Source organism: Brevibacterium picturae (assembly GCF_900105045.1).
Taxonomy (GTDB): domain Bacteria; phylum Actinomycetota; class Actinomycetes; order Actinomycetales; family Brevibacteriaceae; genus Brevibacterium; species Brevibacterium picturae.
Window position 1 is genome coordinate 743078 of record NZ_LT629739.1, and the last position, 115343, is coordinate 858420.

The window sequence follows — 115343 nt, forward strand, 5'->3', positions numbered from 1 at the left end:
GCGCTTGGCCGTCTTCGATGTGCGCGCCTCACCGTCGAGTGCCACACCTGCCAGGGTCCCATCGTCGATGAAGAAGGCGAAGCGGGTGATGATGTCGTCGCACTGACCGGGCACGGTGCGTGAGACCGCGACGTCGAAGGTGCCGTCGGCCCGCTGACCGGGCACGCGTCGACCGATCTCCTGTTCATAGGCGACGACCGCGCCCTGGACCCACCAGCCGTGCTTCTCCACGACCCCATCGAACTGCGGGTAGAGGGCGTCGGCGAGTTCCTTGTGACTCGCCGAGGCTCCTCCGGCCGCTTCGAGGCGGGCCCGGGTGTCCGCCCACGGTTCGCCAAGGGCCTTCTCGATGGCGTCGGTGTTCATCGCTTTGGTCACCATGGGAGAAGTCTAAGCATTCCCGAGCCGAAGCAACAGGGGGTCGGCGCTGGATTGCAGGCTGTGTGCCTGTGGTGCACATCAGTCGATCTGCAGTTCGCCCATCTCGTCCCAGCCTTCACCGTCGATCTTGCGGGAGATGATCTTCGGCGTCGACGCCAGGTGAGGGCGCATGGCCTCGAGTCCGTTCTTGAAGTGCTCACCCTTGACATGGGGTTCAGCGCCTTCGTCGGTGAATGCTTCGACGAGCACGAACTCGTTGTCCTTCTCCAGGCTCTTGGACCATTCGAACCACAGGTTTCCAGGTTCCGAGCGCGTCGCCTCGGTGAATTCCTTGACGGCGTCGGGGAAGCCGCCGACGCTCTCTGGCTTCACGTCGAACTTCACAACGATGAAAATCATGAGGACCACTCCTGTGCTGATACGGGTACTGTCGACCCATTTCGAGCCGACGCCACAAGCCAATCATGTTTCCCGCACAGCTCCAAGAGTCACCTCATTGCGCGGACCAGCAGACATCACACGTGTTCGGCGATGAGGACCAGGAATTCGCTGTCGGGCTCATAACGGTGGAGTTCCCAGGTCGAGAGTTTGAGGTTGACGAGCATGCCTGTCGACTTCACATCGTCGATGAAGTCGTCGAAGTCATAGCCGCGGCCGGCTCCGAAGCCGGCGACGAAGCGTCCACCGGGCTTCAGCGTCGATTTGATGTTCGACAGGGTCTGCCTGCGTGAGGCTGGGTCGAGGAAGGACAGGACGTTGCCGGCGCAGAACGCCACGTCGATGTCGTCGATGCCAGCTTCCGAGAAGTCGAATTCAGCCAAGTCGCCGGTGTGCCATTCACCGCTGGGGAAGTCCTCCTCTGCCACGGAGATGAGGAACTCGTCGAGATCGACACCGTAGACCGCGTGCCCATCGCCGATGAGCAGTCCGCCGGCGCGACCGGTACCGCAGCCCGCGTCGAGGATGCGCGCACCACGCGGGGCCATCGCGTTGACGAACCTCGCCTCTCCCCCGATGTCCTGCCCGGAGGCCACGATCTTGCGCCACCTTTCGGCGTAATTGGCGGAGTGGTCAGGGTTGGTCTCACGGATGCGGTTCCACTGGTGATCGAAGCTCATGGCCCCATCCTAGGACGAAAGACCTCGGCCACCACCTCGGCGACGGCGGCGACCGGATCTGCCGGGTCTGGGGAGGTCAGGACGATGATCTCCCGGCCGCCCGCCTCGGCGATGGGATGCAGGCCGACGTCGGGTCCGCCCAAGGACATCATGATCGGAGTCGCCAGCGTCAGGCCGAGCCCCGTGCCGGCCAGGGCGAGCGCGACGGCGGTGTCGGTGACGATGTGGGTCTCCTTCGCGGCGATTCCCAGCGCCGAGGTGGCCAGGCGCATCGCTCGGCCGAAGAGTTCTTCGGCCGGTGGCAGGATCCAATCCGCTTCGGCCAGGTCCTGCGGTGACGGTCTCGGTGCACCCGCAGGTACGACGATGCCGAAATCCTCACCGGCCACGGTGCTCCAGCTCAGACCCCGCATCGGCGGCAGTGGCACGGCCGGGTAGTTGATGCCGATGCCCAGATCGATGGCTCCGTCGATGACGGCCGCCGACATCGTCTCGACGTTGATCTCACGGGCCCGGACCTCGATGTGCGGGTGCCGCTGGCCTAGGAGACGCACAATGGACGGCAGCGCTCTGGTAGAGGCTGAGCCGAAGACGCCGAGCGTGACGATGGCCTCGCTGCGGAAGTCCCTGCCCAGCATCGCCATCTCGGCCTGCTTCTGGGCGGCGAGGATGCTGCGGGCGCGCGGGAGCAGCGTTCGGCCGGCCTCGGCGAGGACCATTCCCCTGCCTCGGCGCAGGAAGAGTTCGGAGCCGACGGCCCGACGCAGGGCGCTCATGTGCTGGGAGACCGCGCCGATGCTGTAGCCCAGCTGCTCCGCGGCCCGGGTCATGGACCCCAGTTCGGCCACGGTGACGAAGGTGCGCAGCTGTCCCAAGGTCCATCCCATGGCCACAGCCTAGCTGTTTTCACCTTTCCTAAAAACAGTTTTCATGAACTCACTCTTGTTCTTAAACGTGACTGGAACCACAATGGGCAGTGAGCCGCAATCCGCCGACATCGAAATCGGCATTCCCCGCTGCCGCGAAGGCCAAGGACGGTCATCGCAGCAGAAGACGAAAGAGGTGGCAGTTGGAGAGCACATCACCGACAGACACGGCCCCGGCGAGCGCCGAGGTGGTCATCATCGGCGCCGGCGTCATGGGAGCGTCCATCGCGTATCACCTGGCCAGACACGGCGTCGAGGACATCGTTCTCGTCGAACGCGACGTGCCCGGCTCGGGCTCGACGTCGAAGGCCGCCGGCGGGGTGCGCTGCCAGTTCTCCGATGAAGTCAACATCGCCCTGGCCACGCGCAGCCTCGAGGTACTACGCAACTTCGAGGCCGAGTTCGGCGTCGATATCGACCTGGTGAGCAACGGGTACCTATTCCTCCTCGATTCCGCCGAGGTTGCCGAGACCTTCGCAGCCAATGTCGAGCTCCAGCAGAGCATGGGCCTGGATTCCCGGATGCTCACCGTCGCCGAGGTGGCCGAACTGGCCCCGTACATCAACATGGAGGGCCTGGTGGCCGGGGCTTTCAACCCCGGTGACGGGCATTGCACGCCCGAGGCCGTGGTCTCCGGTTATGTCAGCGCCGCACGGAGCCTCGGGGTGCAGGTGCTCAAGAACTGTGAGGTGACAGGATTCGAATCGACCGACGGTGCGGACCTCGGCGGCAGCGGTTCGAACGGCAGTCGCAGGGTCACTGCGGTGACCACGAGCAAGGGCCGAATCGAGTGTGCGCAGGTAGTCTGTGCCGCCGGTGCCTGGTCTGGGATCATCGGTGAGGCTGCCGGGGTCGATCTGCCGGTTAGGCCTCTGCGCCGCGAGATCATGGTCAGCGAACCCGTGGATGAGGCCGCGCTGGGCATCGATCTGACGCAGATGCCCTTCACCATCGACTTCAGCACGAGCTTCTACGTGCATCCAGAAGGGCCCGGCCTGCTCTTCGGCTGTCCGGACGAGTCCGACGTGTGGGACTTCGACGATAAGCGCAACCCGGACTGGCTGCCGACTCTGGCCGAGCTCATCGAAACCCGGGCCCCCGCTCTGGGCGACGTTGAGGCCAAGCACGGCTGGGCCGGACTCTATGAGATGACTCCCGACCACAATGCGCTCATCGGCCAGGCCGAGGAGCTCTCGGGCTTCTTCTACGCCTGCGGATTCTCCGGCCACGGCTTCCTCATGGGACCGGCAGTCGGGGAGGTCGTGGCCGACCTCATGACCGGAGGCCAACCGTTCGTCGACGTCTCTGGCCTCGACAAACGCCGCTTCGCCACCTCGGGACTGCGTCAGGAGCTCAACATCGTCTGACGCACCCCGCGCTCGCTCCGGCCACGAGTCCCACTCATTCAGAGACGCCACCCATCAGAGAGATCCACGAAAGGACAGCAATGACCGCACTGCCCACCGACCAGGCCATCACCGACCTCCTCACCTCAGGGCTCAAAGCCTGCGGAGTCGAGGCTTCCGTACTCAACGCCGGCCCCGGAGCGCCGGCGAGCCTGCCCGCCCGCTCCCCCATCACCGGCCAGAGCCTGGGGTCGCTGGCCGCGGACACCAGGGAGTCCGCTGCGGAGAAGATCACCACTGCCGCCGAGGCGTTCGCTTCGTGGCGTGACGTTCCCGCACCCGTGCGCGGTCAGCTGGTGCAGCGCTGGGGACAGCTGCTGGGCGAGCACAAGGAGGACCTGGCGAAGATCATCACGGTCGAGGCGGGCAAGACTCCGTCCGAGGCCGCCGGCGAGGTGCAGGAGATGATCGACATCTGCGAGTTCGCCCTCGGGCAGTCCCGTCAGCTGTGGGGCAAGACCATGCCCAGCGAACGCCCGGGCCACCGGCTGATGGAGACCTGGCATCCCCTCGGTGTCGTCGGTGTCATCTCCGCCTTCAACTTCCCCGTAGCCGTGTACTCCTGGAATACGGCGCTGGCACTGGTCGCCGGTGACGCCGTGGTGTGGAAGCCTTCGGAGAACGCGGTACTCGCGGCTCTTGGCGCTCAGTCGCTGCTGGCCCGTGCCGCCGCCGAGGTGGGGGCTCCGGACGGACTCGCCCCTGTCCTCGTCGGTGGTCGGGACATCGGCGATGCCATGGTCCGCGATGAGCGCGTGGCACTGGTCTCTGCCACCGGTTCGGTGCGTATGGGCCGTGAGGTCGGGCCGGTCGTGGCTGAGCGCTTCGGTCGAATTCTGTTGGAGCTCGGCGGCAACAATGGTGCGATCGTGGCCCCGAGTGCCGACATCGACCTGGCGCTGCGCGGAGTCGTCTTCGCCGCCGCAGGAACAGCCGGACAGCGGTGTACCACTCTGCGTCGTCTCATCGTCCACGAATCCATCGCCGATGACTTCGTGGACAAGATCGTCGCCGCCTACAAGACCTTGAGCATCGGCTCCCCCACCGAGGACGGTGTGCTCGTCGGGCCCCTCATCAACGAAGGCGCCCATGAGGCGATGCAGGCAGCGCTCAAACAGGCCGAGTCGGAAGGCGGCACCGTCCTGACCGGCGGTGGGCGCGTGCTGACCGAGGAGCGCCCCGAGGCACACTACGTGGAGCCCGCAGTCGTGCGGATGCCCGCCCAGACCTCGGTGATGGAGTCCGAGACCTTCGCTCCGATCCTCTACGTCGTCACGTATTCCGATCTCGATGAAGCACTCGAGATACACAATGGGGTGCCGCAGGGACTGTCATCGGCGATCTTCACCTCGGAGCTGGCCGACTCGGAGAAGTTCCTGTCGCGTTCGGACTGCGGCATCGCCAACGTCAACATCGGCACCTCGGGGGCGGAGATCGGCGGAGCCTTCGGCGGTGAGAAGGAGACCGGCGGCGGTCGCGAATCCGGCACCGATTCGTGGAAGGCCTACATGCGGCAGGCCACGAACACGGTCAACTATTCGGGCGAGCTGCCGCTGGCTCAGGGGGTGGAGTTCCTCTGAAAGGCGCGAGTCAGCGAGGCTGGTTTGTTGCCTGATCTGCTTCCTGAGAATTCGGGTGTCGGCTTTCGGCCGGCGCCCGTTTTCTGTGCTTGAGGAGCAGGGACACGATTCCCGCCAGCGCGAAGAGCGGGAAGATGATGAGTTCCAAGATCCACAGGGCACCGCCGTCCTCGAACGACTCGACGCCTGCAGGAATTAAAACCCCGATAGCAATGCCCATGGCGACTGCCATGATGATGTCTCTCATGGTGGCGAACCTACCCGCCAACAAGATTCCTTTCAATGAAATTCGCTCGGAGATGTCTGCTTGATCACGGAAACACAGCGCGACCGCGACGCGAGGGACGCGAACGACTAAAATTGCGATTGAGCCCGTGACGACTGAAGGAGAACACCTGTGATTGAGCTGAAGACACCCGCCGAGATCAACAAGATGGCGGTCACCGGCCGATTCGTCGCGAAGACATTGGCCGAGTTGTCTTCGATCGCGGAACCGGGCATGAACATCATGCACTTGGAGAAGCGAGCCAGGAAGCTCATCGAAGAGGCCGGCGCGAAGTCCTGCTATTGGGACTACGCCCCGTCATTCGGTGAAGGGCCCTTCAGAAACGTCATCTGCCTCTCGGTCAACGACGGCGTACTGCACGGCAAGCCCCACGACTACGTGATGAAGTACGGCGACCTGCTCACCCTGGACTTTGCCGTGTCCATCGACGGCTGGGTCGCTGATGCCGCACGCTCGGTCGTCGTCGGCAATGGCAGCGAAGAGGACCAGCGTCTCATCGATTCCACCTGGGCAGGGCTGGAAGCCGGCATTTCGGCAGCACAGCCGGGCAGCCGCCTCGGCGATATCTCGAAGGCCATCGGCGATGTTGCCGATGAACAGCGCATCCCGGTCAACCTCGACTTCGGCGGGCACGGACTCGGCCATACGATGCACGAAGATCCGCACGTGGCCAATCGCGGCAAGGGCGGACGCGGACTCGTACTCAAGCCCGGCCTGACACTGGCGATCGAACCCTGGTGGTCGTTCACCTCCAAGAAGCTCTCCGTCGACAACGACGGCTGGACCCTGCGTCTGGCCGATGGGTCGAACGGTGCGCATTCGGAGAACACGATCGCCATCACCGAGGATGGGCCCAGGGTGCTGACCACCCTGGACTGAGATTCGACCACGAATCGTAGGGCTGTGTCAGAGGGGCGTGCCAGAATTGCCGTATGTCTTTCACCTGCACCGAATGTGGCTACTCGACCGTCAAATGGCTGGGCCGCTGCCCTGAATGCCAAGCCTGGGGCACGCTCGAAGAGAAGGGCGCGGGCAAGACCTCGGTGAAGACGAAGGTCAAGAAGTCCAGCGGCGCAAAATCGATCAACCAGATCGACTCCACCTTGGCCCAGGCGAAGACCACCTATGTCAGCGAATTCGATCGCGTCCTCGGCGGTGGCATCGTCCCCGGCGCTGTCGTTCTCCTCTCTGGTGAGCCGGGCGTCGGGAAGTCCACGCTTCTGCTCGACGTCGCATCGCGCATCGCCAAGTTCGGGTCCAAGGTCCTCTACGTCACGGGAGAGGAGTCGGCAGGGCAGGTGCGCCTGCGGGCCGAACGGATCAACGCGCTCGAGGATTCTCTGCTGCTGGCGGCCGAGACCGACCTGGGAGCGGTCCTGGGGATGATCGAGGCGGAAGAGCCCGACATGCTCATCGTCGACTCCATCCAGACCCTTGCCTCATCGGAGATCGACGGTGTGCCCGGCGGCGTCACCCAGGTCAGAGAGGTGGCCGCGGCTCTCATCAGGGAAGCCAAGGCCAGGTCATTACCGACTGTCCTCGTCGGACATATCACGAAGGACGGCACCATCGCCGGCCCCCGGCTCCTCGAACACCTCGTCGACGTCGTGTGCAACTTCGAAGGTGAACGTCACTCGCGTCTGCGCCTGCTGCGTGCGGTGAAGAACCGGTTCGGGCCCACCGACGACGTCGGCTGCTTCGACATGGAGGAGAACGGCATCAAAAGCCTCGAGGACCCCTCGGGTCTCTTCCTCTCCCGCAGCGGCAGCAATCCCCCAGGGACCTGTCTGACGGTGACCCAGGAGGGCAAACGTCCGCTGCTCGTCGAAGTCCAGTCACTCATCACCGAATCCGCCGGCGGACAGTCCCGCAGGTCCGTCTCCGGTGTCGATTCCTCCCGCGTGGCGATGATGCTCGCCGTGCTCAGCCAGAAGATCGGGCCCATCAACTTGGCCAAATCCGATGTCTTCACCGCCACTGTCGGAGGTGCCAAGCTCGCGGAACCGGCCAGCGACCTCGCGATCTGCCTCTCCCTGGCCTCGGCCGCGATCGGGAAGCCGATGGCCGCCAAATTCGTGGCGATCGGTGAGATCAGCCTCTCGGGCGAGATCCGCAACGTTCCCAACCTGGGCCAGCGGCTCAATGAGGCCTCCCGCCTTGGCATCACCCACGCGATCGTCGCACACGGTGCACTGCGCAATGTTTCGACTCCTCAGGGGATGCGGGTCAAGGAATGCGAACACGTCTCTGAAGCCGTCGAGCTGCTCTTGGGAGGTAAATGATAGAAATTCCGAGACATCTGCGCGAAAATGGCGCATCCTGGAAGTATGACCACGACAGTATTCCCGGCAATGAGAACCACAGACGCGGCCGCCACGACCGCTCTGCTGGTCGCGCTCGGTTTCACCGAGCGGCTCATCGTCACAGACGAGGCTGACCCTGAGGTCATCGTCCATGCCGAATACGCGTTGGGTGAGACAGGTGGGATCATGTTCGGTTCTGTCCGCAATGACGGGTCGGCCCTCGACAGTGTCGGCGGGAACTCCGTCTACGTCGTCGTCGACACTGAGCGAGAAGTCGATCGCCTCTACGAGGAGATCATCGACATGGGCCATGCGATCGTCCGCCCGGTGGAAACGCAGCCTCATGGCGGTCGAGAATTCGACTTCCGCGACCATGACGGCAATTCCTGGGGCGTGGGCTCCTACCGCGGAGCCTGAACCCGCAGCGGCCCGGCCGACGTGAACAGCTCAGTTGTCCGAGTAGCTCAGTCGTCCGGTGTACTCGATTCCTCGGGCTTTTCATCGGAGTTCGGCTCGTCTGACTTCTTCTCCTCGGCTTCCTTCTTCTCTTTTTCCTTGGCGGTAGCATCCTTCTCGAGTGTGAACTTCGCGGGCTTGCTCTTCTTGTCGCCGAGTTTGACCACGAGTTCGTACTCTCCCGGGCCGAAATCCTCATTCGTTCGGTTGCAGTTCTTGTCGACCCAGACCCGGTTCCATTCGAACTGTGAAGTCTTCTCCGACTTCGGCGCGAACTCAGTCGAGACCTCAGCGTTCTCATCCTCTTCGGCAGCGCAAAACTTCGACGACCAGACCACATCGCCGTTCTTCTCGACCAAGAACTCCTGCTTCTCCGTGCCGACCTCGATCAGGCAGGTGGCGGTGTGGTTGTTCTCGATCACCATCTCGAACTTGGGCTTGGCATCCTCGTCGAAGCTCTTCTCATCGACTTTGGCTTTGAGTCCGACCTTATTTTCGGGGCATTTCCCACTCGCGGCCTTCTCATCCGGCACCGGCGCTTGAGTCGTCGACGGACTCGCCGAGGACGTGTCTTCCGCGACAGGCTCTTCCTCGCCACCTCCGTTCAGTCCGCTGACGATTCCGACGACGCCGAGCACCAGCAGAGCAATCACCACGAGGCTGGCCACCAACAGCATGTAGCGCCGCCGACGGTAAACGTGCGCCGGCAGCTTCCCGCTAGACTGGCGGGGCTGCCTGGCGCCGTTCTTCGGCTGCGAACCACGATTGGAAGGAGTCATCGCTTTGAGCCTAGGCCGAAGCGTTTGAGCATCCAAATGACACACCGAGCTTCTGCCGAATCGAAATCTTCTCGTCCCGGTTCCCCTCTTCCCGCGGTTGCGGACACAGATATCGACCGAGTTCGCGAGACGATTATCACCTGGTTCGAGACCGCGGCGCGTCCCCTGCCGTGGCGAGATGCCGACACCACTGCGTGGGCCGTCCTCGTCAGCGAGATCATGTCGCAGCAGACCCCTGTGTCCCGGGTCGAACCCCGCTGGCGGGAATGGATGCAGAAATGGCCCACACCCGCAGACCTGGCACAGGCACCCACCGCAGAGGTTCTCCACCGTTGGGACCGTCTCGGCTATCCGCGGAGGGCACTGCGGCTTCAGGAGGCCGCGCGGGTGATCGCCGAGGAGCTCGACGGCCGGGTGCCGCGGACCGCTGCCGAGCTCGAGCAACTCCCCGGCATCGGGTCGTACACGGCGGCCGCGGTTGCCTCATTCGCCCACGGAGAGCGGACGACCGTGCTCGACACGAACGTACGTCGCGTTCTCATCCGGCTCTTCGCCGGACGCGACCGGCCCACGCCTTCACCGAGTCGTGCAGAGACGAAGTGGGCCGCCCAGTTCGTCCCGGAGACAGAGCACGAGAAGTGGAACGCCGGGGTCATGGAATTCGGGGCGCTCGTATGCATGGCCAGGAACCCCAGTTGCGAGTCCTGCCCGCTTAACGACATCTGCGCCTGGCAGAAGGCGGGACGTCCTACCTCGGCGGTGAAGGCGAAGACCCAGAAATGGGCCGGCACGGACCGCCAGCTGCGCGGGGCGATCATGGATGTGCTCAAGTCCGCGCACGAGCATTCTGACGGCGAAGACAATGTCGGCGACGTCCCTGTCGACCTCTTCACCGCGTCCACCGCCGAGGTGGATCCCAAGCTGTTCGACTCGCTGCCTTCGAACACGTCGACGAGAGTAGAGCGTGTACGAGACCTCAGTGCCGATGCGGATCGGGTCTCTCGTCTCATCGATGATCTGGTCTCTGACGGTCTGGCCGCTCGCGAGGACAGTGCCCTGCGCCTTCCCGGGTGACCGGTCCGCGAGCGGTGATTCTCAGAGGAACTTGATCATGCGTGCGTTGCCCAAGGTATTGGGTTTGACGCGAGCCAGGTCCAGGAACTCGGCCACGCCTTCATCGGCAGAGTGCAGGAGCTCGACGTAAACCTCCGGGGAAACCGGGATTCCCTTGATCGGTTCGAATCCCAGCGCACCGAAGAACCCGGTCTCGAAGGTCAGGCAGAAGACTCTGTCGACACCGATCGCGACAGCGTCTGCCAGAACCTGCCGGATGAGCGCCTTGCCCACTCCTCGACCTCGATAGGCCGGCGAGGTGGCAACTGTGCGCGCCTCGGCGAGGTCGGCCCAGATGATGTGCAATGCCGCGCATCCGGCCAGGATCTCAGTACCGTCCGGCTGTGGGTCCACGACCAGCCAGAACTCCTGCAGGGTTTCGAAGTAGGTGACGGTGTCCTTGGCCAGCAGAATGCGCTCTTCGGCCAGGGGCGCGACCAACGCTTCGATCCCCTTGACGTCGCTCGTCCGAGCCCGGCGCATGTAAAGGCCGCCGGGAAGCGAATGGTTGAGGTGATGGTCCGATGAGACCTGTTCATGGTCGAAGGCGACTGGGGCTGAGCTCATATCTTCATTCAACACCATCGGCGGCGAGCAGCACCATCGACAGCGGGCATGATGAAGCCCGGGAACGCAGCTGGTGCTGTGTCCCCGGGCTTCTTCAGCGCTGCTGGAGGCAGATCAGGAAACGGAGCTTCCAGATCCACTGCCGCCGGACGAACCGGCGCCAGCGAGTTCGCCACCGGAATCATCCGGTTCGCTGGCGGCGAGGCTCTCGGTCTCCACGCCGTTGAACGTGAATTCCGCTGCCTTGCCTTCTCCCTTGACGTCGACCTTGATGGTCTGACCGCTGCCGATCTCCTTGAACAGGATCTTCTCGGACAGGTGGTCCTCGATCTCGAGCTGGATCGTGCGACGCAGAGGCCGAGCACCCAGTACCGGATCGTAGCCACGATCGGCCAGGAGGCTCTTCGCCGCGTCGCTGACATCGACCTTCATGCCCTGATCGGCCAGACGGGTGTCCAGACGCGCAAGGAACTGATCGACGATCTGCAAGATCTCGTCCTTGCCCAGCTGCGGGAACACAATCGTGTCATCGACACGGTTGAGGAACTCGGGCCGGAAGTGCTGCTTGAGCTCTTCGTTGACCTTCTGCTTCATGCGCTCATAGTCGTTGTTCGCGCTGCCCTCAACCTGGAACCCGAGCTGCAGACCACTCGAGATGTCTCGCGTACCCAGGTTCGTGGTCATGATGATGATGGTGTTCTTGAAGTCCACCTCACGACCCTGCGAGTCAGTCAGGCGACCGTCTTCGAGAATCTGCAGCAGCGAGTTGAAGATGTCCGAGTGAGCCTTCTCCACCTCATCGAAGAGGACCACTGAGAACGGTTTGCGACGAACCTTCTCCGTCAGCTGACCGCCCTCTTCGTAGCCCACGTAGCCGGGAGGAGAACCGAACAGTCGGGACACGGTGTGCTTCTCCGAGTACTCCGACATGTCCAGGCTGATGAGCGATTCCTCGTCACCGAACAGGAACTCCGACAGTGCCTTGGCCAGCTCCGTCTTGCCGACGCCTGTGGGGCCGGCGAAGATGAACGAGCCGGAGGGGCGCTTTGGATCCTTCAGACCCGCACGGGTCCGCCGGATCGCACGGGAGATCGACTTGACCGCGTCGTCCTGGCCGATGATGCGCTTGTGCAGCTCGTCTTCCATCCGCAGCAGTCGCGAGGACTCTTCCTCGGTGAGCTTGAAGATCGGAATGCCGGTCGCCGCGGCCAGCACCTCGGCGATCAGATCCGCGTCCACGGTCGCGGAGGTGTCCTTACCGCTCTTGCGCCAGGCGTCGGTCTGTTCGTCCTTGTCCTGCTGCAGCTTCATCTCGGAGTCGCGTTCGGAGGCCGCCAGCTCGAAGTCCTGAGCGTCGATGGCGGCTTCCTTGCGATGGCGAGCCTCGAGGATCTGCTCCTCCAGGTCACGGATCTCCTGCGGCACGGACAGCCGCGAGATGCGCAGTTTCGCGCCTGCTTCGTCGATGAGGTCGATCGCCTTGTCCGGCAGGTACCGGTCGTTGACATAGCGATCCGACATATTCACGGCAGCCGCGAGAGCGCCTTCCGTGATCGTGACCTTGTGGTGTGACTCGTACTTGTCGCGCAGTCCCTTGAGGATCTCGATCGAATGCGCCAGGGACGGTTCCGGAACCTGGATCGGCTGGAACCGCCGTTCGAGGGCGGCATCCTTCTCGATGTGCTTGCGGTACTCGTCGAGAGTCGTCGCACCGATGGTCTGCAGCTCGCCTCGGGCCAGCATGGGCTTGAGAATCGAAGCCGCGTCGATCGCACCCTCGGCAGCACCCGCACCCACCAGGGTGTGGATCTCGTCGATGAAGAGGATGATGTCTCCACGCGTGCGGATCTCCTTGAGGACCTTCTTCAGACGTTCCTCGAAATCACCGCGGTACCGGGAGCCGGCCACCAGCGAGCCGAGGTCCAAGGTGTAGAGCTGCTTGTCCTCGAGGATCTCGGGGACGTCGCCGTTGACGATCGCCAACGCCAGCCCTTCGACCACTGCGGTCTTGCCGACACCGGGTTCACCGATGAGGACAGGGTTGTTCTTGGTTCGCCGCGACAGAATCTGCATCACGCGCTGCATCTGCTCGTGCCGGCCGATGACCGGATCGAGATTGCCTTCACGGGCGGCTGCGGTCAGGTTCGTTCCGAACTGGTCGAGGACCAGCGAACCGGAGGGGGCTCCCTCCTCGCGTCCGCCTGCGGAGACCGGCTCCTTGCCCTGGTAGCCCGACAGAAGTTTGATGACTTCCTGACGGACCCGTCCCAGGTCGGCGCCCAGCTTCACGAGCACCTGAGCGGCGACGCCTTCACCCTCACGGATCAGACCGAGCAGGATGTGCTCGGTTCCGATGTAGCTGTGTCCCAGCTGCAGGGCCTCACGGAGGCTGAGCTCGAGGACCTTTTTGGCACGGGGAGTGAACGGGATGTGCCCACTCGGTGCCTGCTGTCCCTGTCCGATGATCTCTTGGACTTGATCGCGAACCTGCTCGAGGGAGATGTCCATTCCCTCGAGTGCTTTGGCTGCCAGGCCTTCACCCTCGTGGATCAGGCCAAGCAGGATGTGCTCGGTTCCGATGTAGTTATGTTTGAGTAGTTTGGCTTCTTCCTGGGCCAGCACTACCACTCGGCGTGCTCGGTCAGTGAACCGCTCGAACATATTCACCCTCCTCGGTCTGGTTATTCTTTAGAGCCTAACGACCATTGGCCACGATCTATTGCACGTTTCGCCATCAGCCGAAACCGTTTGGCTGTGGGCGAAATTCGCGGTTCGCCCCTCCGCGCTCTCCTGCGCAACACGCATTCGCCCCGTTCTGCTGCATCAGGACTGCCGGCACCACCTCTCTGCTCATATCGGTCCAGCTCTATCCATCCTGGATCTGGGCAACCCATCTTGATGCTCGGCATTCCCACCTCATACTCCGCACCGATCACGCGAATACGAATCAAGAGGAGATCGTGATACCTCACAGATTACCGAGAATGGGAATGGGGTAATTACTCAAATTCGCCTGCCGCAGTCCAGGAGACAACATGATCGGAGCCAGTGCTGATAATCAAGAACTCCGCTGAGAATTGCCTGAGCGAATCGTCATACGAGAAGGTTGATAACTCGTATCGGGGCCGGACTGGTGGTGGACAGAAACCATAAGCAGAAACTTCGAGGGGCCAACGGATGAACCGTTGGCCCCTCGGGAAGCGATTATGGAATCAGTGACATTCAATCGAATCCCATTACCGCTTCAATTATCGGCTGTGCCGTGAATCAGCTGTCTGCTGCTTCGTATGCCTGGACGATCTCCAGCGGAATGCGTCCGCGATCGCCCAGCTGGTAACCGTTGGCCTGTGCCCATTCGCGGATCTTGGCCGTATCGCGCTTCGGGCCCGCGGCGGAGCCGGAGCCCGTGCGACGTCCGCGACCGCCCGGGTTCGCTACCCGGCGAGCCTTGGCGATGAACGGGGCGAACGTCTCACGAAGCTTTTCGGCATTTTCTGTCGACAGTTCGAGTTCGTAGGTACCTTGGTCGAGGCTGAAGCGAACGGTTTCCGACGCTTCCGAGCCGTCGAAATCATCCGTGAGAACGAGTCGCATCTCCCTTGCCATGTTCACTCTTTTCATAATCAGAAGGCTTTGTCGCAGTCAGCTTAACATCTGATTCATGATTATCGCCTAATTCGCTAACCTCATGCTCCGAATAGAATTTATCGATCTGCTCTCGTTCGGTCCGGTCCGCACGCAAGATGTTTCTCATCACGTACCAGAACAGCAATCCAACGCAGATCGATGGCAATAGTGCCCTCAGCAGATCCATCATGTGTTCAACCTTCCTCAGCCATTTCCGAATTACCGGGGGCAATTGGCTTCGTGAATGGGAAGAGAATAGTTTCTCGAATTCCCAAGCCGGTCAAAGCCATGAGCAGACGATCAAGTCCCATTCCCATACCGCCGGTCGGCGGCATTCCGTGTTCCATAGCGGTGAGGAATTCCTCATCGAGGCCCATCGCCTCTTCATCGCCCTTGGCTGCGTCGACGGCCTGAGCCTCGAACCGCTCCCGCTGGATCACCGGATCCACGAGCTCGGAATAGCCTGTGGCCAATTCGAAACCGCGAACGTAGAGATCCCATTTCTCCACGACGCCCTTCTTGGTTCGGTGCTCACGGACCAGAGGCGAGGTGTCGACGGGGAAGTCGGTGACGAAAGTCGGCGCCCACAGTCTGTCCTGGTAGAAGTGCTCCCACAGCTCTTCGACGTATTTGCCGTGTGAGCGAAAGACTCCGCCCAGCTCGACGTTATTCTCTGCTGCGATTGCGTCGAGGACATCGAGGCCGGTCTCCGGGGTGACTTCGACTCCGGATTCCTCGGACAGGGTTTCGTACATGCTGACGACGGGCCAGTCACCACCGAAATCGTAGTCTTCCCCGTCCGCCAACTTCACCCGGAGGGACCCGGTGGCGTCCTGTGCCGCGTTCTGGACCAGGGTCTTCGTCAGGTCGGCGATCGAGTGGTAGTCGCCGTAGGACTGGTAGGCCTCGAGCATCGCGAACTCCGGCGAGTGGGTCGAATCGGCACCCTCGTTGCGGAAGTTGCGGTTGATCTCGAAGACGTTCTCGATTCCGCCGACGATCGCACGCTTGAGGAAGAGCTCTGGTGCGATGCGCAGAAACATGTCGATGTCGTAGGCGTTCATATGGGTTGTGAACGGGCGAGCCGCGGCACCGCCGTGCATGAACTGGAGCATCGGAGTCTCGATCTCGACGAACTCCTGCTCGGCGAACGTCCGACGCAGGGACGACATCACCTCTGCTCGGGTCAGCATGGTCCGGCGGGCGTCTTCGCGGGTGATCAGGTCGAGATAGCGCTGGCGCACACGGGTGTCCTCGGCCAGTTCGGTGTGCAGACCCGGCAGCGGACGCAGTGACTTACTGGCCATCGCCCAGGAATCGGCGAGGACAGACAGTTCGCCGCGCTTGGACTTGATGACCTTGCCGTGGACGAACAGGAAGTCGCCCAGATCGACGTCGGTCTTGAAGTCGCCGAGGCGCTCCTCCCCCACTTCGCGCAGGGACAGCATGCCCTGGAGGCGCGTCCCGTCTCCTGACTGCAGGGTCACGAAGCAGAGTTTGCCCGTGGTGCGGACGAACACGACGCGTCCGACGACGCCGACGATTTCCTCGGTCTCATCCCCGGCTTCCAGACCGTCATGAGCGGCATGGACCTCGGCCAGGGTGTGCGTGCGCGGAATTGACACCGGATAGGCATCGGTGTCGGAGTCCAAGAGCCGCTGGCGCTTTTCCTTTCGGATCCGGATCTGCTCTGGATCGAGATGTTCGGGTGAAAGGTCTGCGTTTTCGGGCGTGTTCGACTCGGTATCTGCCATACCGCCAAGGCTACCGTGAGCGCGGGCCCAGGGGGAACTCGGGCCGGTGGTGGACCAGGCCGAGAGTCAGTCCAGGCGGGCCAGGATCTCCTGCGCCTGCGAATCCGTGATCCGTCCCAGGCTCAGAGCCTTGGCGGTAGTGGACCTGGCCAGAGCAATGTAGCTGTTGCGTGCTGCGGGACTGGAGACGCTGAGACTGAACTCACTGAGCGCCGTCAGGTGCGCAGAGACAGTGCCCACGTCACCGCGGCTCACGGGTCCGGTCAGCGCCCGCGAACCGTTCTGCAGAGTATTCGTCACCCCCGCATCGACGAGGGCCGTGAGCACACGTGAGGGGTCACTCACACCCGCCTCGGCGAGCATCTCCATGGCTTCACTGATGATCGTGATCGTGTGATTCGAGGCGTGGGTGATGGCCGCATGGTAGAGCGGACGGTCTGCTTCGGCGACATCGATCGGCTCGGCTCCCATCTCGACGACGAGGGCCTGCCCCACAGGTCGAATCGGTGCCGGCGCGGTGACGGCGATCGTCGACTGCCGCAGACGAGGAAGATCGACGGCGGTGCCGGTGAAGGACAGCGACGGGTGCAGAGCGATGGGCAGCGCGCCGAGGCTGGTCCCGGCTTCGAGGACGTCTGTGCCGTATCGGCCCGAACAGTGGACGAGGATCTGTCCGGAGTGGATTCGTGAGACCTTGGCCAGGCCGCTGACGAGGGATTCGATCTCATCGTCGGGGACGGTCAGGAGCAGGAGCTCGGCACGGTCTGCGACGTCGTCCGGGGGCAGCACCGGCACCCCCGGGAGCATCTCCTCGGCCCGTTCGAGACTCGCCGCCGAGGAGGCGCTGACCCCGATGATGGCATGGCCGGCTTCGCGCCAGGCGGCGCCGATGGTCGCCCCGACCTTGCCACAGCCGATGATTCCGATTCCCAGGCGAGGGGCGTCGTCCTGGTTCATCCCTGATTGGCTCATGGCCTGCCTTCCTTGGCTCTGCGCGCTTCCTCGTCGTAGCGCTGCCGCGCGAGTCGAGTGCGTTCGGAGTGTTCGCTGAAGAAACGTTTCGCGTCATCGACGCTCTGGTGGGTGACTCGGGGTTCGATGGGTCCGGCTGTGGAGTGCACGGCGACCGTGCCCAGGCCCAGCGAGCGCATGAGCGGGCCCTGGTGGTAGCTCATCGACTGCACCCTCACATGGGGCACGAAGTCGACGCGACGGTCCAGGACGCCCAGACGCAGCACGAGAAGGGATCCGGTCACAGCGTAGGCCCGCCGGTTCCACACCAATGGGTCGATGAGCCGGGAGGACCGGGGCTGGCCGTGGAAGAGCTCTTCGGCCGATTCGGCCTGCGGGTCTTCGGACTTGCGGTCATACATGGCCGAACGCACCAGGGTTGCCGCGCTGAGCTCGTCCGGCAGCTGCGGGTCGGGCAGCGCCAGTCCGACCATGAGCAGTGCCTGATCGATGTCGCCCACGGGCAGGAGGATGTTCGACTCGCCTGTGCCGCCTGCGCTGGCGATGTTGTATTCAACCTTCCACCAGCCGGCCCACCGCCACAGCAGCGGCTGGTGGAGACAGACGGCCTGCAGCCGGTCGAGCGGGATCACCTTGCGGGAGGTGGAGACGAGCCCGTGGTTGACAGCCAGTCCGTTCTCACCCAGTTTGACCACGAAGTTCGCATTGTCGAGGTTCTTCCTGAAAGCGGAGAACGCCGCGAAGAGACCGGGGATGACTGCGACGAGCATCGGAATGAAGGCTTCGGTCAGCCCCAGCGCAAGGAGAACGATGGCTGTAGCGATGAGGAAGAGGACGACGAGGACCGAAATGATCGTCTCTGTCCTCAGCAGCGAGGAGACCACCACCCGGTGCACGGGCACACGGATGATCTCGCCATCTTCGCTGACCTCGGCCGAGACGTAGTAGGGAGCCAGGAGTTCATTAATGCTCGACTCTGCCTCGTGAGAGGCGCCGCCGGCCAGAGAGCCGAGGCGTTTGCTCAGGCGCACACCGATGCTGTCGTCACGGCGCTCGGGCACTCCGCGATCGATGGCGGATTCGCCATCGAGGTTCCCCACCGCATCGCCGGTCATGTCGGCCTCGGCAACGTCGGCTTCCTCCAAACCACCGGACGCACCTCCGCTGGACTCGGTTCCCGCGGTCGCCTCGGCGGACTGACCCGCGTTCGCGGTACGCTGCCCCGATTGGGTGCCCTGCTTCCTCGCACGGACAGCGGCGAGAAGCTTGTCGCGCAGTCCTTCGGCACGCTTCTTCGACAGGTACTTCAGGGAGATGTTGGAATCGGAGCCGCCGGCGACGTCGAAAACGAGCTCTGCCATGCCCAGGAGTCGCGGCAGCAGCTTCTGCTGCAGGTCGATCGACTGGACACGGTCGAGCCTGGCCTTGCGCTGCTTCTTCGACAGCAGCCCGCGCCGGTAGTAGATAGCCTCGGAATCGATCCGATAGCCCATCACCCTCCACGCCAGCCAGCTGAAGAGTGCGGTGAGCAGGAGGATGAGCAGGATTCCGCCGACGCCGCCGAGGATGACGAGCGGGTGCGCACGCAGCCAACCGGCGAAACCGAGGTCGACGCCATCGCCTCTCGCCAGGTCTTCGACAGCTCTTTGGAAGAAGTTCTGCAGCCCATAGGCCGCAGCGACGAAGATACCCACGAGCACGCCGAGGCTTTCGAGAATCGGCGTCAGCGGGTGGACCCGGTGCCACACTTCAGGAGCTGCGACCCCGGCATCTGTGGATCTGTCAGTGGGCTCGGGCAGTCGGTCTCTCGACCGGTCCGCGGCCATGCTCACAGTCCTGCCAGATTGGCCTGGCCCAGTCCGGCGAGGCTGTCACGCAGACGATCGGCCTCGGCGCGGGGCAGGCCCGGAATGGTGGCGTCGGTGGCCGCGGAGGCGGTGTGGAGTTTGACTGAGGCCAAGCCGAACATGCGGTCGATGGGGCCGGCGTCGACGTCCACGAACTGCAAACGCCCATAGGGAACCACCGTCGCCTTGTGGAACATGATTCCACGCCGGATGAGGAGGTCGTCCTCCCTCTCCGCATAGCCGATGGCCTTGGCCTGACGGATGATGATGACGATGAGGAAGACGGTGAACGCCAGGAGGACGACCCAGATGGCGTGCAGCCATGGCACCTCGGAGGTGAAGATGATCGCGAAGACGAGGGCCACGATGATCATCGGGGCGAGGATCGTCAGAGACGCGATCGTCTCCTTGCGGCCGTATTTGGGACTGACCCTGTTGAAGTCGGCATCGATTCCGGTCAGATAGTTGAATTCGCGGGTCATGCTGCTTCGGCTCCTGGTGGGTCTTGAGGGGGAAGTTCGCAGAATCCTTCGACGATCAGGCCGACGATCATCAACGCTGCGGCTGCGATCATAGCGAAAAGCATACCTGCCGCCAAGTCATTGCGGATGCCCGGTGCAGACAGGAAATAGTACGCGGCGTTGCCCAGGTACCAGCCGGTCAGTCCGGCCCCGGTCAGGGCGCTGGCCTTGGCCATGACTGCCACGCGCGCGGCTTGGAGGGGATCGATCTCCTTCGTCCGGTCACCGTCGTTCCATTTTTTGATCGGCCACCCCAGGACGAGCAGAACCGCCGCGAGGAGGAGCATTCCGATGATGGCGAACCACGGCAGGCCCGGCAGCGAGAAGCCCTGGCTCTCCAGCAGCACATCAACGACGGGCGCGAGGACGACACCGATGACGGCCCAGATGACGAGAATACCCGACGATGTTCGCTGCATAGCTCCCAGTCTCTCAAACCCAGGGCACTTATGGTGCCGGGATTCGCGTGATTTCCTGGTCTCCCAGCTCGGCGAGGACCGTGGTGATTGATCGGCGACCCTGGGGAGTGTCGACTTCCGTGTCGCCGACGAGCTCGGCCCAGGGTGCGAGCACGAACGCACGCTCATGTGCCCGCGGATGGGGCAGGGTCAGGGTCTCGGTGTTGAAGAAGAGTTCACCTCCGCCGGTTGAGAAGCGGATCAGATCGATGTCGAGTGTGCGCGGCCCCCAGCGAAGTTCCCGTGTCCGTCCGCAGGCGACTTCGATTCCCTGCCCGACGGCGAGCAGCTCCCCGGCCGCCAGGCTGGTGCTCACGATCAGTCCCAGGTTGAGGAAGTCGTTCTGTTCGACTCCGCCCCAGGGCGCGGTGCGATACACCGAGGATCGCCTGTCCACCGTGATTCTGGGGTGTCGGTTGAGAGCGGCGACAGCTTGGTCGAGCGTGTCCGCCGCGTCGCCGAGGTTGGCCCCGAGGCTGAGGTATGCCTCGTTCTCGGCAGGCTTCGCATCGACGGTGTCGGCACCGGGTGTGCCGTTGCTCGCCGCGCGGGAGCGGACGACGGTGACGCTGACGTCACTGAAGCTGCGCTGGATCGGTGCACCGGGTTTGTGGACGACGACCTCGACGTGCTCGGCCAGGTCCAGACAGTGCTCGGCGATCCGGGAGGCCAGGGTTTCGATGAGGTCGAAGGTATTGTCTTCGACGATGTGAGCGACCTCGTCGGCGAGGTCACCGTAGTGGACGGTGTCGGCGATGTCGTCCGAGGCCGCGGCCCGGGACACCGAGACGTGCAGGGTGACGTCGATGACGAAGTCCTGGCCCTCGCGCTTTTCGAAGTCGAAGACCCCGTGGTTGCCGCGCACCGTCAGCCCGCGCAGTTCGATCCGGTCCGGGTGGTCTCCGGTCATGCCTGCCCCTCGGGTTCCGGAGCTTCTGCCTGAGTGTCATGAGTCGCCACGGCGGCGATGACCTTGGCCGCGATCGCCGAGGTGGTGGGTTCGTGGACGCGCACCGCCCACGCCCCGGCCTTCGCCGACAGGGCCGAGATCGCTGCCGTGGCCTGATCCTTTGCAGACTCCTCGGCGAGTTTCGGATCCTCTGGTGAGAGCAGGGTGGAGATGAATCGTTTGCGGCTGGCTGCGACGAGGAGACGGTGATCCAGGTTCGCGAATTCGTCGAGGGCCGCGAGGATCTGCCAGTTGTGTTCGGCATTCTTCGAAAAGCCCAGCCCCGGGTCGAGGATGATGTTGCCCGGTTCGACACCGACGGCGATGGCTTCGTCGATTCTCGTCTTCAGCTCGGCGATCACCTCGGCGACGACATCGTCGTAGTGGAAGGACGCCGACGCGCGATCGAGGTAGCCGCGCCAGTGCATCAGCACGACCGGGGCCGCCATCTCCGACGCGACGGTCAGCATCGTCGGATCCGACAGCCCGGCGGAGACGTCGTTGATGATGTGGGCGCCGACATCCAGTGATGCCACGGCGACCTTGGCTCGCATGGTGTCGACGCTGATGACGGCGCCTGCAGCGGCCAGCTCTCGGATGACCGGAACGACGCGGCGCAGCTCCTCCGCCTCGTCGACCCTGACCGATCCGGGGCGAGTGGACTCCCCTCCGACATCGATGATGTCCGCGCCCGCGGCCAGCAGTTCCAGGCCGTGGGCGATCGCGGCGTCGTGGTCGAAGTAACGACCGCCGTCGGAAAAGGAGTCGGGCGTGACGTTGAGCACGCCCATGATCTTCGTGCGTTCCGGTGTGGGCATCTCTACCTCCGGAGGATCAGACTCATGGCTTCTGCTCGGGATGCCGTCTCGCGCAGCTGCCCGCGCACCGCCGAGGTGATGGTCGAAGCGCCCGGCTTGCGGACTCCTCGCATGGTCATGCACAGATGTTCTGCCTCGACGACGACGATCACGCCCTGGGGTTCGAGGTGATCGACGAGGGCATCGGCGATCTGGGTCGTCAGACGTTCCTGGACCTGGGGCCGGCGAGCATAGATCTCGACGAGGCGGGCCAGCTTGGACAGTCCCGTGACCTTGCCGTTCTTGCTGGGAATGTAGCCGATGTGGGCGACTCCGTGGAATGGCACCAGGTGGTGTTCGCACATCGAGTACAGGTCGATGTCGCGGACGAGGACCATCTCCTCGTGGCTGATGTCGAAGGTCATGCCCAGGACGTCTGCCGGATCGCGGTGGAGACCTGCGAAGACCTCCTCATAGGCACGCGCAACCCGGGCGGGGGTCTCGAGCAGCCCCTCCCGATCAGGATCTTCACCGACGGCGATGAGGATCTCACGCACGGCGGCGGCGATCCTGGGCTGATCGACCTTGTTGCCGGTGCCGGCAGGTGCCTCGCCGAGGACCTCCGTGACCTCTTCGAGCTCAGACATCAGTAGCCGCTCTCCCTGCCGCCGTCGGAATCGTTCGAATCACCTGGATGCCTGGGTCCGGAGGGGCCGGTCGGATCGTTGGGGTTGATCGGCCCGGTCGGGTTGTGCGGAACATGGGGTCCGTTGGCACCCGTCGTTCCGGCGCCCGGGACGTCGGTGGTGTCGACCTCAGAATTGCCGTTTCCGTTGCGGTCCGCGCTCAGTGGTGTGGGCGGATCGATCGGACCGCGTTCGGAGACCGGACGTTCGTCGTTGGCCAGCCACACATCACGTGTGGGGCGCTTGACGATGGGGGTGAAGATCGCTTCCAGTGCCGCCTGGTCGAGGGTTTCGCGCTCGAGCAGCTGGTAGGCGAGGTCATCGAGGACATCGCGATTGTGCGTCAGCGCCCAGTAGGCGTCAGCATGGGCGGCGTCGATGATGCCGCGGACCTCACGGTCGATCGAGGACAGGGTCGAATCCCCGTACTCGTCTCCCCCGCCGTAGCCGCGGCCGGCGAAGGGTTCACCCTGGTCATCGCCGATCTTGACCATGCCCAGCTTGTCGCTCATGCCGTACTGGGTGACCATCTTCCGGGCGATGTTCGTTGCCTTTTCGATGTCGCTGCTGGCACCCGTGGTGGGATCGTGGAACACGACTTCCTCGGCCACGCGGCCACCCATGGCGTATGCCAGCTGGTCCAACAGTTCGTTGCGGGTGGTGGAGTACTTGTCCTCGCTGGGCAGGACCATAGTGTAGCCCAGGGCCCGACCGCGGGGCAGAATGGTGACCTTGGTGACCGGGTCGGTCTGGTTCATCGCCGCGGCGACGAGGGCGTGCCCGCCCTCGTGGTAGGCGGTGATGAGTCGTTCCTTGTCGTTCATCAGGCGGGTCCGCTTCTGCGGTCCCGCAATGACACGGTCGATCGCCTCGTCAAGGATGCGGTTGTCGATGACATTCGAGCTCTCACGCGCGGTCAGCAGGGCCGCCTCATTGAGGACGTTGGCCAGGTCGGCGCCGGAGAATCCGGGGGTGCGCTTAGCGATCTGAGCGAGATCGACGTCAGCGGCCAGCGGCTTGCCCTCGGCGTGGACCTCGAGGATGTGCTGACGACCCTTCATGTCCGGGGAATCGACCGGGATCTGACGGTCGAAGCGGCCCGGGCGCAGAAGTGCCGGGTCGAGCACGTCGGGACGGTTCGTCGCGGCGATGAGGATGACGTTGGTCTTGATGTCGAAGCCGTCCATCTCGACGAGCAGCTGATTGAGCGTCTGCTCGCGCTCATCGTGGCCGCCGCCCATGCCGGCGCCGCGCTGGCGACCGACGGCGTCGATCTCATCGATGAAGATGATGCAGGGTTCGTTCGCCTTGGCCTGCTCGAACAGGTCGCGCACACGGGAGGCACCCACACCGACGTACATCTCGACGAAGTCCGAGCCGGAGATCGAGTAGAAGGGGACGCCGGCCTCACCGGCCACGGCCTTGGCCAGCAGGGTCTTGCCCGTACCGGGCTGACCGTAGAGGAGGACGCCCTTGGGGATCTTGGCGCCCACGGCCTTGAACTTCTCGGGTTCTGCCAGGAATTCCTTGATCTCCTCGAGCTCTTCGAGGGCCTCGTCGACACCGGCGACGTCCTTGAATGTGACGTCCGGGTCCTCCTTGTTGACCAGTTTCGCCTTCGATTTGCCGAAGTTCATCATCTTGCCGCCCGACATCTGCGAGATGAGGAACCAGAAGACGACGAAGATGATGACGAAGGGAATCAGGGTCCCCAGCAGGGACATGAGCCAACTCTGCTTAGGCACCTCGTCGGTGAATCCCTTGCTGGGCTCGGCCGAGTCCACGGCCTTGACGATCTGGTCTCCGCGCTGCTCCACGTAGAAGAACTGGACCTTGTTGCCGAAGTCCTTGTCCTCGACCTTGAAGTCTTCCTTCAGAGTCAGGTCGACGCGCTGATCCTTGTCGACGATCTTGGCCTGTTCGACCTTGTCGTTCTTGAGCAGCTGCAGACCTTGCTGGGTGTCAATCTGGCTGAACCCGGATTGGCTGAACAGCAGAGCACCGACCGACACTACGAGGAGTGCCAGCACGATCCAGATCAAGGGGCCTTTCGTCGCCTTGTTGAGCAGTGGGCGACGCTTATTCGACTCGGCCATAAGTCCTCTCAGGAAAAAGATGTGGGGCAACCTGTTCAGGCTACCGAGGCTGCCTGGGAACATCCCCCACAGCCTAGTACCTCGCACCGACAAAGCCCGAATGCACCCCGATTTGTTCCCGGGTGCAACGGGCTCTCAGCCAATGCACGGAGCGCTCATGCACAAGTCTCAGCTGTAGACGTGCTGAGCCAGGGTGGCGACGAACGGCACATTGCGGTACTTCTCCGCATAGTCGAGTCCATACCCGATGACGAATTCGTTCGGGACGTCGAAGCCGATGTATTTGACGTCGATGTCGACCTTGACCGCCTCGGGCTTGCGCAGCATCGTGCAGATCTCCACGGTCGCCGCGCCACGCGAGCGCAGGTTCTGGACCAGCCAGGACAGGGTCAGACCCGAGTCGATGATGTCTTCGACGATGAGGACATGACGGTCGGAGAGGTCCGTGTCGAGGTCCTTGAGAATGCGTACGACACCGGAGGATTTGGTGCCTGAGCCGTAGGAGGACACGGCCATCCAGTCCATGGTGACGGGCGAATGGATCGCGCGAGCCAGATCCGCCATGACCATGACCGCGCCCTTGAGGACGCCGACGAGGAGGATGTCCTTGCCCTTGTAGTCTTCATCGATGGCGGCTGCCAGTTCAACGAGTCGTGCGGCTATCTGTTCTTCCGAGACAAGTACCTTTTCGATGTCATTGCCGAGATCGTTGATGTCCACTGGGGTCGTTTCTCCTCGCTTGGGGTGGGGTGTGTCTCCATTATGATTCACTTCTGCCCTGCCGTGCCACCGCGGGTGCCTGCCGTGCCACCGCGCGTGCCTGTTGAAGTCAGCTCCTCGTCGACCGTGCCCGGAGCAGCGGCGAGGTAGCCGGTCACGCCCATGAGCGCCGCCACGCCGACCATGAACCCCAGCGGCACCGACCAACCACCGCTCATCCCCAGGAGCCCGCCGACGGCCAGAGGACCGATCGCGGCGAGCACATAACCGCTGGACTGCACGAACGCCGAGGTTCGGGCGGTGATCGACACATCCTGCGTACGGCCAGTGATGAGGGCGAGCGCAGCGGGGAAGGCGAAGCCGCCGTAGGCCAGGAGGATCGCCCACAGCACGGGTGCGGTGGTGGGGATGAGGAGCAGTCCGAGGTAGCCGCCGACGGCACTGATGGAGAAGCTGACGAGGAAGAAGCGCGGCAGGATGCTGCGCATGATGATCTGCGGGGCGAGGAATCCACCGGGGATCCCGCCGAGGGTGACGACCGTGAGCATGAGACCGGCGAGCACCGGATCGAGTCCGGCATCACGGTAGATCTGCGGCAGCCACCCGAACTGGACATAGGCGTTGACCGACTGCAGACCGAAGAACATCGCCATGTATCTGGCCTTGGCCGAGGTGAAGATATGCCGCCGAGGTGGGGCCGCCTCGTGCGTGTCCTGCTCGGGTCGATCCAGATCGGGCACGGACCTGGCGAGTTTGAGGATGATCCAGGTGATCAGCGCGCAGGCAGGCACGAGCGCCCAGATGCCGAGCCCCACGCGCCAGTTGTCGAAGTGACCAGTGATCGGGGCAGTGAGAAAGGCGGGGAACATCGCGCCCAGCCCCAGGGAGACGGTGAAGGCGGTGGCACCGAGGTTGGCCCGGTCGGGAAAACGCGTCTTCACGTACACCGGCAGAATGACGTTGCCGATCGACATTCCGGCCAGTGCGATCACTGTCAGCCCGGCGAAGCTGACCCAGCTGTCGACGAGCGCCCGGGCCCCCACACCCACGGTGATGAGCACGCAGGTCATCACCAGCGAGCCGAAGAGTCCGACCTTCTTCAGCACGGGAACGGCAATGAATCCGCAGATCGCGAAGATCAGCCCGGGAAGGGCAGTGAGCAGGCCCGTCTGCCAATCGGCCAGGGAGTAGGCGCCCTGGACTTCGGAGAGGACGGGGCCCAGCGAGGATGCGGCCGGTCGCAGGGAGCAGGCGATGAGGATGAGGCACGCAAGTGCCAGCACGTCGAGTCCCCGGCCCGTACGATGGCCATGTTCGGGCTGAGAGGTCATTGCCTCATCCTTTCAGACGATCTTCTCGCTCGATCCTCGGGTCCGCAGCCGAGCCGGATCGGGCAAGGCCACGGTATACCATTCAAAGACCATGTGCCCCGCCAATATCGAAGGACGATGATGACCACTCTGAGAAATGTGCGACTGTTTCCCCGCACCGCCGATGCCGAGGCCGTCGATGTCGAGATCGATAACGGGCGCTTCGCCTCATTCAGAGCGGCCGAGAACCCCACCCGAGATGTCACTGACGGGGTCGACGACATCGACGGTGCCGGCCGGGCACTGCTGCCCAGCCTCGGCGACGTCCATGCCCACCTCGATTCGAATCGCCTGGGCCAGACCTTCCGTCCCCACACAGCCGATGGGACGCTGCACGGCTTCATCATGAATGATCGCGAGAACTGGCGCGGCGGCGAACGCAGCGTCCGCGACCAGGCGAACTATGCCATCGCTGAGATCATCGCCTCCGGCGGCACCCGCATCCGCTCGCACACCCAGATCGACGCCGACTGCACTCTCGAGCGCTTCGTCGGCGTCCGGGACGCGCTGGCCGATCACGCCGGTGTCCTCGACTCCCAGATCGTCGCCTTCCCACAGGCCGGGATCGTGGCCGAGAAGGGTGTGCGAGATCTCCTCGACGCGGCCTTGAGCGAGGGTGCCGATCTGGTCGGCGGGCTCGACCCGCTGCTCTATGACAGGGATCCGGTGGCTCATCTCGATGTCGTCTTCGGACTTGCGGAGAAGCACGGCAAGGGCGTCGACATCCATCTGCATGAGCGCGGCAGCGCGGGGGTGTTCACGGTTGAGGAGATCGCTCGCCGCACGAGGACGCTCGGTCTTCAGGGGCAGGTGACGATCTCCCATGCCTTCGCCCTGAGCTCGAATCCCGATTCGGAGGTCGAACGGATCGTCGAGCTCCTCACTGAGGCAGGCATCTCCCTGACGACCGTGGCGCCGCAGAACGGTGTCCTGCCACAGCGCAGTCTGCGTGAGCATCGGGTCGCATTAGGTCTCGGCGAGGACGGGCAGCGCGACTACTGGAGCCCCTACGGGGACGGTGACCTGCTGCGCCGGACCTGGCAGCTGGCGTTCACCAATGGCCACCGCCGGGATGAGGACATCGAGGCCTGCCTCGACATCGCCTCCCGCGGTGGGGCGCAGGTCATGGCCGGTGCCCGCCCCCAGGGAACTGCGCTGGTCGATGATGCCGTCTTCGGCCTGGCTACTGGCGCACCGGCGGACTTCATGCTGCTCGAGGCCGATACGGTCACCTCGGCGATCATGGACTGTCCTGCCGATCGTGACGTCTACAAGGGCGGACACCTGGTGGCCACAGGCGGCCGACTCGTCGACGGCGAACGCGGAGGCCAAGACCCGCTGACGTCAGCGGGTCTTGGCCTCGCGTCGGAAACGCAGGAGCTGCCCGGTGATGATGACTTCGGTGTCCCCGGGCAGTGATAGACGGTGGTGCGTGTGCCCCGGTGCCCGTGATTCCCGAATCACTGCGAGCAGTTCGCTGATGCGGGCGGCGCCGAAGCTCTGGGCGGGCACATGCAGGGAGATCAGCCACTCGCGGATGACACGAGAGAGAATCGCATTCCCCAGGCCGGCCAGATCGGCCAGAGGCACCTCGTCTCGTCCCCGCACCGCTGCGGCGTGGGTCTCGGCGAGTTCATCGAGGCAGTCGGCATCGGAGCGGCACAGTTCGGCCGTGCGGGCCAGGTTCGCGGTGACCGGCTGACCCAGATCGGTCTCCAGGGACGCCAGGAGGCCGCGGGCACGCACCCGAGCGAAGGTGTCGTCGGCGTTCATCGGGTCGTGCCAGACCTCGATGTTCTGAGCCCGGCACGAGGCTTCGTTGGTCGCCCGTTCGATGCCGAGCAGGGGGCGCACCACCTCGCCGGTGCGCAGAGCCATTCCGGCCAGGGACCTCGTGCCCGAACCGCGCATCAGCCCCAGCAGCACGGTCTCCGCCTGGTCGCTTCGGGTGTGTGCGGTCAGCACCCAATCGGCAGCGTGCTCGGTCCGCGCGGCCTCGAGCGCGCCGTAACGGGCATCGCGGGCGGCGGCTTCGAGGCCTTCGTCACCGGCATCGACGGTGACGGTGGCGACCTCGGCGGGCAGACCCCAGGATTCGGCGGTGGCCACGACCCGGCGGGCCACCTCGGCGGCCGAGGTCTGCAGGCCATGGTCAACGGTCACGGCATGCGCACGCAGCTCCCCACGTCGGTGCAGGAAGGCGCATGCATGCAGCAGCGCCATCGAGTCCGCTCCCCCGGAGACCGCGACGATGACGCCGGGCCGGGAGACGCCCACCTGGGCCACCGCTTCACGGACTGCGTTGCGGATCGCCCCGCTGGCCGGATCGAGACTCGGACGCCGAGGTGAACCATTCTCAGCCGTGGACACGGTCCAACCACAGACTCGGGGTCGCGATCTCCTCGCTCGTCGGCAGGGTCTCAGGCCTGTCGTAGATGACGGAGAACCCGGTCTGGCCGACTTCCTTGCGGATGGCACGGACGAATGCGGCACCGTCGCGGTATTGGGCGAGTTTGAGGTTCATGCCCAGCAGGTTCGACAGGAATCCGCCCTGCCCGGCGTCGCGGCGGGCTTCGAACCTGCGTCGCAGCTTCCGCACGCTGGGGATGACTTGGATGCCGACCTCGTCCATGACCACGTCGGCGTGTCCTTCGAGCAGGCTGAGGATCGCCGAGGCCTCGTCGAGGGCGCTGCGCATCCCCTCGTCGCGGATGAGGTCGACCATGCTCGCATCGCCTTTGATGATCTGCCCCACGGTGGAGAACACATCGGCAAGTCCCCGGATGCCCGGAGCCTTGAGCGGGGTCGCGACGACCTGAGAGAGCAGGGAACGCATGTGCTCGCGCAGCCAGGGGGCGGTGGCGAACTGGACCTGGTGGGTGGCCTCGTGCAGGGCCACCCACATGCGGAAATCGCGTGGGGACACGTTCATGGCCTCTTCGGCGATGAGGACGGCCGGGGCGACGAACATCAGTCTGCCCGAGGCCACCGCGAAGGGATCGAACTGGCCGAGGACTCGAGTGGACAGCAGCGAGAGCACGCCCGCCAGCTCCACGGCGGCCGCCTTCGCCGAGCCCGGACCGACGGGTGCGGGCAGGGAGTCCACATCGACCATGCCGTTGAGCGATTGGGCGTTGGCCTTGATCCAGCCGAGCTGATCGAGCACGAGCACAGAACCGGCGCCCAGGCGCGTGCGCACCTCGTCGGCGCGGCCGGGGTCGAGCAGGAACGAGTCGAGGACGAGCTCCTGGGCCGTCAGCGCATTGTCCTTCAGCCCCGTGACCAACTCGTCGAGTTCAGCGGTGTCGGGCATGCGCGCGGCGGGGACGAGCTCCCGGGCTGTGCGGGCGGCGAATTTCTCATCGACGATCATCGGCAGCCGCAATTCGCGAGAGCTGCGACGATGTCGTCCACGGTCTTCCTGGCTTCCAATATTCTGTCCTTGTCCACGTCGTCGATCTGCAGGGTGAAGACGAGATAGCGTCCATCGGCGTCGAGCACCCCTCCGGCCAGTGAGGTCACAGTCGACAGGGTTCCCGTCTTCGCGTGCACCGTGCCGGCTGCGTTCTTATCTTTGGTGAATCTGTCCGTGAGTGTGCCGGTCAGCCCGCCCACGGGCAGATAGCTGATGAGGTTGGACAGCGAATCGTCGGCGACGACCGATGCCTGCAGGATGGTCGTCAGGTCGTGCGGGCTGATCTGGTTGTCATATGACAGGCCCGAGGTGTCCTCCAGGTGGGTCTTGCCCAAGTCCACGGAATCGGCCAGGGCCGCCAGCACGGCCTGGGGGCCGGCTTCCAGACTGCCCGGCTCGCCCTGGGCGATGGCGACCTCGTTGCCGAGGACCTCGGCGACGACATTGTCGCTGTGCACGAGTGCGTATTCGACGATCTCGGCGATCGTGGCCGACTCCACGCTCGCCAGTTCACCGGTTTCAGTGTCGGCGTCGACCTTCGCGTCCTCGGCCTTCTGTGCAGGCTTCGGGTCGTCGGTGACCGTGATTCCGGCCGCCTTGAGTTCCTTGGTGAAGACGGCGAAGGCGTCCTTGGCCGGGTGCTCGCTGCGCCCGCGCCAGTCCTTGTCCTTGCTGCCGACGTATCCGGTGTCGATCATCAGCGGCTGGATCGGTGCGATGACGCCCTTGGCGATGTCGGATCGCTCCCATCCCGGGCTGAAGTCCTCGCCCGTGTACCGGGACGTGTCCAAGTCCAGGGCCACCTCGGCGACGTTCTGGCTCTTCAGAGACTCTGCGGTCTCCTGCGCCAGGGTCGTCAGACCGGCGTGGCCGTTGACTGCTCCCGGCTGGGACTCCCCGGCCCCCAGCAGCGAGTCCCCGCCACCGGTCAATGTCACCGTGGACGTCGCCGGATCGAACTCCGTGGTCGTGCGCAGGCGCTCTTCGCCACCGATCGTCAGCAGTGCCGCCGAGGCGGTGAGCACCTTCGTCACGGATGCCGGGGTGCGGGGCTTGGTTTCGTTCTTGGCGTAGAGAACTTCGTCGCTGAGTCCGTCGCGGATCTCGATCCCGAAGCCCTTGACCTTGGATTCGGAGAGGACCTTGTCGACCTTATCGGGGATCGTGGTGGGCACGGGGGCCGAGTCATCCAGCGCCGAGGCGGGTGCCGGCACATCCTGTGCCTGCGCATGGGGTGCGGGGACGGCCTGGACCTCGATCGCGGGGTCCGTGATCAGTATCCCCGGGAGCTCGGGGAAGACGTCATAGGCGTCGACGGCTGCGAGCCCGGCCAGCACCACTGCAAGGCTGCCTGCGGTGATGGACGCGACAGCCTTCTTCGACCGCTTCTGCCTCTTCCGGTCCGGAGTCTGGTTCAAGCGCGGGCCCTCATTCTCATTGCAGTCGTCCTCGCCGTAGCCGTTGTGGTTGTCATTCCTGGGGACTTGTAAGCTCTATTCTAGTGATGCAACCCTAGCTTGAAGGAGCACTATGGAACTCTTGGCCACAATCGAGATCCCGCGCGGATCGCGCAACAAATACGAGGTCGACCACGAGACCGGTCGGGTCAAACTCGACCGCTACCTCTACACCTCGATGCAGTACCCGGCCGACTACGGGTTCTTCGAGGACACTCTGGGCAACGACGGCGATCCGCTGGACGTGCTCGTTCTGCTGCCCGAGCCTCTGTTCCCGGGCGTGCTCATCGATGTGCGCCCCATCGGCATGTTCACGATGGAGGACGAAGCCGGCGGTGACGACAAGGTTCTCGGAGTCACAGCCGGCGATCCTCGGTGGGAGAGCTACCAGGACATCGGTGACGTCGACCAGTTCACCCTCGACTCGATCGAGCACTTCTTCACCCGCTACAAGGATCTTGAGCCCGGCAAATTCGTCAAGGGGTCGAGCTGGGTCGGCCGCGCTGAGGCCGAAGCCGAGATCAACGCTTCGATCGCGCGCTTCAAAGACTCCCACTGATTTCACCCTCTTCTCGACCGCCCGGATGATTTCGTCCGGGCGGTCGCTGCGTTTGCCTCGACCTGCTCGGCCCATCGTGATCTGATCGGGCGGGAGCATTCGACAGAGCCCAGTACTTAGGTGATCCTAATGAGAAGTGTGAGCCAGGTTATGCGATTGTCGAGACATGAAACTCGATCATGTGTCCTTCGCCAGCGAACCAGACGGGTACAAAGCGACTGCCGAGAGAATATCGGAGAAGCTCGGTGTGGTTCCCTACGACGGTGGTGTGCATCCTCGATTCGGTACCAGAAATCTGATCTTCCCTCTCGCGAACGGCCATTACCTCGAAGTCGTCGAAGCCTTGGAGCACCCGGCCGCGCTGTCAACACCCTTCGGCCAGGCGGTCAGGGCTCGATCCGAGCTCGGCGGCGGCTGGATGGGCTGGTGCGTCTCGGTCGATGACCTCGCCGGAGTGGAGACCCGTCTCGAACGCAAAGCCGTCGACGGAAACCGCACCCCGGAATCAGGTCTCGAACTCAAATGGCTGCAGATCGGAGTCAAGGGGCTCATCGCCGACCCCCAGCTTCCGTTCTTCATCAAGTGGTCAGCCGACTCGTCTCAGCACCCCTCGTCATACAAGACCAATGGCGATGTCGCTCTCGACACCCTGCAGATCGCCGGGGATCGTGACCGACTGCGTGACTGGTTGGGGACCCAGGATCCCAAGCCGATCCCGGAGATCCACATCGATTGGTCGGCTCCGCACGGGACCCCCGGCATCATGTCGATCAGCTTCGAGACCGCGAAGAACGGTCTCGTCACCATCTGAGGTTCCGCAGCAGACGCTGCCGGGAGGCCGGCAACGGCGACTCGCGCCGGATAGCTTTGAGGGCAGCACAGCGTTTCGGTGTGCTGCCCTCTGTGCGTTCCTCTGCGGGCGCGAAGCTGCCTGTGCCCTGAGACGCCCGCCGGATCGGACCGCACGTCGTAGCTGTCCGCCCGATTGCCGCGGTCTGTTACAGCCTCGCCGCCGGACTCCCGTCGTCAATCCTGACACTGCGAATTTTCTCTGCCTCAAACTCAACGGTCGGTAACTGGTGGTCGAAAAGTTCGAACTTTTCGACCACCAGTTACCGACCGTTGAGCGCTAAGAGCCTGTTGCGTGCTCGCAGTAGCGGGGAGTCGCGGAACAAGCCTTCGTCGACTCCTACCGCTCACGCCTGCGCAGACTCCTCTGGGAAGTCCTCGGAGCCTTCGGCAGCCTTCTTCTTGCGCATGTGCGCGGCCGTGGCCATGGCACCACCTGCGGCGAGGAGGCCTGCACCTCCGCTAAGCAGCGGCAGCGTGCTGTCGTTGCCTGTGCGCGGGAGGTCACCGCCGCCACCTGAACCGGAACTGCCGGAGCCTGAGCCACCCGAGCCCGAACCGCCATCAGCGCCGGAACCGCCGGAGCCGCCTGAACCGGAGCCGCCGTTCGAACTTGCTTCGCTGGCGCCGGCCGCCCCTGCACCGGCAGCAGCTGCGTCCTTCGCTCCGTCCTGCGAGCCGCTCTTCGACCCCTCGGACGAGCCGTCAGAGCCGTCGGCGCCGGCAGCACCGTCGGCTGCGCCGTCATCGCCGTCGGACGAGCCATCCTCGTTGCCTTCGGCGTCAGCGTCCGCGTCCTTCGGATCCTCTGTCGGAGGTTCGGTGGGCTCCTCACCGCTGCCCTTGATCACCTGCACCACGGTCGGGCGGGGCAGAGCGGCAACGCCCTTTTCGACGTCTGTGGCATCGACGTAGTCGGGGAACAGAGAGTGCTGGTCCGACCACTCGCCGTCCTCACCGGGGTGCTGGACGGCCACGAACGCCGAGGCGTAGGAGTCATGGACGAGCGGTCCGCAGACCTCGCCCTCACGGGGGACGGAGAGGAACTGCTCCACGCGTCCCCGCTGGTCTCCATCGATGGTGACCTTGAACAGACCGTCGCAGTAGCCGATGCCGTCGGGGGCGCCGTCGGTGGAGATCCACAGGTTGCCGGCCGAGTCGAAGGTGACGTTGTCGGGGCAGGAGAGCGGTGAGACCTGGTCTTCGGGGAAGCCGGCGAAGTAGGTCGTGTCGCCCTGTTTCGGGTCACCGCACACCAGCAGCAGTGTCCAGTCGAACTCGGTGCCTGTGTGGTCGCCGCTGCGTTCGGTCAGTTCCACAATGTGTCCGTCGCGGTTCTCGGTGCGCGGGTTCGCCTCGTCGGCTGCGGCCTTGCCGTCCACACCACGATCCGAGTTGTTCGTGCACGCGATGTAGATCTTTCCGTTGACCGGGTTCGGCTCGACGTCCTCACAGCGGTCCATCTTCGTCGGACCGACCTTATCGGCCGCCAGGCGAGTGTTGACCAGCACCTCGTCGATGGCCATTCCCGCAACCTGTGATTCGCCGTCCTTGATCAGCGGCAGCCACTGTCCACTGCCATCGAACTCGCCGTCGGCCGGCACCTCACCGCTGCCGTCGATCTCATTCTTCGGGGAGTTGCCCGTGAACTTCGCGACGAACAGGTCGCCCTCGGTCAGCAGCGTCATGTTGTGGCCCAGGTCGCCTTCGACGTATTTTCCCTTGGACACGAACTTGTAGAGGTAGTCGAACTTCTCGTCATCGCCCATGTACGCGACGGCCTGACCCGAATCGGCGATCGTGATGTTCGCGCCCTCGTGTTTGAAACGTCCCATGTTCGTGTGCTTGAGCGGAGTCGATTCGGGATCCCGGGGATCGACCTCGACGATCCAACCGAAGCGGTTGGCTTCATTCGCGTAGCCGGAGTTGTTCGTGTCGAAGCGTTCGACATCGGCTTCCCAGCCGTTGGCCGAGGCTTCGTTGGTCAGACCGTAGCGTTTGTCGGCCGCCGAGGTGCCCTGCGCTTTGAAGTACGAGTTGAAGTTCTCCTCGCCGGAGACCAGTGTGCCCCACGGGGTCAGACCGCCCGCGCAGTTGCCGAGGGTGCCCTGGGCCTTGTCACCGCCCGGGTAGTCCTTGGTGCGCAGGAGATCGGAGCCCGCCGCGGGTCCGGTGAATGCGTATTCGGTGTCGATGAGGAAGCGACGGTTGTTTGCGCCGTTGACGTCGACCTTCCACGGGGTCTTCTCATTGGTCCTGACGAGTTCCGCGACTGTCAGACCGTGTGCGTCGCGGCTGATGGCGCGCTGAGTGGCCTTGTCCATGCTGTCGGGGTACATGATTGCGTCGTTCGTGTACTCCTGGTTCGCGAACAGGAGGGCGCGGTTGCCGTCTCCGCTGTCGTCGACCTGGATCTGGAGGAAGTCGTTGTTGTACCCGAACTGGCGGCGCTGGGCTTCGACGCTCTGGTTCTCCGGGTCGAATTTCGGTGAATCGGGGAACAGTGCATCGCCCCAGCGCACGACGGGGTGCCAGGAGTAGCCTTCGGGGACGATGAACTCGTCGACCTCGTGCTGGACCGGGTCGATGGCGGTGAAGTCGAGGCTGCCTCCCGTGCCTGCTGCCGCAGCGGCTGCGCTCGTGGTGGGGCTCGGTGCACTCGTGACTGCGATGGCCAGTGCTCCTGCCGCCGATGCCCCCAGCACTGCCCGCCGCGACAGCTGCGCCCCGACGATGTCGCGGAAGTAGCTGTTGGACGAGGTGTTGCAGATCGCCTTCGTGCACGCATTGTCGCATTTGAGCGCGCATGTGACGGGGCTGCGCTTGCCACGGACGTGGCCGGCCATGGGCAGAAGTTCACGTAGGGGTGCCATCGGTTCGGTTGTCTCCTCAGATCGGGTCTGTCGGCCCTGCCTCGCGAAGCGGAGTCGGGCTCACCAGGTCGAGACTTTCAGGGTCAGTTGGACCCAGCACTACCGCTCGATGAACTGCGCATGAACCAGTTCAGCCGATGTCGACGAGGGTGAGGATCCCCGGTGCTAGGAACCCGACGGCATCGATGATGAAGTGTGCCCACACCAGCGGCATCAGCCTGCCTCGGCGCATGAAGTACCACCCGAAGATGATGCCCATGGCGACGTTGCCGACGAATGGTCCGATCCCCTGGTACAGGTGGTAGCTGGCGCGGAAGATTGCCAGGCTGATGATGATCGGCCACATCCCGTACCCCAGCCGCTGGAGGCGTTCGGCCCCGAAGCCGAAGATGATAACTTCTTCGACGATGCCGTTCTTCGCCGCTGCCAGGATCAGCACGGGAATCGTCCACCAATGATCGCCGAGGTTGGCCGGCTGGATCTCGGCAGTGATCCCCAGCGCCCTGCCGCCCGCGTAGACCGCCAATGTGCCGATGCCGATGATGGCGAAGATGAGCGTTCCGCGGCCGAGGTCCTTCCCGCTCTGACCTCTCACGCCCAGCCGTGTGCCCAGTGGCGGGGCGTGGGCATCGCGGGTGAGCAGATAGAGGGCCAGGAGCACGGGCACAAGGGTGAACCCGATATCGAGGATCTGGTAGACGAGGTCGAACCCGGGCCGAGGCGACATCGAGGTGTTGAGCTTCGCCTGTGCTTCGCTGATCGGGCCGCGGCTGGTGATGTCGGCCAGGCGCACGATCGCATAGATCGCGGATTGGCCCAGTGAGAGTGCCGCTACGAGACCGAGCTCGAACCACAGCCGCTTCTTCTCCTGTGGTTCGAGCTCGGTCGTCATGGATCCCACTGTAATGGGCGAGGCGTCAGTGCTTCGGTTCCTCGCCCGTGTCGGTGCGACCGTCGGTGTCACGGTCACCGAGGTCGTCGCGGCGCTCAGTCGCACTGTCCGGCGCCGAGCTGTCCGAAGCCGAGGCGTCCGAAACTGGGGCGTCCGACGGTGTCGAATCGGCACGTTCGGCTGTGGCCACTGACCCCACCTCGGCGGTGGTGTTCTTCTGCGTGCCTGAGCGCGCGCGATCCCTCGCGTCCGAGCCTTCGGCGGCTCTCGCCTCGGCGACGTCGAGGACCTGGCCGCGGGCCATGTTCTTCACGTACTTCTTCTCGCCACGTCGTTCCTTCGCGCCTTCGAGCAGGAGGTAGAGGACGGGCACGAGGATGAGTGTGAGCAGGGTCGAGCTGACGAGGCCGCCGATGACGACGATCGCCAGCGGCTTCGAGATGAACACTCCCCCGCCGGTCAGGCCCAGGGCCATCGGAATGAGGGCGAAGATCGTCGCCGCCGCGGTCATGAGGATCGGACGATAACGCAGTCTGGCACCGTGGACGATCGCCGCCCGCAGTTCGACGCCTCGGGCTCTGAAGTGGTTGATCAGGTCGATGAGCACGATCGCGTTGGTGACGACGATGCCGATGAGCATGAGCAGACCGATCATCGAAGTCAGCCCCAGCGGTGTGTCGGTCAGCAGCGACAGCGCGATGGATCCGGTGGCCGCGAAGGGGATCGAGACCAGCAGGATCATCGGCTGCAGCAGAGATTTGAACGTGGCGACCATGATGACGAAGACGATGAGGATCGCGGCCAGCATCGCCAGGCCCAGCTGGGAAAACGCTTCGTTCTGCTCCTGCGTGGCACCACCGGTGTCGACGCTGACCGAGTCGGGGATGTCGACCTCATCCAGCGCTGATTGGACATCGGCGGACACCGCTCCCAGGTCGTCTCCGGCCGGTGTCACCGACACCGTGGTCGAGCGCTGCGAGTCCGTGTGACGGATCGTGGGTGCGGTCTTGACCTCTGTCACCTCGGCGACGTCATCGAGTGAGATGAACCGGGGTTCGGACGTCGGAGCTGGAGCGCCTGCCATGGCACCCGGGTCGCCGGCCGCGCCGGCGTCACCACCGGCACCGCCACCACCGGCACCGCCACCACCGGAATCGCCGCCTCCTGCTGCTCCAGCTCCAGCGCCGCCTCCTGCGGCACCAGCGCCTCCCGCAGCTCCGGCGGCCCCACCTGCGGGCGTCGTCTCCTCCGGCTTGCCGGGGATCTTGAGCTCGCGGAGCTCTTCGACCGTGTCGGCGTTGCGGTCGAAGAGGAGCACCGAGTGCGACACGTCGTCGATGACGACTTCGCCGATGTTCTGGCCGTGCATGGCCCGCTGCACATACTGGCCGATGGTAGCTTCCGTGAGGTTCTCCTCGGCGGCCTTCTCATGATCGACCTTGACTTCGATGACAGGCTGGACGGCCTCGAGGTCGCTGGTGACCGATTGGGTGCCGGAGACTCCTTCGAGCTTGTCCGTGACAGTCTCCGTCGCGTCGTTGAGTTCCGTCGGGTCAGAAGCGGAGAGGGTGACGTCGATGGTCTGGGCTCCGGGCATCGAGCTCTGGGACTGCACCTCGACCTGGCCCACATCCTCAAGATCGTCCAGGTCCTTCTGCAGCTGTGAGGAGATGGACTGGGCGGAGACTCCCGACTTGGAGCTGACGGTGTAGGTGCCGGTGAGCGAGGAATCGTTGGTGAATCCGAATGTGTTTCCGCCGATCGAGAGCTGGTAGGACTCGATGTCGCTGTTGTCCTGGAGGACTTCTTCGACCGGTTCGGCCTGTTTCGAGGCCTCATCGAGGTCGGTGCCGGGGGCGAATGTCTGCGAGATCTGCAGGCTGTCCTGTCCGGTGTCTCCGAAGAGTTCGGTCTTCAGCTGCGGAATCATCGCGCCCGTGCCTGCGAGGAGGAGGATCGCGACCAGGATCATCGCGACAGGGTGCTTGGTGGAGAACGAGATGACCGGCATGTAGGTCTTCTGCAGTCGTGTCACCGGTGAGTGCATGCCCGCGAGTTCGTCGACCTCGCCGGCCTCCTCTTCGGTCGCACCGTATCCGGACCTCGCCGAGGTGGTGGCCGCTGTCATCGTGTCCCCGGACGCAGCGGTGCCCGCAGCGCCCGACCCTGCACCGCCTGGGCCGGCGGCGCCTGCAGGGGCCGTCGTGGTTGCCGCAGTCCCGTCATGACGGCCGACGGTGAGGATGTTCTGCTTCTTCGATGCCTTCTTCGCGGCCTTGTGTTCGCTCCTCCATTCGGAGAGCATTCCCTTGCGGTTGCGGCGGATCTCCTTCTTCTCCGCTCGGCTGAGCTTGACCGTCGCTTCCCGTTGCCGCAGGAACCAGTAGGCGAGGACGGGGACGATCGTCAGCGCCACGAACAGGCTCGAGAGCAGGGCGATGGTGGCAGTCAGAGCGAAGGGGCGGAACATCTCCCCCGCCTGACCGGAGACGAAGGCCAACGGTAGGAACACGGCTACGGTCGTCAGCGTCGAGGCCGTGATGGCCCCGGAGACTTCGGAGACGGCGGCGAGGATGTTCGCGAACTTGTCACCACCGGCGGCGTGCCGTCGTCGGATCGCCTCGATGACGACGATCGAATCGTCGACCACGCGTCCGACGGAGATCGTCAGAGCGCCCAAGGTCAGCATGTTCAGGGTCTCTCCGCCCACCCACAGACCGACCAAGGCGATCAGCAGCGAGAGCGGAATCGAGATCGCCGTGATGATCGTTGCGCGCACCGAAAGCAGGAACACGAGGATGACGAGGACAGCGAAGAACAGTCCCAGCCCGCCCTCGACGAGCAGATCGTGGATCGATTGCTCGATGAACGGCGCCTGGTCGAATGCGGAGACGAACTCCGTGTTCTCACCCATCGACTGCTCCAGTTCCGGCAGCTTTTCGGCCACGGCATCGGAGACGTCAACGGTGTTGGCGTCGGATTCCTTCATGATCGATACCGACAGAGAGGGCTGTCCGTTGGTGCGCGAGATCGATTCGACTTCTTCGTTCGCGATCGTCACGTCGGCGACGTCGGAGACTGTGATCGGGCCGTCCTGGCCGCTGATGACCAGGTCCTTGATGGCATCGACGGAGCGGATGCGGGTGCCGACCTCGACCGGTGCCGTTCCGTCATCGGACTTCAGCTCGCCCGCCGAGGTGGGGATTCCGTTGGCTTGGAGGATCCCGGCAATCTCGTCGAGGTTCGCTCCCTCGTCCTCGAGGTCGTCACGGCGGATGGTGACCTCGACCTGTTTGGTCTTCGCTCCGGCGATCATGACCTGGGAGACGCCGTCGATCTTCTTCAGCTCGGGTTCGGCGATGTCGTTGAGGTTGGCGGCGAGCTTGTCCTCGTCCGCGTCCGAGGTCACCGACAGCGCGAGAACGGGGATGTCATCGGTTCCGGCCGTCATCACATTGGGCTCGACCCCGTCCGGCAGAGAGGCTTGGACCTGCGAGACCGCACGCTGAAGCGCCTTGACGACATCGTCGGAGTCCTCACCGTATTCGGTGCTCACGGTGATCGAGGAGCTACCCGCCGAGGAGGTCGAGGTCATGTCCTCAACTTCCGGAACGGCTGTCAGTGCACCCTCGAGGGGGTCGGTGACTTCCTGTTCGACGGCCTCCGGTGTCGCTCCTTGGTATGATGCGGTGATCGTGGCCTGCGGGTTCTCGAGAGACGGGAACAGTTCTTGTTTGAGAGCTCCGGCTCCGATGATGCCGAAGATGATTGCGACGACGGAGATGAGCGCAATGAGTGCGCGGTTCTTCAGGCTCAGACGGGTCAGAAAACTCACGTGGTGACTTTCATTTCGGTTGTGCATCCGCAGGGATCGTCTGCAGGAGAGGGTGCTTCGGTGATCAATACTAGTGATTCACCGAGTCCGAATCACATGAGCAGGCTCTGAGCGCGGACAGGTTCAGCCGAGGTCGTCCTCGATCCGATCATTCTGCTTCGCTGTGCGCACTGCGCGGGGTCTGGTCTCTCGGCCGGTGAACCAGTAAGCGGCGGCCAGAACGCCGAGGATTCCGGTGAGCATGAAGGCCCAGGAATAGTCGAAGTGGTCGACGACGATCCCGGCGATGACGGGGCCGAGGATCGCTCCGGCATCGAGTGCCATCTGGTATCTGGCGAGGACGCGACCGCCCTTGCGTTCGCGCCCGATGACATCGGCCACCGTGGCCTGCTGGGCGGGGTTGGCCAGCCCTGAGCCGACACCGGCGATGACGGAGAGGACGAAGAACAGCCAGATCGAGTCGGTGAATGCCAGTGCCGAGGTCGTCACGCCGAGGACGAACAGACCCCATTGGATGAAGGGCTTGCGGCCGTAGGTATCGGCGTAGCGGCCGACGACTGTGACCGCAGAGGCATTGCCGATCGCGAACATCGTCAGCGCCAGTCCGGCGACCGCGGTATCGGCTCGAAGCGCTTGGATGGCGAAGAGCGGGTAGATGGCCACGCGGATGCCCATGGCCGACCAGCCTTGGACGAACGCGGAGATCAGGGCGGCGCGGTAGGCGGAGTCGGCCCACGCCTGCTTGAACGTCATCACCGGCATCTGCGTTTCGTCCTTCGTCGCTTCCAGGCGAGCCCGGCCGAGTTTGGTCGAGGACCCCTCTGAAGCGGTGGAGGCGAGGAAGATACGCACGACGATGGCGGCGATGAGGAGGCCGACGGCGTAGATGATGAACGGGATGCGCATACCCCATCCGGCCATCGCTCCGCCCAGGACGGGGCCGGCGATGTTGCCGACGAGGAAGGCCGTGGCATAGGTGCTCGAGGCCTTGGCTCGGGCATCGATCGGAGCCAGTCGGATGATCAGTGCCATCGCGGAGACGGTGAACATCGTGGAGCCGATTCCGCCCAGACCGCGGAAGATCAGCAGCTGCCAGTAGCTCTGCGCGAAGGCGACGGCCGCCGTGGACGAGGCGACGATGAGGAGGCCGGAGATGTAGATGCGGCGTTCGCCGAAGGCATCGACGAGGCGTCCCGAGCTCGGCGAGAACACGAATCGGAAGAAGGCGAAGGAGGAGACGACGATCGTGGCGGCGGTGACTCCGAAGTTGAAGCTCGCGGCGAACTGCGGAAGCACCGGGGCGATGATGCCGTACCCCAGGGCGACGATGAAGGCCGCCGCGACGAGGACGTAGATCTCCTTCGGCAGTCTGCGTGAGGCAGCTTTCGACTCGGTCTGACCCGCCTCGTTGTTCGTCACGTCGTCTTTGCTCACATCGTCGTTGTCGTTCACAGGGTATCGAGGAACTGGTCGGGGTCCGGCAGCGGTCTGGTGCTGCCGGCAAGCCGCTGTCGATAGCGTTCGGGGACAGCGCCGATGTAGAGCCAGCCCATGAGCAGCTCGTCGTCCTTCAGTCGGTGGAGCCTGCGCACAGCCGGTGCATTGGCCAGGTTTCCGCTGCGCCACATGACCCCCCAGCCTGCTTGCCACAGTGCGAGTTCGAGCAGGTGGCCCGCTCCGGCCGCGGTGGCGTGCTGCTCCCATGCGGGAACCTTGGGGTTGTTCTGCGGGGAGGCGACGAGTGCCAGGAGGAGCTCTGCACGCAGCGGCTTCTCGTTGATCTCGCCGGGCTTCCGGTGCACATCATCGGCTTCATCGAGGGCTTCGCCGAGGCGGTTCCGGTCGTCACCACGGATGATGACGAACCGCCAGGGCTTGAGCCCCTTATGATCGGCCACAGAGGAAACGGTGCGGATGAGTTCGCGCAGATCGGAGTCGCTCGGCGTCTCCGGATCGAGCTTGGAGATCGACCGGCGGGTGGAGATCGCGTGCAGGACGGGATCGGCCACGGTGTCGATGGAACTCGGCACCGAGTAGTCCGGGCCCCGACGGTTCGCGGGACGCGCCGTACTCGACTGCGCGCCGCCTTCGCCCGATTCCGCTTCACTGGCAGCTGCTTCGCTCGTCGACGCAGTCTGTTCGCCGGAATCCGGTGATTGTCCGGCGAGAGTCCTCGCCCAGGGCCCGGTCTCGCCGTCGAGGAAGTGGGCGCGCACTCGACTCCTCGTCACTTCACAGGCACCGTCGTCCTTCCGATGCTTCTTCTTGTCCGACTTCTTCGACGAACGATCGGACTTCTTCGAGCCGCCGACCTTCTTCGAGCCGCGATTCTCAGACGAGTCCTTGTGCTTCGACATTCAACTCACCCAATCCGCAAACGCCTCCCGTGCCTGGGACAGCTTCGGATCAATAATGACACGGCAGTACCCGTTGTTGCGGTTCTCGGTGTAGAAGTCCTGGTGAACGGACTCGGCGGTGTGGAAGACGCCCAGAGGCTCGAGCGTAGTGACGATCGGGGCCTCGAAGATCTCCTGAGCCTCGGCGATGGCGGCTTCGAAGCGTGCCTTCTCATCGTCGTCGGCGTAGAACATTGCGGACCGGTACTGGGTGCCCACGTCGTAGCCCTGGGCATTGAGGCTCGTGGGGTCGTGTCCGGTGAAGAAGAGCCCCAGGATGACGCTTTCAGGCACGATCTCCGGATCGAAGGTGACCTGCAGTGCCTCGGCGTGGCCGGAGGCACCGGAACAGACTTCGCGGTAGTGCGGGTGCGGGGTGTGGCCCCCGGTGTACCCGGAGATCACTGAGGTGACTCCCGTGGTCCGCTGGTAGACGGCATCGAGGCACCAGAAGCAGCCAGCGCCCAGGGTCAGGGTACGAAGTTCACTCATATTCCGTACAACCATCATGAGTGCGAGTTATTCCCGAGGCCACTCACTGAAATCCGCTGGCCGACTGTGATCACATCAGCATGCCGCTGGGCAGCGTGAACCCGAGTTCCGCGGCGGCCTTCTGCGTTGAGGGCTGGTTCCAGAATGTCGCGACCGAGGTGTTGGTCGACAGTGAGCGCATCTCGGCCTTGTCCAGGAACATGATTCCTTCGAGGTGATCGGTCTCGTGCGCGACGATGCGGGCCGACCACCCGGAGACCACCTCGGCGATGGACGTGCCGTCGAGATTCTGACCTTTCAGTTCGATCTCGCGGGGGCGGGCCACGACGGCCTGGTAGCCGGGGATCGACAGGCAGCCTTCGAAGAACGCGACATCGTCGGAGGCGGCAGGGGTGTATTGCGCGTTGAGGACGACTCGCAGCGGCATCGGGGCTCGTTGCCGCACCTCGGCGGTCTCGGGGTCGTGGCTTCCGGGGTCTTCGGCGACGAACATCGACAGGCCGACGCCCACCTGCGGTCCGGCCAGCCCCACCCCGGGGGCGGCGAGCATGGTCGCTCGCATCACCTCGGCGAGTTGGGCCAGCTCGGCATCGTCGACCTGGCCGCCGAAGGGGCGTGTGACTTGCCGCAGAACCGGGTCACCGGCCTCGACGATCGGGGCCACTCCCCCGTTGTCGGCCGCGACAGCGAGGACGGAGCGGATCTGGGCGGCGATGAGTTCGTCGGCGTCGTTCATGATTTCGATTCCCTCAGACGTCCCGGGCGACGATGAGTTCGGCATGTTTGAGCAGGGGTGCGTCGATCATCTTGCCCTCGTAGGCGAAGGCGCCCTTCTCGGTCTGTGCGAGGTCGAGCACGGCTTTCGCCCAGGTCAGCTGCTCCTCGCTGGGGCGGAAGGCATCGCGGACGACGGGGACGTGATTGGGGTGAATGGAGACCTTTCCGCTGAAGCCGGACTGGACGGCGTCCTCGGCTTCCTCTGCCAGGCCGTCGAGGTCGGGGATGTTCGCCCAGATCGAGTCGAGGGCGAACTTTCCGTGTGCCCGTGCGGCCAGCAGGGTCGAGTTGCGCACATGTTTGGCCACGTCGCGGTACCCGCCGTCGGCGGTGCGGGACGATCCTCCGCCGAGGTCGGCGATGAGATCCTCGGATCCCCACATGAGGGCGTAGGCGTTGGGGGCGGCGGCGATCTCGGCGACGTTGACGGCTCCCAGGGCCGTCTCGATCAGTGCGATGACCTGGTAGTCGCCGAAGACCGTGAGGTCGGAGGCGTGCTCTGATTTGGGCAGCATGACGGCCGTGTACTCGGTCTTGGCGAGCATCTTCAGGTCCTCGCCGAGGTGCTCCGAATCCCGGGCGTTGATGCGGACCACCGTGCGGCTCGGGTCGAGCGGGAAGTCGATGATCGCTTCGCGGGCGGTGTCCTTGTCGGCGTCGTTGACCGCGTCCTCGAGGTCGAGGATGACGATGTCGGAGCGTTCGGCGGCCTTCGTGTAGCGGTCGGGGCGGTCGCCGGGGACGAAGAGCCAGGCGGGTTTGAAGTCCAATGCCATGGTGGTGCTCACTTTCCTGTCTCGTTCGCTGTGTCTGCGTGGCTGGAGTCGAACATCATGGTCTGACGCACGGCCTTGGCCACGAGTGTTCCGTCCTGGTTGTAGCCGCGGTGCTCGAGGGTCACGATGCCCTGACCGGGGCGGGACTTCGAGTTGCGCTTGTCCAGGATCGTCGTCTCGGCGTACAGGGTGTCGCCGTGGAAGACCGGGGCGGGGAACGCAACCTCGGAGAAGCCGAGGTTGCCGACGATCGTGCCCTGAGTCAGCTGTGTCACGGAGAGCCCGATGAGGGTGGAGAGAGTGAACATCGAGTTGACGAGGCGCTGTCCGAAGGGCTCGGTCGCTGCGAAGGCTGCGTCAAGATGCAGGGCCTGCGTGTTCATGGTCACGGCGGTGAACCAGGTGTTGTCCGCCTCGGTGATGGTCCGGCCGGGCGCGTGCTTGTAAATCGCACCGACTTCCATCTCGTCCAGCCACAGACCTCGTTGTTCGATGACCTTCTGCTCACTCATGCGTCACTCCTGACGTGTCATTGACCACTTGTTGTGATGTGAGCTTATCGTTTCGGCTCGAACGGCAGGCACCCCGGGTCCCAACTCGGGACCCGGGTTTCTGCGTCGGTGAGCTCAACCTGCGATCTCGGCCTCGAAGACGTTGAAGGCGGAGGTCCAACCGTCGAAGACGCTGTCGACGGCACCCGAATCGCTCGGGAGCCCGGTGAGCGTGAACGTCATCCGCGTCGTGCTCGCATCGAGTTCTTCGAGTTCGAGGCTCACGAGGGGTGATGAGTCCTCGTCTCCCTGATTTCCCCAGGTGAAGTCGAGCCGCCGAGGTGACTCGACGTGCCGATATCGCCCACCGGTGGCGAACTCCTCGCCGGTGTCGTCGACGATCATCGTGTAGGCGTAGATACCGCCTTCTCGCAGGTCGACGCGCACTGAATCACGTGGGGTGTGCAGTCCTTCCGGGTGGTACCAGCGGGCCAGGACGTCGGGGTTGGTCCAGGCGTCCCACACGCGTTCGCGTGATGCGGGGAAGTCACGGACGATGGTGAATCCGGGCTCGTCGGTCGACGGTGTCGCATCCGTCGTCGATGGTGTGCTGTTCGCGGACATAGTGTTCGGGTTCATGATGGTTCTCCTGCTTGAGCGGTTCATTCCCTCAGGGCTCGGTGGGCCCCTCCACCGGCCGTGTCTCGGCCAATACTTGGTCGAGGCTGTCGAAGCGCTGCTGCCATTCCTCGTGTGCTGCCATCAGCCATTCGTTCGCGGCGGTCAGCTGCTCTGTGTTGAGATGCACGATTCGCCTCTGCGCACTCTTGGCTCTGGTGATCAATCCAGCGTCTTCGAGCACCTTGAGATGCTGCGAGACGGCCGATCTGCTGATGGTCAGCGGTTCGGCCAGCGCGCCGGCGCTGAGGTCACCTTCCCGCAGGCGATCGATCATCGCCCGCCGAGTCGGATCGGCCAGAGCGCCGAACAGCGAATCCAGATTCATTTCAGCAAGTCCTTAATTAAGTAATTACTACAATACTGCGTGAGGCGCAGGTGTCAAGGGTCTTCTGCGAAACCGGATCGGACGCGTCGACCCGTTAGGCTGGGGGCATCGGTGCAACGACTATCTTCAGGAGAGACATGGATCGCGATTCGATCGAATGCTGGTTGACCGACATGGACGGCGTCCTGGTCAAGGAGAACAATCCCCTGCCGGGCGCGGCCGAGCTCCTCGCGCAGTGGCGCCAAGCAGACATCCCGTTCCTCGTCCTGACGAACAACTCCATCTACACGGCTCGTGACCTCTCGGCTCGACTCCGGTCGAACGGCCTCGAGGTCCCCGAGACCCACATCTGGACGTCTGCCATGGCCACCGCCGATTTCCTGTCCAATCAGGTTGACCACGGCACCGCCTATGTCGTCGGCGAGGCGGGGCTGACCACGGCCATCCACGAGGCCGGATTCGTCATGACTGAGACCGACCCGGACTTCGTCGTGGTCGGGGAGACCCATTCCTACTCCTTCGAAGCCATCACGAAGGCGATCCGCCTCATCCAGGGCGGTTCCCGCTTCATCGTCACCAATCCCGATGCCACCGGCCCCAGCCCCGAGGGCATCCTGCCGGCGACCGGCGCCATCGCTGCGCTGATCACCAAGGCCACGAACCGTGAACCCTATGTGGTGGGCAAGCCGAATCCGATGATGTTCCGATCGGCGCTGAACAGGATCGGCGCTCACTCGATGAGCACCGCGATGATCGGCGACCGCATGGACACCGACATCATCGCGGGGATGGAAGCGGGCATGCACACAGTGCTCGTCCTCTCGGGGATCTCTTCCGCCGAGGATGTGCGCCGTTTCCCCTTCCGCCCCAACGAGATCGTCAACGGCGTGCACGACCTCCTCGAGGTCTCTCTCGATCAGCGAGAGACGCTGGGTCCGGACGTCACCGGCTCCGCCTGAAGCGTCCTGCCGCGGGAGACACACCCCATAGGACACCACCTCAGCACACACTCGCTGCATCCCTACACCCTCCGCCACGACTGACCGCCCACCAGCCACCCGCCGAACGAGAAACGGCCCCAGCGTCGAAACACAGGCTCGTGACATGAGGCCTCCGGCGAGTAACTGGCTGAGTGTCGAATAACTTATGTGCACATATGGTTTTCGACGCGTAGCGCGCGTATCGCCGGGCGGGCTGGGAGCTGGGAGCTGGGAGCTGGGAGCTGGGAGCTGGGAGCTGGGAGCTGGGAGCATCATCACTCTTGCTCATGGTGCGGGTCAACGCGGCCGCCACAGACTCACTGCAGCGACGAGGTCAGCCGCATCACGGACTCCAGGTACCGGCGGATGTAGGGCCGCTTCTCCCAATCCTCGAGGACCAGTTCACGACTCTCAGCCTGGTAGTCAGCGACCACCTCGGCGATGTCGTCGACCAGGTCTCCCCCGGTCGTCAGCAGGCTGATCTCGTAGTTGAGACCGAATGAGCGCATGTCCAGATTCGACGACCCCATGACCGCGTACTCGTCGTCGACGATGAGGCACTTCGTGTGCAGCACCTGCGGCTTCGGGTAGAGGAAGATGCGCACGCCAGCCTCGAGCAGCGACCGATAGTACGAGGACTGGGCGAAGTCGACCATGAACTGGTCAGCCTGTTCGCTGACATAGAGCTCGACGCCGACCCCACGCTCGGCAGCGGTGACAACCGCGGCCAACAGCGATTCGTCGGGCACGAAGTACGGGCTGACGATCGCCAGACGAGTCTGCGCCAGATACATCATCGAGGTGAAGACCTTGAGGTTCGGTTCGGTGGTGAAGCCCGGGCCCGAGGGGACGAGCTGCATGGCACTCGTCTGTCCGCCCACATCGGGTTCATAGGCGTCGCGATCATAGGACCTGATCCCCAGGGCCTCCCCGCTTTCGGTGTACCAGTCGGTGGCGAACACGGCTTCGACCGCGGCGACGATGGGTCCGGAGAGCTCGACCATGATGTCGTGCCAGGACCGACCGATCTTCACATTCGACTTCTTCAGGTATGAGGAGTCGATCATGTTCTGCGAACCCATCATCGCCCTCTTCCCATCGATGACGAGCAGTTTGCGATGATTGCGCAGATCGATGCGGCGCAGTTTGTTCCGCCAGGGGAGGAAGGGAAGCATGAGATGCCAGTCGATGCCGGCCTTGGTCAGACGTCGGCCGAGGCGGTGGAATCCCGGATACTTGCGAGAACCGATGTGGTCGAAGAGGACCTTGACCTTCACCCCACGTGCCGCGGCGCGCTCGAGTGCCCGGAAGAAGACGTCAGTCGTCGAATCCCAGGCCATGATGTAGATCTCGACATGCACGTATTCGCGGGCCTCACCGACGAGCCCGGCCATCCGCTCGATGCTGGCCCCGTAGTCGGAGATGACGCCGTGGCTGTCGCCGGTGACCATCGGCAGGGCCGTGAGCCTGCGCCCCAGCGTCGCGATCGACGCCAAGCCGGGCGAGGTCTGCAGCGATGGGGGCACATCGGGAAGGTCGTCGGCGCCTTCGTGCATGAGCTCATCGGCCTGTGCCTGGATGCGCGCCCGGCGTCGGTTGATGTAGGGGCTGCCGAGCATGAGGAACAGCGGGATCCCGACGATGGGGACGAACAGGATCAGCAGCAGCTAGGCCGAGGACGACGAGGGTCTGCGGTCCTCCGGGACGACGCCGACGGCGATGATCTTCACCGCATATTCGACGACGATCCATCCCACGCCCAGGACGGACGCCACGACGCTGAGATCCACGTACACCCTCCTGTACTCGGCTTATCCTCTGCTCCACACTAATGGAGCCCGCCCCAGACAGATGACAGCACCGCCCGCCGAGGTGGCCCTGCACTTCCGTACGGAAGTATCGAGCCGCCTCGGCGGGCGGTGTGATTGCGGCTGAGCTCAGATACCGAGTTCGCGGGCGATGAGCATGAGCTGGACCTCGGTGGTGCCTTCGCCGACTTCGAGGATCTTCGAGTCGCGGTAGTGGCGGGCGACGAGGTATTCGTTCATGAAGCCGTAGCCGCCGTGGATCTGTGTGGCGTCGCGGGCGTTGTCCATTGCGGCCTCACCGGCGACCATCTTCGCAATCGCTGCTTCCTTCTTGAAGGGAAGCCCTGCCATCATGCGCGATGCCGCGAGGTAGTACGCGGAACGGGCTGCGACGACGCGGGCCTCCATCCGGGCGATCTTGAAGGAGATCCCCTGGAAGTCGGAGATCGGCTTGCCGAAGGCCTGACGCTCCTTGGCGTACTTCACGGATTCGTCGACACAGCCTTGGGCGGCACCGACGGACAGCGCACCCACAGCGATACGGCCCTCGTCGAGGATGCGCAGGAAGTTCGCGTAGCCGCGCCCCCGCTCGCCGAGCAGGTTGGCTTCGGGCACCTGCACGTTGTCGAAGGTCAGCGGATGCGTATCCGATGAGTTCCAGCCGACCTTGTCATAGGCAGGCTCGGCGGTGAAGCCGGGGGTTCCGGTGGGAATCATGATGGTCGAGATCTCGGGGACCTCGGCGCCGGAGCCGGAGGTGCGGGTTCCGGTCACGGCGGTGGCCGTGACCAGGCGGGTGATGTCGGTGCCCGAGTTCGTGATGAAGCACTTGCTGCCGTTGACCGTCCAGGTGCCGTTCTCCAGCGCTGCCTTGGTCTTCGTTCCGCCTGCGTCGGAGCCTGCCTCGGGTTCGGTCAGGCCGAAGGCGCCCAGCCCGGAGCCGTCGGTGAGCTTGGGCAGCCATTCGCGCTTCTGCTCCTCGGTGCCGAAGCGGTAGATCGGCATCGCACCCAGGGACACACCGGCCTCGAGAGTGATGGCCAGCGATTGGTTGACGCGGGCGATCTCCTCGATGGCCAGGGTCAGGGCGAAGTAGTCCCCGCCCATGCCGCCGTACTCTTCATCGAAGGGCAGGCCGAACAGGCCCATCTCGCCCATCTTCGCAACGAGCCCGTAGGGGAATTCGTGCTTGGCATCGAGTTCGGCCGACACGGGTGCGACCTCTTCGTCGGCGAATTTCGCGACGCCGGCTCGCAGGTCCTCGTATTCTTCGGGCAGCATGCCCGGAACGAAAGCTGTCATGATTTCCTCCCCGCTGTGTGCGTGGTCAGTGTGGTGCGTGGTCACTTGGCTGTTTGTGCTGCTGTGCTTGTGTCGGCGCCCGCGTCGGCAGAGGCTGCTCCTGCGGCGGCTTCGTCGACGACGGTGGCGAGCACCTCGTCGAGTCCGACCTGGACGCCCTGAACTGCGGTGACGGTGACGATGCCCGCCGCCGGTGCGGTGAGCACGTGTTCCATCTTCATCGCTTCGACGACGACGATCGGATCGCCCTGTTCGACGTGGTCTCCGGACTCGACCCTGACCGCGACGACGGATCCGGGCATCGGGGCGAGCACCTCGGCGCCGTCGAGGCCCGGGGTCAGGGACGTATCAGCCTGGGGCCGGGTGAAGGCGAATACGCCGCGGTCGCTGCTGATCCAGATGCTGCGATCGCGAGCGTCGGAGAACACGCGGGCCGTGTGCTGCACTCCGTCGACGAGGGCATGCCACAGGCCGTCGTCATCAATCGTGACGTCGACGACGATAGTTTCGACTTTGGCGACGTCTCCCCCGGAGCTCAACTCCACGATAGGTCGGAAGTCGGGACGAGAGGTCCGCCAGGCAGAAGGCTTCCCCCACGCCGAGGCGGTGCCTGAGTTCTGCGGCAGGTGTGCTGCCGTGATCGCTCCGGTCAGATCGGTTCCAGCCCTGCCTCCGGTGACGAGCACGGCAGCGGCTGCGATCTGTCGGTCGATCTCGCTCGCTGTGTGGGCGAGCTGGTCCTCGTCGAGGCGGTCGATAAGTGAGGTGTCGAGGTTGCCAGAGACCACCTCGTCGAGGCCGATGAGAGTGCGCAGGAAATCGATGTTCGTCACGATTCCTGGCACCGCCGAGGCGGCAAGCGCGGCATCGAGACGTGCGATCGCCGCAGCCCGGTCGGGGGCGTGGACGATGAGTTTGGCGATCATCGGATCGTAGTCCGAAGCGATCGTCTGTCCGGCTTCGAGTCCGGCATCGACGCGGATGCCTTCGCCTTCGGGGAAGACGACGTCGAGGGCCCGACCGCCAGTGGGCAGGAATCCGCGGGAGGGGTCCTCTGCGTAGATGCGCGCCTCGATCGAATGACCGGTCATGGTGATGTCGTCCTGGCTCAGTGACAGCTCTTCACCTGCTCCGACGCGCAGCTGCAGCTCGACGAGGTCGATGCCTGTGACCTCTTCGGTCACCGGATGCTCGACCTGCAGCCGGGTGTTCATCTCCATGAAGAAGAACTCGTCGGGGCGGTCGGCGCCGACGATGAATTCGACGGTTCCGGCCCCGCGGTATCCCACGGACTTCGCGGTTTCGCAGGCTGCTTGGCCGATCCGTGCCCGGGTTGCCTCGTCGAGCAGTGCCGAGGGTGCTTCCTCGATGACCTTCTGGTGGCGGCGCTGCAGGGAGCATTCACGTTCGCCGAGGTGGATGACATTGCCGTGCGCATCGGCCATGACCTGGACCTCGATGTGACGCGGGGTCGCGACGAGGCGTTCGAGGAACAGCGTGTCGTCGCCGAAGGAACTCGCGGCCTCACGGCGGGCAGTGTCGAGGGCCGTGGGCAGGTCAGCGGGGTCGAAGACGGAGTGCATGCCCTTGCCTCCACCACCGGCGGAGGGTTTGATGAGCACCGGGAAGCCGATGTCATCGGCCGCAGTGACCAGCGATTCGTTCGACATGGCCGCATCCTTGGTGCCGGGCACCAAGGGAACACCTCGCTGGGAGACGGCGTTCTTCGCGGTGATCTTGTCGCCCATGGTGCGAATGGCTTCGGCACCTGGGCCCAGGAAGACGATTCCTGCGGTGTCACAAGCCGCAGAGAAGTCAGCGTTCTCGGACAGGAAGCCGTAGCCGGGGTGGATGGCCTGAGCCTTGGTGGACTGGGCAGCGGCGATGACCTTGTCGATGCGCAGGTAGGACTCGGAAGCCTGTGCCGGGCCCAGGTGCACGGCGATGTCGGCAGCCTTGACGTGGGCGGCATGGGCGTCGGCATCGGAGTACACGGCGACGGTTCTGATGCCCAGTCGGCGGCAGGTGCGGATGACACGGAGTGCGATTTCGCCGCGGTTGGCGATGAGTACTGTGTTGAACATGGATGGGCTCACATTCTGAAAACGCCGTAGCCGCTGGCGTTCAGCGGGCGTTCCATCGGTCCGAAACGGGCGAGTTCGAGCGCCAGGGACAGCACCTGGCGGGTGTCGGTGGGTTCGATGATTCCGTCGTCCCAGAGTCTGGCCGTCGAGTAGTAGGGGTTGCCCTGGGCCTCGTACTGGTCGCGGACCGGCTGCTTGAAGGTGTCTTCCTCTTCAGCACTCCAGGTCTCACCGCGGCCCTCGATCTGGTCACGCTTGACCGTCGAGAGCACGCTGGCGGCCTGTTCGCCGCCCATGACGGAGATGCGGGCGTTGGGCCACATCCACAAAAAGCGGGGTGAGTAGGCGCGTCCGCACATCGAGTAGTTGCCGGCACCGAATGATCCGCCGATGACGACGGTGAACTTGGGCACGCGGGCGGTGGCGACGGCATTGACCATCTTCGCTCCGTGTTTGGCGATGCCGCCGGCCTCATAGTCACGTCCGACCATGAAGCCGGAGATATTCTGCAGGAAGATCAACGGCACGCTGCGCTGATCGCAGAGTTCGATGAAGTGGGCACCCTTCTGCGCGGATTCGCCGAAGAGGATGCCGTTGTTCGCCACGATTCCCACCGGGTGTCCGTCGAGGTGGGCGAAGCCGGTGACGAGGGTGGTGCCGTATTCGGCCTTGAATTCGTGGAATTCCGAACCGTCGACGAGGCGGGCGATGACCTCGTGGACGTCGTAGGGAGTCCTCGAGTCGACGGGCACCACCGAGGTGAGTTCCTCAGGTGAGTGCAGGGGCTCCCGGGTTTCGACGACATCCCAGTTCGGCTGTGGCTTGGGCCCGAGTGTGGAGACGATGTCGCGCATGATCTCCAGGGCGTGGGGGTCATTGGCCGCGAGGTGGTCGGTGACGCCGGAGACGCGTGAGTGGAGTGCTCCGCCGCCGAGGTCCTCTGCACTGACTTCCTCTCCGGTGGCGGCCTTGACCAGAGGTGGGCCGCCGAGGAAGATCGTGCCCTGATCGCTGACGATGATCGACTCGTCGGCCATCGCCGGCACGTAGGCACCACCGGCGGTGCAGGAACCGAGCACAGCCGCCAGTTGCGGGATGCCTGCGGCCGAGAGCGTGGCCTGGTTGAAGAAGATCCGGCCGAAGTGCTCACGGTCGGGGAACACGTCGTCCTGGTTGGGCAGATTGGCTCCGCCGGAATCGACGAGGTAGATGCAGGGAAGGCTGTTCTCCTTCGCGATCTCCTGGGCCCGCAGGTGCTTCTTCACCGTCACGGGATAGTAGGTCCCGCCCTTGGCCGTGGCGTCGTTGGCCACGATGACGCATTCGCGTCCGTTGACGCGACCGATGCCGGTGATGATTCCCGCTCCGGGACTGGCATCGTCGTACATGTCGTTGGCCGCCAGCGGAGAGAGTTCGAGGAACGCTGTGCCTGGGTCGAGGAGATTCTCGACGCGCTCGCGTGGAAGCAGCTTGCCGCGGTCGATGTGGCGCTGCCTGGATTTTTCGGGTCCGCCCAGGGCCGTGGCCCGGATCCGCTCCCGGAGTTCAGCGATGAGTTCGGCATGGGCCTCGGCGTTCGCCTGCCCCGTTGCCGGACTGACCGCAGTTCCCACTGCTCTCATTCCACTCCCCATTTCAGTTAATATTTGTTAACTGACTGCTATGATACTGCTCAAAGGCCATTGTGACAACGCGCACGGTCGAGAAGCGATCGACCCAAGGCCGATGAGCGGCCGAACCGAAGATGTGAGGTGATGGGCATGGAGCCGAAGAGTGCGGCGCCTGCAGCGGGAACGCCCCGGGCTGAGTCCGCGGGACAAACCCACGCTGCATCCGTGGCAACCGGGCGGGCCGCGGCTAAGGCCGCGCGGCGCGAACAGCTTCTCGAGGTGGCGAAGACACTCTATGCTCAGCATGGATTCCACGGTGTCCGCCTCGATGACCTGGGCAAGGGCGCTGGGATCTCGGCCCCGGCGGTCTATCGCCATTTCGAGTCGAAGGAAGCGGTCCTCGAGGAGCTTCTCGTCGGAATCTCGGAGTATCTGAACTCGGGTGGGGACGAGATCATCACTCGTCGCGAGAACGACGCGCCCGCCTCGGCGCTGGACGAGCTCATCGACTTCCATGTCGCCTTCGCAATGAGCGAGCCGGAGCTGATCCGGATTCAGGATCGCGACCTCGCTGCGCTGCCGGAGACCTCCCGACGCACGGTGCGTCACCTGCAGAGAAGCTATGTCAGCCACTGGGCCGAGGTCGTGGCACGTGCCAATCCGGGCTGGACGCTCGATGCGGCCACGGTCCGGGTGCATGCCGTCTTCGGCATGATCAATTCGACCCCGTACCAGGCCAGACGTTCAAGCGCCGAGGTGGTCGGGGTCGAATTGCGCGCAGCGGCGCGGGCGGCACTGGGGATCGCGTGACCGCGCTGGGTATCGGCTGACGTTTCAGACAGCCGCGTGACATCAGGGGACGATGACGAGTTTTCCTCGCGTGTGCCCTTCCGCGCTGGTCCTGAACGCCTCGGGCACATGGTCGAGGCTGAACGTCTGCGCCACTTCGACCGTGAGCTTGCCCGAGTCGACGAGCTCGACCAGGCGCGCGGTCTCGGCGCCGTAGGGGCGCACCCAGATGTAGCGTCCGCCGTGCTCGGCCACTGAGGGGTCTGCGACAGAGGCGTGGGCTCCACCGTCCCCCAGCACCGCGAGGGTCGTATCGAGCATCTCTCCGACGAAGTCGACGACGCCGTCAATCGGGCCGTCTGCGCGTTCGAGGACGCGGTCGGCCAGTCCTTCTCCGTAGGTGACCGGCTCTGCGCCGAGCGTGCGCAGGTACTCGTGGTTGGCCTCGGACGCGGTGCCGATGACTCTGGCACCGAGGGCCTTCGCGATCTGCACTGCGAAGCTGCCCACTCCCCCGGATGCGCCGTGGACGAGGACCGTCCTTCCGGCGATGTCGCCCAGCGCTTCGAGGGTGCGCAGGGCGGTGCCACCGGCCAGCGGCAGTCCGCCCGCCTGCTCCCAGCTCAGGCTCTTCGGCTTGGCGGTGACCGCGTGGACCGGCACCGCGACCTTCTCGGCGAAGGTGCCCGCGCCGAGCACATCCTTGCGGGCGTAGGCGATGACCTCATCGCCGATGGAGAATTCCGGGGTGTCGAAACCGAGCCCGATGACGACTCCGGCGACATCCCAGCCTGGAGTGACGGGGAACTGGACGGGCATGATGGGATCGAGGTGACCGCCCACGAGTTTCCAGTCGACGGGATTGACGCCAGCGGCGCGGACCTCGATGAGCACGGATGCCGGCGGAACCTTCGGGTCCTCGACGTCACGGACCGTGATGTCGTCGAAGTCGTCGGTGTACTGGTCGTAGACTGCTGCACGCATAACGGCGGCCTTCCGGTAGTCATCAGTGGATAGCTGATGAACACCGAAAGGCCGCCGACCTATTCCTGCGTGCAGTTCCTACTCGTAGGTGTCGTTCGACTTCGCACGCTCGACGAGCGAAGCCGGCGGGGTGAACCGATCACCGTAGGTCGCGGCGAGTTCCTTGGCACGTTCGACGAAGCCGGTCAGGCCGCCTTCGTACTGGTTGACGTACTGGAGCACGCCACCGGTCCAGGCGGGGAAGCCGATGCCGAAGATCGAACCGATGTTCGCATCCGGCACCGAGGTGAGCACCCCCTCGTCGAGGCACTTGATGGTCTCGATGGACTCGGCGAAGAGCATCCGCTCCTGCAGGTCTGCGAAGGGCTGCGTCGTCGAACCGGAGTTGAACTTCTCGCGCACACCGGTCCACAGCTTGGTGCGCTTGCCGTTCTCGTCGTAGTCGTAGAAGCCGCGTCCGTCCTTGCGTCCGGTGCGACCCTGTTCGACCATCCAGTCGAAGACCTCGTCGGAGGGGTGGCTCTCCCGCTTTCCTCCTGCGGCTTCGATCGCCTCCTCGGTCTCCTTCCGGATGTTCTGCGACAGCGTCAGCGTCAGCTCATCGAGCAGCTGCAGGGCACCGGTCGGGTAGCCGGCCTGCAGTGCCGCCTGTTCCACCGTTGCCGGCTCCACACCCTCACCGACGGCGGCGACCGCCTCGGCGATGAAGGTTCCGATCACACGGGAGGTGAAGAATCCGCGAGAATCGGTGACGACGACCGGGGTCTTCTTGATCTGCTGGACGAGATCGAAGGTGCGCGCCAGGGTCTCATCCGAGGTGTTGTCACCGCGGATGATCTCGACCAGGGGCATCTTGTCCGCGGGTGAGAAGAAATGGATGCCGATGAAGTCGGTATCGCGCTTCACACCGGTGGCCAGTTCCGTGATCGGCAGGGTAGAGGTGTTGGAGCCCAGCACTGCGTCGGAGTCGACGACGTCCTGAATCTCTGTGAAGACCTGCTGTTTGACGGGCACGGACTCGAAGACGGCTTCGATGACGAAGTCGACTCCGGCGAAGTCATCGACCGAGGCGCTCGGGGTGATCCGATCGAGGACGGCCTTGGATTTCTCCGCCGTCGTCTTGCCCTTGGCCAGGGCCGATTCCTCACGTTGGCGCGCGTAGGCCTTGCCCTTGTCCGCGGCTTCGATCTCGACGTCCTTGAGGACGACCTCGATGCCGGCTTTCGCTGCGGTGTAGGCGATCCCGGCGCCCATCATTCCGGCGCCCAGGACGCCGAGCTTCTTCACCTGACGAGGTTCGAAGCCGTCGGGGCGCGATCCTCCCGAGTTGATGTGGCCGAGGTCGAAGAAGAACGCCTTGATCATGTTCTTCGCCACCGGGGTGTGGGTGAGGTGGATGAAGTAGCGGGTCTCGACGTCCAGGGCCGTGTCGATGTCGACGTAGGCACCTTCGACGGCGGCGGCGACCGCCGCACGTGGGGCGGGCATCGGTGCGCCCTTGGTCTGGCGTCGTAGGAGTGCCGGCAACGCGGGCAGCATCGCGCCCAGTGATGGTGAGGTCGGTGATCCGCCGGGGAGCTTGAAGCCCTTGACGTCCCAGGGCTGCGCGGCCTCCGGGTTGGCCTTGATCCAGGCCTTGGCACGGTCTTCGAGATCGGCTGCGGGGGCGAGTTCGTCGACGAGACCCAAATCCAGCGCGTCGGATGCCTTGAACTTCGTCGAGGGCAGAATGGCCTTCTGCAGGGCATCCTGGATTCCGAGCAGACGCACTGTTCGGGCGACGCCGCCGCCACCGGGAAGGAGGCCCAGGGAGACTTCGGGGAATCCCACGCGCAGGCTGGAGACATCCTGTGCGGCAACCCGGTGATGCGTGGCCAGAGCGACTTCGAGGCCTCCGCCCAGGGCGGCACCGTTGATGGCCGCGGAGACGGGCTTGCCCAATGTTTCGAGGCGGCGCAGGATCGACTTCATATGGTTGGTCTGCGCTGCTTCGTCGGCCGAGTTCTCAGGGTCGGCGGTGCGCAGCTTGTTGAGGTCCCCACCTGCGAAGAAGGTCTTCTTCGCCGAGGTGATGACGACGCCGGTGATGTCGTCGACGTTGGCCTCGAGCCAGTCCACGGTGCTTTCGAAAGCATCCCTGAAGTGGTCGTTCATGGTGTTGACTTTGGCGTTCGGATCGTCGATGACGACGGTGACGATTCCGTCAGAGTCGGTGGAGCGGGAGTACTCGGTTGCAGTCGTTTCAGTGTTCGTCATGTCAGACCCTTTCGATGATCGTCGCAATGCCCATGCCGCCGCCGATGCACAGCGTGACGAGTCCACGCTTGAGGTCGCGGCGTTCGAGTTCGTCGAGGACGGTCCCGAGGATCATGGCGCCGGTGGCTCCGAGAGGGTGGCCCATGGCGATTGCTCCGCCGTTGACGTTGACCTTGTCGTGGGGGATATTGAGGTCCTTCATCCATTTCAGGACCACTGCGGCGAAGGCCTCGTTGAGCTCGAACAGGTCGATGTCGTCAACGGTCAGGCCCGCCTTGTCCAGCGCCTTCTGCGTGGCGGGGACGGGGCCAGTGAGCATGATGGTCGGTTCGGATCCGGTCACGGCGGTGGAGATGATGCGAGCCCGCGGCTTCATGTTCATCGTCTGCCCCACCTCGGCGTCGCCGATGACGACGAGGCTGGCCCCGTCGACGATTCCGGAGGAGTTCGCTGCGGTGTGGACGTGGTCGATCTCTTCGACCCAGTGGTACTTCTGGAGCGCCACCTCGTCGAAGCCGGCCTGGGCGGCGACCTTGGTGAAGGCCGGGGGCAGCTTGGCCAGGGATTCTGCTGTGGAGCCCGGGCGCATGTGCTCGTCGGTGTCGAGCAGGGTCACGCCGTTGATGTCCTTGACGGGAACGACTGACTTCTCGAAGTAGCCGTTGTCCCATGCGTTGGCGGCACGCTTCTGGGACTCGGCAGCAAACTCATCGACGTCGGTGCGGCTGATGTCCTCGGTGGTGGCGATGAGGTCGGCACCGATGCCCTGGGGGACGAAGTACGTGTCGTAGTTCGTCGTCGGATCCTGCGCCCAAGCGCCTCCGTCGGATCCGAGGGGTACGCGGGACATCGATTCGACACCGCCGGCGAGGACGAGATTCTCGAAGCCGCTGCCGACTTTCTGTGCCGCGATGTTGACTGCTTCGAGACCGGATCCGCAGAAGCGGTTGACCTGTGATCCGGCGACGGATTCATCGAGGCCGGCCACGAGTGCTGCTGTCCGAGCGATGTCTCCGCCCTGTTCACCGACGGGTGAGACGACACCCAAGACCAGGTCATCGATCGTCTTGTCGTCGAGGTCCGGGTTGCGTTCGCGAAGGGCATCGATGAGCCCTGTCACGAGATCGATTGGTTTGACGCTGTGCAGGGCACCATCACGGTTCTTGCCGCGCGGTGTGCGCACTGCGTCGTAGATGTACGCTTCGCTCATCTGTTCCTCACAGTCCTAGGGAACGGCCGACGATCACAGTCGTGTTCTCAGCCGAGGCTACGTCAACGACGATCGCTCAGTCTCAGCAACTGAGCGATCGTTCAGTAACATTCACGTTCCTATTCAATACCAGTTCTGTGTGATGGTCAACACGGTCAGCGCACGAGCCCACACTTCGAATTATGGCGGCGTGAGCGCGGACTCGAACGGGCAGGAGCGACCACTTGGGCCCGTCGCCGGCTCCTGGCCGGACGACTATGGTACAGACCGGAGTTCTCCACGCGGCTCGAGCAGTGCGCAGTCGTCACTGACTTCGCGACCAGCGGAGGTGACTGACTTCGACACCAGCGGACGTCGGGACCCACAGACGAGAAAACCCCTGTGCCGGTGTGATGCCACCGGGCACAGGGATTCGTTGCCGAGCCGCCTGCGAGAATCGAACTCGCGACCTATTCATTACGAGGGCGACGACTGCTAGATAAGTAGTCGTTTCGGCAGTTACAAACGTTGCAAGGTAAAGCCCCGAGACCGCTGGATTCGATCTCGGGGCACGCCGGGGGCACAAGCCCCAGCACCTACAGATGAATGCAGTCATCTGCACCCAACAAATATAGCGAACTCCACCGACACCGGCCGTCGATTCGTGCGTCAGCGGAGGACGCCGTCGGTGTTGCCGTCGACGCTGGCGACGGGAACGTCCGTCGCTTGCGACGCAACGGATCACGGCGCCAGCGTCGACCACTCGGTAAATCGGGAACAACTTTTCACCCCAGAGCGCCCGAGTCCGCTGAGCCTCATTCAAAACGGCAGCAGACACGCGCGGAGAAGTTCCGTTTTCGGCAGGGCCTCCGCAAGTATGCGCACCGTAAATATGTTCAGCTCTGCGGTACTCGGGCGTGTTCCGTATCGGGCGTGGGTGTTCGTCTCACCGAATCGGAGGCAGGGCGTCGGGCGGGCTTCGCCGGGTTGTCCACCTGCGGGAGCATCTGGCTCTGCCCGGTGTGTGCGGCCAAGATCGCCGCCCGTCGGGCTGAAGAACTCGGAACTGTCCTCGAGAACGTGCGTGAGGCTGGCTATGATCTTGCGCTGGTCACTCTCACGGTGCGCCACTCAGCTGAAGACACTCTGGCCGAAGTGTGGTCAGCAGTAAGCCGCGGTTGGCATCGAGTTACCGGAGGCAAAGCGTGGTTGGCAGATAAGAAGCACTACGAGATCCCCGGCTGGGTTAAGGCGGTCGAGGTCACGCATGGAAAGAACGGTTGGCACGTTCACTTGCACACCGTGATTGCGTACAAGGGCACTCCGGAAGACGCGATAGTTTTGGGAGAGCGCATCTATGACCGGTGGGAATCAGGTCTGAAAGCAACAAAAAAGCACAAGAAGAGGTTCACTGCTCTGCCTGGTTATGGCGTTGACGTGCAAATCTCTCAAGGAGGAGACGTCGGGAACCTCGGCAAGTACCTCTCCAAGCTCGGGGGCGATCTGCAAGGGCTTTCCCGAGAAGTGGCTCAGGGTGCGCAGAAGCGGGCGCGTGGGGAGAACCGGACTCCGTTCCAGATCGGGCGTGATTTCCTAGATGCTGAAGCGTCCGAAGACGAGGCGAGTCAGAGAATGTGGCGTCATGACGTTGCGATTTGGAAGGAGTGGCAGCGCACGGCTCCCGGACATCGTGCGCTCACCTGGGCTAAGGGGCTCCGCGAACAATTCGGTCTTGATGAGCAGGAATTGACAGATGAAGATGTCGCCGCCGAGGAAGTAGGAACCGAGGACGATACTGTGTGCAGCATCCCGTCCAACGCCTGGAACTGCATCAAAAATCGAGCCTGGGAGATTCTCGATGTGGCTGAGAACCGTGGAGCAGAAGCTCTGCGCACTTGGCTCGATAAGCAGGGCATCGAGTGGACAGCGGCCCCGAATAGACGCGCGGGAAATTTGACCGGGAAAGAGCGGAAGCTCATTGATTATAGGAGAGCGGCGGCGAAACGCCTGGGTGGATTGGAAGAGCCACCGAAGCCCGAGGAAGGGGAAGCTGCTCGGTGCACACGATGTGGTGAATCAATCATTACTGGCGATCATAAGGAGTGTGAGAACGAGCTGAAGAGCGAGGACATAATTACAGATCACTGGATGAAGCGACAGCAGTACCTCAGCCGGACTCGAATTGGCCGCAAACTTGGCGTGTCAGGACTGCTTCACAACAGTTTGGGCCCGGTCTGATCAAGCTGTACTGCACACCTGCGATATTTCATGGGATACAGTGCTATAAGAACTTCAAACTTAGTGCTTAGCCGAAGGGTCTCGACTGATGCGAAAAACGGCTTCGTTGTTGCTTCTGGCAGGGGTCCTCGTGGGCTTGTCATCGTGTGGTGCCAGCGAGCCTCCAGAGGATCCCGCAGACCTCGCCAAGTGGGCGCTTGAAAAGTACTCAGAGCAAGAGGATGAAAGCGCTGGCGACGCGTTCCTGGAAGAGAACCTTCCAGATGTGGGGAACACGCCTATGGGGATCGAACATGGGGTACTAGGCAAAGCCTGCAAGGTTCATGGCGAAGTGCGCGAGGGTAGAGACCTATTGCACCCGGATACAACTACACCGTTCTATGCGTCACTTGAGTGTGAAGGTGACAGCGAAGTAAAGTCCGGGTTCGTTGAGTTCGAGAACCGCCGCGATCCAATGGTTGCTGAGACTATTGTCTATTCAGATGAGGACATGGAGAGTTCAGCTAAGGCAAATTCGGTAGACCTTCAGTAGCACGGCTTGGCCATTTTTCCGGTCGGTGCGCGCGCTCGTCATTGAGATTCCTCGTCAATCGATTTCTTCTTCTTGATTAAGGTGCCACGATTTAGATCACCGACACGAGCGAGCGTTGCGACGGCTCCCCCAGATTTTAGCCAAGCTGTCACAAGCTGATCTTGAACTAGTTCAACTTCCGTTCGCAATTCCGAGATAAGTTCGACAGCCTCGCCGTATCGCTGCTCAGGTGGCGCGCTGAACATCTCCTTGAGCTCGAATATATCTTCTTGCTCATCCATAATCCGCGCACGCTCAAGTCGCGACAGCTGGTGATCCAAACGTTCAACCAGCTCGCGCAATCGTGCCCCACTCCATTCGGCCATACATACAGTGTACGAGTTGAACACCTTTCGCTTTTCAGCCTTCGCACATCTGTCTCCCATGATGTTCAAAGTAATCATCACGTGTCTACTTTGAACATCACGTGTACGGTAGAAGCGTACTCGCAATCAACCTAGGAGTCAGCAATGCAAGTCATGCCTATCGACAGTACCCGGCTGGGTTCCATCACGTTCGTCAGTTCGGAGCCGGATGCGGTTTTCGGTACTGGTGAGCAGAAAGAACGCAACGGATTGCCAGTGTGGGCGGTTGAAACGCTCATTCGCCCCGAAGAAGGGCGATCTTCGGTGGAAGTCGTGAAAGTCGCAGCTCCTTCGTCTCCCGGTTTCGAGCCGTTGACTCCGCTGAATTTCGACAGTCTGATTGCGCGCCATTGGGAAAACAATGGCCGAACCGGAATCAGTCTCAGTGCAGATGGAGTAAACGCCGCAGGCACCCCCCCCTCGTCAGAGTCGCGCGGCTGAAAAGTCGGAGTGATGGTATGAAACTCAACGATGAAGCCAAAGCCGTCTTGAGTATCGCGGGTGTCACTCAGGCTGAGTGGGCACGTCGGTGGTTCGGAGAGACAACCTGGCGAGGTGATGTGTGCGGCTGCCCGGATGAACGGTGCCGGGGTTATCACCACGACAAGTCTGAGCCGTGCGGGTGCGTGCGATCTCTCGCCCGCGAATACTCGAACAACTCCTCAGAGACCACCAAATAGGAGAAGACAGTGAGTGAAATTTTTGAGAGGAAGAAGATTCCTCGGATCAGTCCGCGTGAAGCTGGGCGCATTGTTGGCGCTTTGGCCGAAATCAGTACCTATGAAGGTCGACATCGTGACGTCGACGTTGATGATGTTGCTACGTCCCTCCGCGATGAGGCGCTTGAAGGACTCGCGCAATTCGTGCTCGGTCAAACGGACCTGGACTACTTCAAAGTGAATGATGTGCGGCGCCGTTTGAGTGAAATTCATGCTGTGGCTTGTGAAGGGGCGGAAATTTACGGTGCTCGCGCGCTTCAAGACATGGCGGACGCTGCTGCGGAAGGACTGGCCACGGACGAAATTGCAGACGGAGTGTCGTCATGAACGATCACGAGGGAGAGTCTGGCAACCGGGATGCGTGGGTCGGAGGCGGCATCCATCCAATCCCCCCACCTCCTCCGCTGCCTCCGGATCCCCCACGAGTAGGCGAGAAGGAGGAATCGCCGAAACGAATGCGGTTGGACCTTAGCGCGGTTGAGATGAAGAGCCCGTTGTGGCGCGTGCTCGCTGTCGCGGCCTTTGTGGCTGCGTTCGTCGCCCTGGGTATGTACCTCGGAGAGAAAGGCAACGCCGAGGCCGTCGCCCTCGTCGCGGTCGTCGCTCTGGCAAAGATCGCGGGCTATTGGGCGAACTTCCTCGCCAGAGTCAAGACCCCCAAGAAGGCGGGAACCCACGTCCCCACGGAACTCCGCCGCCTCGGTGAAGCTGTTCGGAAGTGGCTCAACGACCGTCCCATCGTCATTTGCTGCTTCTTCGGAGTCGCATGGGGCATCGCCACCCTCATCTCCAAGAACTTGATGACCGCATTCTTCGAACAGCTCTACAGCCCGTGGCTGTCCATCGCTGTGGGGTGCCTCATTGGTGCGGTGATCGCCGCACCCGAATTCTTCAAATCCGGTATTCGCAAAATGGGTTGGAGCCGCGAATCATGATCACCAATTGGAAACGCCGTCTGGCGCTCCGCGCCCTCTCCTGGCTGTGGGTACTGCCCGTGTTCATCTTCACCTCAACTGGCAACATCACGGGGGTTGGCTGGGTCGTGATCACGTTTCTCGGGCTGCTGTGGGCTGGTGGAGTTTATCTTCAAGTCCATTCGGCTTGGAAGTGGGCGCGGCAGTTCGGGCCTCGTACGATCATTAGCGCTTGGTTCATGCGGATTGCCTGGCCTCATCTGGCTGACCGCGCGGGGCTTGTGGATGGTGACGACAATGGTCCTGAGCTTGATGCTGTTGAGGCGGCGCATGGCGGGTGGACAGCGCTCCTCCGAACCTTCAACCACGACCGAGAACTCAGCGGACTAAAGAGTCACCGAGGCCATCTCGGACGGACTCTCGGAGTCAAAGAACTCGAGGTGCGGGACCTCGGGACGAGCATTACTCTGCGCGCATACTTCGACGACCCCTTGGCATCGAAACTGGCGTGGTCAGCTGTACCGAAAGGTTCATGTGCACGAGACGAGGACGGTCGCAATGTCGATTGGCCCCGCTTCCATACGCTGGTTGCGGGTGCTACGGGCTCGGGAAAGGGGTCAGCGATTTGGGGCATTATCGGTCCCGAAATCCGGTCAGGACGACCGATGAAGTTCTATGGGTGTGACCCCAAAATGTCGGAGTTCGCTGGCCCCGTCGAGTCTGTATTTGAGTCAGTGGCATTCGATTCCGAACCAATCGCTGAAATGCTACAGACTGTACGGGACCTTATGAAGGAACGCCGAGGCCAGGGACGCGACTTCGTGCAGTCACAAGAGAATCCACTAATCATCCTGGCGATTGATGAGTTGCCGAGCTTGTACGGCGGTATGGACAGTAAGCAGGCGAAGGCCGCCGCGAACAATCTGGATGAAATTCTGCGCCAGGGTCGTAGCCTCGGTGTGATCGTGGTGAGTGCCACCCAGGAAGTGACCAAGGAGATCGTGTCGGCTCGGAACTCATACGGGTGGCGGATCGCCTTGCGTTTGGAACGTGCTGAGGAAGTGACGATGCTTCTCGGCCAGGGGGCTGTGGAGGAGGGCGCTCGTCCGCACGAGATCGCTCCCGCGACCCCAAGCAATGGGTACGCGACAGCCGGAGTTGGTTGGGTGCGCTCCGATAGTTCGGGGTTGGTTCGTGCGCGGTTCCCGTACACCTCGGATGATGACCTGGAACAACTCGCGGCGTTCCGGGCAGTCTCTTAGTGGCAACTGAAATTTGAGGTACGAAGATTTCAGGCGGCAGCTCCCGGAGGAGTTGGCATCGCCGACAACGCAGAGGAGAGGGCAGTGGAAACGCAAGTTAAAGAACGTCTGTTGACTGCAAGAGAGGTCGCCGAATGGCTGGTGACAAGTTCTGCAACACTGTGTCGCTGGAGACAATCTGGCAAAGGACCGCGTTGGGTAGCGTTGGGAGACTCAAGCCCTCGCTACCGGCGCATGGACGTAGAAAAATGGATTGAAGAACAGGCGAGCCGTTAAGTATGGCTGTACGCAAAGAACCATCAGGCCGGTGGCGCGCTGTCGTGAAGCAGGGCCGAAGGTATGTCGATGGAGCTACATTTAACACCCAGCGCGAGGCCAAGGCGTGGGAACAGCGTCAGAAAGCCGCGTTGGCTGGTGCGGTGGACCTTGCAGCTCGTAAGCAGCCGGTTCGCTCATTACTCCTAATGTGGATCGAAGAGCGCAAGCAGACTGTGGCGACAACGACGGCGCATACTGATGCCGCGATGATTCAACGACTATCCGCAGCGTTCACAGCTCGCGCGGTCGGTTCAGTAACTGATCGAGATGTACAACGGGTACTAAACACCTGGTCCGGCAAGTATGCAGAAGCTAGCGTGCGCAGATTCAGGGCAAGCCTGGCGAGCTTCTTCGGGTGGTGTGTTTCTGAACGATGCATCGAATCGAACCCCGTAAGTGGAAGTCAGGTGCCGCGCAAGGATGCCGAGCCTGGCCGCATGAAGCCTCTGACTGAGACCGAACTGGAACAGGTTGCTGCTACGATCCGTGAATTCGATGAGCGTGCGGCGGATCTTGTATTGATCGCCTCGTGGACAGGTCTGCGTTGGTCGGAGCTGCGTGCGATCACCGTTGCGGACTTCTCGCGTGTCCCAGTGCCCGTATTAGTCGTTCGTCGGGCTGCGCCGGAAGGAGTTGCGGTAAAGACAACGAAGGGGCGACGGGCTCGCACGGTTCCGGTCGCAGATCGTGTGCTGCGTCTGGTTGAAGCCTGTGCAGACGGCAAAGCCGGAGATGACCCACTGTTCACGTCGAGTACCGGAGCACGGCTTCATGCTTCCGGATTTAAGAAGGCGGCTCATTGGAAGCAAAGTGCGAAGGCCCGTCGCATCCACGATCTGCGCCACACAGCAATTTGTCTGTGGCTGGCTCGTGGAGTGGATGCAGCGACGGTACAGGCATGGGCCGGACACGCGTCAATTAGCACGACGAACCTGTATGTACAGCATCTCGGAACGGTCGCTGACCGAGCCGGATTAGACCGATTGAACACCCCGGGGCACACCGGGGGCACACATGGAGAGGAGGACGGTGCCAGCAACGCAAACACCCCAGGCCGATGACCTGGGGTGATATTGCCGAGCCGCCTGGGAGAATCGAACTCCCGACCTATTCATTACGAGTGAATCGCTCTACCGACTGAGCTAAGGCGGCAACCGAGCTAACTCTAGCCAAAGCCGGGACTCTTGGTCAAAAGGAGCAACAACAGGACTCAGCCTCGATCACCGCTGGCATGGCGGTCGGCAGGAAGCTTGCAGGGGCGACGTCGTTGAGCGAAGATCATACAGTTATCCATCTCACATTTTCGGGGCTCCACGGCGGTCGTCGCTCACAGCTCAGGAGGCAGAACCATCATGGCCCAGCTTACGGTTCCACAAGCCTCAGACCTGACCGAGATCGGCAACACGCTCGGACAGTGGCAGTCCGATGGCGCGCCGATCCACCTGCACCCGGGCGACCTCGGCTGGTACTCACTGCGGGGTGCAGAGACGACTGCTCGCGACCTGAGGGTGTGGCGAACTGGAGGGGACATCCTTGCCGTCGGCTTGTTGGACGGTGCGAATCTGCTTCGCCTGGCCGTTCACCCGTCGTTGCGTCGCGACGATTCTCTTGCGCGAGACATCCAGTCGGACATTGAGTCCCCGAACGCCAGGGTATTCGCGGACGGCGCGGCCATTGTCGAGGCCCGCGGTGCAGCCGCACTCTGCGACCGTCTGACGGAAAGCGGGTGGGCCACCGATGAGCCTTGGACGCCGCTGCAACGCGACCTGAGCCAAGCTGTTGAGGCCCCGGACATGACAGTCGTGACGGCAAGCGCCGGCGACGCAGAGGCATGGACCTCCATCCACTGGTCAGCGTTCCGGGGCACACCGTACACAAAGGACGACACCGCAAAGTTCACCGGCCGTTGGCGAACGATGTCGACCGGCCCGTTCTCTTCCCGCGCACGGAACCTGCTGGGATATGACAACTCCGGCCTGCCTGTCGCTGTGGCCACGGTCTGGTCCGCCGGCCCCTCACGTCCCGGACTCCTCGAACCCGTCGCGGTCCACCGCGACCACCAAGGTCGTGGATTCGGAAAGGCCATCGCGATCGCCGCTGCGAAGAACCTGCAGCAAATGGGATCGTCAGCGGCATCCGTCGCAGCCGAAAGCGCGAACACCGGCGCGGTTGCGACCTATGTCGCAGCCGGTTTCATTCCCCACGCCGAGGTGAGAGATCTTCGCCGAGAGCGGTGAAGTTCCACTGCCCTGACCTCTGTGCGACACCTCACCAGCTAACCTGGTGGAGACAGACAAGCCAACAGAGCAGACATTCCAACAGAGAAAAAGGGTGACGCACGTGGTCGAGTTCGACTCGAAGGACTTCATGAGCGATTTCCAAGCGCTCATCGAATGTGAGTCGTTCTCGCAGGACCCTGATTCCCTGGCCCGCAGCGCACGGCTCGTCTCTCGGATCGGGACCGGCCTGCTGGGCGCGGCTCCCCACATCATCGAAATCGATTCGCATCCGCACGTGCTGTGGCGCTTCGGAACCGGACCTCGCAAGGTCGTGCTCATCGGACATCATGACACAGTGTGGCCGACCGGCACCCTGGCAGACTTCCCCTATTCGGTCGTTGACGGAGTCGTGCGCGGGCCCGGGGCCGATGATATGAAGGGCGGCCTGCTCATCGCCCTCTATGCGATGGCGCGACTGCGCGAAGAGCGCGGCAATCTCGATGGCGTCAGCATCCTCATGACCGGAGACGAAGAGCTCGGCTCCCCCGGCTCACGGCAGATCATCGAGGACGAAGCCCGTGGCGCCAAGGCGTCGTTGGTCTTCGAAAGCGGTGCGCCCGACGGATCGGTGAAGATCGCCCGCAAAGGCGTCGCCATCTACTCCCTCGAGATCACCGGACTGGCCGCCCACGCGGGAGTCGAACCCGAGAAGGGCATCAACGCCACGATCGAGGTGGCCAACCAGGTCGTCAGGATTGCGGCGCTGCACGACCCGTCAGTCGGGACCTCCGTCGTGCCCACCGTCATGCACAGCGGTTCAACGACGAACACGGTTCCTGCCAGAGCTGTAGTCGGTGTCGACTCGCGTGCCGCTTCGGTGGCGGAGCAGGAACGCATCGACGCGATCCTCAGCTCCCTCTCCCCCACGGTGGCCGGAGCGAAGGTCGATGTCAGAGGCGGGATCAATCGGGCACCGCTGGAGGAGAAGATGGCGATAGGTCTCTACGCCCGCGCCCAGCGCCTCAGCGCTCACCTCGGGCACCCGCCGTTGCGGTCCGTCGCCGTCGGCGGTGGCTCGGACGGCAACTTCACTGCCGGGGTCGGAACTCCGACCATTGACGGGCTCGGCACGGTGGGCGGCGGATCGCATGCGAGGACCGAGCATGCCCTGCAGGTGTGGATCCCCCGCCGAGTCGAGCTCACCACTGCATTGGTCGGCGAACTCCTCGCCGAGGACTGAACCTCCGAAGACTAGGCGAAACAGGGCCGAGCTCTCAGAGTGCTCCCGTGCGGTCTTCGAGCAACCAGGGGTTCGACAGCAGCACGAACGCCGATTCGACGATGAGCACGGGCGACATGTTCGTCTGCAGTCGACGTCTCGCCTCGGTGATGGCATCGATGCGCAGCAGAGTCGTATCGGGTCCATCCCTGTTCGACTGCTCGGCGATGAGATCGACTTCCCCGGCGTTGATCCATCCTTCGCGGATGCCCAACTGGTGCATGAGGATGTCGCGGTAGAGGCTCATGAGTTCGAGGAAGATCCGGTCGAGTTCGTCGTTGCGGGCCCGGACTGACCGGCGCTTCTGTTCCTCTTCGAGCTTCTTGATCTGAGATCTCGCCGAGGGTGGAACGGACTTCTCCGATTCGATGCCCAGGGTCGCCATGAGATCGCTGCGCTCTGAAGCGTTGCGTTCTTCGACGCGGGACTTCGCGGTCTCTGCTGCTTCGTCGACGATGCGTCCCGCCAAGCGAACCGTTGCCCCGACGGAGGTCAGTTTGCCGGGGATCGCGAGTATCTGCTTGCGCTCCTCACCGGCGGATTCGTTGAGTGCCATGTACTTGGCTCGGCCGATGTGGTTCTGTGCCACGGCGGCTGCCCATTTGGCCCTGTCCTCGTCGACGTGGTCGCGTTCGATGAGCAGCTGCGCGACGGCGTCCCGAGACGGAATGCGCAGGCGAACAGGGCGGCACCGGGAGCGGATTGTGGTGAGCACATCGATGGGGCTGGGTGCGCACAGCAGCCACACCGTGGCAGGGGGCGGCTCCTCGATGGCCTTGAGCAGGACGTTGGCCGTTCGCTCGCTCATCCGGTCCGCGTCTTCGATGATGACGACCCGCCACGGCGAGTTGACCGGGGCTGACTGTGCTTTCGTCACCAGTTCCCGCACTTCGTCTATGGCGATCACCGACTTCTGGGTCGACATGATCGTCAGCGATTCGTGATGGCCTTTGAGTACCCGCGCGGTGACATCATCGGTCTCTTCACCGCCGGAGATCAGCGCGGCGGCAAAAGCTCGTGCCGCATTGGATCGTCCGGACCCCGGAGGTCCGGTGAAGAGCCAAGCGTGGGTCATCGCTCCCGGCGACTGCAGGGCGGACTTGAGCTGGGTGACGACGTCATTCTGACCAACGAGCTCATTGAAGACGCTCACTCAGTGACCTTCCGGGTTGTTGAAGCGCTGATGGTTGCGTTCACGCTGTTTGCGCAGCCGCTCCCGGGCTTGACGTTCGATCTCTGCCTGGGCCTGAAGCCGCTCCCGGCTCATCTGCCGGGCGCTACGCACAGGCAGGACCGTTGTCGCAGCATCATCGTCAACCGCATGGGTCCCGCCTTCTGGCTGAGTCTCGTCCCTCGATGGCGTCCCGTCCTCCCCGCGGCGGTCGACCTGCTCGACCACACGGGTTTCTGCTTCCTCCGAGTCGGGCGCTGCGATCTCATTCGTCGGCACAGCGTCTTCATCACCGTCGTCGTCTGCCAAGGGTGCACTCGGCGTGACTCCGCGGGCCGGCATCACCGTGGTGGCCGCATCCTCGTCGGACTCGGCCTCGGACTCTGTATCGGTCTCGGACTCGGCCTCTGTATCGGTCTCAGAGTCTGTATCAGGCTCGGACTCGGCTTCGCTTGCATTGGCAGGAAGCACCGTGGTGGCGGCTTCATCATCGGATATGACCTCATCTGCCTCATCCGAACCGTCATTTGTGCCCAGCAGATTCTGACCATCTGACCGTTCGGGTTGGTCCTCAACCTGCTCGTCCGGCTGTCGCAGGTCAGCGCCGAGGTCGACTCTCTCTGTCTCGACTCCGTCATTGCGTTCTTCGGATTCGCGGCGATCAGCGGACTGCGGGATGAACCGTTCGCTCGAGGCTGGAACGAAACGGACTCCGGGTTCGGGGGTCACCTCCTCCTCGGTGTTCGATGCGCTCTTATTCGTCTCGTGGGCCCTCTCCGAGGTCGCGGACGAAGGGCTCTCCTCCGATCCCTCGAACAGCTCGCCTGCGTACTCGGACGCTTCGCCAACGGCAGCCGAAGACGGATGACTTCCGGCCGCCTCGGCGTCGGTTGGGGCACCGGCGACAATTCCGGCATCGGCTGCGGACGTGGACCCGCTGCCGCCCACCTGCGCCGGCAGACGGGTGCGGATGGCGGTGAGGATTTCGGCGGTCAGTTCGTCCTCGGCCACCGACGCGTCGAGAACGACGTAACGGTCGGGCTCCTTGTGCGCTCGGCTCAGGTAGGTCTGACGGACCCGCTGGTGGAACTGTTGATTCTCCTCGTCGAGGTAGTTGCTCTCACCGCGCTTGCCCATCCGCGCTGCGGCGGTCTCGGGATCGATGTCGAGGACGATCGTCAGGTGCGGCACGAGTCCCTGAGTTGCCCATTTGCTCAGCGCCAGGATGGTCTTCGGGTCGAAATTGCGACCCGCGGCCTGGTAGGCGATCGTCGAATCGATGTACCGGTCGGTGATGACGATGTTCCCACCGTCGAGGCTCGGATCGACGAGGGACGCCACGTGGTGGGCGCGATCAGCGGCGAAGAGCAGCGCCTCGGTGCGGGGGCTGGGCGGTTCGGAGTCGAAGAGCACAGAACGGATCTGGCGCCCCAGTTCGGTTCCGCCCGGTTCGCGCGTCGATTCGACGTTGTGACCCTCGTCGGCCAGGGTCTGTGAGATCCGTTTGATCTGTGTGCTCTTACCTGAACCGTCGCCGCCTTCGATGGCGATGAAGAAACCGGCTCCCAGGCGTTCCGCAGAGGTGCCGATGCCGCCGTTCGCGCCGTTCTCAACCGAGCTGGGCGGGCGGAATCCGTGCACGATGTCGACGGACAGTCCCTGTAGGCCGTGCGGGTCAAAGATGAAGAGTCCGATGATTCCGGCGATCAGAGCGGCCAATCCCATGATCCCGAATGCGACGTCGCTGGGGGCCAGCAGCCATTCCATCGCCGAGCCGACCGGGATCGTGATGCCGAAGTCGATGGCGCTGAGGATGAGGGCGATGACCGCGCCGCCGACGGCTCCTATCCGCCGAGAGAAATCGTAGGGCTGTGAGCGCACACCGATTCCGACGAGGAAGGCGATGACTGCCGATAGGACGACCTTGCCGGAGAGCTCACTGATGGCACCGGTGGCGAGCAGCAGGATTCCGGACACGGTCAGTGCGAAGGCGGAAACCCGCGGCCTCGACATTCCGGGGGCGAAGGTGGGCCCCATTTCGAATCCGATGGCCCATCCCACCAGGCAGCACGCAATCATGAGGGCGAAGCCCGCTTGGCCGAAGCTGTGTTCGACGGCGGTCGGCTGCGCCAGGATGACCGTGGTTCCCAGAACCGCGAACAAGGCAATGCAGACCCAAGGATTCGGAATGGTCGCGGCAGGTCTGGCCACGCGCCCCTTGCTCGAGGGGAATGAACCGGTGGTCGCAGCCTCGGCGTGCAGAGCGCGCTCAGGAGTGAGGAAGATGATCACGGCTCCGACGGCCATGGCGATGCCCACCAAGAGGCTCATCCAGCCCAATGCCTGGGCGCCGGCAGCAGGGCCGCCCATGATCTGGAAGGCGAAGGAGACGAAGACGAGTATTGCTGCGGGGATGCCGACGCGGCGCCAGGGCTTTTCGTTCGTGAAGGGATTGATGCTCATCAGGAGGCCGACGACGGCCCCGAGGAACAGTGCGGTGACCCAGGTCAGCCAGGCGCTCGGCGCGAGACTGAGGACGATGAGCAGACCTGCCTCGACGACGGCGGCAATGCTCAATGCGAGTTTCCGCACGGCCGGTCCTTTGGTCGCGAGGACCTTCTGCGGAATGAACAGTCCGGCTCCGGCCAGGACGAAGACAATGAGCAGAGACAGACTTCCCAGCTGGTTGTCGAAGCCTCCCGCTCCAAGACTCTCAGCCATTGCGGTGAAGGCCCGCCCACCGATCGTGGCGAAGAATCCGCTGGTGCCCGCCACGACGTAGCTGATCGCCACGAGTACGATCAGTGCGCCCCAGGCGGCGGTCTCGGCGACCAACCGGCCAGGGGCTCCGGGAAGTCGATGTCCTGTAGTCGTCAACATACTCACAGACCTACAATATCTTCCGCGACTGACATATCTCTTGGAACTGACCGGATCTCTTCTCACGGATGCCTGATCCTCTACTCTTGATTGCGTGCACACAACGAATACGGCCATGTCAGCAGTCGCGACCACAGGGCTGGGCCCGATCGAGGAGCTCGCCTTCGCCCGAGTCCTTCTCGACTCGGTCAAGCGTGGGAGCCGCGGAGCGACGCTGCGGATGTATCGCCCGGCGCCGACGGTGGCGTTCGGCGCCAGGGATCGCTTCCTCCCTGGGTTCCCCTCGGCCATCGAAGCGGCGCGCGACCACGGTTTCACGCCGGCTCTGCGCAGCCTCGGCGGTCGCGCCGCCGCCTACCACCGAGGATCATTGGTCATCGACCACATCGAACCCAGCGACACCTTCATCAAGGACACGACCGCCAGGTTCTCCGGCTTCGGGCAGGATTACGCCGAGGTGCTGCGGGGCATCGGAGTCGACGCCCGCCTCGGCGAGATTCCCGGCGAATACTGCCCCGGTGAGCACAGCGTGAACGTGGCCGGTCGGATCAAGGCGATCGGAACGGCACAGCGAGTGGTCTCCGGTGCCTGGCTGTTCTCCTCGTCTGTGATCGTCGAGGACCCTGACCCCATCCGGGCCGTCCTCACCGACGTCGAGGCGGCTCTGGGAATCGAGTGGGACCCAGCCACGGGTGGGTCGATCAGTGAGGCTCATCCTGAAGTGACAACCGACACCGTCGCCGAGGCGTTCGCCGCCTACTATGCCGAAGCCGATCCGCATACGCCTACTGATCCCACAGCCGATGAGCTCGCTGCGCTGCCGGACAAGATCGGCACCCACGTTCTGTGACGCATCCTGCACTGTGACGAACCTTCTTCTGCGATGCTGTACTGCGAAACCGAAGCGAATGGAGACCATGACCTCATGAATGTGCGCGAGGCGAATATCCGCGAGGCGACGAAGAACGATCTGCCGGACATCCTCCGACTGGTCCATGCCCTGGCCGTGTACGAGAAGGAACCAGATGCGGTCGAGGCCACCGAGGACGACTTCGCTGCGGTGATGTTCCCCAGCGATGGGCGTCCGAACACCTACGGACTCATCGCCGAGGTGGATGGGCAGATCATCGGCATCGCGATCTGGTTCTACTCGTTCTCCACATGGACGGGAAAGAACGGGATCTGGCTCGAGGATCTGTTCGTCGACCCCGATCATCGCGGCAACGGGGCAGGTAAGGCGCTGCTGGGACGCTTGGCCCAGATCTGTCAGGAGCGCGGCCTGACCCGACTCGAATGGTGCGTCCTCAAGTGGAACGAGCCCTCGATCGGGTTCTACCGCTCACTGGGCGCGAAGGCTCAGGACGAGTGGGAGACCTTCCGCCTCGCTGGACAGGCGCTGGAAGCATTCGCCGGCGAGACATCCACAGCAGACACCCGGTGATACCTCACGTGTTGTGCTCCCAACGGGCACTCACGCCTTTCAGCCCCGACGGGCGCTCACGCCCTGCGGCCCCGACGGGCAGTCGCGGATTGAGGAACTTTTGGACCGAATCTCGGCAGAGAAATCGCACCAAAAGTTCCTCAATTCGGCGTCAGGGTTCCGACCCTAGGGAGTCTTCGGCTTCGCCGTCGTGGACTTCTTCGCTGCGGTCGTCGACTTGGCGGTCGTCGACTTGGCGGTCGTCTTCTTCGCCGCAGTCGACTTCGCAGCCGTCGTGGACTTCTTCGCTGCGGTCGTCGACTTGGCAGCTGACTTAGCCGGAGCCTTCGTAGTGGTCTTCTTCGCAGTGCTCGTCTTGGCCGCTGTCGACTTCTTCGCAGGAGCCTTCTTAGCCGGAGCCTTCTTGGCGGGGGCCTTCTTCTTCGCCGGCCCCTTCGCGCGTTTCTCGGCCAACAGCGTTGCCGCACGCTCAAGAGTCATCGACTCCACGGCATCGTCCTTACGCAGGGTCGCGTTGAACTCGCCATCGGTGACGTAGGGACCGAAGCGGCCGTCCTTGACCACGACCGGTTTCTTCGACTCGGGGTCTTCCCCGAGTTCCTTCAACGGTGCTGCGGCTCGACGGCCGCCTCGCTGCTTGGGCTCGGAGTAGATCTTCAGCGCCTCGTCGAGGGTGATGTTGAAGATCTGATCTTCCTCGGTCAGCGACCGGGAGTCCGTGCCCTTCTTCAGGTACGGACCGTAGCGACCGTTCTGAGCGGTGATGTCGGTGCCCTCTTCGTCCTGGCCGACGACGCGGGGCAGGCTGAGCAGGGTCAGTGCCGTCTCGAGGTCGATCGAGTTCAGGTCCATGGACTTGAACAGGGAACCGGTGCGAGGTTTCGGCTTCTTCGCTCCCCGTTTGGGCTTCTCCTCGGGCTCGGGCAGCACCTCGGAGACGTAGGGGCCGAAGCGCCCGTTCTTCGCCACGATCGTGTGTCCGGTCTCGGGGTCGACGCCGAGTTCACGGTCGTCCTGGCCCTGTGACTCGATGAGTTCGGCGGCTCTGGCTGCAGTGAGTTCGTCGGGAGCCAGATCATCGGGCACCGAGACTCGCTTCGGATTCCCGCCCTCTTCGGTGGCCGGGACTTCGAGGTACGGGCCGTAGCGCCCCACGCGCAGGTTCACGCCTTCGCTGATACGCACGGTGTTGACCTCACGCGCATCGATATCGCCGAGGTCGTCGACAACCTCCCGGAGACCCTCACGATCCTGTGTCGTATCGCCGAAGTAGAAGCGGGCCAACCACGCTTTGCGGTCTTCCTCGCCCATCGCGATCCGGTCCAGCTCGGTCTCCAGGTCAGCGGTGAACGCGTAGTCGACGAGCCCTGTGAAGTGCTCTTCGAGGAGACGGACGACTGAGAACGCCAACCAGCTGGGAACCAGAGCGTTGCCGCGGTTGGTGACGTAGCCGCGGTCCTGGATGACGGAGATCGTGGCCGAGTAGGTCGAGGGGCGGCCGATGCCGAGCTCTTCGAGCTGCTTGACCAGGCTGGCTTCCGTGAAGCGTGGCGGTGGGGCCGTCGTGTGACCGTCGGCTTCGGCTTTGACGACGGACAGTGCCTGACCCTCGTCGACCTGAGGAAGGCGTGACTCACCGGACTTCGTGTCGTAGCGTCCGGCGTCCGTACCCTCTTCATAGGCTGCGAGGAACCCGCGGAAGGTGATGACTGTGCCGCTGGCGCTGAAGCCGGCGTCATGGCCGTCGGCGAGGTCGGCACGGACCTTGATGGTCGCGGTCTTGCCCTTGGCGTCGGCCATCTGGCTGGCGACGGTGCGCTTCCAGATCAGATCGTAGAGTCGGAACTCGTCGCCGCTGAGCGACTTCGAGACCTGGGCAGGGGTGCGGAAGGAGTCACCGGAGGGACGGATCGCCTCGTGTGCTTCCTGTGCCGACTTCTGCTTGCCCGTATAGGTGCGAGGTGACTGCGGGACGAATTCGGGGCCGTAGAGTTCGGTGACCTGCTTCCTGGCTGCGGAGATCGCCTGACCCGACAGGGCCGAGGAGTCGGTACGCATATAGGTGATGTAACCCTGCTCGTACAGCGACTGGGCGGTGCGCATGGCCTGACGGGAGCTCATGCGCAGCTTGCGACCGGCTTCCTGCTGCAGGGTCGAAGTCGTGAACGGTGCGGCAGGCTTGCGTGAGTACGGTTTCGACTCGACGGCCGTGACCGTCAGTGCGTCCTTCGCTGTGCCGTTGAGCTCTGTGGCCAGCGCCTCGGCCTTGGCCTGGTCGACGACGGTGGCAGACGAGGTCTTCAGCTCACCTTTGTCGTTGAAGTCACGGCCCGAGGCCACGCGGGAACCGTCGAGGGTCGTGAGGTTCGCGGCGAAGGGATTGGCGCCGTCAGGAAGCCCGAGGTCGATGTCGAGGTCCCAATAGTCGGCGGGGACGAAGGCCATGCGTTCGCGTTCACGTTCGACGACGAGGCGGGTCGTCACCGACTGGACTCGGCCGGCGGAGAGTCCGGCGCGGATCTTGCGCCACAGTACGGGCGAGATCTCGTAGCCGTAGAGGCGGTCGAGGATGCGACGGGTCTCCTGCGCATCGACAAGTGCGGTGTCGATCTCACGGGTGTTCTCCAAAGCTCGTTCGATGGCTTCGGGGGTGATCTCGTGGAAGACCATGCGTTTGACGGGGATCTTGGGCTTGAGGACTTCGAGAAGGTGCCAGGCGATGGCCTCACCTTCGCGGTCCTCATCTGTTGCGAGATAGAGTTCGTCGGCGTCTTTGAGGAGGCGCTTGAGTTCGGTGACCGTCTTCTTCTTGCCCGGGTCGACGCGGTAGTAGGGATCGAATCCGTTGTCGACGTCGACGGCGAACTTTCCGTACGGTCCCTTCTTCATGTCCGCCGGGAGCTCGGACGGTGTCGGAAGGTCGCGGATATGGCCGACCGACGCCTCGATATCGTAACCCTCTCCGAGGTACCCGACGATCGTTCGCGCCTTCGTCGGGGACTCGACGATGACGAGACGGCGGGGTTGCTTCTCGGTTGTGGTCACGTTTTCACATTCCTCTCACGGCGCCGGATGATCGAATAAACGGACGATCCGGCCCAATGTAACACTGATGTTCGTGCTCGACCTGCATCGGGTTGATGCAGTGAACCTTAACGGCAACGGTTTTCGATACTACCGTTATTCCGGCGTCGCATCGTTCACCGGCAGCAGCGCACCGGCGGAGACGAGCCGTCGAACCTGGGCGATGAGCTGGTCTTCGAGCGCGGTCGGGTTGACGTCGAGCAGCTGTGCAAGAGCCACCGCCGTCTGCCGCAGAGTCAGGCTGCCATCGGCGACGGAGACGAATCCGGCCAGGGCCGTGTCGAGGTCGAAGACCTGTCCGAATCCGATGCCCTGTTCCAGCGTGATCGAGCTCGGATCCGATTCTCCGGGAACATGGTGGCGGTGCTCGACGAGGTCCGGGGAACGGGTGAAGACGGTGGTCGCGATCTCCTCGGCCCCCGCGGTTGCCAACCACGACCGCAGTGCGAAGGTGGTCGCGACGAATTGGCCGAGTCCATGCGGATTGTTCGCGATCGCCGAGGTGGTCCTGACCGTGGTCTTGAACGAGGAGGATGTCTCTTCGGCCTTGCCCATGATGACGTATCCGAAGACGACCTCGGTCACGTCGCGGGACTCGAAGTCGTCCATCCAGGCTGCGGCTGCCTGGTTCCAGTCCTCGCTGGCACGAGAGATGCCTCCGTCGCGGATCCACGTCTCCGCATAGGCGATGGGGTCCAGTGCTTCGCGTTCGATGACGAGAACCGAGGTGTCCGGGTCCGCTACCCAGGCCTCCGGTCCTGCATCCACCGCCGAGGTGGTCTCCCAGTTCCCGAGGCATACGGAGCGTCCGCCCGGTCGGAGATGGCCGGGGATCGCCGAGAACAGGGACTTGACCAGCCTGTCGCCGGTCATCCCACCATCTCTGTATTCGAAGTTGGCCACGGTGGTGCGAGGGGTGATGACGAAGGGTGGATTGGACACGAGCAAATCGACGGGTTCACTGAGCGGCTCGAGCATCGATCCGGCCCGGAGTTCGATGTTGTCGATCCCGTTGAGTCCGGCGCTGAGTCCGGTCAGGTGCAGGGCGCGCTGCGAGATGTCGGTGGCGATGACGCGGTCGCTGTGGCGGGCCAGGAGCAGGGCTTGGATCCCGCACCCGGTTCCGATGTCGGCCGAGATCTCGACATGTTCACGGGGAGTCAGTGACACCAGTGTGCGTCCTGCCCCGCCGAGGCCGAGCACGAAGTCACCGTCGAGGACATCGGGATTGGTCAGCGTTCCGTGGTCGCTGACGAGGTAGAGGTTCTCGTCGCCGGGGCGGAAACCGCGCGGGACACCGACCGGCAGGTCATAGGGAGTGATCGCGAACGGAGCGGATGCGCACCCCGGGTCCCCCGCCTCGGCGCGGGTGCTCGCTTGATCACTGTTGCTCGTCACGAGTAGTCCGCTGGCGAGCGCCACGTCGAAGGCGGCCTCGCCGAGCGCGGAGCGAGTTGTCTCGAGCGAGACTTCCCGGTGGAAATGAAAGAGCATGGCCAGTGCCGCCAGGTGCTGGTCGAATGAACTTCGAGTCGGTGCCTCATCTCCCCGTGTTTCGGCTGTGTCGAGAATCGTCTGACAGAAGTGGATTGCAGGGGCCGCATTGTTGCGCACCAGGGCAGAGGCGATGGGTTCGCCCCAGAACTGGCGGAGTCGGGGCTCGGTGTACCCGGCCCGGTAGAGTCTGTCTGCCACGAGGGTCACGTCTTGTTCGATCACACACAGATACTATCGACTGCACCCCGAAGACCCGATTGCACCCCGATGAGCCTGACTGCGCCATAATTGGGGCCATGGCCTCTTCTGCTCTTCTCGACATCGTCACCGGATTCGGTGCCAGGGATGAACGGATCGTCCATGTGCGCGATATTCCACAGCGGTTCGAACATGAGTCGGACTGGCCGGAGTGGATCGACGAGGAACTCAGACACGCTTGCCAAGCCATCGGCGTCGATCAGCTGTGGGACCACCAACTCGAAGCTGCACAGTCTGCCCGGGACGGATCCGACGTCGTCATCGCCACTCCGACGGCATCGGGGAAGTCCCTGGGGTTCTGGCTTCCGGTCCTCGAGTCCATACAGAACACTCGTGCGAAGCTGCGCACCTCCTCGGCGATCTACATCGCACCGACGAAGGCCTTGGCCGCGGATCAGATGACGAACCTGGAGAAGCTCATCATCCAAGGCATGCGGCCGGCGACCTATGACGGGGACACGTCTCAGGCGTCCAAGGACTGGGCCCGGCGGCATGCGAACATCGTGTTCACCAATCCGGACATGCTACACCGTGGAATTCTGCCGCAGCATGAACGGTTCTCACGTTTGTTCAAATCGCTGCGCTACATCGTCATCGACGAGGCGCACCGCTACCGCGGCGTCTTCGGCTCCCATGTCGCATTGATCCTGCGCCGTCTGCTGCGCATCGCCGCACATTATGGGGCTCACCCCGTGGTCATCGGGGCATCGGCGACGATGGCGAACCCGGACGAGGCGTTCTCCAAGCTCACCGGACGAGACGTACACGCGGTGAGTCAGGATTCCTCTCCTCGCGCCTCCGGCAGCTTCGCTCTCTGGGAGCCCCCTGTCTCGCCCGGCGGCGAGCGCCGCAGTGGTCTGGTCGAAGCCGCCGATGTCCTCACCGATGCGATGTGCGCCGGGTATCGTTCGATTGCGTTCATCGCCTCCCGCCGCGGCACCGAAGCTCTGGCGTCGACCGTGCGGGACCAGGTCGGCCAGGTCGATGACTCCCTGAAGGACAAGGTCGCAGCGTATCGCGGCGGCTATCTTGCCGAGGAGCGCAGGCTGCTCGAATCGGCGTTGAGGTCGGGTCGTCTGCTGGCGGTGGCGTCGACGAACGCCCTTGAACTCGGGATCGACATCTCCGGCCTCGACCTCGTCATCATCTCCGGGTGGCCTGGGACCCTGGCCTCGCTGTGGCAGCAAGCCGGTCGCGCCGGTCGCGCGGGGCAGCGATGGATGGCTGTGTTCATCGCCCGTGACGATCCGCTGGACACCTATGTCGTGAACCATCCCGAGGTCATCTTCGATGCCCCCGTCGATGCCGGAGTCATCCACCCCGGCAATCCTCACGTTCTGGGCGGACACCTGTGTGCCGCGGCGGCCGAGGTGCCGCTGCAGGAAGCGGACCTCGTCCACTTCCCCGGCAACTCCGCCGAGGTGCTTGACGACCTGGTCGAACGCAAACTCCTGCGAGCACGCCCCACCGGGTGGTTCTGGGCGAAGGACGAACCTGCAGCGGACATGTCCGATATCCGTGGCAGCGGGGGCGGGCAGTTCCGTCTCGTCGAAGCCAGCACCGGAGCGCTGCTGGGGACCGTCGACGAGTCCGGAGCGTTCACCGGCGCTCACCCCGGCGCGGTCTATACGCATCAGGGTGCCGACTTCGTGGTCCTTGATCTTGATCTTGAGGACCATGTGGCACTCGTCGAACGTGCCGAGGTCGACTACACGACGCAGGCCAGATCGCAGACCGAAATCGACATCGTCGGCACCGACAGACAGCGGACCCTGCCGTCCGGAGTGACGGTGTGCAACGGCACCGTCGATGTCAAGGACCATGTCATCGCCTACCGGATGCGGGCGAAGCGCGGCGGGGCGATCATCGCCGAACACGAACTCGATCTGCCCGAGCGCACCTTGCAGACCAAGGCCGTGTGGTGGACGGTTCCGCAGACGCTGTTGGACGAAGCCGAGATCATCCCTGCCGATCTGCCCGGCGCAGTGCATGCTGCCGAGCATGCCTCGATCGGCCTTCTGCCCCTGTTCGCCGGCTGCGACCGTTGGGATATCGGCGGAGTCTCGACCGCAATGCATGCCGACACCGGGATGGCCACGGTCTTCGTCTATGACGGCCTTGCCGGTGGCGCGGGATTCGCCGAGCGCGGCCACGACGTCATCGAAGAGTGGCTGGCGGCGACACGTGACGCCATCGGCGCGTGCGAGTGCAGCGACGGCTGCCCGTCATGTGTGCAGTCCCCGAAGTGCGGCAACGGCAACGAACCGTTGGAGAAGGATGCGGCACTGCGACTGCTGAGAGCAGTTCTGGACTGACCACCTCCGTTGGACCTGAGCGCCCTTTCTACTTCCCGGCCACGGCCTTCTCCTTCACCTTCGGTAGCGGTCCGGGAATCTCAACCTCGACCTGAACATATGCGCTCTGCTCCGACATTGAGGCTCGGCAGTCGTCGAGCACCGCTCCGTTGCGCTTCGCGACCTGCTTCGCAATGTCACAGGGTTCGCCGCTGGCGAGTCCGCGAACCGCATCGGCCGCGGCGAGGGCGGCAAGGTCGGCGGCGCTCTGGGCAGTGCTGTGGGCGGAGAAGGCTTGGCTGAGTCCGCCGATGGCGGTGACGAGGACCAGAACCATTGAGCACAGTCCGACGACGATATTCGTCATCGCAGGCCGCCTGTCCCGTGCTGCCCCGCAGCCTGACCAGTGCTGGACCGGGTCCCCTCCGTTCGCGCCGTCGCGGCTGCTTCAACTTCGTTGAGGACGATGATCGCCGCGGGGAGTTCGATTGTCACGGTCACCGTCGAATAGCCGCCTTCGGAGCGGATCCGCACGTCGGAGGCGTGTCCGGCATGCTTCTTCGCTTCGGTCACGACCGCTGCCTGAGGTTCGCCGCGGGCGATCTCCCGGGCGGCTGATCTGGCTGCGTCGAAGGCTCTCAACTGGGAGAAACCGACAGCGGCTGCCCCTGTGAGCACGAAGATGAGAAGCACGATGGCGGGCATGACAACGGCGAATTCGGCGGTAGCCGTCCCCGCATCCCGGTGCTGCTTGCGTCCTCGTGGCTCACAGGAGCATCCGGTCGCCATGTCAGGCTCCGAGGCCGAGGGCGGTCTCGATGACGCCGGTGACGAGTTCTTTGATCGGTCCCGATTTCAGAATGACGACCAACAGTGCTGCGAATCCGCAGGCGGCGAGGGTGGTGATCGCGTATTCTGCGGTCGTCGCCCCTGCGTCTGGACCCCAGGGTTCTGGAGTGCCGTAGTCTCGCTGCGGTTCTTCACTGTCGATCGCATCTGCCGCAGCTTCCGCATCGGTGTCGGAATCGCCGCCGGTGCCGGCGTCGGAGTACTGGGCGAGTCCCATCCAGTCGACGTCGCTGGTGTCGGTTGGGCGCGACTCGCCCCATTGCGGATAGAGCGGTTCGTCGCAGTCGTTCGCCTTTGTTCCTATGCTCATAGTCTCCTCCTCGTTGAAACCCTCATTCGCGGTTTGCGAAGGGAGTTTCAGTGTTGGATGAGACATGGGCTCACGTCCAGAGCCGACTATCGGGCTGTGGACACAGCTTCACCGTCCACAGTCGAAACGCACTCGAGTCGAGCCGGAATCCACAGGAGTCAACACACGAGTCTGGAGGGCGAAAGTCAGCCTCTGCCGGCCCAGTCCTCTTTGAGGATCGCCATGATGACCTCGTCGTGACGGCGGCCGTTGAAGAAGACCGCTTCACGTCGGCGCCCCTCTTCGATGAAGCCGGCCTTCGTGTAGGAGGCGATGCCGCGGGTGTTGAATGCCCATGTCTGCAGCTCGATACGGTTGAGTCCCAGCTGCAGGAAACCGTATTTGATGCCCAGGCGCACAGCATCGGAGCCGTAGCCGCGGCCGTGGAATTCCGGGCCGAGGACGATGGCCAAGGTAGCGGATTGGTTGATCGAGTTCCGACCGTAGAGTGTGACGTGGCCGACGAATTCCTCGGTTTCGAGCAGCTCGATGCTGAAGCCGACCGCATCGGTGTCCTTGTTCGCGCTCCAGAGCGCGAACTGTTCGGACACCCCGCCTTCGGGTCGCGGAAGGACGGTGTGGTTCTGGAGGACCACGATCGAGGGGTCGAACCACCACTGCTCGAGGTAGGGAAGATCCTCCTGCTGCAGCGGACGAAGCCTCACGTGTCGACCTGTGAAGAGATTGTCGGCGTATTCTTCGGCTTGTTCGACGTTGGACAGTTGATTGAAGGGCGTAACCGGTGCCATTCCCCGACCTTACCAAGGTCAGCTGAACAGCCGGTCGACTGCGGCTCGCGGACGCCTCCGAACGGCTGTCTCAGAGCGGCTGTCTCCGCAGGGCTGCCTCCGCAGGGCTGCCTCAGAACCCAAGGCTGTCAGAAGAAGACCGTCGTCAGGTCCGAGAGCAGCGAGATGACCACGGGAACGACGGAGAGCAGCAGGAATGCCGGAAGGATGCAGACTCCGAGCGGCACGACGAGTTTGACGCCCAGGGCCGCAGCCGCCTCCTGTCGGCGTCTGCGCGACGAGTCTCGGAGTTCCTGTGCCACGGATTCGATGAGTGGTGCGGGTCCGACTCCGGTGTGTTCGGAGAATTCGAAGACCTCGAGGACAGGGACGAGTCGGTCATCCTCGGTCAAGTCTTGGCCCCCGATCGTCATGGATCGCGCGATTCGTCCCAGACCGGAGCGGTCCTCTGTCGCATCGGCTGTCAGTGTCAGAGCGACCGGGATCGGCAATCCCGAAGTCAGACAGATAGCCACGAGGTCGAGGTCGAAGGCAAGCAGGTCATCGACCACCCGAGGCTGTGGCTCCGTCCCCGACTGCAAGCCCGTCCGAGCACCCTTCGCAGCAGTCACGCGAGCAGAATCGATGCGACCACTGGTGTCCCGTTGCCGTGTCGCCTGTCCGTTCAGCAGACGTCTCAGCCGCCCGTCGGATCTGCCGGACCACAGCAGGACACCGGCCGCTATGAGGGCTCCCACCAGGAGTGCGGTCATGTCGATCAGCGCTCCGCCCGCGCCATCATCCGTCTCATCCACCAGCGCCCGACGAGGTAGAGTCCAAGACCTCCACCGATGCTTACGCGTCCCGGCAGCCCCGAGAACAGTTCAACGGGCTGGACTCCGATCAGCAGGCCGAGACCGACACCGATCAGCGGCAGCCAGCTGAGCACACGGACTGTCGCCCGTGGCCCTGCCATCGCAATCCGTCTCTCCCGATCGGCATCGAGGGCACTGCGCTGCGCCCTCGCGTAGCGCAGGATCATGTCGGCAGCAGGCGCGCCCGAACGTTCCGACACTGTCCACACCGCAGACATTCCGGCGAACACATCTGCGGCGGGCGGCGGCAGGTCCGTCCCCCTGGTGGCAATGGCTCGTCCGGGTTCCTCGCCCAACGAGATCGCACGTGAGATCGGGGCCAAATGTGCGTTCTGCCTGCTCAGGGTCGACATCACCGCCTGCGGAGTCATTCCCACCTTGAGCAGGTGAGCACAGTTCTCCACTGCGGAGATGGCCCACAGCTTCTCCTGCTCAGGATCCTTCTTCGTCTGCCCGCCACCTCGGCGGGGGTCGCCTCTGTCCGGGCCGGTCCGCAGCAGATCCCGCAGTCGGGATGCCGGGTCCAGCGGTGCGGTGAGGATGACGCTGAAGGCAACGAGCACGGCGATGACGGCGATCATCAGGCGGCCTTCTGCTCGAGAACTGCTTCGAATCGACTCAGCGCCCGACGGTTGAAAGTCCCTTCGGACAGCGGAGATTGTCGACCCCAGACAGGTTCCATTCTCACTCCGCTGCTGCTTTCCCGGGTGGGGATGGCCAGCTCCGTCACCCCGCGGTCGGCGCCGACTCGGCGCAGGTGGATGACGAGGTCGATGGCGGTCGAGAACTGTGAGAACACCGCCTGCGGGCTCATATTCGCCAGTGCTCCCAGCGCCGCCAAACGGCTGGGAACGGCCTCGGCGGTGTTCGCGTGGATCGTGGCGCTGCCGCCTTCGTGCCCGGTGTTCAGCGCTGTGAGCATGTCCCTGACCTCGGCGCCTCGACACTCCCCGACGACGAGGCGGTCGGGTCGCATCCGCAGGGCGTTGCGCACGAGATCGGTCAACCTGACTTCACCGCCGCCTTCGACGTTGGCCTGGCGGGCTGCGAGCTGGACGACGTGGGAGTGGCCGACGATGAGTTCACGTGAGTCCTCGACGATGACGATGCGGTGAATGGGATCGACGAGTCCCAGAAGTGCACCGAGGAGGACTGTCTTTCCCGTTCCTGTGCCGCCGGAGATGAGGATGTTGGCTCGGGCACGGACCGCCTCGGTGAGGAGTTCATGCACGTCCTCGGGGATGAAACCGCCGGTGAGCAGCTGTTCGAAGGTGAAGCCGGAGTGCCGAGGGACACGGAAGGAGATCGTCGTGAGCTCGCCGGAGATGGGTGGCACGATCGCATTCATCCGTACCCCGTCGGGCAGTCTGACATCGACGAACGGACTCGAATCGTCGAGACGGCGTCCGCCCAAAGCCGCCAGGCGCACGGCCAGGGACCGCACCTCGTCCTCGGAGCCCAAGGACAGATCGAGGAGCTGAGGTCCCGAACCGGTGTCGGCGAAGATCTCACGTGGGCCGTTGACGAAGACGTCGGTGGTGTCGGCGACCTCGAGCACGGCTTGGAGCGGTCCGGCACCGGACAGCTGTGCGGACAGCCGGTTCACGAGTTCGAGGAGGGCGCTGGAACCGAGCACCCGACCGGTGCGTTGAACCGCCTCGGCGACCGCTGCGGTGGTCACCGGCCCTGGATTGTCGAGCAGGGTCTTGCGCACCTCTGCCACAAGCGAGGCGTCGAGCCATTCGCTCATTCCACCCACTCCCCCAGGAGCCGCTCGACGAGCCTGCCCAGTCGGGCTCCGCCTGGGATGCCTTCGCCCCGGTCGACGGCGGCGGACAGGCCACGATCGTCGCGGATGCTGCCGGCGAGGTCGAGTCCGATTGATTCGGCGAGGAGTTCGGCGTCGAGCCCTCCGGCGCCGGTGTCGCGAACGACGAGTCGGACGTCGGGGTGGGATTGGGACAGGCGTTTGGCGACTTGGGATGCGGCCACCGCGGAGCGGACCCGTGCCGGGGAAACGAGGAGAACGTGATGGCAGCGGCGCGTCCACTGCGGTGGGGCGTGGCGGGGAAGATCGACGATGACGAGGTCGAACGCCTGCCCTGCGGCGGCCAGGAAGTCATCGAATACGTCCGGATCGAGATCGAGGATGTCGTCCCGGCCCCAGGACAGGATCGCCAGTCCCTCGTGGCGGGGCAGCGCCTGGCTCAGCGTCGAGGGGCGAAGTTGGCCGCGGGAGGCACTGAGATCGGCCCAGCGTGGTCCGGGGACCTGCTCTGCGCCGAGCACCAGGTCGAGGCCACCGCCCAGTGGATCGGCGTCGACGAGGACTGTGCTCACATTCGGTCCCGCGCGGCGGGCGAGGGCGCAGGAGAGCACCGACGCTCCTGCCCCTCCGCATCCGGCGACGACGCCGACGGTGACGCCGGGCGCCACGGGTGGTTCGACGGCTGCGATCATGCGGCCACTCAGCCATTCCGCGGCCGAGGGCAGAACCGCCAGCTGTTCGACGCCGAGGTGGGCCGCACGTTTCCATGCCGAGCTCGGTTCGTCTCCGTCGAGGACGACGAGGATGCGGTCAGCATGGTCCGTGGCCGGAGCTTCGCGAACGTCCTCGCCGAGGAGGATGAGAGACGCGTTCTGCCAGCCGCCCGAGTCGGGAGGCAGGACCTTGAGGGAGATGCCGATGCTTTCGGCAACCCGTGCGCATTCGTCGGTGATGGCGGCGAGGTCGGTGATGAGTGCTACTTGCATGGTGTCCAGCGTGGACCCGTGGTCTTCGGCGATGACAGCGCCGAGGAACGGGCTGTGGACAGAATCCGAAAAGGGCGGCTCCTGTGCATTCAAGTCACAGGAGCCGCCCCTACTTGGTCGGGCGAAGCATCTCGCCCGGTCAGAGCCCTCTTGGGCTCAGTCCGAGAGATTCAGTCCGGATGGTCGACGCCGTGTGCTCGGACTGTTGTCCACAGTCAGAAGACACGAGTCGACCGTTGTGGGTTCAGCCGCGTTGGACGCCTTCGGTGTTGCGGAGGAGTCCTTCACGGCCATCAGAATCGCGGACCTTGAACCACGAGCCGTTGTCCTCGAGGCCGAGGAACCAGTCGCCGGGGTAGATCGTGAACACCGGCATTCCGGTCGTCGGGTCCACAGCTTCGCGCGGTTCCGGAACAGCGAACCAGAACGCCTGGATGACATTCTGGCTGGCGCCGCGATTGGATCCGTCCTGATCGGCGTCGTTCCGGCTCTCATCCGACCGGTCCTCGCGATCATCCGGGCCACCGCCCGGCTGAACCGCGCTCTGGACGACGGTCTCCTCGTCGTCAATCGCGGAGGAATCTGACGAAATGTTTGACGAGGCGTTGGACGAGGCGTTGGCGGCTCCGAAGCGTGGAGCCGAAGGCGCATTCTCGGCGCTGTCTCCACCGCGGCCACTCGCCTCTCCGGTTTCCGAGCCGCTGGTGCCATAGCCGGCCACCGGCACATACTGTGTCGGTTCGTCAGCTTCCGGGTGAATAGGACTCTGCGAACCGGGTGCTGCGCCACCGGATTCTGCAGTGCCGCGTGTGGTTGCGGCGGGACCGTTGACGACGGTGGCTTCGTCAGCCGCTCCCCCAGCAGGGGGTCCGGCAATCTGAGCGTCGGTCCCACGATCGCCGGCGGAGGTCGAGCTTCCCTCGGTGCGTTCGACATTCGCCGAATCATCCGAGTCGGATGTGTCGACTGGCTCTCCCGAGTTGGTTGAGGCTGCCGCATCGGCTGAATCGGCCGCATCGGCTGAGTCGCTTTCCGGCTTGAGCGCAACTCCCTCGGAGGCACGAATGTTGGCCTCCGAGTCATGAGCATTGACCTTGGTGGCCAACGAGCTGCTCTCCGCAGGAGATGCGGAGTCGTCGTCTGTCAGCGCTGGGGAGCCATCCGGCGTCGACGTCGCAGTCACGTCCGAGTCATTCTCCGTACGGCCCGCACGATCATCGCCATCTGCGGTGCGGTCGGCATGACTGTCAGCTGCTCCTGATTCGGTGTCTGAATCGGGAGCCGCATGGCGCCCACGACGGCGTTCGGATTCCGAGTTCGCTGAGGCGACTCCGGCAGCTGCCGCACCGACGCCGACAGCGCCGGCACCTGCGACCGCTGCGGTCATGCCCGCTCCAGAAGAGTCCTCGTTCTCGCTGTCGGAATTCGACTCGGCGGCGCTCTGGCTGTCCTCGGCGGGGCCGCTCGAGTCGCTCGAATCGCTCAAGTTGTCGGCGCTTGAGCTGTCGGTACTTGAGCTGTCGGCAGGCACCGGAGCCTGGACTGCTGTCTCACCGTCGTTGCTCCAGGGCGATTCTTCCCGGTGAGCGCCGAAGCCGAAGGTCTGCGTCGGTTCACTCTGCGTGTGCTGGGGCTCCTGTGAGTGCTGAGCGCCGAGGTAGGTCTGGCCTGATCCTGTGCTCTGCACCGACTGATCCGCAGAATCTTCAGCAGCCGTTGCGGAATCGAATGAAGTTTCCTGTGCCTGCTGCTCAGGTGGAGCATACGGATTGTTCTGCTCGGCGCCGATGGGCTGACCGAACTGGGCCTGCCCATCTGGTTGTCCCGGTCCGCCGAACTGGTTTGACCCGCCGAACTGGTCTTGCCCGTCGGGCTGACCATTCTGGACCGGTGCAGCGAACTGACCACCCGGCGCCGACTGTCCCGGCACAGCAAACTGCCCCGGCTGACTGGGCTGAGCCTGCTGTCCTGGCTGTCCTGGCTGTCCTGGCTGAGCCTGCTGACTTGGCTGCCCGAACTGGCCTGGGCCTCCGGGCTGTCCCGGGTGGCCGGGCGCTCCTGGCTGCCCCTGTGAACCGATCGGTCCGTTGGGCTGACTTCCGTAGGGTGCGCCGAATCCGCCTGGGCCGTTGTGGGCGCCCGGCATATTCGCCACAGGCGCGGGGTGCGGTGAGCGTTTGGTCACGGGGCGTGCCTTCGGGTGTGCGGCAACCCCGTCGCGAACCGCGAATTCTTTGCCGAAGAAGGGAATCATCGTGAATACGCCTGCGAAGAAGGCGATCAGCGCCGCAAGGAAGGCGAGGTATGCTCCGATGTGCCAGTACTGGACAGAGGTCAGCAGGTGCACGAACGCGAAGGTGAACGATGCACCGGACAGAACCGAGATCGCCTGATCGAGGCTGAGCGAACCGACCTTGAGCCGCCCGTTGCCGAACTTGCCGACGAACACTGCCGCCACGATCAGCCAGATTCCGAACACGTCGAATGTCAGGGTGCCCATGGCGTCGATGGTCCAATGCCACAGCGACCATGAGATGAACCCATCAGTCTTAAACGGCACGAAGAGGACGAACAGCGAAAGGAATCCCGCGAAAAGCAGGAACAGATCGCGCAGTGTCAGCGGACCGAGAAGCCCTGGTCCTGTACGGGGGCTCTTCGGCGCGACCGGACCAGCGGAACCGAACTGTCCCGGGGCCGCGCCCTGCGGACCGGGACCAGAACCATATGGACCAGGACCTGCCGAACCATTTGGGCCAGGTGCAGAACCATACGGTCCTGGCGCTGAACCATACGGGCCAGGACCGGGAGCGGAGCCATAAGGAGCCGACCCTGCCTGCTGTGGACCGGGTCCGGAACCGTAAGGACCGGGGCCGGAACCGTAAGGACCGGGAGCAGAACCATAGGGGCCGGGGTCTGCCGAACCGACAGGGCCGCCGTACCCACCGGGCCCGGATGTTTGCGACTCGGGTCCCGCGCCGAAAGCAGGCCCAGGTCCGTTGGCCGGCCCCTGGCCGAACTGCGGTTGGCTGCTCGGCCCAGGATTCTGCGCGTGCTGATCATGCCACTGCTGTGGTCCTGATCCAGTTGGGTGCTGCGGCGAACTCATCGCTTACTCCAGTCGCTCGTGGGGACAGGGTCGTCAAACTTCATGTGTCTGTCTGGTTTCCATCCTGACAGACTCCGACCCCATCCTTGCAGAACAGGACCCCCTGTGCACTCCTTCTGTGCCGCCTGTCAGGTGCGGGCAAATCGGCAAATGGGCCCGCCTCAGGTTTCGCCCGGCCCGTAGAGTGTGTCTCATAGCACAGCATTATGGCGATTGCTACCCCCGGAAACCACCGTTCATCGAACGGACGACGGTGCCCCAGGGCCCCATCGCGGGTATACAGTGCAACTAGAATTTTCGATCCACCAAAGAAGCCGGAGGGAAAAATGACCGACAGCACTGAAGAACACATCGAGGTCTATGCTCCACCAGTGGAGTTCGCCGCTGCCGCCAACGTCACGGCCGACGAATACGAGCGTGCAGATGCCGACTACCTGAGCTTCTGGGCCGAGCAGTCTCGCGAACTCGTCGATTGGAAGGAAGACTTCGGCGAAGTTCTCGACTGGACCAACCCCCCGTTCGCGAAATGGTTCATCGGCGGCAAGCTCAACGTCGCCTACAACTGCCTCGACCGCCACGTCATCGCCGGCAATGGTGATCGTGTGGCCATCAACTTCGAAGGTGAGCCCGGCGACTCCCGCACCTTCACTTATGCGGAGCTGCTCGCCGAGGTATCCAGGGCCGCTAACACCCTGACCGACCTCGGGGTCAAGGCTGGGGACCGTGTGGCGATCTACCTGCCCATGATTCCCGAAGCGATGATCTCGATGCTGGCCTGCGCCCGCCTGGGTGCGGCTCATTCGGTCGTCTTCGGCGGCTTCTCGGCCGACGCGTTGCGCTCACGCATCATCGATGCCGAAGCACGTGTGGTCATCACCGCAGATGGCAGCTACCGTCGCACCAAGGCCACGAGCCTCAAACCGGCCGTCGACGAGGCGCTGTCTCACGGGGACACCCCTGTCGAGACCGTCCTCGTGGTCCGCCGTACCGGTCAGGACGTCGAAATGGTCGACGGCCGCGACCAGTGGTGGGACGAGACCGTGGCGACCGCGAGCCCCGAGCACGAATGCGAATTCTTCGATTCCGAGAATCCGCTGTTCATCCTCTACACCTCGGGTACGACGGGTAGGCCCAAGGGCATTCTGCATACCTCAGGCGGCTACCTCACCCAGGTGCTCTACTCGATGAAGACGGTGTTCGACGTCAAGCCGGATTCCGATGTGTTCTGGTGCACGGCCGACGTCGGTTGGGTCACCGGACACTCCTACGTCACTTATGGTCCTTTGGCCGCAGGCGTCTCTCAGATCGTCTATGAGGGCACACCCGACACACCCCACCAGGGCCGCTGGTGGGAGATCATCGAGAAGTACAAGGCAACGATCCTCTATGCCGCCCCGACTGCGATCCGCACGTGCATGAAGTGGGGTGAGGAGATTCCGGAGAAGTACGATCTCTCCAGCCTGCGTCTGCTCGGCAGTGTCGGCGAACCGATCAACCCGGAGGCTTGGCGTTGGTACCACCGCGTCATCGGCGGTGAGCGTTGCCCCATCGTCGACACCTGGTGGCAGACAGAGACCGGCGCACATATGATTGCTCCGCTGCCCGGTGTGATGTCGACGAAGCCAGGCTCTTCGCAGCGTCCGATCCCCGGCATCTCCGTCGACGTCGTCGACGACGAGGGCAACAGCCCTGCCGGCCCCGAGGGTGGACTGCTCGTCATTCGCCAGCCGTGGCCGTCCATGCTGCGCGGAATCTGGAAAGATCCCGAGCGCTTCAAGGAGACCTACTGGTCACGGTTCGAGAAGACCTACTTCGCCGGAGACGGTGCCAGGCGCGATGAGGACGGCGACATCTGGTTCCTCGGCCGCGTCGATGACGTAATGAACGTGTCCGGGCACCGACTGTCGACCACGGAGATCGAGTCGTCCTTGGTCGCTCACCCCTATGTCGCCGAGGCGGCCGTGGTCGGGGCAGCAGACGATACCTCTGGTCAGGCCGTCGTCGCCTTCGTCATCGTGGGCAACGATGTCGAAGACTCCCCGGAAATCTCCGAAGAGCTGCGCCAGCACGTCGGCAAGGACATCGGACCGATCGCGAAGCCGAAGAAGGTCCACATCGTGTCCGAGTTGCCGAAGACCCGTTCGGGCAAGATCATGCGTCGCCTGCTGAAGGATGTCGCCGAACATCGCAAGGTGGGAGACTCCTCGACCTTGGCCGACTCGTCTGTCATGGACCTCATCGAGGAATCGGTGGCGAAGTCCTGATCTCGCGCTGAGATGAACCCGCCGGTGGGAACGGATGCTCGCAGAGAGCTGTTCGAGATTCATCCGGCGGGTTTTTCTCGTTTTATTGCCCGTTCTTCTTTGGCCACCGGCCGCGTTCAGACTACTCTTAAGAAAGATTGTCCAAGTTTTTGTCGATAGGAGCACTCATGGCTGAGAGGTCGATCAGCGAACTGATCAAAGGCATCGGCGACGATTCCAAAGCGATCGCCGAGGAGGAAATTGCACTGGCCAAGGCTGAGGCCACAGCCGGTGCGAAGAACTTGGGCATCGGTTCGGCGCTTGCCGTCGTAGCCCTGTTCTTCCTGTTCTTGTCGTCGTTCATGGTGATTTTCGCTGGGGCCGCCGCATTCCACGAAGGTCTGGGATGGCCGTGGTGGGGCAGCTTCCTCATCGTCTTCGGCATCCTCGCGGTGTTGGCGACCATCCTCGTCCTCATTGCCCTGCCGCTGTTCAAGAAGGGCAATCCCGTTCCGGGCACTGCGATCGATTCGGCCAAATCCCTGGTCGCTGCGGTCAAGCGTGCGGTGAAGAACCCGTCGGGACCTCGGTACTGAGAGACCTCGCAACAAAGAACAGCAGAATAGCTCCACACATCGGTGGCGTCGGGCTCGGCCCGGCGCCACCGGCGCATTCACCCGTCAGCGACGCTTAGCGACCCGTTCTTTGGCCTCACGAAGAACCTGACGCTCACGCTTGCGCGCCTCCGCGAGAACCTTCTGAGCCTGCTTCACCGCCTTCTGCGCTTCGCGATATTTCTTATCGGCAACAACGTCTGGATCCTCGTCGCCGATGCCCTGCGGTGTGTCCGTCGCAGCGTCATCCGGCTCTTCCTCTTCGCCGGACCAGCCTTCGGCTTGAGCGCTCCCCGAATCATCGACATTGACTCGCTCACGTTCACGACCGACCCGCTCGATGTACTCGGTCAGCCCGTCCAGTCCTCGATCGAGCCCGAAGACGAACGGGTCGAACTCCGAGGTGAACACCCCCGCGTCTATAGCCCGACGCAGGAACGGGTAACCATCGTCCGTGATGACGGCATCATAGAGCTGAGATTCTCGCTCGGAGACCTCATCGGCATTCAGCCCGCTGGCTCGTCCCTGTTGCTGGTAGCCGGCAAGGATGGAACCGTGCCAACGGGCAGCCCCGGTGACCAGCAGGGATGCGGCTATTCGCTCATCCTGTGTCAGTGACGTCGTTGACAGCGCTTCCAGGCCGGCATCAAGCCATGCCGAGCTGTTCGGGGTGATCGGGCTGCCCATGATCGGCATCGCCAGGAGCCACGGCTTGCGGCGGTAAATCGTCGTCTGAGCTTCGTACAGTTCTTTGAGCCGCACCCGCCACGCTGTGTTTTCCTCTTCACTCTCGGGCGGCAGCCCCGTGGCCTCCTCCTGCATCAGCAGCAGCAGATCATCCTTGGCACTGACATACCGGTACAGCGACATCGGAGTGTATCCGAGACGTTTGGCGACGGCCGACATGGAAACTGCACCGAGTCCCTCATAGTCAGCGATCTCGATCGCAGCATCGACGATCTTCTCGACACTCATCTCCCGCTTGGGACCACGCTGCGGTGTTGCGGCAACGCCCCACGCCAAGGCGATCCCCCGCGGCAGCTGCTCGATCGGTTCTTCAGAAGTCATTTCCTCAGCTTATATTGTGTACGACATATATTGCGTGTTACTGTCCTATACAGTTTCATGCATACACAGTAACTTCGCTTCACGAACAGCACAATTCACGAACAGCACGAACAGGAAGATGACATGGATTCCACGGACATAGGAACGACATCGGCTCTGACTCCCAGCACAGCTCGCCCAGTGGCAGCGAGCGAAGTCGATGGTCCCGCTATCTCCTTCACCGGGGTGTCGAAATCGTTCGGACGCAAGGCCGTTCTTCAGGACCTCGACCTCGGCGTGGACAAAGGCGAGGTGTTTGCACTGCTCGGCGCGAATGGAGCCGGCAAGACCACTGCCATCAATATCCTCACGACCCTGATGCAGGCGGATTCCGGGGCTGTGCGCATCATGGGGGTCGACGTTCGCGCTGATCCCGCCGAGGCGAAGCGTCGTTTCGCGGTGACGGGACAGTCCGCCGCTGTCGACACGTACCTTTCAACCGCGGAGAACCTTGTGCTCCTCGGCCGACTCTCCGGTCTTTCGCGCAGAGCCGCGAGGTCGCGGAGCGAAGAGCTTGCCTCTCGCCTCAGCTTGGACTCCTTCATGGGCAGTCGTGTAGGAGCACTGTCCGGAGGGATGCGACGCAGACTCGACCTCGCGCTCAGCCTCGTCGTACCGGTCGACGTGCTCATTCTCGATGAACCGACCACTGGTTTGGACACGCGATCGCGCCGCGAGCTGTGGGCCGAAGTGAGGCGACTCTCGGCCGAAGGAACGACCGTGTTCCTGACAACACAGTATCTGGACGAGGCCGACGCGCTGGCCGCTCGAATCGGCTTGCTCGATCGGGGTCGCCTGGCCGGACTGGGAACGCCCGCACAGCTGAAGGCGCGGGTGGGAGAGGACACCGTCGCCGTCCACGATGAACTGGGATCGGTGGTGGCAGAAAAGCCGACGGACGGTACCGTGCGCGGAATCTCTGCCGCCCTGACCCCTCTGGCTGAGTCCTCCCCCACGGCTGCCGTGTCCCTGCGCAGCCCGAGCCTCGACGACGTCTTCCTCGCCTTCACATCAGCCCAAGACAGCTCGGACGACTGACGCTGTGCTCCTCGCTCCTCTGCCGGTGCACCCCCGTCGATAGCTCCTTGCTTCACCACTGAGATTGGACAACCATGCCTGACCGCCGCCCCACCATTGCCAAAGATGACGTGCCGACCGCCGGTTCGACAGCGCACGTCAGTCCAGGCCAGACCAGAACGCGAAATCGGGTGTCAAAGCCCAACGCCGAAGCCGCCCTCATCGGTCGCAGCCTGCGCCACGCGGTCCGCGATGTCGAATCGATGCTCATGGCGGTCGCGCTGCCGGTTCTCCTCATGCTCATGTTCACCTTCGTCTTCGGCGGAGCGCTCGATCCCAGCGGTGGCTACGTCAATTATGTGGTGCCGGGCATCGTGCTCACCTGCGCTGGCTTCGGTGCAGCGTCGACGTCGCTGTCAGTGGCGAATGACATGACGTCGGGATTCATCGACCGCCTGCGCACCATGCCGATGAGAGCATCTGCTTTGATCACCGGGCACGTGGTGGCGAGCCTTGTGAAGAACCTCTTCGCCACGGGAGTCGTCATAGCCGTCGCGGTTGCCATCGGCTTTCGCCCGACTGCCGATCTCGGCCAGTGGTTGTTGACCATCGGTCTCATCGCGTTCTACATCCTCGCGATCACTTACCTTTTCGCGGCCATCGGCCTGGCGGCGAAGTCCGCCGAGTCAGCCAACGGATACGGTTTCATCCTGCTGTTCCTGCCGTACGTGTCCAGCGCCTTCGTGCCTGTCGAGACCATGCCCACGTGGCTGACCCTGTTTGCCGAGAACCAGCCGATCACTCCGATCATCGATGCTCTGCGCAGTCTGCTCATCGGCACCGAAATGGGCGGTTCCGGGTTGCTGGCCGTCGGGTGGTGCGCGGTGATTCTTGTTCTCGCCGGTGTTTGGGCCGCACGCCTATTCAAGGCAAGGGTCGGACGTCGGTGACCTCGCTGCCGACACGGTGCCCAGGCGAGCTGCGGGCCGCCGGTGCCTTCACCGTGCCGACTCCGCGGACAGGAAAGTGCGCAACCGCGCACCGAAGAGATATTCGACTGCGCTTGTCGCTTGATCGGGCCGCGGCCTGTCACTTGGCCTGCCATTTGGCCTGTCACTTGACCCCTGGCGTTGCAACGGCGGGCCATGAGTCTGGTCGATTTCTCGGTATCGCCGCCGTCGCTTCTCTGCGCTCGAAGCCGATGGGCTCGATTCCGTTTTCTCGGGCTCATTTCCTATTACAGGACTGTCAGCAGTTCCCTGATCGCCGATAGCACTGTGATCGTCAGCAGCGGGGCGCTCGGCGCTGCCGTTGCACGCGCGGGGAGCGATCGGCCTGGTTCGCGTCTCGTAGCGGTGGCCCGTCGGCGTCTTCACGATCAGCTTCTCAGGGGTCGCCTCATGCTTCCATCCCATCAGTTCTTTCGCGTAGTTGCAGGCGGCGCACAATCCAGAAGCATTGCTCCAGGCAGTTTCGCCGCCGGCAGCGAAGGAAGCGGCATGGTCGGCATGCTTGATCTGGGCATCGCACCACGGTGAGCGGCAAACGTCATCACGGATGACGATCATTCGTCGCAGCAGTCCCGAGAATTCCCGACGCTTCGAATCCATGCGCACCAGCTGGCCGTCCTCGGGACGAGCGTAGAGCCTGCGTAGGAAGACCGCCGCCTCGTTCTCGGTCACGAACTTGCGAGCGGCCCCTGCCGGCAATGGGCCGAATCCGGTCAGCCATGCAGGAGTGTCGCCCGGAGCGACCAGGCTGTCATCGTTCATCACGAGATGGATCTCCGTCGGCACGGCCTCAGCGCAATCCTGGCCCGTAGTCCGTTCGACGAGCAGATCCGCCATGACCTGAGACTGTGTGCGTTGGCCCGATTCCCCGGTGCCGATGAGGGAGGCCGCAGACTTCTTCAGATTCGCATAGACGGCGACTGCCTGGGGCATGGGCAGGAGCGCGGTGAGATAGGCCATGTTGCCTGGAGCGGGACGCACCGACACTGCACGCTCCTCCGTGCACCTTTCGAGGTGCTCGACCGCGGCTTTCTGATCGATCTGCTGAGCCAGAGCTCTTACTTCGTTGCCGAGCCTCCCGACGCCCACCTCGGCGAGCCGGTCGGCCATGCGCTCATCGACCTGACGACGCTTGTCCCTGGGCAGCCAGTCGGTCTCCTTTGCGACTGTGCGAGCCTTCTCTTCGGATATGCGGCCGGTCTTCAGGGCTGAATACGTCTGGGGAAGATCAATGAGCAGCGAGCGTGAGAAGTTGAGCAATGTGCTGCCGCGGGCGCGGGAGACCTTACGAGCGAGGGCGATCTCTGCCCCGATGCCCCTGCCCTGCTTCTTGCTCGAGACGCCGTCTTCGGCCTCCCGATTGCGTCGGCGCATGTCGAACGTCAGAGTTTCCCTGGCCTGGGCCGCCGCCGCGGCGGACGTCAGTTCCTCGAGCGCGGTGATGCGGTCGATGGCCTCGGTTTCGCTGAGCGCCGCGGGCAGCTTCGACAGCGCCTCATGCCACCGGTGGATCTCGGTGACCACGTCGGGAACCGTCTGCGCTTCCATACCGATAACACTAGTCTTCGCCACTGACACGACCCTTCCCCCGGGTATCAGACGAGGTCAGGCGCTCGTAACCCCAACTCCCGGCCTGTCATCCGAATCCCAACCTGTCATCCGAATCCCGGGCTTTCGCCACTCGACAAGGAGGCACGAGGCACCGCACTTCAGACGCCGGGACCACTCAGGAACCCCAGATCGTTCAGAAGTCGATGTCGATGGGTTCGTCGCGATCCCACTCTTCGGCCCAGCCGAGGTGGTCGAGAGCGAAGTCGAGGATGCCCGCGGTGAAACCCCACACCTTGAGGACTCCGACGTCGAAGGCCGGTGTCGTGATCTTCAGGTCCGGTCTGGAGAAGGTACCGCGATTGGCCGGAGCCACCAGGTCGGCGACAGAGATCCGATAGACGGAATAGGACTCCGACTTGTCCATCACCCGCACCGCACCCGGTTGAGCCCAGTACCCGATGACCGGTGTGACCTGGAACCTGCTGACTGGAATGTAGAGCGGGTCCATCTGCCCGAGCACATCGACCGTCGATGGGACGATCCCGGCCTCCTCCTGCGCCTCACGCAGAGCCGCAGCGACCAGCGAATCGTCTTCGGGGTCTCGTCCGCCACCTGGGAATGCCACCTGACCGGGGTGGTTCCGGAGCGTGTTCGCCCTCTGCAGGAGAACGATGTCGACGTCATCGACGCCCAAATCCGCCAACCGCGAAGCCTGGATCCGGCCAGCATCTGTGCGCGGTCGGCCTCCCCTGCCGAAGAGCATGAGGACCGCGGCGTCACGCACCGTCGCATCGTCCGGAGCCTTCGCGCGTCGCAGCCACAGCGGCGAACCGTCCGAAGCCGCGAGATTCTCCAGCTGCGTCCGCAGTGTCTGGTCGCGTTCCACCTGCAGGTGCTCACACGCCTCGGCGCTCATGCTTGGGGCGCCATTTCGAATCTGAGCATTCCCCGCGCCTTCTCCGGATCGAGTTCCCCGGTCCCGAACGAGGGGCACAGCGCCATCAGCGGGCAGACGCCGCAGGCGGGTCTGCGGGAGTGGCAGATGCGTCGTCCGTGGAAGATCACGCGGTGGGAAAGCAGGGTGAGTTCCTTCTTCGGGAACAGTGCCGCGATGTCGTGCTCGGCCTTGACCGGATCCTCCTCATCGGTCCATCCGAGCCTGCGCGCCAGCCTGCCCATGTGCGTGTCGACGGTCAGGCCCGGAGTGTCGAAGGCGTTGCCGAGCACCACATTCGCCGTCTTCCTTCCGACTCCGGCGAGTGTGATCAGCTTCTTCAGTGAGTTGGGCACTTCTCCGTCGTAGGTGTCGACGAGTTCGTTCGCGAGTTTGACGATGTTGCGGGCCTTCGCTCGGTAGAAGCCCGTCGAATGGATGAGCTCCTCGACCTCGATGAGGTTGGCCACCGCGAGGCTGTGCGCGTCGGGGAAGACGGAGAACAGGCCCGGTGTGACCGCATTGACGCGGATGTCCGTGGTCTGCGCGGACAGGACTGTCGCGATGAGGAGCTGGAACGGTGTCTCGAAGTCGAGTTCGCATTTCGCATTCGGGTACACCTCGGCGAGGATGCGATGGATCTTCCTCGCCCGTCGGGTTCGACCCAATGGGGTTTCCTTCGCGAACTTCCGCGCGCTCTTCTCTGCCACCGTCAACACGACTCACCATCCTAATCCGTGCCCCGTATTTCCGCAGTGGCGTCCCTCACATCGCCGAGGTGGCCCTGCAGTTGCCCGTCGAACGGGAACGTCCGTACGCAATCGTGGCCCACCTCGGCGAGGGTGGAGGAAACGCCAGCAAAACCCCCTGTTTTGCACTAATGCCGCAAACTCCCGCGCCTTTGCTGGTATCAGCACCGTTGACCAGGTAGATTTATCTGTGATTACCACGACAAGGAGGACACAGTGGATATTGAAGTTGTGCGGAGCGCCACGCTCTTCGCAGGTTTGGACGATGAAGCGACAAGCGCATTGATGAAGTTCATGAACCCGCGGAGCCTCCGTCGGGGAACCGTGCTTTTCCACGAAGGCGATGCCGGTGATGAGCTCTACATCGTCTCCAGCGGCAAGCTCAAGATCGGCCGTGAGTCCTCCGACGGACGCGAGAATCTGCTCTCGGTCATCGGTCCGGGTGAGATCATTGGCGAGCTCAGCCTCTTCGATCCGGGTCCACGTTCGACCTCCGTCACCGCTGTCTCTCAGTCCGAGCTGCTCAGCCTCAAGCATGAGGACCTCACGACGTGGCTCGATGAGCGTCCTCGCGCAGCGATGAACCTGCTCAAGGCCCTTGCGCAGCGCCTGCGGCGAACCAACGAGACCGTGGGTGACCTCGTGTTCTCCGATGTTCCCGGCCGTGTGGCCAAGGCACTGCTGGACCTCGCTTCCCGCTTCTCGAAGCCTGCACCCGACGGTGTCCTCGTCGCCCACGACCTCACCCAGGAAGAGCTCGCGCAGCTCGTCGGCGCCTCACGTGAGACCGTGAATAAGGCACTGGCCGACTTCGCCGCCCGCGGCTTCATCCGCCTCGAGGCCCGCTCCGTCGTCATCCTCGACATGGAGCGCATGCGCAACCGCGCCCGCTGATCAGTCCTCGTCTATTGCCGAACCACTGAACTCGCACGTCATAGGAACGCCCAGACACGCATTGTGCCTGGGCGTTCCTGTGTTGTCGCGTTCCTGTGGTGTCTGCAGAGATCGTCAGTCGGTGCAGATCGCGGCTCACCCTTGATCGTCGGCCGCGAGGGCTCCCAGGTAATTCAATTGGGCGCGCACGATCTGCTCGGCGGCACCGCGGACGCTCGGGTCGACGTCGTGGTAGACGATGTCACAGACCTCGGTGGCGCTCGTGGCTCCCTGTTCAAGGGCCGCTGCCACCTGCTCGATGCGTTCGAGCCGGTGGCTGCGGTAGTACTCGAGCACCTGGGCGGGGGATTCGATGCTGGGGCCGTGTGCGGGCTCGATCGTCGAATAGGCACCCTCGTCGAGCAGCTGCAGCAACCGGTCAAGGGAATTGAGGTAGTCGCGCAGGGACCCTTCGGGATGCGTCACGATGGTCGTCCCCTCTCCGAGCACGGTGTCGCCGCTGTAGAGCACCTGATCGTGGATGAGGCTGATGCTGTCCATCGTGTGTCCCGGTGTCGCGATGACCTCCATGACATCGGCCGTGTCGGTGCCGAATGCAATCCTGTCACCATCGGCGACTGGAGGACTCAGGCGGCTGAACTTCTCGAGGACCGCGTGCACAGGAACCTCGGGCGCCCACGTTTCCACACTGCCGAGCATCTCTGAGTGATCGGCGTGCTGATGGGTGAGGATGATGGCGGACAGCCTCCGGTCACCGACCTCGGCGAGGAAGTTCTCGCGGTGTTCGGTGATCTCTGGTCCCGGGTCGATGAGCACCGCCGAGGTGTCGTCCGCCGATGCGATGACATAGGTGTTCGTCCCCGTCAGTGCCATCGGTGATGGGTTGTTCGCGCGGATCCTCATGAGTCCTCGGTCTCCTCCTCGCCAGTTTCGGCGCTGTTGTCGTCATCGTCGCTCAGGGACAGAAACCCTGGGCTCTGGTCGTTCTCGTCGTCGCCGACGGCCACCGCGTAATCGCGCAGAGTGCCTTTGCGGTAGAGGTCGCGTCCGGGGTGGATGACGACGCGCCATTCGCCGTCCTCGTTGGTGACCTCGGGCCGCAGCGGGTGCAGGTCGCGGACCTGGGCCATGGCTGCTCCGACGCTCGGCACATCGAGCAGGCTCTCGGCAATGAGACGTGTGCTCGCACTGATCCTGTCGGGATCTCCACCGGCATCGGAAAGGATTTCCTCGGGTCGTTTCCACCCTCCCGAGACCTCATTCGGGGAGAGGAAGTCGACGCTTTGGCCGAAGGGCACCGTGGCCACGAAGTAGGTGGTGTCGAAGCGGTGCAGCTGGGTCCCCGTGTTGATCCAACGCAGCCAGGGTTTGCACAGGTCCGGGCGCAGTTTGAGGTCGCGTTCGCGCAGAACCTGCGACCAGTTGATCTCGCTGGAGAACAGTCGTGACCGGGTTCCGCGCCATTCCGTCTGCGGTGCGGCCACAATGTCTCGGTCAACGTCTTCCGCCAGCACAACACCTGCCGCGGCGAACGCGATGCGGGCCGCAGCCGAGAAGTGCTGCAAAGCTCGTGACTTGTTCTCGATGCTCAGAGTCCTCGCACAGCGGGCCGACCTCCACCCTGCCAGAGGCAGGCCGCGCAGGTCGCCGGGACGCAGATTGCTGACTGGGAAGGCCCAGCGGTTGCGGTCCTCGACTCCCCTGGCGTCAAGCTGCCGGGTGATGAAGGTTTCCAAACCCTCCAGCGAATCCCTGACCAACACGATCGCCGAGGCAGGTCGTGGAGCTTCGGGGACCGGGAACCGCCCGTCGGACTGCCATTGGTCCAAGAGCCAACGCAGCTCCGACGAGACGGGCAGAGTGCGTCCGCTAAGCGGCATCGTCCTCAACCTCGACGATGACCTCGACCTCGACGGGGGTGCCGAGAGGAAGAGTGTTCACGCCCACGGCGCTGCGCGTGTGCTGACCACGGTCGCCGAAGATCTCACCGTAGAGTTCGGAGACTCCGTTGATCACGGCAGGCTGCTGTGTGAAGTCATCGGCCGAGTTGACGAACCCGGTGACTTTGACCACGCGCACGACCTTGTCGAGGTCGCCGAGGACGCCGGCAATCGCTGCCAGGGCATTGAGCCCTGCAGTTCGCGCCAGGTCGTAGCCGGTCTCCAGATCCACGTCCGAGCCGATGTGGCCCGTCGCCGGGAGCTTCCCGTCGACGACAGGCAGCTGGCCCGAGGTGTAGACATAGTTGCCGGTGCGCAGCGCCGGAACGTAGGCACCGGCGGGAGCGGCGACATCGGGCAGGGTGAGACCGAGTTCAGCAATGCGGTCAAGAGTCTTCGACATGGGTATTCCTTCGACGAGGGTGTTTCGGATCAGGGTTTCAGGTCTGGCAAGTGCTCAGACGCTGCCGCTTCAGTCTTTCGGACGCTTGAGGTAAGCCACGAGCCCGTTGTTGTCGGGGCCCGGAACGACCTGCACGAGCTCGTAACCGTCTTCACCCCACTGGTCGAGGATCTGCTTCGTCGCGTGGACGATGAGCGGCACTGTGACGTATTCCCACTTGGTCATGATTCTCCTTGAGTCTCTGTCTGCCCGACTGTCCGATGAGTCATCGGGCCGGGCTTGTACACGGACCGACAGCCGGTCATTCTGCGCCGAGGCCGACCAGCAATCGATGTCGTTCCCAACACTAGCCGAGAACCCCTGCTCCGAGCACCAGCCATCCTTCAGTGAGAGAGCCTCCGACGAATGAGCGCGGGGTGGGCGATCACAATGATCGTCCCACCCCGCGCTCATTTGAGATGACCGGCGCTCAGTTACCGCCGAGGCCCGGCGATCCGCCGCCGTCTCCGCCACCACCGGTGCCACCGCCGCCGTTTTCGCCGCCGTTTCCGCCGCCACCGGTACCGCCACCGCCGTTTCCGCCGCCGGTGCCACCGCCGCCGCCTCCGCCGGAGCCGCTGCCCCCGCCGGAGCCGCCGCCCTTGAAGTACTTGCTGCTCGGCTTGGAGAACCCGGTGTTGCCCTTCGTCTCTTTGACTGCCTGACTCATGTAGGCCTGCCAGGTCTTACCGGAGATCGTTGCACCGTAGACATGTCCGCGGACCGCGCCCTCGCTGTTGTTGCGCCAGTCACGCGTTCCGGCCGGGTCACCGGTCCAGACTGCCGTCGACAGTGTCTTGGTGAATCCGAGCAGCCAGGTGTGGCCGACGTCGAAGTTCGTTGTACCTGTCTTGGCGCCGGCTGGAACACCGATGCCCAAGCCAGTCGTCGTACCACCCTTGAACGTCTGGGTCAGAGCGTAGGCGACCCCCTTGGCCACATCCTTGTCGAGGACCCGCTTGCACCCTTCGCCGGGCACATCGAGCTTCTTGCCGTTACGATCCTTGATCGAGAGGATCGGCTTCGGGCCGCAGAACTCGCCCTCATTGGCAAAGGTGGCGAAGGCCGCAGCCATGGCAATCGGAGTCGTCTCCGTCGTACCCAGGATCGACGAGGGCGACAGCGCCTGGATGAAGCCGCTCTCGTTCTCGAAGTCGAGCTTCTCGCCGCTGCCGTAGCGGATACCCAGGTCCATGGCGGTGTTCATAATCTCGCACATGTTGAGCTGATTGCCCATGGCCGCGTAGCCGGTGTTCACCGAGTTCTTCGTGGCTTCCAGTGCGGTCATCGAGCCTTTGCCCTCACCGTCGCCGGCATTGTTGGGTTCCCAGTCGCTGCCCATGTTCGGACAGCCGTCGTATTTCCAGGAACTGGCCGGGAAGTTGCGTTTCGTGGCGTTGACCGTGGTGTTGAGGCTCTTGCCAGATTTCAGCCACGTCGCCAGCACGAAGGGCTTCCACGTCGAACCGACCTGGAAACCGCCACCGCCGTTGTGCTTCCTGTCGACGGTGTAGTTGATGCTGGTCTTCTCGTTGCGTTCATTGTCCTTGACCTCGCCGACCGTGTATTCGCGGTTCTCGGCCATGGCGATGACCTCGCCCGTGCCGGGTTCGATCGTGACCAATGCGTGTCCGGCGCCGGAGGGGTCGCCCACGGGAACACGTTTCTTGATCTGTTTGTCGGCGATCTTCTGGATGTCTGGGTTGAGGCTCGTCTTGATCGTCAGTCCGCCACGCTGCAGGAAGGCCAGGCGCTCTTCGACGGTCTCGCCGAAGGTCTCGTCGTTCTTGATGACATTCTCAACGTAGTCGCAGAAGAACTCCGCGTTGCTCTTCGCAGAGGTACAGCCATTCGGAGTCTCATGCAGGTCGAGGTTGAGGTCGGTCTTGACCGCCTTGTCGTATTCCTTCTGCGTGATGTGATCGTATTTGAGCATCTGCCCGAGAACAGTGTTGCGGCGCTTCTTCACCTGGTCGGGGAAGCGCTGCGGATTGAACGCCGAGGGGTTCTGCACGATGCCGGCGAGCATCGCCGACTGTTCGATGTTCAGGTCCTTTGCGTCGATCCCCCAATACCTGTGGGCAGCCGCCTGAACACCGTAGACATTGGGTGATCCCGAGTAGTTGTTGATGTTCATGTACCGGTTGAGGATGTCCTTCTTGTCGTACTTCTTCTCAACCGCCACAGCGAGCTTGGCCTCGCGCAGCTTGCGCGCGTAACCCTCCACACCATCGGATTCCTTGGCCGCTTCCACACCTTCCTCGTTGCCTTTGGCGTGGGCGTTCTCCGCCAGCACATTCTTCACGTACTGCTGGGTCAGCGTCGACCCGCCCTGCGTCGTCGAGGACACCATGTTGTGCACCGCGGCACGCGCGATGCCCTCGATGTCGACTCCGCCGTGTTCGAAGTACCGATAGTCCTCGACGGCGATCGTGGCGTCCTGCATCTCCTGCGAGATCTCGTCGAGGGGCACCTCGACGCGGTTCTGCCAGTAGAACTCCGCGATTTCCGAACCGTCGGAGGCAAGCATCGTCGACTTCTCGCCCAGTTCCTGGATCTCGAGGGTGGCGGGAAGTGAGTTGAAGATTTCGACCGCACTGTTTGCGCTGGCAGTAGCGACACCGACCCCGGGGATGGCAAGACCGGCTGCGACGACCCCAGCCACCGCGCTCACGGCGACGAACTGGAGAAACGCACCTGTCTTGGTCGGATTCGGATTTGACTCAGGAGACACCATGAAACCCAGTTTAACTAATCCGAGTTGTGCAAATTCTCAAAAACCGATGAGAGTGTCAGTCCTTGGGGACGAGAGTCAACAGGCTGACCTCGGGGCGGCAGGCGAAACGCACCGGTGAGTAGGGGGAGAATCCCAATCCTGCAGAGATCTCGACGAGAGCATTCCGGTAGGGAAACAGGCCCCTCGCACGTGTCCGATCGAGGTCGCAGTTCGTCACCGGCGCGCCCCAGAAAGGCACCCGGATCTGCCCCCCGTGGGTGTGCCCGGTCATGATGAGATCGGCCCCCGCCGAGGTGAGCGCCTCCAGCGTGCGTGAATAGGGCGCATGTGTGACGCCCACTTTCACCCCTGCATCAGGATCGAACCGAGGGTAGTCGAGAGCGTCAGGCCCGCGTGATTCGGCGTCGGCATTCATTCGGATCCGGTCACAGTCGATGTGGGAGTCCCCCAGCCCGCAGAAGTCGATGCGGGTCCCACGGATCGTCAGGCTCGCCTCGGCGTTGTCGAGGAAGTGCCATCCACGCGTCTGGCCCGGCGTGTCACGGTTGGGCGTGTCACCTACCGGCGTGTCACGGGCTTCGAAACCGCGGATCAGGGCCCTGACGTCGAGATCTGGCTCTGTGCGATGCTTCACCTCGGAAGGAGAACGAAGATACGTGGCCGGGTTCTTCGCCTTGGGCGAGAAGAAGTCGTTGGACCCGAGAACGAAGACTCCGGGAACATCGAGGAGTCCGTCGAAGACGTCGAGGACTTCCGGAACGATGTCCGCCGAGAGATTGTCCCCTGTATTGACGACGACGTCCGGTTCCAGCCGTGTCAGCGCCTTCACCCATGATGCTCTGTGCCTCTGCCACGGGGCCAGATGCAGATCGGAGACGTGCAGCATCTTAATGCTCTGTGCCCCGGCCGGCAGGATCGGGAGAGTGTGGCGGCGGACAGCGAAGAGGTGCGGCTCGATGACCGCACCCCAAATTCCGGCCGCCGCTGGGACTGCAAGGGCGCCGGCGAAAAGTGCACGCTTCTTCATTGGACCAACTCTAGCCGGACTCGGAAACCTCCTCGCGACCCGACCTCAGCCTCAGGCTGGGAACACCACGGGATTCTCGTGTTCGTCGGCGGCGCGGGCCGTCCTGCGGCGGTGGAGGTGCTTCATTCGACGCTGGCCCACAAGGCGGCAGACGAGATAGATGAGGAAGGAGATCGTGGTGACGAACGGGCTGATCGGCACCACCGGTGAGCCCAGAGCGATGAGAATGCCGCCGACGGAGGCCGTGACGGCGAAGATCACGCTGAGCACGGGAACCCACACTGGTGACGCCGAGAGCTGGGTCGCCGCCGCGGCCGGGGTGATGAGCAGAGCGAGCACCAGAAGGACGCCCACGACCTGCACGCTCAAGGCCACGGCCAGGCCGAGGACGAGCATGAAGACGATCGTCAGCCCGGACACCGGCACGCCCTTGGCACGGGCGACCTCGGGATCGAGGCTGGCGAACATGAGGGGACGCCAGATCACGGCGAGCACGAGGAGGACGATCAGAGAGCAGACGACGAGGGTGACGATCTGGCTCGGCGTGATGGCGACGATCTGACCGGTCAACAGGCCGAATTTGCTGGCGGCACGACCGTCGTAGAGGGCAAGGAAGAGAATCGCGAGGCCCAACCCGAAGGGCATGAGCACACCGATGATGGCGTTCTTCTCCGAAGCTTTGGCTCCGCCGACACCGATGATCAGCGCCGCGATGATCGAGCCGATGATCGACCCGCCCACCACGTCGAAGCCGACGAGCAGGGCGAAGGCGGCGCCGGCGAATGAGAGTTCGGAGACGCCGTGGACGGCGAAGGGAATGTCGCGGGCCATGACGAAGACACTGATGAGTCCGCCGACTACGCCGAGCAGCCCGGCTGCGATGAGTGAGTTGGACAGCAGCGCCACCAGCTCGCCGTAGTCCTCGAAGGTGAACAGAGAGCCGAAGATCTCCTGAGCCGTCATCAGATCGCACCTCGTTCTATGCTCAATTCGCCCGCGTGGACGTGGTGGTCGACGCATTCGGCCTCGCCGCCGACCACGATGAGTCGGCCGCCCACCCGGACCACCTCGACTGGGGAACCATAGAGCCTGGTCAGCGATTCGGTGCTCATCACCTCGGCGGGGGTGCCGACCAGGAAGTGACCGCCGACGATGTAGAGGACCCTGTCGACATAGGGCAGGATTGGGTTGATCTCGTGGGTGACGAAGAGGACGGCGGTGTTGCGCTCGACCCGCTGTTCGTGGAGCAGAGAAGCCACGACCTTCTGATGGTGGATGTCCAGCGACAGCAGCGGCTCGTCGCACAGAAGCACCGAGGGGTCATTGGCCAGGGCCTGGGCGACTCGCAGCCGCTGCAGTTCCCCGCCGGACAGTGTCCCGGCAGGGGCCTCAGCGTAGTCGCGGGCGCCGACGGAATCGAGGAGCTCGTCGACCTGCTGGCGGCGACGCCTCAAGAATCGCCCCGGCCCCCAGCGGTGCCCGTCGATGCCCATCCGAACCAGATCGCGGCCGCGCATCGGGGTGTGCTGGTCGATTCCGCGCTGCTGCGGAATGTAGCCGATGGCCGAATTTCCCGCATGGACGCTTCTGCCGCCTACCTGGGCCGATCCCGTCGACAGCGAGTGCTGACCCAGCAGCACCTTGAGCAGGGAGGTCTTCCCGGTTCCGTTCGGGCCCAGCACCGCCACGAACTCCCCCGGCGCGACGTCGAGATCGAGGTCGTGCCAGAGCACGCGCTGACCGAATCGCAGCTCGGCATCGCGCAGACGGATCACCGGAGGATTGGTGGTCTGCTCGGGAGAAGCGTCGGAATCAATGGCCATTCTCAGTGTTCATGTCCTTCGAGCGCAGTGGAGATTTCGGTGATGTAATCGCCCATCCAATCCGCATAGTGCGCATCGGCCGGCATCGTCTCACCGAGGTCGACGACCGGAACGTCGGATTCCTCAGCCGTGGATTTCAGCTGCTCTGCCTGTGGACCTGCCGCTTGTGTATTGTACCCAAGCAGCACCGCATCACCTGACGAGATCTGTTCCTCGGCCTCCTTGAGCACGAGCGGCGGCACATCATTGCCCTCTTCGACTGCTTCGAGGAACTCGTCCGAGGTGATGTTCTCCAGTCCCATGTCCTCGAACAACCACAGCGGCACGGGCTCTGTGGCCGCAACTGCATCGCCTTCATGCTTCGTCTTGGCCGCGTCGATCTGAGCCTGCAGTCCTTGGAGCGTCTTCTTGTATTCGTCGGCGTTGGCTGCGAAGTCATCCTGGTGTTCGGGTTCGGCCTCGCCGAGGTGGGTCGCAACCTCGTCGACGAGCTTCGTCATCGTGGGGACCGAGTACCAGAGGTGTTCGTTGAATGCGCCGTGCTCGTGGGCCTCTTCCCCGGCATGCTCGTGATCGTGGCCCTCTTCGCTGTGCTCGTGATCGCCGGCCTCTTCTTCGCCATGCTCGTGGACGTGGCCGCCGCCGTTAGCTTCCTCATCGCCGTGATCATGAGGTTCGTTGCCGACGTCCTCGGATCCGGGCAGTCCTGAGATCGAGACTGTGTCGATCGTATCGACGTCCGCGCCGGAGGCTTCGAGCATCGTCGTCATGAACGAGTCATAGCCACCGCCGTTCTGGACGACCAGATCGGCCTTCGACAGTTTCAGCCGATCCTGAGTCGTCGCCTCATATGAGTGCGGGTCCTGATTGGGATCGTCGATGACAGCGGTGACCTTCGCGAAGTCGCCTGCCACCTGCGACACGATGTCGGCATACACATTGGTCGAAGCGACGACCGAGAGCTCGGTGGATCCAGAAGCCTGTCCCCCACACCCGCTCAGAGCGGCAACAGTCGTCAGAGCTATTGCCCCGGACATGATGCCGAGTAGAGAAGAGCGCATGGTGTGCCTTTCGAAGCGTGAGCAAAGATCAGTGTGTCAACGACGTTCACACTACTCAGCACGAAGACTCACCACTAATATAAATATTTATATATAGCAACTTGTTTATGTGTCCCCGCCGCGCACGTCCCCTACAGCACTCGTCCCCCGCCGCGCACGTCCCGCCGCGCACGATCCACTCCGATTCCGAAAAAGTCGTCGCCAGCGACGATGAATTCCGACTTCGCATTGATCGACGGCTGCGATGACGGTCCGGCAGCGACGAACCGCCCGAGAGCATGGCTCCCGGGCGGTTCATTTCGGCTATGCGATTATTCAGGCCGCCTGTGACTCGACCTTCTTCGCCAGCAGCGCGGCGATCTGCACCGTGTTCAGTGCAGCACCCTTGCGCAGGTTGTCGTTCGTCACGAACAGGACGAGTCCCTTGCCGGCTGGGGCGGACTGGTCGGCGCGGATGCGGCCGACGAAGCTTGAATCCTTACCCGCCGCCTTCAGGGGGGTGGGCACGTCATCAAGCTCGACGCCCGGAGCCTCGGCAAGCAACTCGGCGGCCTTGGCCGGGGAGATGTCGGAATCGAACTCCGCATGGATGCTCAGGCTGTGACCGGTGAATACGGGAACACGCACGCAGGTGCCTGCGACGAGGAGATCGGGATTGCCGAGAATCTTGCGGCTCTCGTTCCGAAGCTTCTTCTCTTCGTCGGTCTCGAGTTCCCCGTCGTCGACGATGGCCCCTGCCATGGGCAGGACATTGAATGCGATGGGCTCGACGTAGTTGTCCGGCGCAGGGAGTTCCACGGCGCTTCCGTCGCGGGCAAGCTTGCGGGAGTCGGCGACTCCCGCCTCGAGCTGACCGGCGAGCTCCTCGACTCCGCTCACGCCCGAGCCGGACACTGCCTGGTAGGTGCTGACGATGAGTCGCTTGAGTCCAGCGGCGGTGTCGAGTGCCTTGAGGACAGGCATCGCAGCCATCGTGGTGCAGTTCGGATTGGCGATGATGCCCTTGGCCACGGCGTCGAGGGCTTCGGGGTTGACCTCGCTGACGACGAGTGGAACCTCGGGGTCTGACCGCCAGGCCGAGGAATTGTCGACGACGGTGACTCCGGCGGCGGCGAAACGCTCTGCCTGTGCCCGGGACGTGGCCCCACCGGCGGAGAACAACGCGATGTCGAGTCCGCTGGGGTCCGCCTCGGCGGCATCTTCGACCGTGATGTCCTGGCCGTTGAATTCGATGACCTTGCCCGCGGACCTCGCCGAGGCGAAGAGCCTCAGGCTGTTGATCTCGAATCCGGGATTATCCGCCAGCAGGTCGAGCATGACCCCGCCCACCTGGCCTGTTGCTCCGACTACTCCGATATTGACGCTCATCGTCCTGTACCTCCGTAAACCACTGCTTCGTCGTCTTCACTGTCGAGTCCGTACGCGGCATGCGCGGCGCGGACGGCGTCGTCGAGAATGTCTGCTCGTGTGACGACGCTGATGCGGATCTCCGATGTGGAGATCATGTCGATGTTGACCTGTGCCTCGCTCAGGGCTTCGAACAGGATGGCGGTCACGCCGGGGTGGGAGCGCATGCCCGCGCCCACGACGGAGAGTTTGCCGATCTGGTCGTCGTAGCGCACATGATCGAATCCGATCGAGGTCTTCACCGCGTCGAGGGCCTCGAGCGCTTTGGCGCCGTCGTCCATCGGCAAGGTGAACGAGATGTCGGTCTTGCCGGGTTCGCGCGTGGAGATGTTCTGCACGATCATGTCGATGTTGATCTCAGTCGCGGCCATGGTGTTGAAGATCGCGGCAGCCTTGCCAGGAACGTCGGGCACGCCGACGATCGTGACCTTGGCCTCTGAGCGATCATGGGCGACTCCGGAAATGATTGCCTGTTCCATGTTGGACTCCGTTTCTGATACCGCTGCTGCCGGGGCCTTCGATCCCTGTGTCGGCCGGAAGGCTTCGGGAATGGGCGAGTCGGTCACCCAGGTTCCTTGATTACGTGAGAATGAGGACCGCACGTGCACGGGCACGCTGTAGCGGCGGGCGTACTCGACGCACCGGAGCATGAGGACCTTGGCGCCCGAGGCAGCCATTTCCATCATCTCCTCGTAGCCGATCTCATCGATCTTGTGTGCACTCGGCACGATGCGGGGGTCGGCGGTGAATACTCCGTCGACGTCGGTGTAGATCTCACACACGTCGGCATCCAGTGCCGCTGCCAGGGCAACCGCGGTCGTATCCGATCCGCCGCGTCCCAGTGTGGTGATGTTCTTCGCTGTCTGGCTGACTCCTTGGAATCCGGCCACGATGGCCACGTACCCCTGATCGAGCGCCGAGCGGATGCGGCCCGGCGTGACGTCGATGATGCGGGCCTTTCCGAACTGTTCGTCGGTGATGACGCCTGCCTGGGATCCGGTGAACGACTGTGCTTCCTCGCCGAGGTTGGCGATGGCCATGGCCAGAACCGCCATGGAGATGCGCTCACCTGCAGTGAGAAGCATGTCAAGCTCACGAGCGGGAGGCATGGGAGAAACCTGTTGGGCCAAGTCGATGAGATCGTCGGTGCTGTCCCCCATCGCCGACACCACCACGACTACTTCGTGACCGGCCTGACGATTCTCGACAATTCGCTTGGCCACCCGCTTCACCGATTCCGCATCGGCTACCGAGGACCCGCCAAACTTCTGGACGACTATGCTCACTGCAGTCTCTTCCTTATCGCTGATAAGTTCCGTGCCGGGCGATCGATTCCATGATTCCAAACATGGTGGTCTCGTGCTTGCATCGATCAGGATTTCAGCCGTGTCGGCTCCCCGGCACCGTGACCATTGTATGAGGTCAGCTGTTTCACTTCACCTTAGCCCGTCATTCAGACGCCGTTGCAACCCCTCGGATCCGCGAACCGGCGGGGCCTGAGATTTGTTCAGATCGGCCGAAAAATCAGTCAGATCGAGCCTTGACTGTGAACAGATCACCCGGCTGGCAGTCGAGCACCTGGCACAGTGCGATGAGGGTGGAGTACCTGACAGCCTTGGCTCTGTTGTTCTTCAGCACCGAGAGGTTCGCCAGGGACACCCCGACGTGCCTGGACAGTTCGGTGAGACTCAGCCCTCTCTGCGTCAGCAGGGAGTCAAGGTGGCAGACGACGTGGAGCGAATCGAACTCTTCGACCATCAGACCAGCCCCTCGAGCTCTGCTTGGGCCTTCTGCCCCGATATGAAGCAGCGGCGCAGAAGCTCGACTCCGCCGACGACGCCGAGCAGTATGAATGCTTGCACAGTGGAGACACCGGGGTCGACGTCACGCGCTATGTCGAGATCGCTCGCGACCTCGACACTGCCAAGCACCATAGCACCGAAGTACACGAGCGACCCGCAGGCAATGAAGCTTTCAATGACTCCGAGAGCCCTGATCGACCTGCTGGTGAACGGGTCACCCTTGGCGATGTCCCTGATGACGGGCACGCTGGCGACTGCAGCGACGATGAAGGTCAGGATCAGTGCGACCTTCGCGATGAGCAGGAAGACCATCGAACTCGTCGCAAGATCCGCTGTGGACACTGTGACCTGAGTGAGTCCGCTCAGAGTTGCCTCTCCCCCTGGGAATTCAAGCGCCGCCACAGAGTCGGACTCGAATTCGAGCGGCAGTCGGATCTTCGAATGCACCAGGTCGGTGACCAGCTCTGTCACTGCATAGATCACATAGAATCCGATCGCCAGCCCGACCCAGAGCTCGTATCCCGCTCCGAACGCCTTCCGCTTGGCAGCTTCGTCTCCTGACTTCATGCCGCCCTTGAGATGTCCGGCGACACTGTCCTTGCCTTCTGCCGCGCTGCTGTTCTCGTCGGGCTGTTCGCCTTGCCCGTTTTCCTGCGTCATGATTCCGCCTTCCCTGGACGGCGAATCCTGATTGAGCCGTCAATTTCCCGACTCGGATGCACTGCCCCAACCAACACTGACTTATCGTTATTCGATATATCGATAAACAATATGTTTCACGATAATCGATATGTTGTCAACAGTGCCGAGCGATCTGCCGCCGACAGGCTGACATGCCGACAGGCCAGGCTGACAGCAGAGAACGGCGGGTGGAGGTGGATCAGTCCATTTCGCGGCGACCGGAGAAGGCACGGCCGAGAGTGACCTCGTCCGCATATTCGAGGTCTCCTCCGACGGGCAGTCCCGACGCCAGCCTCGTCACGGTCACTCCCAGGGAGTTGAGCAGCCGCACGAGATAGGTCGCTGTGGCCTCACCTTCGAGGTTGGGGTCGGTCGCGATGACGCATTCCTTGACCTCGCCGTTCTGCAGACGCGACATCAGTTCTTTGATGCGCAGATTGTCGGGGCCGACCCCTGCCATGGGATCGATCGCGCCGCCGAGAACGTGATAAAGGCCCCTGTATTCGCGGGTGCGTTCGATGGCGACGACATCCTTCGGCTCCTCGACGACGCAGATCATCGACCGATCGCGTCGCGGGTCCTGGCAGACGGTGCACTCAGTTTCCTCAGAGACGTTTCCGCAGATATCGCAGAAGCGCACTCGCTTCTTCACCTCAGTCAGTGCCTGGGCCAGGGTGCTGACATCGGCGGATTCTGATTGGAGAATGTGGAACGCCAGCCGCTGCGCGGACTTCGGGCCGATGCCCGGAAGCTTGCCGAGTTCCTCGACCAGGTCCTGCAGGGCACCTTCGTAAACCGCGCTCATACTTCTCTTTCATCAATGATTTCGCCGCCGAGGACTCGTGCGATCACGGCCACTCCGACCTGCGGAGCCTCCGAGACGTCGAGATCCGTCTCCGGATCATACTCGTCTTCGTCAGTGCCAGCGTTCGGGGCTTGACCATCCGCGTCAGCGTCAATCGCGCCGGTTCCGGACACCGAAGCGTCCGCGTTCGGCGGGTACCCGTTTTCGGCAGTCTCTGCAGGAGGCTGCGGGGTGCTGCCTCCGTGCTTCTCGGCAAGCGCAGCGAAACGGGATTTGAATGGCTTCGCACCCCCGTTCCCCTGCGGGCGAGCGGACTGTAATGACGGCGCCTGAGGTTGGGACGGCGGAGGTGGCTGCGCCGCAGATGCCGGCATTCCCAAGTCTGCATCCGCGTAGTCACCGAGGACGTCGAGGTCATCGTCCTCCGGCGGAGGCACGACCAGTGCACCGACTTCCACAGCCCCTGAGCCCGCGCTCGTGGACTCGTCGTTTGGATCGCTCGGCTCGGTCTCAGCGCCCGACGGATCGCTGTGCGTTGGAGCCGCATCGCTTGGAGCGTCGTGCCAGGTCGGCTCCTCCCACCGGGGCTGGACGTACTCCGTCGGTGCGTCCGGTGCGCCAGGCGCGTCGCGTGGGCCTGGTCCGTCCGGTGGTCCTGGTGCGTCAGAGACAGCCTGTGTCGCGTGCCCCGCCTGTGGACCAATGTCCGGCAGTGGATCGTTGTCGGACTGCTGATCGGACGCCGCTGTGGAAGGCTCGCTGAAGAAGTCATCATCAGAGAGATCGGGCACGACGA

105 protein-coding genes and 1 tRNA gene (2 of these 106 running past the window's edge) are annotated in these 115343 nt (G+C 63.5%); 29 read left to right on the forward strand and 77 right to left on the reverse strand.

All coding sequences use genetic code 11. The features are described 5' to 3' along the window. The 4 genes from BLT92_RS03520 to BLT92_RS03535 all read right to left on the reverse strand — a co-directional run. A protein-coding gene (locus tag BLT92_RS03520; RefSeq protein ID WP_092103230.1) for a hypothetical protein crosses the window boundary here: on the reverse strand, nt 1-381 show its 5' portion. It extends 165 nt beyond the left edge of the window; 381 of the gene's 546 nt are visible here — the first part of the coding sequence; it begins with the start codon at nt 379-381; its stop codon lies beyond the left edge, outside the window. Between the two features lie 78 nt (nt 382-459). After that, complete coding sequence (locus BLT92_RS03525) at nt 460-780, reverse strand: putative quinol monooxygenase (RefSeq protein ID WP_092103232.1); 321 nt, start codon at nt 778-780, stop codon at nt 460-462. A 116-nt stretch (nt 781-896) separates the two neighbouring features. Next, nucleotides 897-1499, reverse strand: coding sequence for a class I SAM-dependent methyltransferase (locus BLT92_RS03530; protein WP_092103234.1), 603 nt, complete (start codon nt 1497-1499; stop codon nt 897-899). Then, complete coding sequence (locus BLT92_RS03535) at nt 1496-2386, reverse strand: LysR family transcriptional regulator (RefSeq protein ID WP_092103237.1); 891 nt, start codon at nt 2384-2386, stop codon at nt 1496-1498. Before BLT92_RS03535 ends, BLT92_RS03530 begins: the two co-directional genes overlap by 4 nt. 89 nt (nt 2387-2475) lie before the next feature. On the opposite strand from BLT92_RS03535, the gene BLT92_RS03540 reads away from it, so the two are divergent. Both BLT92_RS03540 and amaB read left to right on the forward strand, forming a co-directional pair. Continuing rightward, nucleotides 2476-3792 (forward strand): NAD(P)/FAD-dependent oxidoreductase, encoded by a 1317-nt coding sequence (locus tag BLT92_RS03540; protein ID WP_231938996.1) that lies wholly within the window; start codon nt 2476-2478, stop codon nt 3790-3792. An 80-nt stretch (nt 3793-3872) separates the two neighbouring features. Next, entirely contained in the window at nt 3873-5411 is a 1539-nt protein-coding gene (amaB, locus tag BLT92_RS03545) for an L-piperidine-6-carboxylate dehydrogenase (protein ID WP_092103241.1), read from the forward strand. Nucleotides 5412-5421: 10 nt separating this feature from the next. Here amaB and BLT92_RS03550 read toward each other — a convergent pair whose 3' ends face one another. After that, nucleotides 5422-5658, reverse strand: a complete 237-nt coding sequence (locus tag BLT92_RS03550; protein WP_157691311.1) for a hypothetical protein — start codon at nt 5656-5658, stop codon at nt 5422-5424. Nucleotides 5659-5808: 150 nt separating this feature from the next. Here BLT92_RS03550 and map point away from each other — a divergent pair, with 150 nt between their 5' ends. Genes map through BLT92_RS03565 form a run of 3 tightly spaced genes read left to right on the forward strand, consistent with a single transcriptional unit; the run spans nt 5809 to nt 8417 of the window. Further along, a complete protein-coding gene (gene map / locus BLT92_RS03555; RefSeq protein ID WP_092103245.1) occupies nt 5809-6576 on the forward strand; it encodes a type I methionyl aminopeptidase in 768 nt (255 codons plus the stop codon). Nucleotides 6577-6629: 53 nt separating this feature from the next. Further along, on the forward strand, nt 6630-7979 hold the full coding sequence (gene radA, locus BLT92_RS03560; RefSeq protein ID WP_092103247.1) for a DNA repair protein RadA: 1350 nt from the start codon (nt 6630-6632) through the stop codon (nt 7977-7979). A gap of 45 nt (nt 7980-8024) precedes the next feature. After that, nucleotides 8025-8417 carry a VOC family protein gene (locus BLT92_RS03565; RefSeq protein ID WP_231938997.1) on the forward strand — a complete coding sequence of 131 codons (393 nt, stop codon included), beginning with the start codon at nt 8025-8027 and terminating at the stop codon, nt 8415-8417. A gap of 47 nt (nt 8418-8464) precedes the next feature. On the opposite strand, the gene BLT92_RS03570 is transcribed toward BLT92_RS03565, so the two are convergent. Next, nucleotides 8465-9235, reverse strand: coding sequence for a LytR C-terminal domain-containing protein (locus tag BLT92_RS03570; RefSeq protein WP_231938998.1), 771 nt, complete (start codon nt 9233-9235; stop codon nt 8465-8467). Between the two features lie 36 nt (nt 9236-9271). Here BLT92_RS03570 and BLT92_RS03575 point away from each other — a divergent pair, with 36 nt between their 5' ends. Further along, nucleotides 9272-10309: an HhH-GPD family protein gene (locus tag BLT92_RS03575; protein WP_092103253.1), complete on the forward strand. Its 1038-nt coding sequence runs from the start codon at nt 9272-9274 to the stop codon at nt 10307-10309. A gap of 21 nt (nt 10310-10330) precedes the next feature. Here the strand turns inward: BLT92_RS03575 and BLT92_RS03580 are convergent, their stop codons facing one another. The 15 genes from BLT92_RS03580 to BLT92_RS03650 form a co-directional block, all read right to left on the reverse strand. Continuing rightward, nucleotides 10331-10915, reverse strand: a complete 585-nt coding sequence (locus BLT92_RS03580; protein ID WP_172802547.1) for an amino-acid N-acetyltransferase — start codon at nt 10913-10915, stop codon at nt 10331-10333. A 114-nt stretch (nt 10916-11029) separates the two neighbouring features. Further along, nucleotides 11030-13576, reverse strand: coding sequence for an ATP-dependent Clp protease ATP-binding subunit (locus BLT92_RS03585; RefSeq protein WP_092103255.1), 2547 nt, complete (start codon nt 13574-13576; stop codon nt 11030-11032). 606 nt (nt 13577-14182) lie between these two features. Beyond that, complete coding sequence (locus BLT92_RS03590; protein ID WP_092103256.1) at nt 14183-14521, reverse strand: histone-like nucleoid-structuring protein Lsr2; 339 nt, start codon at nt 14519-14521, stop codon at nt 14183-14185. Beyond that, nucleotides 14487-14732 (reverse strand): hypothetical protein, encoded by a 246-nt coding sequence (locus tag BLT92_RS03595; RefSeq protein ID WP_092103258.1) that lies wholly within the window; start codon nt 14730-14732, stop codon nt 14487-14489. Before BLT92_RS03595 ends, BLT92_RS03590 begins: the two co-directional genes overlap by 35 nt. A gap of 4 nt (nt 14733-14736) precedes the next feature. Then, nucleotides 14737-16296, reverse strand: coding sequence for a lysine--tRNA ligase (gene lysS / locus BLT92_RS03600; RefSeq protein ID WP_092103260.1), 1560 nt, complete (start codon nt 16294-16296; stop codon nt 14737-14739). A 66-nt stretch (nt 16297-16362) separates the two neighbouring features. Continuing rightward, on the reverse strand, nt 16363-17268 hold the full coding sequence (locus tag BLT92_RS03605) for a Rossmann-like and DUF2520 domain-containing protein (RefSeq protein WP_092103262.1): 906 nt from the start codon (nt 17266-17268) through the stop codon (nt 16363-16365). After that, nucleotides 17265-19094, reverse strand: coding sequence for a PH domain-containing protein (locus BLT92_RS03610; protein ID WP_092103264.1), 1830 nt, complete (start codon nt 19092-19094; stop codon nt 17265-17267). Before BLT92_RS03610 ends, BLT92_RS03605 begins: the two co-directional genes overlap by 4 nt. Nucleotides 19095-19096: 2 nt before the next feature. Beyond that, the gene (locus BLT92_RS03615) at nt 19097-19597 is read right to left on the reverse strand and encodes a PH domain-containing protein (RefSeq protein ID WP_092103266.1); all 501 of its coding nucleotides are present in this window, start codon (nt 19595-19597) and stop codon (nt 19097-19099) included. After that, nucleotides 19594-20055 (reverse strand): DUF3180 domain-containing protein, encoded by a 462-nt coding sequence (locus BLT92_RS03620; RefSeq protein WP_092103268.1) that lies wholly within the window; start codon nt 20053-20055, stop codon nt 19594-19596. The genes BLT92_RS03615 and BLT92_RS03620 overlap by 4 nt, the downstream gene beginning before the upstream one ends. Nucleotides 20056-20083: 28 nt before the next feature. Further along, entirely contained in the window at nt 20084-21004 is a 921-nt protein-coding gene (gene folK / locus BLT92_RS03625; RefSeq protein WP_092103270.1) for a 2-amino-4-hydroxy-6-hydroxymethyldihydropteridine diphosphokinase, read from the reverse strand. Continuing rightward, nucleotides 21001-21861, reverse strand: a complete 861-nt coding sequence (gene folP / locus BLT92_RS03630) for a dihydropteroate synthase (RefSeq protein WP_092103272.1) — start codon at nt 21859-21861, stop codon at nt 21001-21003. Before folP ends, folK begins: the two co-directional genes overlap by 4 nt. A 2-nt stretch (nt 21862-21863) precedes the next feature. Further along, entirely contained in the window at nt 21864-22487 is a 624-nt protein-coding gene (gene folE, locus BLT92_RS03635; RefSeq protein ID WP_092103273.1) for a GTP cyclohydrolase I FolE, read from the reverse strand. Continuing rightward, the gene (gene ftsH, locus BLT92_RS03640) at nt 22487-24622 is read right to left on the reverse strand and encodes an ATP-dependent zinc metalloprotease FtsH (protein WP_092103275.1); all 2136 of its coding nucleotides are present in this window, start codon (nt 24620-24622) and stop codon (nt 22487-22489) included. The genes folE and ftsH overlap by 1 nt, the downstream gene beginning before the upstream one ends. A 168-nt stretch (nt 24623-24790) precedes the next feature. Beyond that, the gene (gene hpt / locus BLT92_RS03645) at nt 24791-25342 is read right to left on the reverse strand and encodes a hypoxanthine phosphoribosyltransferase (protein WP_092103277.1); all 552 of its coding nucleotides are present in this window, start codon (nt 25340-25342) and stop codon (nt 24791-24793) included. A 47-nt stretch (nt 25343-25389) separates the two neighbouring features. Further along, on the reverse strand, nt 25390-26673 hold the full coding sequence (locus tag BLT92_RS03650) for an MFS transporter (RefSeq protein WP_231938999.1): 1284 nt from the start codon (nt 26671-26673) through the stop codon (nt 25390-25392). A 120-nt stretch (nt 26674-26793) separates the two neighbouring features. Between BLT92_RS03650 and BLT92_RS03655 the strand changes: the two genes are divergently transcribed. After that, complete coding sequence (locus BLT92_RS03655) at nt 26794-28131, forward strand: amidohydrolase family protein (RefSeq protein WP_231939000.1); 1338 nt, start codon at nt 26794-26796, stop codon at nt 28129-28131. Here BLT92_RS03655 and tilS read toward each other — a convergent pair. From tilS to dacB, 3 genes are read right to left on the reverse strand one after another with little or no spacing between them, the layout of a single operon-like run. Further along, a complete protein-coding gene (gene tilS, locus BLT92_RS03660) occupies nt 28057-29082 on the reverse strand; it encodes a tRNA lysidine(34) synthetase TilS (RefSeq protein ID WP_092103278.1) in 1026 nt (341 codons plus the stop codon). The two genes, BLT92_RS03655 and tilS, sit on opposite strands and share 75 nt — an antisense overlap. After that, nucleotides 29069-30085, reverse strand: a complete 1017-nt coding sequence (locus BLT92_RS03665; protein ID WP_092108737.1) for a zinc-dependent metalloprotease — start codon at nt 30083-30085, stop codon at nt 29069-29071. Before BLT92_RS03665 ends, tilS begins: the two co-directional genes overlap by 14 nt. Then, nucleotides 30082-31545, reverse strand: coding sequence for a D-alanyl-D-alanine carboxypeptidase/D-alanyl-D-alanine endopeptidase (gene dacB / locus BLT92_RS03670; protein ID WP_092103280.1), 1464 nt, complete (start codon nt 31543-31545; stop codon nt 30082-30084). The genes BLT92_RS03665 and dacB overlap by 4 nt, the downstream gene beginning before the upstream one ends. Before the next feature lie 112 nt (nt 31546-31657). On the opposite strand from dacB, the gene BLT92_RS03675 reads away from it, so the two are divergent. Together BLT92_RS03675 and BLT92_RS03680 are read left to right on the forward strand one after the other, a co-directional pair. Beyond that, the gene (locus tag BLT92_RS03675) at nt 31658-32143 is read left to right on the forward strand and encodes an inorganic diphosphatase (protein WP_092103282.1); all 486 of its coding nucleotides are present in this window, start codon (nt 31658-31660) and stop codon (nt 32141-32143) included. A 166-nt stretch (nt 32144-32309) separates the two neighbouring features. Further along, complete coding sequence (locus BLT92_RS03680) at nt 32310-32954, forward strand: VOC family protein (protein WP_092103284.1); 645 nt, start codon at nt 32310-32312, stop codon at nt 32952-32954. Between the two features lie 385 nt (nt 32955-33339). Here the strand turns inward: BLT92_RS03680 and BLT92_RS03685 are convergent, their stop codons facing one another. The 11 genes from BLT92_RS03685 to BLT92_RS03735 form a co-directional block, all read right to left on the reverse strand. Beyond that, complete coding sequence (locus BLT92_RS03685) at nt 33340-35865, reverse strand: PhoX family protein (protein WP_092103286.1); 2526 nt, start codon at nt 35863-35865, stop codon at nt 33340-33342. Between the two features lie 130 nt (nt 35866-35995). Continuing rightward, a complete protein-coding gene (locus tag BLT92_RS03690; RefSeq protein ID WP_092108739.1) occupies nt 35996-36757 on the reverse strand; it encodes a CPBP family intramembrane glutamic endopeptidase in 762 nt (253 codons plus the stop codon). A gap of 25 nt (nt 36758-36782) precedes the next feature. Beyond that, a complete protein-coding gene (locus BLT92_RS03695) occupies nt 36783-40592 on the reverse strand; it encodes an efflux RND transporter permease subunit (protein WP_231939001.1) in 3810 nt (1269 codons plus the stop codon). Nucleotides 40593-40715: 123 nt separating this feature from the next. Then, nucleotides 40716-42026 carry an MFS transporter gene (locus BLT92_RS03700; protein WP_407922874.1) on the reverse strand — a complete coding sequence of 437 codons (1311 nt, stop codon included), beginning with the start codon at nt 42024-42026 and terminating at the stop codon, nt 40716-40718. A gap of 14 nt (nt 42027-42040) precedes the next feature. After that, a complete protein-coding gene (locus BLT92_RS20750) occupies nt 42041-42949 on the reverse strand; it encodes a nitroreductase family protein (protein ID WP_231939002.1) in 909 nt (302 codons plus the stop codon). After that, a complete protein-coding gene (msrA, locus tag BLT92_RS03710; protein WP_092103288.1) occupies nt 42950-43480 on the reverse strand; it encodes a peptide-methionine (S)-S-oxide reductase MsrA in 531 nt (176 codons plus the stop codon). It abuts the gene before it with no gap. A gap of 70 nt (nt 43481-43550) precedes the next feature. Further along, nucleotides 43551-44216: a peptide deformylase gene (locus BLT92_RS03715; RefSeq protein ID WP_092108747.1), complete on the reverse strand. Its 666-nt coding sequence runs from the start codon at nt 44214-44216 to the stop codon at nt 43551-43553. A gap of 13 nt (nt 44217-44229) precedes the next feature. Continuing rightward, entirely contained in the window at nt 44230-45033 is an 804-nt protein-coding gene (locus tag BLT92_RS03720) for an HpcH/HpaI aldolase/citrate lyase family protein (protein ID WP_092108749.1), read from the reverse strand. A gap of 8 nt (nt 45034-45041) precedes the next feature. Further along, nucleotides 45042-45545 (reverse strand): MaoC family dehydratase, encoded by a 504-nt coding sequence (locus BLT92_RS03725; protein ID WP_092103290.1) that lies wholly within the window; start codon nt 45543-45545, stop codon nt 45042-45044. 114 nt (nt 45546-45659) lie between these two features. After that, on the reverse strand, nt 45660-46163 hold the full coding sequence (locus BLT92_RS03730; protein ID WP_231939003.1) for an SRPBCC family protein: 504 nt from the start codon (nt 46161-46163) through the stop codon (nt 45660-45662). 31 nt (nt 46164-46194) lie between these two features. Next, complete coding sequence (locus BLT92_RS03735; protein ID WP_092103292.1) at nt 46195-46530, reverse strand: ArsR/SmtB family transcription factor; 336 nt, start codon at nt 46528-46530, stop codon at nt 46195-46197. A gap of 137 nt (nt 46531-46667) precedes the next feature. Between BLT92_RS03735 and BLT92_RS03740 the strand changes: the two genes are divergently transcribed. After that, on the forward strand, nt 46668-47489 hold the full coding sequence (locus BLT92_RS03740) for an HAD-IIA family hydrolase (protein ID WP_092103294.1): 822 nt from the start codon (nt 46668-46670) through the stop codon (nt 47487-47489). 338 nt (nt 47490-47827) lie between these two features. On the opposite strand, the gene BLT92_RS03745 is transcribed toward BLT92_RS03740, so the two are convergent. The 5 genes from BLT92_RS03745 to BLT92_RS03760 form a co-directional block, all read right to left on the reverse strand. Then, on the reverse strand, nt 47828-49129 hold the full coding sequence (locus BLT92_RS03745) for a phospholipase D-like domain-containing protein (RefSeq protein WP_231939004.1): 1302 nt from the start codon (nt 49127-49129) through the stop codon (nt 47828-47830). 48 nt (nt 49130-49177) lie between these two features. Beyond that, nucleotides 49178-49300, reverse strand: a complete 123-nt coding sequence (locus BLT92_RS21025) for a hypothetical protein (protein WP_269457381.1) — start codon at nt 49298-49300, stop codon at nt 49178-49180. Nucleotides 49301-49447: 147 nt separating this feature from the next. Beyond that, entirely contained in the window at nt 49448-50620 is a 1173-nt protein-coding gene (locus tag BLT92_RS03750; RefSeq protein ID WP_092103296.1) for an acyl-CoA dehydrogenase family protein, read from the reverse strand. A gap of 41 nt (nt 50621-50661) precedes the next feature. Then, nucleotides 50662-52704 carry an acetyl/propionyl/methylcrotonyl-CoA carboxylase subunit alpha gene (locus BLT92_RS03755; RefSeq protein WP_092103298.1) on the reverse strand — a complete coding sequence of 681 codons (2043 nt, stop codon included), beginning with the start codon at nt 52702-52704 and terminating at the stop codon, nt 50662-50664. 8 nt (nt 52705-52712) lie between these two features. Beyond that, nucleotides 52713-54326: a carboxyl transferase domain-containing protein gene (locus tag BLT92_RS03760; RefSeq protein WP_092103300.1), complete on the reverse strand. Its 1614-nt coding sequence runs from the start codon at nt 54324-54326 to the stop codon at nt 52713-52715. A gap of 138 nt (nt 54327-54464) precedes the next feature. On the opposite strand from BLT92_RS03760, the gene BLT92_RS03765 reads away from it, so the two are divergent. Continuing rightward, a complete protein-coding gene (locus tag BLT92_RS03765) occupies nt 54465-55124 on the forward strand; it encodes a TetR/AcrR family transcriptional regulator (protein WP_231939005.1) in 660 nt (219 codons plus the stop codon). Between the two features lie 42 nt (nt 55125-55166). Here BLT92_RS03765 and BLT92_RS03770 read toward each other — a convergent pair whose 3' ends face one another. The 3 genes from BLT92_RS03770 to BLT92_RS03780 form a co-directional block, all read right to left on the reverse strand. Continuing rightward, complete coding sequence (locus BLT92_RS03770; RefSeq protein WP_092103302.1) at nt 55167-56087, reverse strand: NADP-dependent oxidoreductase; 921 nt, start codon at nt 56085-56087, stop codon at nt 55167-55169. Nucleotides 56088-56165: 78 nt separating this feature from the next. Continuing rightward, nucleotides 56166-58343, reverse strand: coding sequence for a 3-hydroxyacyl-CoA dehydrogenase NAD-binding domain-containing protein (locus BLT92_RS03775; protein ID WP_092103304.1), 2178 nt, complete (start codon nt 58341-58343; stop codon nt 56166-56168). A 1-nt stretch (nt 58344) separates the two neighbouring features. Continuing rightward, the gene (locus BLT92_RS03780) at nt 58345-59553 is read right to left on the reverse strand and encodes an acetyl-CoA C-acetyltransferase (protein WP_092103306.1); all 1209 of its coding nucleotides are present in this window, start codon (nt 59551-59553) and stop codon (nt 58345-58347) included. A 585-nt stretch (nt 59554-60138) separates the two neighbouring features. Here BLT92_RS03780 and BLT92_RS03785 point away from each other — a divergent pair. Together BLT92_RS03785 and BLT92_RS03790 are read left to right on the forward strand one after the other, a co-directional pair. Then, a complete protein-coding gene (locus BLT92_RS03785; protein ID WP_231939006.1) occupies nt 60139-61770 on the forward strand; it encodes a protein rep in 1632 nt (543 codons plus the stop codon). Nucleotides 61771-61858: 88 nt separating this feature from the next. After that, nucleotides 61859-62302, forward strand: coding sequence for a hypothetical protein (locus BLT92_RS03790; RefSeq protein WP_092103310.1), 444 nt, complete (start codon nt 61859-61861; stop codon nt 62300-62302). 38 nt (nt 62303-62340) lie between these two features. On the opposite strand, the gene BLT92_RS03795 is transcribed toward BLT92_RS03790, so the two are convergent. Beyond that, on the reverse strand, nt 62341-62667 hold the full coding sequence (locus BLT92_RS03795; protein WP_114384628.1) for a hypothetical protein: 327 nt from the start codon (nt 62665-62667) through the stop codon (nt 62341-62343). Between the two features lie 144 nt (nt 62668-62811). Between BLT92_RS03795 and BLT92_RS20330 the strand changes: the two genes are divergently transcribed. From BLT92_RS20330 to BLT92_RS03820, 6 genes are all read left to right on the forward strand, one after another. Further along, the gene (locus BLT92_RS20330) at nt 62812-63147 is read left to right on the forward strand and encodes a hypothetical protein (protein ID WP_157691313.1); all 336 of its coding nucleotides are present in this window, start codon (nt 62812-62814) and stop codon (nt 63145-63147) included. Between the two features lie 248 nt (nt 63148-63395). After that, a complete protein-coding gene (locus BLT92_RS20335; RefSeq protein WP_114384629.1) occupies nt 63396-63752 on the forward strand; it encodes a hypothetical protein in 357 nt (118 codons plus the stop codon). A 128-nt stretch (nt 63753-63880) separates the two neighbouring features. After that, nucleotides 63881-64360 (forward strand): hypothetical protein, encoded by a 480-nt coding sequence (locus tag BLT92_RS20340; protein ID WP_096168510.1) that lies wholly within the window; start codon nt 63881-63883, stop codon nt 64358-64360. Then, nucleotides 64357-65601, forward strand: coding sequence for an FtsK/SpoIIIE domain-containing protein (locus BLT92_RS03810; protein WP_157691314.1), 1245 nt, complete (start codon nt 64357-64359; stop codon nt 65599-65601). Before BLT92_RS20340 ends, BLT92_RS03810 begins: the two co-directional genes overlap by 4 nt. A gap of 84 nt (nt 65602-65685) precedes the next feature. Then, nucleotides 65686-65877 (forward strand): helix-turn-helix transcriptional regulator, encoded by a 192-nt coding sequence (locus tag BLT92_RS21095; protein WP_092103320.1) that lies wholly within the window; start codon nt 65686-65688, stop codon nt 65875-65877. A gap of 2 nt (nt 65878-65879) precedes the next feature. Beyond that, on the forward strand, nt 65880-66980 hold the full coding sequence (locus BLT92_RS03820; protein ID WP_092103323.1) for a tyrosine-type recombinase/integrase: 1101 nt from the start codon (nt 65880-65882) through the stop codon (nt 66978-66980). Nucleotides 66981-66998: 18 nt separating this feature from the next. On the opposite strand, the gene BLT92_RS03825 is transcribed toward BLT92_RS03820, so the two are convergent. Continuing rightward, nucleotides 66999-67071, reverse strand: a tRNA-Thr gene (locus BLT92_RS03825). A gap of 200 nt (nt 67072-67271) precedes the next feature. Between BLT92_RS03825 and BLT92_RS03830 the strand changes: the two genes are divergently transcribed. After that, on the forward strand, nt 67272-68156 hold the full coding sequence (locus tag BLT92_RS03830) for a GNAT family N-acetyltransferase (protein WP_092103325.1): 885 nt from the start codon (nt 67272-67274) through the stop codon (nt 68154-68156). Between the two features lie 130 nt (nt 68157-68286). After that, entirely contained in the window at nt 68287-69378 is a 1092-nt protein-coding gene (locus BLT92_RS03835) for a M20/M25/M40 family metallo-hydrolase (RefSeq protein WP_231939007.1), read from the forward strand. A 34-nt stretch (nt 69379-69412) separates the two neighbouring features. Here BLT92_RS03835 and BLT92_RS03840 read toward each other — a convergent pair whose 3' ends face one another. Together BLT92_RS03840 and tmk are read right to left on the reverse strand one after the other, a co-directional pair. After that, on the reverse strand, nt 69413-70570 hold the full coding sequence (locus tag BLT92_RS03840) for a DNA polymerase III subunit delta' (RefSeq protein WP_092103329.1): 1158 nt from the start codon (nt 70568-70570) through the stop codon (nt 69413-69415). Next, complete coding sequence (tmk, locus tag BLT92_RS03845; protein WP_231939008.1) at nt 70571-73468, reverse strand: dTMP kinase; 2898 nt, start codon at nt 73466-73468, stop codon at nt 70571-70573. Nucleotides 73469-73583: 115 nt separating this feature from the next. On the opposite strand from tmk, the gene BLT92_RS03850 reads away from it, so the two are divergent. Continuing rightward, nucleotides 73584-74318 carry a lipoate--protein ligase family protein gene (locus BLT92_RS03850; RefSeq protein WP_231939009.1) on the forward strand — a complete coding sequence of 245 codons (735 nt, stop codon included), beginning with the start codon at nt 73584-73586 and terminating at the stop codon, nt 74316-74318. Nucleotides 74319-74393: 75 nt separating this feature from the next. Continuing rightward, nucleotides 74394-74909: a GNAT family N-acetyltransferase gene (locus BLT92_RS03855; RefSeq protein WP_092108759.1), complete on the forward strand. Its 516-nt coding sequence runs from the start codon at nt 74394-74396 to the stop codon at nt 74907-74909. Nucleotides 74910-75074: 165 nt separating this feature from the next. Here the strand turns inward: BLT92_RS03855 and topA are convergent, their stop codons facing one another. Together topA and BLT92_RS03865 are read right to left on the reverse strand one after the other, a co-directional pair. Further along, a complete protein-coding gene (gene topA / locus BLT92_RS03860; RefSeq protein WP_092103331.1) occupies nt 75075-77954 on the reverse strand; it encodes a type I DNA topoisomerase in 2880 nt (959 codons plus the stop codon). A 135-nt stretch (nt 77955-78089) separates the two neighbouring features. Beyond that, complete coding sequence (locus tag BLT92_RS03865) at nt 78090-79712, reverse strand: DUF7059 domain-containing protein (protein WP_231939010.1); 1623 nt, start codon at nt 79710-79712, stop codon at nt 78090-78092. Nucleotides 79713-79786: 74 nt separating this feature from the next. Here BLT92_RS03865 and BLT92_RS03870 point away from each other — a divergent pair, with 74 nt between their 5' ends. Beyond that, nucleotides 79787-82063, forward strand: a complete 2277-nt coding sequence (locus BLT92_RS03870; RefSeq protein WP_092103332.1) for a DEAD/DEAH box helicase — start codon at nt 79787-79789, stop codon at nt 82061-82063. A gap of 28 nt (nt 82064-82091) precedes the next feature. Here BLT92_RS03870 and BLT92_RS03875 read toward each other — a convergent pair whose 3' ends face one another. From BLT92_RS03875 to BLT92_RS03915, 9 genes are all read right to left on the reverse strand, one after another. After that, nucleotides 82092-82409 carry an Rv3654c family TadE-like protein gene (locus tag BLT92_RS03875; protein ID WP_092103334.1) on the reverse strand — a complete coding sequence of 106 codons (318 nt, stop codon included), beginning with the start codon at nt 82407-82409 and terminating at the stop codon, nt 82092-82094. Continuing rightward, entirely contained in the window at nt 82406-82831 is a 426-nt protein-coding gene (locus BLT92_RS03880) for a TadE family protein (protein WP_092103336.1), read from the reverse strand. The genes BLT92_RS03875 and BLT92_RS03880 overlap by 4 nt, the downstream gene beginning before the upstream one ends. A 1-nt stretch (nt 82832) precedes the next feature. Further along, nucleotides 82833-83201 (reverse strand): DUF4244 domain-containing protein, encoded by a 369-nt coding sequence (locus tag BLT92_RS03885; RefSeq protein WP_231939011.1) that lies wholly within the window; start codon nt 83199-83201, stop codon nt 82833-82835. A gap of 185 nt (nt 83202-83386) precedes the next feature. Further along, nucleotides 83387-83989, reverse strand: a complete 603-nt coding sequence (locus tag BLT92_RS03890; protein ID WP_092103338.1) for a GNAT family N-acetyltransferase — start codon at nt 83987-83989, stop codon at nt 83387-83389. A gap of 128 nt (nt 83990-84117) precedes the next feature. Then, the gene (locus BLT92_RS03895; RefSeq protein WP_092108765.1) at nt 84118-84741 is read right to left on the reverse strand and encodes a type II secretion system F family protein; all 624 of its coding nucleotides are present in this window, start codon (nt 84739-84741) and stop codon (nt 84118-84120) included. Nucleotides 84742-84746: 5 nt separating this feature from the next. Then, nucleotides 84747-85424: a type II secretion system F family protein gene (locus BLT92_RS03900; RefSeq protein ID WP_092103340.1), complete on the reverse strand. Its 678-nt coding sequence runs from the start codon at nt 85422-85424 to the stop codon at nt 84747-84749. Next, nucleotides 85424-86593 (reverse strand): TadA family conjugal transfer-associated ATPase, encoded by a 1170-nt coding sequence (locus BLT92_RS03905; RefSeq protein ID WP_092103342.1) that lies wholly within the window; start codon nt 86591-86593, stop codon nt 85424-85426. The genes BLT92_RS03900 and BLT92_RS03905 overlap by 1 nt, the downstream gene beginning before the upstream one ends. Continuing rightward, nucleotides 86590-87690, reverse strand: a complete 1101-nt coding sequence (gene ssd, locus BLT92_RS03910) for a septum site-determining protein Ssd (RefSeq protein WP_231939012.1) — start codon at nt 87688-87690, stop codon at nt 86590-86592. The genes BLT92_RS03905 and ssd overlap by 4 nt, the downstream gene beginning before the upstream one ends. Before the next feature lie 151 nt (nt 87691-87841). Then, nucleotides 87842-90097, reverse strand: coding sequence for a hypothetical protein (locus BLT92_RS03915; protein WP_092103344.1), 2256 nt, complete (start codon nt 90095-90097; stop codon nt 87842-87844). 932 nt (nt 90098-91029) lie between these two features. Between BLT92_RS03915 and acs the strand changes: the two genes are divergently transcribed. Continuing rightward, nucleotides 91030-92967 carry an acetate--CoA ligase gene (acs, locus tag BLT92_RS03925; protein ID WP_092103346.1) on the forward strand — a complete coding sequence of 646 codons (1938 nt, stop codon included), beginning with the start codon at nt 91030-91032 and terminating at the stop codon, nt 92965-92967. A gap of 167 nt (nt 92968-93134) precedes the next feature. Beyond that, nucleotides 93135-93542 carry a phage holin family protein gene (locus BLT92_RS03930; protein ID WP_092103348.1) on the forward strand — a complete coding sequence of 136 codons (408 nt, stop codon included), beginning with the start codon at nt 93135-93137 and terminating at the stop codon, nt 93540-93542. Between the two features lie 84 nt (nt 93543-93626). Here BLT92_RS03930 and BLT92_RS03935 read toward each other — a convergent pair whose 3' ends face one another. After that, nucleotides 93627-94628 carry a TetR family transcriptional regulator gene (locus tag BLT92_RS03935; RefSeq protein WP_092103350.1) on the reverse strand — a complete coding sequence of 334 codons (1002 nt, stop codon included), beginning with the start codon at nt 94626-94628 and terminating at the stop codon, nt 93627-93629. A 123-nt stretch (nt 94629-94751) separates the two neighbouring features. Here BLT92_RS03935 and BLT92_RS03940 point away from each other — a divergent pair, with 123 nt between their 5' ends. Both BLT92_RS03940 and BLT92_RS03945 read left to right on the forward strand, forming a co-directional pair. Next, the gene (locus BLT92_RS03940; protein WP_092103352.1) at nt 94752-95705 is read left to right on the forward strand and encodes an ABC transporter ATP-binding protein; all 954 of its coding nucleotides are present in this window, start codon (nt 94752-94754) and stop codon (nt 95703-95705) included. A gap of 170 nt (nt 95706-95875) precedes the next feature. Then, nucleotides 95876-96634 (forward strand): ABC transporter permease, encoded by a 759-nt coding sequence (locus tag BLT92_RS03945; protein ID WP_231939013.1) that lies wholly within the window; start codon nt 95876-95878, stop codon nt 96632-96634. Nucleotides 96635-96682: 48 nt separating this feature from the next. Here BLT92_RS03945 and BLT92_RS03950 read toward each other — a convergent pair whose 3' ends face one another. The 3 genes from BLT92_RS03950 to nth all read right to left on the reverse strand — a co-directional run bounded on the left by BLT92_RS03950 (nt 96683) and on the right by nth (nt 99898). Beyond that, entirely contained in the window at nt 96683-98242 is a 1560-nt protein-coding gene (locus BLT92_RS03950; protein WP_092103356.1) for an HNH endonuclease, read from the reverse strand. Nucleotides 98243-98438: 196 nt separating this feature from the next. After that, nucleotides 98439-99161, reverse strand: coding sequence for an NUDIX hydrolase (locus BLT92_RS03955; protein ID WP_231939014.1), 723 nt, complete (start codon nt 99159-99161; stop codon nt 98439-98441). Then, nucleotides 99158-99898, reverse strand: a complete 741-nt coding sequence (nth, locus tag BLT92_RS03960; RefSeq protein WP_092103359.1) for an endonuclease III — start codon at nt 99896-99898, stop codon at nt 99158-99160. The genes BLT92_RS03955 and nth overlap by 4 nt, the downstream gene beginning before the upstream one ends. Nucleotides 99899-100144: 246 nt before the next feature. On the opposite strand from nth, the gene BLT92_RS03965 reads away from it, so the two are divergent. After that, complete coding sequence (locus tag BLT92_RS03965) at nt 100145-100822, forward strand: Crp/Fnr family transcriptional regulator (RefSeq protein ID WP_092103361.1); 678 nt, start codon at nt 100145-100147, stop codon at nt 100820-100822. A 135-nt stretch (nt 100823-100957) separates the two neighbouring features. On the opposite strand, the gene BLT92_RS03970 is transcribed toward BLT92_RS03965, so the two are convergent. The 15 genes from BLT92_RS03970 to BLT92_RS04040 all read right to left on the reverse strand — a co-directional run. Next, complete coding sequence (locus BLT92_RS03970; protein ID WP_092103363.1) at nt 100958-101725, reverse strand: MBL fold metallo-hydrolase; 768 nt, start codon at nt 101723-101725, stop codon at nt 100958-100960. After that, nucleotides 101722-102702 (reverse strand): NUDIX hydrolase, encoded by a 981-nt coding sequence (locus BLT92_RS03975; RefSeq protein ID WP_092103365.1) that lies wholly within the window; start codon nt 102700-102702, stop codon nt 101722-101724. Before BLT92_RS03975 ends, BLT92_RS03970 begins: the two co-directional genes overlap by 4 nt. Beyond that, on the reverse strand, nt 102692-103165 hold the full coding sequence (locus BLT92_RS03980; protein WP_092103367.1) for a RidA family protein: 474 nt from the start codon (nt 103163-103165) through the stop codon (nt 102692-102694). The genes BLT92_RS03975 and BLT92_RS03980 overlap by 11 nt, the downstream gene beginning before the upstream one ends. 69 nt (nt 103166-103234) lie before the next feature. Beyond that, nucleotides 103235-103390: a Sp36 family protein gene (locus BLT92_RS20570; protein WP_092103369.1), complete on the reverse strand. Its 156-nt coding sequence runs from the start codon at nt 103388-103390 to the stop codon at nt 103235-103237. A gap of 244 nt (nt 103391-103634) precedes the next feature. Next, entirely contained in the window at nt 103635-105941 is a 2307-nt protein-coding gene (locus BLT92_RS03990) for a transglycosylase domain-containing protein (RefSeq protein ID WP_092103371.1), read from the reverse strand. Between the two features lie 55 nt (nt 105942-105996). Continuing rightward, nucleotides 105997-106968 (reverse strand): metallophosphoesterase, encoded by a 972-nt coding sequence (locus BLT92_RS03995; protein WP_092103373.1) that lies wholly within the window; start codon nt 106966-106968, stop codon nt 105997-105999. A gap of 51 nt (nt 106969-107019) precedes the next feature. Next, nucleotides 107020-107931: a metal ABC transporter permease gene (locus BLT92_RS04000; protein ID WP_092103375.1), complete on the reverse strand. Its 912-nt coding sequence runs from the start codon at nt 107929-107931 to the stop codon at nt 107020-107022. Next, nucleotides 107931-108791 carry a metal ABC transporter ATP-binding protein gene (locus BLT92_RS04005; RefSeq protein WP_092103377.1) on the reverse strand — a complete coding sequence of 287 codons (861 nt, stop codon included), beginning with the start codon at nt 108789-108791 and terminating at the stop codon, nt 107931-107933. The genes BLT92_RS04000 and BLT92_RS04005 overlap by 1 nt, the downstream gene beginning before the upstream one ends. A 2-nt stretch (nt 108792-108793) precedes the next feature. Beyond that, nucleotides 108794-109852: a metal ABC transporter solute-binding protein, Zn/Mn family gene (locus BLT92_RS04010; RefSeq protein ID WP_092103379.1), complete on the reverse strand. Its 1059-nt coding sequence runs from the start codon at nt 109850-109852 to the stop codon at nt 108794-108796. Nucleotides 109853-110167: 315 nt separating this feature from the next. Continuing rightward, complete coding sequence (locus tag BLT92_RS04015) at nt 110168-111220, reverse strand: aspartate-semialdehyde dehydrogenase (protein ID WP_092103381.1); 1053 nt, start codon at nt 111218-111220, stop codon at nt 110168-110170. Then, nucleotides 111217-112545, reverse strand: a complete 1329-nt coding sequence (locus BLT92_RS04020; RefSeq protein WP_092103383.1) for an aspartate kinase — start codon at nt 112543-112545, stop codon at nt 111217-111219. Before BLT92_RS04020 ends, BLT92_RS04015 begins: the two co-directional genes overlap by 4 nt. 238 nt (nt 112546-112783) lie before the next feature. Beyond that, complete coding sequence (locus BLT92_RS04025; RefSeq protein ID WP_092103385.1) at nt 112784-113017, reverse strand: helix-turn-helix domain-containing protein; 234 nt, start codon at nt 113015-113017, stop codon at nt 112784-112786. Then, entirely contained in the window at nt 113017-113721 is a 705-nt protein-coding gene (locus BLT92_RS04030) for a DUF2975 domain-containing protein (RefSeq protein ID WP_092103386.1), read from the reverse strand. Before BLT92_RS04030 ends, BLT92_RS04025 begins: the two co-directional genes overlap by 1 nt. 220 nt (nt 113722-113941) lie before the next feature. Then, the gene (gene recR, locus BLT92_RS04035; RefSeq protein WP_092103388.1) at nt 113942-114547 is read right to left on the reverse strand and encodes a recombination mediator RecR; all 606 of its coding nucleotides are present in this window, start codon (nt 114545-114547) and stop codon (nt 113942-113944) included. After that, on the reverse strand, nt 114544-115343 hold the 3' portion of the coding sequence (locus BLT92_RS04040; protein ID WP_092103390.1) for a DNA polymerase III subunit gamma and tau. The gene runs 2632 nt beyond the window's last position; 800 of the gene's 3432 nt are visible here — the last part of the coding sequence; its start codon lies off the right edge, out of view; the stop codon is at nt 114544-114546. The genes recR and BLT92_RS04040 overlap by 4 nt, the downstream gene beginning before the upstream one ends.

Excerpts from the sequence above, each read along its gene's own strand:
- BLT92_RS03525 (WP_092103232.1), bottom strand. The coding sequence starts at position 780 with ATGATTTTCATCGTTGTGAAGTTCGACGTGAAGCCAGAGAGCGTCGGC.
- BLT92_RS03530 (WP_092103234.1), bottom strand. The coding sequence starts at position 1,499 with ATGAGCTTCGATCACCAGTGGAACCGCATCCGTGAGACCAACCCTGAC.
- BLT92_RS03535 (WP_092103237.1), bottom strand. The coding sequence starts at position 2,386 with ATGGGATGGACCTTGGGACAGCTGCGCACCTTCGTCACCGTGGCCGAA.
- amaB (WP_092103241.1), top strand. The coding sequence starts at position 3,873 with ATGACCGCACTGCCCACCGACCAGGCCATCACCGACCTCCTCACCTCA.
- BLT92_RS03550 (WP_157691311.1), bottom strand. The coding sequence starts at position 5,658 with ATGAGAGACATCATCATGGCAGTCGCCATGGGCATTGCTATCGGGGTT.
- radA (WP_092103247.1), top strand. The coding sequence starts at position 6,630 with ATGTCTTTCACCTGCACCGAATGTGGCTACTCGACCGTCAAATGGCTG.
- BLT92_RS03565 (WP_231938997.1), top strand. The coding sequence starts at position 8,025 with ATGACCACGACAGTATTCCCGGCAATGAGAACCACAGACGCGGCCGCC.
- BLT92_RS03570 (WP_231938998.1), bottom strand. The coding sequence starts at position 9,235 with ATGACTCCTTCCAATCGTGGTTCGCAGCCGAAGAACGGCGCCAGGCAG.
- BLT92_RS03575 (WP_092103253.1), top strand. The coding sequence starts at position 9,272 with ATGACACACCGAGCTTCTGCCGAATCGAAATCTTCTCGTCCCGGTTCC.
- BLT92_RS03580 (WP_172802547.1), bottom strand. The coding sequence starts at position 10,915 with ATGAGCTCAGCCCCAGTCGCCTTCGACCATGAACAGGTCTCATCGGAC.
- BLT92_RS03585 (WP_092103255.1), bottom strand. The coding sequence starts at position 13,576 with ATGTTCGAGCGGTTCACTGACCGAGCACGCCGAGTGGTAGTGCTGGCC.
- BLT92_RS03590 (WP_092103256.1), bottom strand. The coding sequence starts at position 14,521 with ATGGCAAGGGAGATGCGACTCGTTCTCACGGATGATTTCGACGGCTCG.
- BLT92_RS03595 (WP_092103258.1), bottom strand. The coding sequence starts at position 14,732 with ATGATGGATCTGCTGAGGGCACTATTGCCATCGATCTGCGTTGGATTG.
- lysS (WP_092103260.1), bottom strand. The coding sequence starts at position 16,296 with ATGGCAGATACCGAGTCGAACACGCCCGAAAACGCAGACCTTTCACCC.
- BLT92_RS03605 (WP_092103262.1), bottom strand. The coding sequence starts at position 17,268 with ATGAGCCAATCAGGGATGAACCAGGACGACGCCCCTCGCCTGGGAATC.
- BLT92_RS03610 (WP_092103264.1), bottom strand. The coding sequence starts at position 19,094 with ATGGCCGCGGACCGGTCGAGAGACCGACTGCCCGAGCCCACTGACAGA.
- BLT92_RS03615 (WP_092103266.1), bottom strand. The coding sequence starts at position 19,597 with ATGACCCGCGAATTCAACTATCTGACCGGAATCGATGCCGACTTCAAC.
- BLT92_RS03620 (WP_092103268.1), bottom strand. The coding sequence starts at position 20,055 with ATGCAGCGAACATCGTCGGGTATTCTCGTCATCTGGGCCGTCATCGGT.
- folK (WP_092103270.1), bottom strand. The coding sequence starts at position 21,004 with ATGACCGGAGACCACCCGGACCGGATCGAACTGCGCGGGCTGACGGTG.
- folP (WP_092103272.1), bottom strand. The coding sequence starts at position 21,861 with ATGCCCACACCGGAACGCACGAAGATCATGGGCGTGCTCAACGTCACG.
- folE (WP_092103273.1), bottom strand. The coding sequence starts at position 22,487 with ATGTCTGAGCTCGAAGAGGTCACGGAGGTCCTCGGCGAGGCACCTGCC.
- ftsH (WP_092103275.1), bottom strand. The coding sequence starts at position 24,622 with ATGGCCGAGTCGAATAAGCGTCGCCCACTGCTCAACAAGGCGACGAAA.
- BLT92_RS03650 (WP_231938999.1), bottom strand. The coding sequence starts at position 26,673 with ATGACCTCTCAGCCCGAACATGGCCATCGTACGGGCCGGGGACTCGAC.
- BLT92_RS03655 (WP_231939000.1), top strand. The coding sequence starts at position 26,794 with ATGACCACTCTGAGAAATGTGCGACTGTTTCCCCGCACCGCCGATGCC.
- BLT92_RS03665 (WP_092108737.1), bottom strand. The coding sequence starts at position 30,085 with ATGATCGTCGATGAGAAATTCGCCGCCCGCACAGCCCGGGAGCTCGTC.
- BLT92_RS03675 (WP_092103282.1), top strand. The coding sequence starts at position 31,658 with ATGGAACTCTTGGCCACAATCGAGATCCCGCGCGGATCGCGCAACAAA.
- BLT92_RS03680 (WP_092103284.1), top strand. The coding sequence starts at position 32,310 with ATGAAACTCGATCATGTGTCCTTCGCCAGCGAACCAGACGGGTACAAA.
- BLT92_RS03685 (WP_092103286.1), bottom strand. The coding sequence starts at position 35,865 with ATGGCACCCCTACGTGAACTTCTGCCCATGGCCGGCCACGTCCGTGGC.
- BLT92_RS03690 (WP_092108739.1), bottom strand. The coding sequence starts at position 36,757 with ATGACGACCGAGCTCGAACCACAGGAGAAGAAGCGGCTGTGGTTCGAG.
- BLT92_RS20750 (WP_231939002.1), bottom strand. The coding sequence starts at position 42,949 with ATGTCGAAGCACAAGGACTCGTCTGAGAATCGCGGCTCGAAGAAGGTC.
- msrA (WP_092103288.1), bottom strand. The coding sequence starts at position 43,480 with ATGAGTGAACTTCGTACCCTGACCCTGGGCGCTGGCTGCTTCTGGTGC.
- BLT92_RS03715 (WP_092108747.1), bottom strand. The coding sequence starts at position 44,216 with ATGAACGACGCCGACGAACTCATCGCCGCCCAGATCCGCTCCGTCCTC.
- BLT92_RS03720 (WP_092108749.1), bottom strand. The coding sequence starts at position 45,033 with ATGGCATTGGACTTCAAACCCGCCTGGCTCTTCGTCCCCGGCGACCGC.
- BLT92_RS03725 (WP_092103290.1), bottom strand. The coding sequence starts at position 45,545 with ATGAGTGAGCAGAAGGTCATCGAACAACGAGGTCTGTGGCTGGACGAG.
- BLT92_RS03730 (WP_231939003.1), bottom strand. The coding sequence starts at position 46,163 with ATGAACCCGAACACTATGTCCGCGAACAGCACACCATCGACGACGGAT.
- BLT92_RS03735 (WP_092103292.1), bottom strand. The coding sequence starts at position 46,530 with ATGAATCTGGATTCGCTGTTCGGCGCTCTGGCCGATCCGACTCGGCGG.
- BLT92_RS03740 (WP_092103294.1), top strand. The coding sequence starts at position 46,668 with ATGGATCGCGATTCGATCGAATGCTGGTTGACCGACATGGACGGCGTC.
- BLT92_RS03745 (WP_231939004.1), bottom strand. The coding sequence starts at position 49,129 with ATGCTCGGCAGCCCCTACATCAACCGACGCCGGGCGCGCATCCAGGCA.
- BLT92_RS03750 (WP_092103296.1), bottom strand. The coding sequence starts at position 50,620 with ATGACAGCTTTCGTTCCGGGCATGCTGCCCGAAGAATACGAGGACCTG.
- BLT92_RS03755 (WP_092103298.1), bottom strand. The coding sequence starts at position 52,704 with ATGTTCAACACAGTACTCATCGCCAACCGCGGCGAAATCGCACTCCGT.
- BLT92_RS03760 (WP_092103300.1), bottom strand. The coding sequence starts at position 54,326 with ATGAGAGCAGTGGGAACTGCGGTCAGTCCGGCAACGGGGCAGGCGAAC.
- BLT92_RS03765 (WP_231939005.1), top strand. The coding sequence starts at position 54,465 with ATGGAGCCGAAGAGTGCGGCGCCTGCAGCGGGAACGCCCCGGGCTGAG.
- BLT92_RS03770 (WP_092103302.1), bottom strand. The coding sequence starts at position 56,087 with ATGCGTGCAGCAGTCTACGACCAGTACACCGACGACTTCGACGACATC.
- BLT92_RS03775 (WP_092103304.1), bottom strand. The coding sequence starts at position 58,343 with ATGACGAACACTGAAACGACTGCAACCGAGTACTCCCGCTCCACCGAC.
- BLT92_RS03780 (WP_092103306.1), bottom strand. The coding sequence starts at position 59,553 with ATGAGCGAAGCGTACATCTACGACGCAGTGCGCACACCGCGCGGCAAG.
- BLT92_RS03785 (WP_231939006.1), top strand. The coding sequence starts at position 60,139 with ATGCAGTCATCTGCACCCAACAAATATAGCGAACTCCACCGACACCGG.
- BLT92_RS03790 (WP_092103310.1), top strand. The coding sequence starts at position 61,859 with ATGCGAAAAACGGCTTCGTTGTTGCTTCTGGCAGGGGTCCTCGTGGGC.
- BLT92_RS03795 (WP_114384628.1), bottom strand. The coding sequence starts at position 62,667 with ATGGCCGAATGGAGTGGGGCACGATTGCGCGAGCTGGTTGAACGTTTG.
- BLT92_RS20330 (WP_157691313.1), top strand. The coding sequence starts at position 62,812 with ATGCAAGTCATGCCTATCGACAGTACCCGGCTGGGTTCCATCACGTTC.
- BLT92_RS20340 (WP_096168510.1), top strand. The coding sequence starts at position 63,881 with ATGCGGTTGGACCTTAGCGCGGTTGAGATGAAGAGCCCGTTGTGGCGC.
- BLT92_RS03810 (WP_157691314.1), top strand. The coding sequence starts at position 64,357 with ATGATCACCAATTGGAAACGCCGTCTGGCGCTCCGCGCCCTCTCCTGG.
- BLT92_RS03820 (WP_092103323.1), top strand. The coding sequence starts at position 65,880 with ATGGCTGTACGCAAAGAACCATCAGGCCGGTGGCGCGCTGTCGTGAAG.
- BLT92_RS03830 (WP_092103325.1), top strand. The coding sequence starts at position 67,272 with ATGGCCCAGCTTACGGTTCCACAAGCCTCAGACCTGACCGAGATCGGC.
- BLT92_RS03835 (WP_231939007.1), top strand. The coding sequence starts at position 68,287 with ATGAGCGATTTCCAAGCGCTCATCGAATGTGAGTCGTTCTCGCAGGAC.
- tmk (WP_231939008.1), bottom strand. The coding sequence starts at position 73,468 with ATGTTGACGACTACAGGACATCGACTTCCCGGAGCCCCTGGCCGGTTG.
- BLT92_RS03850 (WP_231939009.1), top strand. The coding sequence starts at position 73,584 with ATGTCAGCAGTCGCGACCACAGGGCTGGGCCCGATCGAGGAGCTCGCC.
- BLT92_RS03855 (WP_092108759.1), top strand. The coding sequence starts at position 74,394 with ATGAATGTGCGCGAGGCGAATATCCGCGAGGCGACGAAGAACGATCTG.
- BLT92_RS03870 (WP_092103332.1), top strand. The coding sequence starts at position 79,787 with ATGGCCTCTTCTGCTCTTCTCGACATCGTCACCGGATTCGGTGCCAGG.
- BLT92_RS03875 (WP_092103334.1), bottom strand. The coding sequence starts at position 82,409 with ATGACGAATATCGTCGTCGGACTGTGCTCAATGGTTCTGGTCCTCGTC.
- BLT92_RS03880 (WP_092103336.1), bottom strand. The coding sequence starts at position 82,831 with ATGGCGACCGGATGCTCCTGTGAGCCACGAGGACGCAAGCAGCACCGG.
- BLT92_RS03885 (WP_231939011.1), bottom strand. The coding sequence starts at position 83,201 with ATGAGCATAGGAACAAAGGCGAACGACTGCGACGAACCGCTCTATCCG.
- BLT92_RS03890 (WP_092103338.1), bottom strand. The coding sequence starts at position 83,989 with ATGGCACCGGTTACGCCCTTCAATCAACTGTCCAACGTCGAACAAGCC.
- BLT92_RS03895 (WP_092108765.1), bottom strand. The coding sequence starts at position 84,741 with ATGACCGCACTCCTGGTGGGAGCCCTCATAGCGGCCGGTGTCCTGCTG.
- BLT92_RS03900 (WP_092103340.1), bottom strand. The coding sequence starts at position 85,424 with ATGATCGCCGTCATCGCCGTGCTCGTTGCCTTCAGCGTCATCCTCACC.
- BLT92_RS03905 (WP_092103342.1), bottom strand. The coding sequence starts at position 86,593 with ATGAGCGAATGGCTCGACGCCTCGCTTGTGGCAGAGGTGCGCAAGACC.
- BLT92_RS03915 (WP_092103344.1), bottom strand. The coding sequence starts at position 90,097 with ATGGGCACCCTGACATTCGACGTGTTCGGAATCTGGCTGATCGTGGCG.
- acs (WP_092103346.1), top strand. The coding sequence starts at position 91,030 with ATGACCGACAGCACTGAAGAACACATCGAGGTCTATGCTCCACCAGTG.
- BLT92_RS03930 (WP_092103348.1), top strand. The coding sequence starts at position 93,135 with ATGGCTGAGAGGTCGATCAGCGAACTGATCAAAGGCATCGGCGACGAT.
- BLT92_RS03935 (WP_092103350.1), bottom strand. The coding sequence starts at position 94,628 with ATGACTTCTGAAGAACCGATCGAGCAGCTGCCGCGGGGGATCGCCTTG.
- BLT92_RS03940 (WP_092103352.1), top strand. The coding sequence starts at position 94,752 with ATGGATTCCACGGACATAGGAACGACATCGGCTCTGACTCCCAGCACA.
- BLT92_RS03950 (WP_092103356.1), bottom strand. The coding sequence starts at position 98,242 with ATGGAAGCGCAGACGGTTCCCGACGTGGTCACCGAGATCCACCGGTGG.
- BLT92_RS03955 (WP_231939014.1), bottom strand. The coding sequence starts at position 99,161 with ATGAGCGCCGAGGCGTGTGAGCACCTGCAGGTGGAACGCGACCAGACA.
- BLT92_RS03970 (WP_092103363.1), bottom strand. The coding sequence starts at position 101,725 with ATGAGGATCCGCGCGAACAACCCATCACCGATGGCACTGACGGGGACG.
- BLT92_RS03975 (WP_092103365.1), bottom strand. The coding sequence starts at position 102,702 with ATGCCGCTTAGCGGACGCACTCTGCCCGTCTCGTCGGAGCTGCGTTGG.
- BLT92_RS03980 (WP_092103367.1), bottom strand. The coding sequence starts at position 103,165 with ATGTCGAAGACTCTTGACCGCATTGCTGAACTCGGTCTCACCCTGCCC.
- BLT92_RS20570 (WP_092103369.1), bottom strand. The coding sequence starts at position 103,390 with ATGACCAAGTGGGAATACGTCACAGTGCCGCTCATCGTCCACGCGACG.
- BLT92_RS03990 (WP_092103371.1), bottom strand. The coding sequence starts at position 105,941 with ATGGTGTCTCCTGAGTCAAATCCGAATCCGACCAAGACAGGTGCGTTT.
- BLT92_RS03995 (WP_092103373.1), bottom strand. The coding sequence starts at position 106,968 with ATGAAGAAGCGTGCACTTTTCGCCGGCGCCCTTGCAGTCCCAGCGGCG.
- BLT92_RS04000 (WP_092103375.1), bottom strand. The coding sequence starts at position 107,931 with ATGACGGCTCAGGAGATCTTCGGCTCTCTGTTCACCTTCGAGGACTAC.
- BLT92_RS04005 (WP_092103377.1), bottom strand. The coding sequence starts at position 108,791 with ATGGCCATTGATTCCGACGCTTCTCCCGAGCAGACCACCAATCCTCCG.
- BLT92_RS04010 (WP_092103379.1), bottom strand. The coding sequence starts at position 109,852 with ATGCGCTCTTCTCTACTCGGCATCATGTCCGGGGCAATAGCTCTGACG.
- BLT92_RS04015 (WP_092103381.1), bottom strand. The coding sequence starts at position 111,220 with ATGAGCGTCAATATCGGAGTAGTCGGAGCAACAGGCCAGGTGGGCGGG.
- BLT92_RS04025 (WP_092103385.1), bottom strand. The coding sequence starts at position 113,017 with ATGGTCGAAGAGTTCGATTCGCTCCACGTCGTCTGCCACCTTGACTCC.
- BLT92_RS04030 (WP_092103386.1), bottom strand. The coding sequence starts at position 113,721 with ATGACGCAGGAAAACGGGCAAGGCGAACAGCCCGACGAGAACAGCAGC.
- recR (WP_092103388.1), bottom strand. The coding sequence starts at position 114,547 with ATGAGCGCGGTTTACGAAGGTGCCCTGCAGGACCTGGTCGAGGAACTC.